Here is a 115,343-nt window from a genome sequence, read left to right on the forward strand (position 1 = left end):
TGGTGAACTCTCGATACTCACTGTGCTTATTAGATCAAAGGGCTAGATCTGTGTCTAGCCCTTTTTCAACAGTCTGAGGCCTCTCCAACTGGAGAGGCCTTTTTATTTATTGCGTGTTTAGAGATTGGCCGACTTTCAAGTAGGGAGACGAGGAACCGAAGCAGGGCTTCGCAGTCCGAGGAGCGCAAGCGTAGCGCAGCCGGACCATTACCAGGCACCTACAGCAGGCCATTCCTTGCCATCCTAGCACCACGGCATTCGTGCATCCTGCACATCAAACCCGCTCAATGTGCGGGTTTTTTGCTTTATGCATTTTCTATTTTTACTATAATAAAGATAGAAAAAAGCCCGCGTTAACGGGCTTTGAAGGGTACAAGTGTGAAAATAGGTTAGATTACACGGGAAAAGCGGGTTGTTTTGATTTGCTGTTGTAGGTAGGCATCAAAGCACATACAAATGATACGTATAAACAGGTTACCTTTGGCCGTAACTGTGATGCGATCAGCACTTAATTCTACTAATCCATCATTGGCCAAAGGCTGTAATGCCTCTAGCGCCTCAGCAAAGTAGCTGTCAAAAGTAATCGCAAACTCTTGCTCAATGGTTTTCTTATCAAGCTCAAAGTGACAGATCAACTGCTTTATTACCGCAGCACGAACAATGTCGTCGTCATTTAAGCTTATCCCTTTACTAATCGCGCAACCTTGTTCAGTAATTGCGCCATAGTAAGGCTTCAGATCTTTCTCATTTTGCAGGATCACACGACCGATTTGTGAAATGGCGGAAACCCCAAGACCCAGCAAATCACAGTTACCATGGGTGGTGTAGCCTTGGAAATTACGGTGTAGCTCTCCCTGGCGCTGTGCTTGTGCCAATTCATCATCGTATTTAGCAAAGTGATCCATGCCAATAAATTGATAACCCGCCGCTTGCATGCTTTCCAAGGTATTTTTAAAGATCTGCAATTTATCTTCAGGACTTGGCATATCCGCTTCTTTTAACTTGCGTTGTGCCGCGAATCTATCCGGCAAATGTGCGTAGTTAAACACCGATACTCTATCTGGTGCGAGCGCAATCAACTGCTCAATGGTGGTTTGATATGAATTCACCGTTTGCAGTGGCAAACCATAAATCATATCAGTATTAATGGATTTAAATCCCAGTGCTTTGGCCTCGGCTACAACTGCCAGCACACTTTCAATATCTTGCGGGCGGTTAACAGCAGCTTGTACGTCATCGTTAAAGTCTTGAATACCGAAGGAAACACGGTTAAACCCGAGTTCTCTTAAAGTTGCCAGCATATCTGGCGCCAGCGATCTTGGGTCTATTTCAATCCCTCTTTGTGCGTCATCACTGAAGCGAAAATGCTGGTTCACGAGCGTAACAAGACGAGTCATTTGACTAGCTGTGAGGAAGGTTGGCGTTCCGCCACCAAGGTGCAGTTGTTCTACTTGATACTCTTTGAACAAAGTTGCCTTAGCGGCAATTTCTCGTTCTAAATAATCTAAATATACATCCGCTTTAGATTGATGGCGGGTAATAATCTTATTACACCCACAGTAGTAACAAAGCTGATGACAAAATGGGATATGAATGTATAAAGACAATGCGCGACTGGCCGATTGTGCAATTGCCGATTTTAAGTCTTGTTCACTGTAGCCGGAACTTAACGACAACGCGGTTGGGTAAGAGGTGTATCTTGGCCCTGACACATTGTATTTTTTGATTAGGGAATCATCCCACTTGGGTAAATTAATCACACTACGCACTCATCAAGGTTAATTGAGGTAGCCTAGTATAAGAAGATTAGGAAATGAGCGTGTTGATCTGCCGCAATGATGGTCATGCTTAGTTGTATTGAACAGGGCCACCTTGATGGCCCTGACCGTTTTTAGAGCTTGAATTGATTCACGGTTGAGTTCAATGATCTTGCTAGATCATTGAGGTCTTTTGCTTCAACCGCTAACGTTTGTGCGTGATGCGCGGTGTTATTGACCAATTCATTAATAGCGTTAAGGCTATTGTTAATATCTTCAGCGACCACCGTTTGTTGCTCAGTTGCGGTGGCGATTTGATGGCTTTGGTCTTGTACTGTGGTTACTGACTGCATGATATTAGTCAGGGCATCAAGTACTTGCTGCGTTTGTGCCACAGAGCCTTCCGCTTGTGCTTGGCCTTGTTGCATCATGGTAGACGCTTGCTGGGCAATTTGTTGTAAGCGAGAGATCATATTACGGATGTCGTCGGTGGATTCTTGAGTGCGACTCGCTAATGAACGGACTTCATCCGCAACCACGGCAAAGCCTCGACCTTGTTCACCGGCACGAGCCGCTTCGATTGCCGCATTCAGTGCTAACAGGTTAGTTTGCTCGGCAATACTATTGATAACGTCAACCACTGCACCAATGCTACTGGTTTCTTGCTCAAGGCCTGCAACCACTTTGGCCGCTTCACCGATATGGCTAGAAAGCGAAGTCATCACGTCTTGTGCTTGACCTGAGCGGGTCATACCGTCTTTGGTCATACGTTGCACGGTTTCCGCGGCTTGATTGGTTTCTTGGGCATTACGTGAAATTTCAAGCACAGTGGCAGCCATTTCGGTTACTGCTGCGCTTACGCTATCAACTTGTTCTTTTTCCTGCTGAATCTCGCTATTTGTGGCATTCGATACTTCACGCAATTGCGCCGACGCATTACCCAATTGCGACGCTTGTGCTGCTGTATCTAGCATCATGGTACGCAGTTTATCAATAAAGGTGTTCATATGATGAGCGAGCTGGCCGACTTCGTCTTGGCTATTGATTTCGATACGGCGAGTTAAGTCACCTTCGCCAGTGGCGATATCGCGCATCGTAGTGGTGAGCGTTACGATAGGGCGGGTGATCATACGAGTCACTAAAATGATCATTAAAAGGATAATCGCAAGAATGATAACGACACCCGTCACCGTTGCCATCACGGCATTGTTAACTGGCTCTTCTATCATACTCATTGGGATCATCACACCCACGTGCCAGTCTAAGAGCGGCTTATCAAGCTTAATATTGTCGTAGACCACATAATACTCTTTGCCATTAAAGGTAACCTTTGCACTACCAGTTGGGTTATTGCGAATGGTTTGATTTAACGCACTAAACCCTTCAGTATTTGGGAATTGTTTTTCGAGTGCATCAAGGCCGTCTTTGCCATTTGGGCCTTCATCTGTTACGGAAAGCTTATGGCCAGTGCGTTTAGATAAATGCACAACTTTGTATTCATTATCTAATAAGAAGCCGTAACCTTCATTGTTAAAACGAATGTTCTCTGCCAACTCACTAATTTTATTGAGCTTGAGGTCAACACCACCAACCCCAATAAGCTGCTTTGCATCATTATATACAGGTTGCTGGACTACCGCATTTACCGCGCCAGTATTAATATCAACCGATACCGCACCAACATATAACCTGCCGCGCGCCATGGTATCTTGCCACCAAGGGCGTTTAAATGCGTAATAGGGTTCGCCTTCTTTATAGCGAGAGGTGCGCTCGTTTTCTTTGAAATATTCGCCAGTCTTGGCTGATGCAAAAAAAGCTGAATGAATATTGGCATCTTTACTGCGAATACGCAGAAAATCCTGATTCACTTCCTGATAGGCGTAGTCTTGCGAGAGATCTTTTTCGCGCTCAGAGTAATTGGCAAACCAGTTAACCAAATGCGGGTTGTTGACAAAAGTCTCAACAATGCGGCCATACTGAGCAAAATACGATTCCATTGATAAACGTTCAGCATAAATGTAGCTTTGCGCTTCGCGTTGGATCCCTTGACGTGAAATATCAGCGATATGCTTAATAAAATATGCAGAGGCAATGATAAGTAGCACACCGATAGTGCCACCAATCATAACCAGAATTTTTTGACGAAAGGAAAGGTTGTCAAGCATGGCTATCTCTTTCTCAGGTTATTATTATTGGAATGGGTATCCAAGTATAAAACCATATCTGGCGCTACTTTGCCACCGTTTGCGCTAAGACTTTAACGCAAATCTGTGTTTCAATATCACGGAATTAAGAATACTCAGTATAGTTGAGAATAGATAATGACGAAGCGATTAATAGTATTGGGAGCCGGATGGCTAGGAAAACCCTTGTGTGAGCATTTTTTAGCCGCAGGTTGGCAAGTGGAGGGAACCCAGCGTATCCCACAGCCGCTACCTTATTTGCGTCGCTGCGTGCTGGAACAAGGTGAGCTGAATCATAATCTTGACCTAAAACAGGCTTATTGGGTGTGTGCGGTGCCGCCGCGAGCGCGCACTGGTGGTGGTGATTATTTAGCGTTTTTACAGGCGTCACTTGAACTTGCGGCTGAGTATCAAGCACAGGGATTCGTATTATGTTCATCAACAGCGGTTTATGCCAACAACAGTGGTCGTTACGATGAACAGGCGGCGCTTGCAGAGCCCACTCCTCGTACCGAGACGCTACTTGCAGCAGAGCAGTTGGTATTACAAAGCGGTGGTAAAGTGCTGCGTTTAGCGGGGTTAATAGGTCCTGGGCGTGAGCCGGGACAATTTGTAGCAGGAAAAAACCTTAGTAGTGCAGCGGCTGATCCGGTGAACATGGTGCATCAAGGCGATGTGATCAAGGGAATTGCCACTTTGCTCGACAACTGGCCTGATGCCAATACCATTTACAACCTTTGTTATCCCGCTCACCCTGATAAAGAGAGCTATTATGCGCGCCACTGTGCTGCTGCAGCACAGCAACCGCCCGTGTTTACGGGGGAGCAGTCAGTAGTAAGGATCATTGATGGCTCAGCCATAACAGAATTGGGTATGGCGTATACGCATCCGATCTAAACTCCGATTTAAGCTGCTTTGGGGCTAAGTTCACTTATTTTGCTAGCACAGGAATTATTTCCTAAAGGTTAAGTGACCACCCAAACGATATTTGCTACCTGGCGAGATCAGACGCGCAAAGCTTACTATGCCCACCGCTGACCAAGTGCGGCGGATCACTTGCAAGCAAGGTTCTTCATTAAACAGGTTCAGCCACTCGCAAATGGTGCGATTGGGGGTTATGGCCTCGACCGTGTGGCGCGCTTCAGTTAACGGCGCGACTTGCGATAAATATTCATGAGGCGTGAGGACTGTGAAATCTTGTTGTAAATAATCGTTCGCTAAGTGAGGATTGACAAAGCGCTCTTCGACTTGAAGTGGTTGCTCATTTTCATGATGTACTAAGACACTGCGATAAACCTGACTATTAGCTTCGACGCCAAGAGCAATGGCGATAGGGGCTAATGCAATGATGCTCTCCAAAGTTAAAACAGTGCAGCTGTAGGCACCGCCTCGTTCTTTTACTTCATCCGCAATATTGCGAATTTCCAGCAGTGAAGACTGTGATTTTAAACTCGCGACGAAAGTTCCAAGGCCTTGGCTGCGAGTCAAAATACCCGCATCGGTCAATTCACTTAACGCCCGTCTTGCCGTCATACGACTGACTTGAAACTGTTCTGCGAGTTCATTTTCCGATGGTACGCGGTCATTTTCAAGCCACGTATAGGCGCGGATATGATCGATAATATGTTGTTTTATTTGCGCGAATTTAGGTTGTGTGGTCACAAAGCGAGCCTTTGCCAATGGGTTGATAGAAATAAAGATGGCACAGCGCTGTTGTATATACAAGAATGCTTGCTACACTCAGCTAAAATTTTCACGATCTTTGAGGATGGCTATGCTGACGCCAGATTTTGTCATTACCGATGTTCATCTTGCGACGATGGATGCAACCCTAGATGCCCCTTATGGTGCCATTACCGATGCGGCATTAATGGTACAAGATGGGCACATTGTATGGCTTGGAAAGCAAACTGACTTACCTGAATTTGACCATTTAGCTACGCCCATTCATAGCGCCAAAGGGGCGTGGTTGACGCCGGGGCTCATTGATTGCCACACCCATATTTTATTTGCCGGATCGCGTGCTACTGAGTTCGAGCAACGTTTACAAGGCGTGTCGTACCAAGAAATCGCCGCCCAAGGTGGCGGTATTGCTCGTACCGTGGGCGCTACCCGTGAGGCGGATCATGAAGCATTGTTTGTGCTTGGCAAGCAGCGCCTGAACAGCTTATTGCGCGAAGGTGTGACTACAGTTGAAAGCAAATCCGGTTACGGGCTAGACCTTGAAAACGAGTTAAAACTGCTTGAAGTGAATCGTTTGTTGGACGAGCATCACCCCATTTCTGTCAGCAGCACTTTTCTCGGTGCCCATGCAGTACCACCGGAATTTAAAGGTCGCGCCGATGAATACATCACTCAAGTGTGTGAAGTGATGTTACCGCTGGTAGCGGAGCGCAAGCTTGCTGATGCCGTCGATGCTTTTTGTGAAAATGTGGGTTTTAGCTATGCGCAAACTGAACAAGTGTTTGCCGCGGCAAAAGCACTAGGTTTGCCAGTTAAATGTCACGCAGAACAGCTTTCGAATCAGCATGGTAGTGAGTTGGTGGCGAAATACGCCGGTTTATCAGCGGATCATATTGAATATCTTGATGAAACTGGCGTTGCGGCGATGGCAAAAGCAGGCACAGTAGCGGTGCTATTGCCGAGTGCATTCTATTTCTTGCGTGAAACACAGCAACCACCGATTGCGTTATTGCGTCAATATCAAGTGCCCATAGCACTGGCCAGCGATTTTAATCCAGGCACCGCGCCACTGTGTTCATTGCGTCTAGTATTGAATATGGGCTGTACGCTTTTCCGTCTCACGCCTGAAGAAGCCTTGGCGGGTGTAACCCGTCACGCAGCTGCCGCGTTAGGTCTAACCGACCGTGGGGTGCTTAAAGTTGGGATGCGTGCTGATTTGGCTCTTTGGCAAATAACTCATCCGTCACAATTGAGTTACCAATTCGGCGTAAATGAGCTGTTAAATCTCTGGATATTGGGTAAACTTATTCAATATTGATTTTTATACAATGGTTTGCCGATGCTGTTAATGGCAGGGTTGACGCTGGTGCAAGGGAGTATGCCGTCGCAGTTTTCACAGTGGATGTCGCTTGGTTCGATTCAGGCTTGTCTGGCTGGTGCAGTATTGATGGGGCTTATTCATAGCCTGTGGTGGCAAGACTCAGGATTAATTAGAGTGCTGCATTGGTCGACTGCGATTGTTACTTTGGCGCTATTGAGCACAGGCATGCCATGGCTTGGTTTTGTGCTCGGTGCGTTACTGATAGCGCAATTGCTCTTCGCCAGCCAACAGCGGCTAACGCTGCCGTTAAAGCCACTTGGGGGGGTTGCGGTCAGCTATCTTGTCTTATTAAGCGGTTATTATTTTGCTGCGTTGCCATTACTTTTGCTAGCACTGCCGGGTATTGCCTTACAGCTGTTATGCTTACATCAGGTTTATTGCAAGGCGCGACAACAAGCCAAGCCTGCGGTGATGGCAAGACAAACCGATCCGCTCGGTGTTGCTGACAGGGAAAGTTTGCGACAAGCGTTTTTGACCTTTCAAGGGCTCTCACCTTGCCCTGCGATGTTAGTAATGATCAGGCTGCAGGGCTTTCAAGAGGTTAATCTACATTTAGGTCGAGATTTCGGCGACATTCTCTTAGTTCAATCGGCTAATCGTTTAAAGCAGCAGTTACGCCATACTGAGGTGTTGTCTATCCCTTGTATTAATAGTTTTGAAAAAGTAGCGCATTTAGGTGGGCTGCATTTTGTTTTTATCTGTAAGTTGCAAGAGCATAAACATTTACATGAGCAGTTGCTGGACGATATTTTCAAAAATACCTTGAAACCGTTCAATGTTGCTAATTGCACGCTGGAGATCACCGCTCGTGCCAGTTATGTGTCCTGTGATGAAGCGGATGGTCAATTTGAGCAGATCCTGAGCCTTGCTTATTTGGCACTCGACAGCAATCCCGAGCAGACCGTAGTGCCTTATCAATCGCAACTACAAGTGCGTAAACAAGAGCAACAATCGCGTCTGGCAGAGCTGGCTAAAGTTGATTTTCGCCAAGAATTTGAGCTTTATTTCCAACCTGTGGTCCGCCATCGTGATGGCGATATTGAATTTTTAGAACTGTTGTTACGTTGGCAGCACCCTAAGCAAGGCATTCTTGCCGCCAATGTGTTTATTGATGATATTCGCATTGCTGGGCTTTCGCTGCGCCTAGCGCAGTATGTGATTGAACGGGCTGCCGAACTTGCAATGGCACTGCAAATGGAGAAGCGCCCTATAGCACTCAGTTTTAACGTCTTTGGCCCCGAAATGCTGCATGAAGAATTTATTGAGTTTATTGATAAAGTGATGACTGAGCACAATCTGCCACAGGGTAAGTTGATCATTGAATGTCCGGCGGCGTTATTTTTATCTTTGAGCTCACAAGAAGTAGCCATGATCGCGCGACTGAAATCGTTGGGAGTACGTTTATGTGTGGATGGATTCGGTGAGGCACCGCTAGTTTTAGCTAAACTACCAAAGCTCGCGGTAGATTACGTCAAAATTGGGCAATCACTCACTCGCGAACATCAGCAACAAGGGCAATTTAAAGCCATGGTGCGCGGGATGGTAGAAATACAGCAGCAACTGAATAGTAAAGTGCTGTGTGAAGGGGTTGAAACACTGGAACAATTGCAGTTTGTGAAAAGCCTCAACACTTATGGCGCGCAAGGCTATTATTTTGCAAGGCCTTTATCCAGTGTTGGTATGTTGACTTGGTTAGAACGCTGGCAAGCCGAGCATCCGGTCTCAGGGGACCAGATGTCGGGCTTGTCGAGCTTGTAAATAACTACACACTAAGGCGCTAAGTACTTGGCCTGCTTCGTTCATCCCTTGGGCAAGGCCATTAGCATGATTGCCCGGCGCCGCTTCACATAAATGCAAATAGGCCGCTTGTTTTTGCGATGCGCCTAAATGGACAAAATGTTCTACATCACTGACGCTCATACCACAGTTAGTAAATGCGCTGACTGGCATACCACTAATACAGTCAACATCGACCTCTATACCCAAGGGTAATTTGCTGTTAAAGCGCTGCAAAGCGCGCTCACAGGCCTGAGTTAAGTTGGTGGTACGGCGCACATAGAGTTCTTGATAACTGTTAAACGTAGCGCCCGCATCACAAAGACCAGAAATGATGGCCTGATTGTTCTTTTGTTCATGCAAACCAATCACGTGGTACTGCGACAATATCCCTTCATGATAAGCATAACTAAAGCTATTGCCGCTATGGCGGCCTTCACGGCTGCGAAAATCCGCATGCGGGTCGCAGTTAATGGCATTTACTTGGGTTTGTTTCGCTCTATGTAAGCCTTTTAAAATACCGTAGGCGTTATTGTGTCCACCGCCTATGACGAGCGGCTCTAGACCGGCACTGAAAATCGCACTTAATACTTCGGCTACGCGTTGATCTACCAGTTCACACAGTTCACGCAGCTGCTGTAAATCTTTGCCTTGATTGGTGAGTTGGTCAGCAGCTTGTTGCAGATCACGGCAGTCCACTTCACCCAGCAATAAAATCTTACTGGCATCCAAAAACTGATTGCTGGCAATGTTTAAAAAGCGCTTTAGAAAGGCTTGCCAGCCCTGTGTTGCGCCACCTAAGCCGCAATTAGCTCTGGGCCCAATATCTTCTGGTATACCCACTAATACATAGCGGATACCAAATTGTGCAGCGTCTTTTAGAGCGTCACTAAAATGGCTTTGGCTGTCGAGATAGGCAAGGTGTTGCCAGACGCGTGGCTCATTGGCCCGCTCAACCGTGAGGTGTGCAACATCGGCCTCACGGTAACAAATAAGCGATGTAGCGCTAGACATTAATACTCGTCAACCTCGTCTTCGTCACTTTCAACCGCTAAGTCTTCAGGTGAAATGATAATGCCGGTGCTATCAGCATAAAGGAAATCTTCATCATAGAAAGAAACGCCAGCGAAGTTAACTGGAATACCGTGCTCACCAGCTCCTGTGCTGTCGGCAGCAACTGGAATGGAGGCGATTGCTTGAATACCTAAATCGATTTCCTCCAATTCATCCACATGGCGAACGGCACCATAAACCACAATGCCTTCCCAGTGGTTTTCCAACGCCAGTTCAGCCAATTCAATATCTATCAGGGCGCGACGAGTAGAACCACCGCCGTCAATAAGAAGTACCTGACCTGAGCCATCTTGCGATAACAGTTCTCGGATCAGTTCGTTATTTTCAAAACATTTCACCGTTTTTATGCGGCCACTGAAGCTACTGCGGCCCCCAAAATTCACGAACATAGGTTCTAGTACATCGACTAGGTCAACAAAATGATCGCACAGATCTGAAGTGCTGTAGTCCATCTCTCATTCCTCTGAAAATAAGCGTTCTGGCAATCAGTATACTCCCATCACGATGCATATCAATCCCAATAATTACGCGCAATATTAATGTCTTAAAAATGTCACTGAGTTGTTATTTTCAGCACCTATGCTGAAAATGTGTGCAATTTGTTAAGAGAGGCAGCGCATGAAAGCCAAATTAAGTGAATTTGATACTGCGCTCTATTTTGTCTTATTTAAACCCGAGCGGTGTGAAGTCGTTCGCCAGCTTGCATTATGGCTGTCGAAAAGTGGCAATGGCGGTATGTATGTGATTGTCAGCGGTTGTATGTGGTACTGGTTTCCTGAGCCGGGACGCTGGTTGTTTTTAACCGCGTTATTGGGCTTTGCCATTGAACGGCCGATTTATTTTGTATGTAAGCGTTATATTGGCCGCATTCGTCCTTGTGATTACTTACATCAGGTGGCGTTTTTGACTCCCAGCGACAAATTTAGTTTGCCATCAGGCCATAGTGCTGGGGCGTTTTTATTTGCCACTGTGTGGGCGACTACCTATCCGCAGTGGAGTTGGTGTTTTTATTTGTGGGCAACGGGTGTGGCGGTGTCACGTGTGGTTGTTGGGGTGCATTATCCACTCGATATCATAGCAGGCGCAGGGCTTGGCATCTTATGTGCGGAGTTGGCAGTAGTAGTACAGGACACTCTATGAAGATACTCTATGGCATCCAAGGAACGGGAAATGGTCATATTACGCGAGCGCGTATGATGGCAGCAAGTTTCAAAAAGCTAGGCGTTGAAGTGGATTATCTTTTCAGTGGTCGGGAGCAGAATGGCTATTTTGATATGGAATTATTTGATAACTACCGTACATTCGAGGGGTTATCGTTTATTACCGAGCAAGGCAGCGTTAAACTGTGGAAAACTGCAAAGCAGTTAAACTTCAGTCAGTTTTATCGTGATTTGCAAGCTTTGGATGTTTCTCGGTACGATTTGGTGTTTAACGATTTCGAACCGCTAAGCGCGTGGGCTGCCAAGCGCCAAGGCGTCCCTGTGGTAGCGATGAGTCATCAGGCTGCGTTTTTACATGCTGAAGTACCTGCGCCGGGCAGTCGATACTGGCATAAGGCACTCATTACGCGTTTTGCCCCCGCAGACGTCTATTTAGGGGTGCACTGGCAGCCCTATCATAAAGCGATTATTCCTCCTTTTATAGCTCATCCAGCGCACCTGAATTTCTGCCCTTCGATTGCTAATAAAGTGCTGGTGTATTTACCGTTTGAGCAACTAAGTAGTGTGATTGAGTTTTTGAACGATTTCCCGGACCGCGAGTTTTATTGTTATCACCCAGCGGCAACGAACACTTCGCTAAAGCATATTCACTTACGTGCGCCAAGTCGTGACGGCTTTTTGCGTGATCTAGCCAATTCCTGCGGCGTGGTTGCTAACGCAGGATTTGAGCTATCTAGTGAGGCACTTCAGCTTGGTAAAAAGCTGCTACTAAAGCCATTACATGGGCAATTTGAACAGCAAGCGAATGTGATGACATTAGAACAAATGGGAATGGCGCAGTCGATGAACTACTTAAACGCCAATGCCCTTGATGACTGGTTGGGCGCAAAGAGCAATGGACACTATACTTTTCCCAATGACCCCGCGCCGTTAGTTGAGTGGTTATTGGCCAAACAATGGACGAATTATGCGAGTTTACATCAGCAGTTATGGCGTCATGTTCAGTTCATTCGTGACCGAGCTGCTTAAATGTTGAACGCTTGGTGACGATTAATTACAGACCCCGTTAAGAATAAAAAATTTGTTTATATTTTAGCAACTTTAGATTACGCACATTCAGCCGATAACCACTATAATTGTGTGGTTCCCTTCAAAATTTAGGTGAGGTCTGATGGGCTTTTTAGAAAACTTGACCATTAAGCGCCGTTTGCAGCTCAACGCGTTATTTGTTGGAGTTGCCATGGTGGTCATGCTGGTGGTGATTATTTATGAAGCCAAAACCATGTTGCGGCTTAACGAAACCATTCAATACGCAGAGGAGCTCGACATTCACGAGTTAGCAATGCGCAAGTATGAAAAGAACTTCTTGTTTTATAAGGATGTTTCTGCGCTAGTTGAGTTTGATAATGAGTATCAGCAACTAAATGATAAAATAGCGAAATTGCAAGCAATTTTTGCGGATTTTGCTCTTGATAAGCAACAGTTGAGTCAGTTTAGTTCTCTCGCAAAAATCTATTATGATGAATTTCAACATGTTGTTAAGCTGCAAAAACGCATAGGTTTAGACCCAAAAGACGGGTTATATGGCGAATTGCGTGCTGCAGTGCACGAAGTTGAAACTTTGCTGAAGGAAAAACAAAGTAGCGAGCTATTGGTGATGATGTTGCAGCTCAGGCGTACAGAAAAAGACTTTATGTTGCGTCTAGATGCCAAGTATCAAAGCACGTTCAATGGGCTGATAGTAACTTTCAAAGACGAAATTCAACGTTCAGGGCTAGAAGCTGAATATGTGCAGCCGTTACTTAGCTTGGTTAATGTCTACCAAGATAAGTTCAATACATTAGTTGATGCTCAAGTTGAATTAGGGGTGTCGTTAGACACAGGCGCTTTGGGGCGGATGAAAAAGGCAGTTGAAGCCAGTGATCAAGTGGTCTCGCAAATTGTCGAGCAAACCAAGTTGCAAATTGTCACTAATGCTAGTCAAACACAAACTTTTGCAATCGGTATTTTTATTGTGTCAGCCATTGTGGTGATGATTTTGGTGTTGTCGACCAGTCGTTCTATTGTTGAACCTGTAGAGCGTGTGTACCAAACAATTGAACAGATCCGGCGTGAAAATGATTTAAGCTTATCTATTGAACAGTCTGGGAATGATGAAATTAGTCATATGACAGCCGACTTCAACAGTTTAATCGGAGATTTCCGTACGTTAATTGCGGAAGTTAACTCTGCGCTATCAACCGTGAACCATGCAACACAGAGTCTGACCGAAAGCTCGTCGCAAACCAGCGCAGGTATGCAAGAACAGTTGCATGAAGCCGATATGGTAGCCACCGCGGCAACTGAAATGCAGGCGACGATTCAGGACATTAGTCATAATACTGAAGCGGCGGCACATAAAGCGGAATCGACCAACGGCAATGCACAGCAGGGTCGTAAGGAAGTGGATGCAACCATCAAACTGATCATGCATTTGTCATCATCACTTGGTGGTGCTTCAAATGTGGTTTCGCAGCTGGAAAAAGACGCGGTGACAATCGGTTCAGTGCTTGACGTGATCCGCGGCATTGCCGAGCAGACTAATTTGCTGGCGCTTAATGCTGCCATTGAAGCGGCGCGTGCTGGCGAGCAAGGCCGAGGATTTGCGGTAGTGGCTGATGAAGTTCGTTCTTTAGCGCAGCGTACGCAAGACTCAACTAAAGAAATCGAAACGATTATTTCCAGCTTGCAACTGCGTACACGTGAAGTGGTGAGTATTATGGAGCAGTGTCGCGCACAAGGTAGCGATAGTGTGGCGCAGGCTGAAAAGGCCGGCAAGTTACTAGAAATGATCACCAATGATGTGCAAACCATCATGGATATGAGCACGCATATCGCGACGGCGATAGACGAGCAAAACCAAGTGGCATCTGAAGTGAATAAGAACGTGGTACGTATTCGTGATATTGCCCAAGTAGCAACCGATCATGCTTACGCTAATGCGCAAAGCACTGAAGAGGTGGCTGAGCAAGCCAAAGTATTACATCAGGCGGTGGCAAGATACCGAGTGTAAGTAGTAGACACTTTGTTTAGCCAGTTAATGGGCCGTCTTTATGACGGCCTGTTGTTTTTCTTGGCGAAAAACCTTGTTGCGGCTAGCGTATTGGCTTGAAAGGAGATCAGGCCTTTTTGACGAATTCAGATTTTAACATCATGTCGCCAGCGCCATCGACTTTACAATCTAAATCGTGATCGCCTGCCACTAAACGTTTAATTGTGGCTTTAGTACCAATTTTTAGCACCATAGACGAGCCTTTCACTTTCAAGTCTTTAATCAAAGTGACTTTGTCGCCGTCAGCCAATTGCGTGCCATTGGCATCTTTAATCAATAACGCATCTTCATCAACAACGACAGCATCTGGATTCCATTCGTGCGCACACTCAGGACAAATCAGCATTTGCTGATCTTGATACGCGTACTCAGACTGACATTTTGGACATGGTGGGATTGTGGCGCTCATAAAAATCTCTCTTTAATCAAGCCAGCATAGGTATGCTGACGATATGATAATGCTATTGCAATGGCATTATAATGTTTTGCAGTGCTTCTCTCAATCATTAAGCCGAATTGAGCCTGTTGGCCAAGATTGTCTATCGCAGGATCTGACTGTTATTACTCGCTTTTATCATCAGGCACTTGGGTAAAATCAACCTTATGTTGCTCCAAATAGCCACGGATCAACTGACGCACCACTTGCGACGGGGTGAGATCTTGCTCGGCACACAGTTGTTCAAACGCTTTTTTCTTACGTGGGTCGAGCAAGACAGTAAAACGAGCGGTTTTTGTTTCCATCAGAGTACCTAAAGTTACTTATTACCACTCAATTCTAATGCTTCAGTACAATTTTAGGAATCATAACATCGCTGTTTGTTCGGCTAGTCTATCGGCAAAGCCAGAGTCGGTTTTGGTAAACTTGAATAAATTTTAATTGGCTGTGTCAAAGGTGATTATTTACATTGTATAGGTGGAGTATATATTTAATGGATTTCAAAAGGCACGTAGGCGGCAAGTTAATGAGTAAGTGATTAGAGGGAATGTAGTGCGGTCAACTGCAGTGTATTTTGGAAGGTGACGGGTATATTCACAGCCGTATTCATTTTTATATCAAGGAGTCAGTGTTGTCATTATTTGATTTAACAGGGAAAACAATAGTTATTACTGGTGGGAACCGTGGGATAGGGTTGTCCTTAGCACATCACTTACATCAGTTCGGTGCCAATATCGTTATCCTCGCAAGGGATATCCAGCAGAATCAACTAGCACTAAAAACTTTATCGGAAAAAGGCGAGCGAGTCCTTAGTATTGAATGCGATGTAACTAACTCAGCTAGTGTTAATCAAGCGATGGCTGAGGCGGCGAATTGGCAAGGTGGCATATATGGATGTATTGCTAATGCAGGTGGACGTAGTGACGGTTATGAGTTTGCTGAAATGCCCGAATCGGTGTGGGAAAAAACTTTAAGTACTAATTTAACCGGTACATTCAATACTTTTCAAGCGGCGTTGAAATACATCAAAAACAATGAGAAAGGCCGTTTGTTAGCCATTTCGAGCCTTGCTGCTTGGCATGGTAATGCGAATTTTGCTGATTACGCGAGTTCGAAAGCGGCGCTTGAAGGACTATGCCGTGCATTGGCGATAGAGCTGGCACCTTTCAATATTACGGTGAATTGTTTAGTACCCGGCTGGATAGATACGGAAATGAATGCAGCAGTGAAGGCTGATAAACGTCAATTTGAAGCGATTAAAAGGCTTCGTATACCCCTAAGACGCTGGGCTGAGCCAGACGAATTAGCCGGTGCAGCAGTATACTTAATGTCAGATTCCAGTAGTTATCACACCGGAGACAGTTTAGTGGTAGATGGTGGTTACCACATTGCCTAAGTAGATTAGTTTTAATCTAAAATTTATTGTTCAAAATATCGTAAAAATAATTGATGTAGCTATTTTGGATGGCTGTTATGTCATTATTTTTATTTATATTTTATTCAATATGTTTATATTTCAATTTCGTTGTTTGCAATGGTTTTAGAGGTTGAGATAATTTTGATTGAGCGTCGATTTGCGGTTTAGTAATAATTTGGCTAAGTGCAATTGATGTGACTCTAAAATGGAAATTGAAAAGCTAGCCACGCTACTCATAAGTGTAAAAAGTAACCCTGATATCGCAGAGAAGTTGAACTATGAGAGTAATTTAATCGAAGATTTTGCAATAGATTCATTGGATATTGTAGACATATTGCTGGGTTTAGAGGCCACTTTTGATATCTCAGTAGATTTTGATAATTTCGATTTTGAAAATCTAACGAAAGTCTCGCGCTTGCTTGCATATATCCAAACTCGCAAAGAGCAAGTCGGGGACGTTGCATTTGGTTAAGGCCGTATACTGGGCTCATTTTGACCCAGAAGCCTATTGGCAACCGGCGTCGCATATTAAGTTGCCAACCATTGCAATGTCTCAGACGGCGATTGCAATTGCTTTGTTGGATGAACTGTATCTGCCAGAAGCTGATGGGGATTTAGCGCTTACCTTAGTACGCCCCGATCCGGCCTTAAGCAGCTACCATCAAGCTATTGGTTTAGTACCTACTCGACACTGGGTTTTTGCGAATGTCGGTCAATGGCAAAAGTTGGGCAAACCGAATTGGTTGGCGCTGTTTGCTCAAGCTGCAGCGTGGCAAGCGGAGCATAGCAATATTGCTGATGCGTTTGCCTTACTTGGTCAGTGGCCTCACAGACCTTATGCGTATATTGAAGCGATTCGAAATATTCCCGAATTTTGCGATGATCTGCCACAGCTTAACGCGGTCTTAAATGCCAACAGTAAAAGCTACGTGACTCAACTAAGTCAACATTTGGCTATTCGCTGTGATGGGGTGCTGGTTGAAACCCGAGAAGATATTGAAGCGGTATTTGAGCTGCCGCTGCCGTTTGTGATCAAAGAGGCGTTTGGTGTCTCTGGTCGTGGCAGCATAAAAATACAGCAACCTGAGATAGCTGAGCGCTGTAAAGCTTATTTATTGAAGCAATGCAGACAAGATACGGCTGGTTTAGTTGTCCAACAGTGGTTTGAGAAAGAACTCGATTTTTCTAGCCAGTGGTGGATAGACAAGGATGGTGAAGTCACCTTGTTGGGGGTATGCGAGATCGCAAATCAAGGGTTCAAATTTGTTGGTGTGAACCCATGTCGTGGTGCCCTTATGAAGCAGTTGGAACAAGGCGAATATTTTTCGCAACTTAAGCAGCTGCTGCAAAGTTTACATCAGCAAGGCTACTATGGCCCCGCGGGTGTTGATTCTATGCTATTGAAAGATGGTAGTATTTATCCCGTACTTGAAGTCAATGCGCGGCAAACCATGGGCAATATCGCATTGAGTTGGTTTGCTCGCTTCGCTCATTTGCCCCAGCTTAGTTTTCGTCAATATGATGTGCAGTATGTTCAACCGCTTGATTTTGAGCAATTACTACAGGATTTAGCGCAAGCTGGAGTATTGTACGAGCAAAATCACCCGCGCGGTATGATTCCGCTGTTATCGAGTAACTTACAACTTGAGCTTAATAAAGACAGTTTGCGTGGTCGTTGGGCGCATTTAGAAACCCCAGCAGTGGATGGCTGTGATTATGTTGCAGTGTTGAATCGCGCCTTGCTAAGACAAGGAGCGAAAATTATATGAATGAGAGTCAACATCCAGTACTTATTTTGACTGCGGCCAGTGGGCTTGGCACCTTTGCCCCAGCGTGGCGTTTAGCCCAGCATTTTCGACAGCGTGGTATTAGCGCAGCCCTTTATTGCTTAGAGCAATGTTATTCTGCCAACGCTATTGAGCAACTTAAAAAAACTCAACGCCGCTGCCAAGCTGATTTTCGGGCTGCCAAAATGATTCAGCAACTATTAGAAAAACAAAGCGTTGATATTGTTGACGCGATTGATAAAGACAAATTTGCCGATTTACAGACGCAGTGGCAACAGCAGCATTTTACGCGCTGTATTGTATTTAGTGGATTCTGGTTACGGGTATTAACTGAACTGGCACCTGAGCTGCTTACGCAGTTTCCAGTCGATGCTGTGCATCTAGACGCAGTAGATGCAACTTCATGGCTACACGCACAAACGTCGGTGCAGCCAGCTAATGTGGTTGTTTCACATCATTGGCTCTACCGTGACGAGAGTAAAGAAATTAACTTACTGTTTCCAACCGAGACAGCCCAGTCTTGGCCAGCAAGAGCAAATAAAGTGTTATGTCACGGCGGAGGTTGGCATATCAGTCAATTCGATGAAGTGATAAACGAACTGACGGCCCATCAAATTCACTGTGATTTTATTAGCTCGCAAGATTCCCTTTGCCATCCTTTGGTACGTGAAATTGTCAGTCACAATGATTGGCAACCATGGCTACAGCCAGAGCAACTACCTACTTTGACAGTCGCTGACGAAGTGATCTCAAAACCTAATGCGATTGATTATTTCTCTGCTTTGGTGAGGAACTCGCGGGCAATTATCAGTAAACCAGGCGGCGCAAGTTTGCTGGATAGTTTGGTGCATGCAACACCGCTTATCTTCTTACCTGCTTATGGTCAATATGAACAAAAAAATGCAGAGCACTGGATTGCCCAAGGATTTGCTATCGAGTTCAGCGATTGGTTAGCCCAAGGTATGCCTTGGTCAACTATCAATCAATTACATCTTAATCTGCTAGCACAGCATCCGCTTCCCGCCATTTATGGAGTTGATTCAAATGCGTCCAGCCACTGAGCAAAAAATTACTAAGCAAGAATTTGTGCGCTTGAGGCAACGCGCAGCAAACCAAGCGCGATTACGGCGCTTAAATGACAGCGCTGCTTCAGTGACTTTAGCTGTCCCTGAACAAATCGGTATTAAAATGAATAATACCTGCAACCTTAGGTGCCAGCATTGTTTTGAATGGAATGAGGAAGGCTACCACCACCATATGGAAAAACAGCAGGTACGTGATGAAGTTGAACTCGCGTTAATTGAAAAATTGCTGAAGCAGACAGAGTCAATGCAAAGTGCGTTTTATCTTTGGGGTGGTGAGCCGCTGATGTACACCCAGATGGCTGAGCTGGCTGACTTGTTCGAGCGTTATCCTCGCTGGGTGACTATTTGCACAAATGGCATGTTAATTAAAAAACATTTACCGCATTTGTTAAAAATGTCTGCCAACTTAGCCATGTTAGTGAGTCTTGATGGACTAGCGCCAGAAAATGATGCCATTCGTGGCGCAGGTGTTTTCGACAAAGTAGTAAGAGGCATTTCAACCTTACTGCGTTTGCGCCAGCAAGGTAAATACCAGGGTAAAGTGTCTATCTGCTTGACCCTGCATGATGGTGTTATTGGTAAGCTCACCGAGTTTTTGACATTTTTCGCACAACTGGGTATCGACAGTGTGTATATCGTTTTTCCTTGGTACATGCCTGAATCAGTTGCTGCAGATATGGATGAATGGGTGCAAACGAATTTACCTTATCGTGCCAAATATATTCCTGATTTTAGTAAAGCCAGCTGGCATGGCTATACACATCATATTAATGCAGAAAAAATTCCAGAATTGCTTGAAGAGCTACGCACCATTACGGCGCAAACTTGGCCCTGCCGCGTACGTTTCCACCCCGATTTATCGTTTGAAGAAGTTACGGGGTTTGTCAAAGGTGAAACGTTAGCTGCAGAGGGTAAAACGCGCTGTACCGCTATCAACCATCGCCTTGATGTGTTGCCGGGTGGTTCAGTATCTAGTTGTAAGTTTTTTCCAGAACTTGAGGTCGGTAATCTGCAAGCATTGCCGCTGAAAGATATTTGGCATGGCCAAGCTTTTAATGCCTTTAGAAGCAAAGTGCAATGTGGATTAATGCCGGTGTGTTCGAAATGCACCTTGTTATACAGTACAGGTTGAGCGCCATGACCAATATTTTGCAAAGCCAATTGCCTTTATGGGTAACTTTACAACTCACTGATGCGTGCAACTTACGTTGTAAAATGTGTTACGAATGGGGTGAAAACGGCGCTTATCACGGAAAAGTGTTGGAACGCTTAGACAAAGAAACCGTGTTTAAAGTCATCGATGAATGTTTGCCCGTGAAGCCTTATTTTGCGCTGTTTGGTGGCGAGCCTATGATGTACCCTTGGTTTGATGAGGTGGTACAACGTATTCGCGATGGCGGGGCGCGGGTCGATATTCCTACCAATGGCATGTTTCTGAGTCGAAAAGCAGAAAAGCTACTAGCATCACCGCCGAATCGGATCTGGGTGTCATTGGATGGGCCAAAACATATCAATGATGAACAGCGTGGTAATGGTGTGTTTGACGCGGTACAAGAGGGCGTGCGTACACTGTTTGAGTTGCGCACCAGTCGAGGGCTGAGTGAACCTAAGATAGGTTATACCTTTATCGTTACGCCTTTAACTCATCTATACGTCAAAGGCTTTGTGGAGCAGTGTCTAGATTTAGACATGGTTGATCACTTAAGCATTGAATTTCAAACTTTCGCCACTGAGGATGAGCATCAGCAGCATTTACAGTTGTTTAAGCGTCTCTTTGATGTACCAGAAACACCTTGTGCAGCGGGCATGGTTGCGCCTAAACATCGCTTTGAAATGATGGACTTTGAAGAGCTTGCTAAACAAATTAGTTGGGTAGAGCAACAATGCCGCCAACGAGGCATCTACTTTGTCAGTTACCCAAAAACCATTTCAGCCGAAAATTACCGTGCGTATTTTTATAAGGACTATAAAAATCTGCTAGATAGTCGGACACGATGTCATTTTCCTTGGATCTATATGGAAGTTGCCGCCAATGGCGATGTGACGCCATGCCACACTTTTTATGACTATGCGGTGGGGAATGTGAACCACCAGTCGGTGAGTGAAATTTGGCGTGGGCCAAAAATGGAGCGCTTGCGTGGCGGTCTAAGGCAGGCGGGGGGATTGTTCCCTATTTGTGGCTCTTGTGCTCGTTATTATGCCGATCCGAGTAAACGTTAGGATAATGCGATGAAGGTAATTGAAGTCGAAAACTTGCAAAAAACCTATCGCTACTACCGCAAGTCTTCCGGCTTAATGGCCTCAATCTGCAATCTTTGGCAGCGACAGTGGGAGTACAAAACGATTGTAAATGATATTTCATTTTCAGTGGCACGGGGTGAAGCAGTGGCATTTCTCGGCCCAAATGGTGCTGGAAAGACCACTACCATGAAAATGTTATCCGGAATATTGCACCCAAGCGCTGGTGAAGCCACAGTGCTAGGCCATACCCCATGGCTGCGCGAGAAAGCATTTAAACAACGATTCGCGATTTTGATGGGGCAAAAACAACAATTATGGCCAGACTTGCCGGCAGGTGATAGTTTTGAATTGTGCCGTCATATTTACGAAATCCCACAACAGATTTACCGCCAACGTGTCGCCGAATTATCAGAGTTGTTGGCAATCTCGCATCTGTTAGATATCCAAGTACGACGTTTGTCGCTGGGTGAGCGGATGAAGATGGAGCTTATTGCCGCTTTGCTACATGGGCCTGAGTTGCTTTTTTTAGATGAGCCGACAATTGGGCTCGATTTTGAGGCGCAGCGTGCAATTAATAGCTTCTTAAAAAAGCAAGTTGCAGAGCAACAGCTCACCGTTATTCTGACCAGCCATAATATGGCTGACATTACCTCCTTATGCGAACGGGTTATCGTGATCCAAAACGGAGGATTGATCTTTGATGATGCCATCTCAAACTTACAGCCGCAATTGGGTGCGTGCCGACGGATCCAGATCGAAAGTGAACAGCCGATGCAGCGTGATGTTCTTAGTCAGTTGGGTCAGGTACTGGCGTTTCAAACTTACTGTGCAGAAATCGAAGTAATGGAGTACGAGGTCAACTCAGTTTTGCAACGCTTGTTGCGGTATGTAGATGTAAAAGATATCAAAGTGATGGCTCAGCCATTGGAATTGAGCTTACAACAGCTGTATCTCAACGCTCGGAAGATAGCATGACAAAGTATGCCAAAGTATGTGCAATGGGCATGCAAAATTCGTTGGCATATCGCAGCAACTATGTCGTTGGCTTAGTGGCCGCTTGTTTCCCAATGTTACTACAGTGGATGTTGTGGCAAGCGATTTTTAACTATACCCAAGCAGCGACTTTGTATGGTTTAAGCTATCCGCAAATGATGAGTTATGTAGTGCTGGCGGCACTAATGACACAAGCGCTGCGCAGCGGTTTTGAATATGAGATTGCTGAGGACATTAAATCAGGCGGCTTGAACCGTTTTTTAGTGCAGCCAATATCCTATTTAGGCTACCGCTTTTGCGCATTTATAGGCACCCACAGTGGCTTTTTTGTGATAACTGTTGTTTTGATGTTTGTTGCATATGGTATCGCCACACATTATTGGCAATTAGACTCAGATTGGCGTAGTTCGATGCTTTTTATACCCGCTGTGCTCAATGCCTTCCTACTGCAATTTATGTTGTTTTATTTGCTTAGTTTAGTGGCTTTTTGGTTGCAGGAAGTATGGGGAATATTTGAAGCTGTTCGAGTGATAAGTTTAGTGTTATCCGGTGCCGTTGTACCGCTCACTGTATTTCCGCAGCCACTGCAATGGTGGTTATCGTTGTTGCCTTTTCAATATATCGTTTATTTCCCGCTACAAGTGCTCAATGGTTTGTTATCGGCACCAGAGATTTTATCTGGACTGGCGATGCAAAGTTTTTGGTTAGTGGTGTTTTATCTTATTAGCTGCAAAGTATGGCGCATGGGATGTCGTGATTATGTCGCGTTGGGGAGCTAAATAATGTGGCAGGAGCTGCGCAAACATCTCAAGCTTTACCTCTTTTTACTTAAACTGAATGCGGCACGGCAACTGGAATATCGTACCAATCTGCTGCTGGGTTTATTGGTAGAAAGTGGTTATCTAGTCGTTAAGTTGATTTACGCTTATGTAGTACATGACACGGGAGTCCATATTGCAGGCTTTGCACCGCAAACGCTGTATCTGTTCATCGGCACGTTTATTCTGATGACGGCATTTTTTGTCAGTATGCTGCAATTCAATATCATGGCTTTTGACCGTTTGATCACTGAGGGTGATTTCGACCTCATGTTGACTAAGCCGGTATCAACGCAGTTTCTGGCTACGCTGCGTTATGCTGAAACTTGGATGGTGTTGCCGAATGTGTTGGTGGGAGCAGGTCTTATTGCCTACGGCTGGTCAGCATCGGGTATCGCGCTATCGCTTGGCAATTTGGGGTTGTATCTGCTGTATATGGTGATGGGTGTCATCACTATGTATGGGATCTTTACCTTACCAATGTTATTGGCATTCAAATTCAAGCATATTTCCTCGTTTCATGCTTTGGTGTGGGGATTATGGGATTTCAATAATTTACCACATCGAATTTTTCCCTCTTCTTTGCAAATGTTGGGTACTTTTTTGCTGCCGATTTTTTTGATCACTAACTATTCGCCGTTGGCCATCTTGTCACAACTGACAACCACAGAAATGGTATGGGGAATAATCGCACCAATATTGATTTTTACTGCCAATCTATTTGGTTGGAAATTAGTCGCAAAGCACTATGAAAGTGCGGGTGGTTGAAATTATTTCATGTTTATGTGGTGATATTTTTTCAATAAAGGAATGGGGGTAAATGTGGTTGGTATAGATAATGTTCAGCATGAAAGTGATTTAGAATTTGGTGTTACCGTCATTATTCCAACTTATAACCGTAAGGTGCTGTTGGAAAAATCTTTAAACTCGCTATTAACTCAAGACCTATCCAAACAGCTTTATGAAGTGATAGTCGTTGATGATGGGTCGAGTGATGGTACTGAACATTTGGTTCGAGACTTTCAACATCAATTAAATGTGCGCTATTTCTATCAAGAGGATTTAGGTTTTCGTGTTGCGAAGGCGAGGAATATCGGTATCGCCAATGCGCATTTTGCGGTGGTGATGTTTTTGGACTGCGGTATGCTTGCTCATCCGAAATTACTGAGCCGTCATTTGCAGCGCCATCGTGCTAAGCAGCACTTAGTTTGTATCGGACTATCCTATGGGTTGGAGGCGGTTGAACTCAGTGATTGTGAGTTGATCCAACGTTTGCTGGAAACCCATACTTTACCTGATGCCATCACACAGTGTGCAAATATTCCCCACCTTCAAGATTGCCGCACTGCATTACTGCAAAAGTATCGCTATGACATAACCGCATTCAAAGCCCCTTGGGTGTTATTTTGGACCAGTTGCATTTCAGTACAATTGTTTGATTTAAAAAGGATAGGAGGCTTTGATGAATGGTTTAATCATTGGGGCGGTGAGGATGTGGATGTTGGATTTCGTTTATACCAATTAGGTTGCCAATTTGAAGTGATGCAAGCAAGTTTATCAATTCATTATCCCCATCCTAAAAATATTGCTGAACGAGAGCGTGACGCGAAGGCCAATGTTAATTACTTAATAAATAAGCATAACAATATTTGGATGGATAAATTAGATTCACTAAGTTGGTATGACTTGTGTGAAATGTCGAGTAATGAAAACTGATGTGGTTGTTGTAATAAATTCACTTTTAAATTTTAACGTCGTATTCTGGTCTTGAATTTTTTTGCATTGAAAATGAAGGTGTGAATATTTAAATTAAAATTGATGGGTCGACTTTTTTGTTAAGTGTGGTTTGATAAATAGTGTAACAGGAATGTTTTATGTCTCTAATTAAAAATATAAAGAAAGGGCGACTGCGCACTTTAGTGGTGCCAGTGTTATTTGTTTCGCAAACAACCTTAGCGATTGAGTCAAATCAGCAAAATATTCAGCAGCCTCAATTGAATCAGCTTGCCGATATATTAGATGTTAAGTATCGCTTATTGAGTAATTTACCAGCTGAATGCCCAGGCTCTGAAGCTGAGTTTTGTTATCATGCTCAACTTGAGTTAACCAGCCCGCTGGATATGAAAGTCAAAGGTTGGAAAATTCTCTATAGCCAAGTTTATCCTCCAACAGAAACCAAAAGTCAGCAACTTAAAATGACTCACCTAAATGGTGACTTGAATGTGATTGAGCCTAATCCGCAGTTTTCTGGATTTCTCGCTGGGCAAAGCAAAACCCTAGAAATGTGGGTGCCTAGCTCATTGCTCAATGAAGGTGAATTATTACCGAATTATATTTTAATGGCCGACGGTCTAGCGCCTAAAGTAATTAAGAGCACGCAAACTTTTATTGATCCAATCACCAAACTTGAGGTTAAACCTTACGCAGCTCTCTCTGCTGAGAGTAACGTAATGAACTCTCATCGTGACGATCATTACGCGCAACACACGCCAGAGGCTTTGTATGAACAATACCTTGTTGAGCAAGTGGCGCAAACTAAAATTGCAGCGGGCATCATCCCAACACCGCAGCAATTACAAACATTGCCAGGTCAGTCACCAATCAGCTTAGCTGCTGGGATTAAACTTGAGTTGCACGGGCTTGATTATGACCAAATATCCGCCTCACTTGCGCGTCTTGATACTTTAGGAGTATCGCAGCAAGCACAGGGTGTACCAGTAAAAGTTGAAGTTAAAAAGGCAGGCTCAGCTCAAGCGGGGCACTATCAACTGACAGCGAACAACGGCAAAGTGAATATTCTAGCCGATGATGCCAGTGGTGCTTTCTACGCGTTACAATCTTTAGCGGCGTTATTGTCTTTAGATACCATGAGCATTCCTGCCGTTAAGATAGACGACCAACCGAGATATGACTACCGTGGCTTGCATGTTGATGTTGCAAGAAATTTTCATTCTAAGGAGTTTATCCTGAGATTATTGCCGACCATGGCTGCGTACAAGCTAAACAAGCTCCATCTACATCTTGCCGACGATGAAGGTTGGCGGTTGGAGATCCCAGGGCTACCGGAGTTAACCGAGCTTGGGGCGAATCGTTGTTTAGATTTACAAGATGCGCGTTGCTTACAACCGCAGTTGGGTGCCGCGATTGATAATGCGCGCGATGGCTATTATAGCTTAGCGGATTACCACGAAATTTTATTGGCTGCGAAAGCCAATCATATTGATGTGATCCCTTCACTAGATATGCCAGGGCATTCTCGCGCTGCGGTTAAGGCCATGGAAAGTCGCTACAATAATTTTATGGCGCAAAATGACAGCGCTGCCGCCAAGCAATATTTGCTTAGCGACTTAGCTGACAAGACTCAATACAGCTCGATTCAGCACTATAAAGACAACACTTTGAATGTGTGTATGGAATCGACCTATGCTTTTGTGGATAAAGTCATTACCGAGATCGTTGCTATGCATAAAGCAGCTGGCACGCCATTAAATATTTACCACATAGGTGCAGATGAAACTGCGGGAGCTTGGGTTAATTCTCCGTTATGTCAGTCTTTCTTGGCGGACAAGCGCAATGATGTGCATGCAGTTTCTGAATTGACGGGTTATTTTATCGAGCGTGTTGCCAAAATTGTTGCTAGCAAGGGCGTAGAAGTTGCTGGTTGGAACGACGGTTTGTCTGAAACTCGCGTTGATAAAATGCCAAAGAAAGTTGCGTCGTATGTATGGGCGACTTTGCCACAAGGTGCACATAAGGTGGTCAGTGCGCATGCAAGAAGAGGTTGGGATGTTATTCTATCTACCCCAGATGTAACTTATCTTGATTTCCCTTATGAACTTGACCCTAAAGAAAGTGGTTACAAGTGGGGTTCACGTCGCACCAATAGCCAGACAATTTTCCAATTCATGCCTGACAACTTGCCTGCCAATGCGGAAATTCGCGGTGATGTGATAGGCCGTCCTTATAGCGCTGATGATACTCCGCAGTATGATGAAAGTGGTAAATTAGTGCATCAGCCGTTACCGCAAGGTTTTCGTGTTACTGGTATTCAAGGTCACCTTTGGTCTGAAGTGGTACGCCATGATCATCTTGCCGAATATATGTTGTTTCCACGTCTTTTAGCCTTAGCGGAAAAAGCATGGCATACCGCAAGTTGGGAAGTGCCATATAACTATGCAGGCCAAAAGTATGACCAAACTACGCAGTTTTTAACCGTGGCGAAGCGTACTGAGAGAGACAGTCAATGGCAGGAGTTTGTGCAAATCGTTGGCAATAAAGAGCTCGAAAAACTTGACCGTACAGGCGTGTTTTATCGTGTGCCTAATGTGGTCAGTAAACAGCAAAATGGCTACTTGCATGCCACAACAATAATCCCAGGATTAGCAATCCAATATCGTCAAGGTGATGAACCTTGGCAATACTATCAAGCCCCACTGAAGCTGAACGCAGACACCCAACTTGAATTGCGGGCTTTGTCAGCCGATGGTCGCCGTCCAGGCAGAAGTGTGCAAGTGGCAACAAGTACCGTGCTTGAAGCGACAAATACCGCCAATGGTGCAAAGCAACTCAGATAGTTAGCGCCAATAAACGAGGGCTTTGCCCTCGTATCATTATGGGGCAGATTCTGTCCCGAATAGCCAATTTGCAAGGAGCATTGCTGATGAATCACGGCCATCAGGAGCAGAATATTGCGTTAGCTGAACCCTATGCGCAGGTTCCTCAAGTTCCTTCTATTCTGCCCGATTGTCTGTTTATGGCGTTGGAATACGCCGCACAACGAGAGTTGGGTATTCCTGACTTTTCACGTTTGTATGGTGAACATTCGTTTCTTTTTGATGCCAAACAAGGGTTGGGTCTTGATATTGTGCTCGGACGCTATGAAGCGCAGCATTACTTTGCAATTGAAGATGGTCATATTCAAGGCTACATCGCGGATAAGTTATTCCGCTTATATGGGTTAGTCGTCAAAGTTAGGCGTTTTGAGCATGTTGCAGAGCTGAGTGCTTACCTCGATAGCGCTTTAGCAAACAACAACCCTGTTATTTGTGAGTTTAGCGTTAAACATGTGCCTTATCGCCTTAGCGATTATCATAAATATTATGGCTATCATATCGTCTCATTTAAACAACGACTTCCCGCGCAGCAGGGTTATGTTGTTGATGACGCGGCAAAGCAAAATATCGTGATAGCCCAACAGGATTATGTGGATTCTTTTGCGGATGTGCTTAAGCATGAGGGCGGAGTTCAAGTATTTACCTTAGAGCGTCAGCAGGTTACTCAACCTCGTTTGTCGGTTGCGATAGCGCGGGTGGAAGTCGAGCAAAACTTGTGTGGATTGTTTAGTGAAGATGACCGGATTGGCGTCAAGGGACTCACTAGTTTTTCTGATTACATCAGTGTCATTAATGAGTTAGATGGACCATTTGTTATTCCTGGAATTTGGGTATTCGCATTACAACGGGCGAGTACAAGGCTGTGGCTGAAATGGCTGCAGTTGGATTTACCTCAATTGCAACTGGCCGATATTTGTTTACCCATGCAGCTACAGCTACTTGCATTAGAAAAGCAGTGGAAGGAAATCGAGTATCTTAGCCAATTGTCGACTCGGATTTCACACCTTAAGGGAGCGACAATTTACCAACGTTTACAAGCCGTGATTGAGTTGGAAAAACAAAGTATATGGTTTTGGCCGCAGTTGCAGGAGCGACTGCGATGACAAGCAAAGCTGCTGAAACCACCTCTCCCCATGTGCTAGTAAGTTGTGTGATGCCGACTTGTAGACGAGCTCATTACCTTGAACAAAGTTTGCGGTATTTTTTAAGGCAAGATTACCCACATAAAGAGCTTATTCTTGTCTATGAATCTGAAAGTGATTTGCCAGCACACTTTCAACCTCCCGTTACTGTACGTCTATGCAAGGTGCCTCCACAAACCAGTATTGGCCTCAAACGAAGCATAGGTACGGCGATGGCAAACGGTCACATTATTGCACAGTGGGATGATGACGATTGGTACTCAAATCAGCGCCTAAGTATACAAGTTGAGCCTATCTTAAATGGCTTGGCTGACATTACCGGTTTAGCCAATCATGGTTTTTATGATGTGTGGCGCGATCAATTTTGGCGCGTCGAGCCAGAGTTATATGCCACCATGTTTCGCCGCAGTATGGCGGGTGGCACATTAGTTTTCACCAAGCGTTTTTGGCGGCAATTTAGTTTGGATTATTGTGATTCATCATTAAGGGAAGATGCAGATTTTATGGACGAAATGATAGGTGCGGGAGCACGGTTACAAGTACTCGATGGTGAACAGCATTTTGTTTATTTGCGACACTTACAAAATACTTGGAGTTTTATTAGTGGCAAACTTATTCGTGCCAGCGCTTGGCTTAAGGACACCAAGCCAACTTGGTTTGTTGCAGACAATGCGTTTTATCAGCAGCTAAGGAATGAGCATTTTGCCTCTTTTCTTGATAGTCAGTTACCCTGCCAAGTCGTTTCAGCTCAGGTTACTTGTATAGCGTTGGTTGAGCAGCAATCACATGTCCAGCATTTATTTCAGCAGCTGCAGAAGCAAACGCAACTGCCAAATCAACTCATTGTTGTACATTTGGCAGGGATAAATATCGCGCCATTATGCGCCTTGCCTTTTGAAGTGGTGAATTTGGAAGTGAACACTTTACCTGAAAGTATGTTCGCACCGAATTTACTAGAGCTTGTGGCCTGCCCCTACGTAATGTGTTGGCCAACCCGCCAAGCTTGGGTTTCTGAGCATTGGTTGCGATTGCAAATGGAATTTTTGTTTAGGCACAATTTAGATGCTACGGGTATCTCCCAACCCTTCTTGTTTTTCCCTAAAAAAAGAGAGTTTTGGCAGTATATTGCTTCAGATAGCCAGTTACATGCTTGGTTTCATCCTGAATCGGTCTGCTGCACAGTGCAATATTGGCGTGAGCGATGCATCCAGCAACCACAGCAAAGTCGTGCTGTACCGCATCATCATCTAGAGCACTTTCTGGCATTCGCGGCTGCTGATACCAATAGTCCAAGTACAGAACAAGACCCTAAGTGGTTCCCTTATCAACCTAATGCCGTGAAAGAAATGTATAAAACTTTAAACCTCTCAAGTATTTTGCAGCTGAGTGCATCGCTCAGTAGCGTATTGCTGTGTTTTGCGTTAATGCTAAATAGTCCGATGAGTTATGCGCAGGAGAAGGCTGCAGAGCTTGAAGAACAAGCGTATAGCCAAGCATTTTTTCAGCAGTTTAATCCTCAGCACGCGCTCGATATGATTTACCGCATTCCGGGTTTTAGTTTTGAGGATAGCGAATCGGCGCGTGGTTTTGGCGGCAATGTAGGGAATGTGTTGGTGAATTCAGCTCGCCCAGTGGCTAAGTCGGAAGATTTAAGCACGTTGTTGGCGCGGATCTCGGTGAGTCAAATCAAGGAGATTAAGATCTATCGCGGCAGTAAAATTCCGTTGGAGGCGGCGGGGAAAGAGGTTGTTGCCGATATCATTCTGCTGGCCGAGCAACAAGCTGGGACAATTTTAAGTGAACTAAAACGATTTCATGACGCAAGCGTACGGCCAAAACTTGAAGTTCAGTTCACCACGCAATTGGCAGAGTGGCAAACAAGTACCAATCTAGATGTAGGCGCAAGCCCAGGTTACCGTACGGCGCAGATCAGCCATTTTGATCAAGCGGCTGAATTGAGCTCGGAAGTGAATGAAGTCTTAGATGAAGACAATCGTTGGCTGTACTTTTCGGGGCAGTTTGAGAAAAAATCGTCCCACCAGAGTCTTGCACTGCGCGCTCGGGTTGGTGGTGAAAAATACTCAGGTGACACTAATCGTCATCTAGCAAGGCAAGTAAAATCTTCAGAAAGTGATTTTTTGGCTCGAAATTTAGAGGTGGTGAATCGTTCAAAAACAGCTGAACTGGGGGTTGATTGGTCGCAGCAATTTGATTCGTTTACTTGGCAAAATTTGGCTATTTTTGTGGTGACTGATAAAAGCTATCACAATGATGATAGCGAGCATCGAGTTACGGCTTCACAACCCTTAACCTCACTGTGGCAGCAAGACGAACTTAAAACGGAAAGTATCGTGCGCAGCACTTTAGAATTTCGGCATTCCCCAAAACTGACGCAAAAGGTTGGTATCGAGGTTGCGCAAAATCGCATGTTGTCGGATTTGAACCTAACGTATCAAGATATTACAGCGACTCCTGAGCATGTTGAGGTCAGTGAAATTAGAACTGAGCTATTCAGCAATTTTGCCTATCAATATAGCCAAGATGTCACATTTGAGGGGGGATTAACCGCTGAATATTCCACTTTGAGCGTAGCTGGCGAGCAAGATAATGAGGAAACGTTATTTTTCATCAAACCGCGGCTTGCGGGTAATTGGAGTTTAGCTGAGCACAAGAGCGTCAATTTGGCGCTGACACATCATGTTGGGCAGCTTGATTTTTCCGACTTTGCTCGCTCTGCTCGACCTGAAGATGGAAGCAGTAATGTTGGTAATTCTAAGCTTCAGCCTGAGCAAACTACAGAGCTAGTTGCAACCTATAACTGGCAATTTGCTGAGCGGAGTAATTTTAAGCTAAAACTGTTCCATGAATGGCGCCAAGATGTTTTAGAGCAAGTGGCTTTTTCTGCTCGTGAAAGTGGTTTAGCAAATGCGGGGGACGCGCGGTTTTTTGGTTTTAGCACGGAATTAAAAGTAGCGCTGGAGCCGTTGCTGGCGAATGCGGTGTTTGAGATCTCGTACGACTATAAAGACTCGCAATTTGACAACCCCAATCAACGTACTGAACACTTGAGTAGTTACATTCCTAATTGGGTATGGATGAATTTCCGTCATGATTTTCCACAGTACCGCTCTTCTTGGGGAGTGGAATATTGGGGGGATTACCGTGAACCTCAATATTTTGCGCATGAAACTTTAACGGTTGAAGCGAATAAACGACTCAAAGCATTTATTGAAACATCATTGTTTTGGGACGTTAAAATACAATTTGAAGTTACGCATTTAAACACGGCGCGATTTATTCGCAGCCGCGATTTTTATTACGATGAACAATTTCAAGGCTCTGAAATATCAAGGCAAATAAGTAAGCCTGAGTTTAAGTTAGCGCTTTGGAAGACGTTTTAATTCAGCATAAGGCCATACAAATGGCAAGCATTGGGAGTAAATGAGGAATGAGGAAGTTAGTGAGTTCAGGATCACCTTTGGAAGCACCAATCGGTTTTTCACGGGCGTGTCGAGTAGGCAACCATATTGCGATTGCGGGCACCGCGCCAATTAAAGATGGCCAAACTGCGTATCCTGGCGATGTGTATTTGCAAACTCGTCATTGTTTAGAGATCTCAATGAAAGCTTTGGCAGATGCAGGTGGCCAAGCCAAAGATGTAGTACGTACTCGCATTATGCTGACCGACATCAAACGCTGGGAAGAAGCTGCCAAAGCGCACGGAGAGTTTTTTGCTGATATTCGTCCTGTCTGTACTTTTGTTGAGGTTAGCGGTTTTATCAATCCCGAGTGGCTGGTTGAAACGGAAGTGGATGCCATTGCCACAGAATAGTTGGCTGCAAGATATATGTGCAGATCATTAAACTAAAACAGTGTAGTGACCAAAGCTGTCACTACACTTCACACTCTTTTACTCCTTTCGTATCTTCTTCTTCAACTTTTGCGCTTATTACTTAGAGCGTATGTGTAATGCAGTTCGCACTTAGCGTTTACATCCTAGGTTCAGCTCAATCGCGCTACAGTGCGGTGTTTGTCGTGGTTTTATAAGCCAATTTTTGGCATAGTGAGAAGATTGCCAGTAGCGTTTTATTTTGGAGTAATAAGCTGATGCATGTTCATATTCTCGGAATTTGTGGCACTTTTATGGGTGGCATTGCGGCTATTGCCAAAGCCTTGGGCCACAAAGTGACTGGCTCTGATCTTAATGTTTATCCGCCCATGAGCACCCAATTAGAAGCACTTGGGATTGAATTAATTGCGGGTTATGACCCAGCTCAGCTCACGCCTCGGCCAGACATTGTGGTGATAGGTAATGCTATGAGCCGTGGCAATCCCTGTGTGGAATATGTGCTAGAGCAACGCATTCCTTATACCTCAGGGCCGGAATGGTTGAAGCAACATGTGTTGCAAGATGCTTGGGTGCTGGCGGTCGCTGGCACGCATGGGAAAACCACCACCGCAAGTATGTTGGCATGGATTTTAGAATACGCAGGTTTAAAACCCGGGTTTTTAATTGGTGGTGTGGTACAAAACTTTGGTTTATCCGCACGCATTACCGACACGCCATTTTTTGTGATTGAGGCGGATGAGTACGACACTGCGTTTTTTGATAAACGCTCTAAGTTTGTGCACTATTTGCCACGTACTGTGATCCTCAATAATCTTGAATACGACCACGCTGATATTTTTCCTGATTTGGCTGCCATTGAAACCCAGTTCCATCATTTACTGCGCACTGTGCCGGGTCAAGGTAAAGTGCTTTACCCAATGCAAGATGAAGCGCTGCAACGGGTGATAAAACGCGGTTGTTGGAGTGAAACAGAAAGTTTAGGCACTGATTGGTCGTATCAATTACTCGCGGCTGATGGTTCAAGTTTTACTGTGTTATTGCAAGGTGAGCCGCAAGGTGTAGTCACATGGCAAGCCATCGGTGAGCATAACGTCAGCAATGCCATTATGGCGATTGCCGCAGCTAGGCATGTCGGCGTGCCGGTGGCTGCAAGTATTGCCGCGCTTGGCGAATTTGTTTCGCCCAAACGGCGTATGGAGTTAAAAGGCGAAGTCGCCGGAATTAAGGTCTATGACGATTTTGCTCACCATCCTACCGCCATTAAAACGACGCTAGCGGGCTTGCGCGCCAAAGTGGCAGATGAAGAAATTATTGCGATACTGGAGCCTCGTTCTAACACCATGAAATTAGGGGTACATCAACATACGCTGATGGCTTCTTTGGATGCCGCAGATGCGGCATTGGTTTATGAACCAGAAGGCTTGAAATGGTCGCTGGCCGAAGCGGCAACTCAAGCTGGGCAGCATTGTTTCAGCCAAGTCGATACCTTAATACAGCATGTAGTGCAACATGCCAAACCTCAGCAACATATATTGATCATGAGCAATGGTGGCTTTGATGGTATTCATGACAAGTTGCTGGCCGCACTACGCGCTAAATTTGGAGAGCAGTCATGAGTGAATTTAAAGCGCCTATTACCTTGGCGCTGAGCGGCGCATCAGGTGCGCCTTATGGTTTACGTTTACTGGAAGTATTGGTAGCGCTGAATTTTCAGGTCTATGTATTGATCTCAAGTGCTGCGCGGGTGGTATTAGATACCGAATCCAATGTGAAGTTGTCGGGTAATGAAGATAAAGCTACTGAGCAACTGAGTACCTTGGTCAATGCAAAACTAGGTCAAGTACAAGTATTTGGTAAGGATAATTGGTTTAGCCCAGTCGCTTCTGGTTCTGCGGCACCTAAACGTATGGTGGTTTGTCCATGCAGCGCGGGCACGGTTTCCGCGATTGCAGCGGGTGCCTCGGACAACTTGTTAGAGCGTGCGGCTGATGTGGTGATTAAAGAGCGTGGCCAGCTGATTTTAGTGCCGCGTGAAACGCCATTTAGTGCTATTCATCTTGAAAATATGCTTAAGTTGAGTCGTTTAGGTGTCACCATTATGCCAGCGGCGCCCGGCTTTTATCATGCCCCTAAATGTATTGAGGACTTGATAGATTTTATGGTCGCCCGCATCTTAGATCATCTGGGGATTGAACATCAATTAAGCAAGCGTTGGGGCTATGGGGACGCAGATTCATGACAGTAGCTTTAGAAATTAAAGGGTTAAAAAAAACCTATAAAAATGGCGTCGAAGCCGTTAAAGGTATAGATCTTGAGGTTAAGCAGGGGGATTTCTTTGCCTTGCTCGGTCCAAATGGTGCCGGTAAATCCACCACTATAGGTATTATTGCCTCACTGGTGAATAAAAGTTCTGGAGAGGTGCGGGTATTTGGCCACAGTATTGACACTGCCTTGGAAGATGCCAAAGCGCAGTTAGGCTTAGTGCCGCAAGAGTTTAACTTCAGCCAATTTGAAACGCTGGAGCAAATCTTAGTTACGCAAGCCGGTTACTATGGCGTGCCGCGCAGCGTGGCGCTGGAGCGAGCGGAAAAATACCTTAAACAGCTCGGTTTATTTGAGAAAAAGGACAAACAAGCACGTACTTTGTCTGGTGGTATGAAACGTCGCCTGATGATAGCCAGAGCGCTGATGCATGAGCCTAAATTGCTTATTTTGGACGAGCCTACCGCTGGCGTCGATATTGAACTGCGCCGCTCCATGTGGGATTTCCTGCGCGAGATTAATCAGCAAGGCGTCACTATCATCCTCACCACCCATTATCTTGAAGAAGCTGAATTACTGTGTCGCAATATCGCCATCATAGATAAGGGCGTGATAGTCGAGCACACCACCATCAAAGCGTTACTGGCAAAATTAGACAAGGAAACCTTTGTTCTGGATATCGCTGCGGATAAACCTCAGCTAGAGCTGGAGGGCTACCGTTATCAAATGCCAGACGACCATACTTTAGAAGTTGAAGTGGCGAAGCAGCAAGGTTTGAATGCGGTGTTTAACCAGCTTTCTGCGCAAGGTGTGCAGGTGCTTAGTATGCGTAACAAAGCCAATCGCTTGGAAGAGTTATTTGTTGGATTATTAGAGCAGGGGCGTGGGCAATGAGTGTAATTAAGTATCGCGTCGCGTTACAAAGTATCTGGATCAAAGAATGTGTGCGCTTTTTGCGAATTTGGGTGCAAACGTTAGTACCGCCAGCCATCACTATGACCTTATACTTTTTGATCTTCGGGAGTTTAATCGGTTCACGGATTGGCGAAATGGGTGGCTTTTCCTATATGGAATTTATCGTCCCCGGCCTCATTATGATGTCAGTGATCACCAACTCTTATGCTAACGTGGCATCGAGTTTTTATTCCACTAAATTCCAAAAAAGCATCGAAGAACTGCTTGTGGCGCCTGTGCCCAATTACATTATTGTGCTGGGTTATATGGGTGGTGGTATGGCGCGCGGCATTTTAGTGGGTTTAATCGTTACTTTGATCAGTCTTTTGTTTGTTGATATTCAAATTCACCATATTGGCATTATTGTCGCGACAGTAGTGATGACCTCAGCGGTGTTTTCGTTGGGGGGATTGATCAATGCAGTTTACGCTAACAGCTTCGATGATATCAGCATTATCCCAACCTTTGTACTCACACCCCTTACCTATTTAGGCGGGGTATTTTACTCCATTAGTTTGCTGCCAGGGGTTTGGCAGTATGTTTCGCAAGCAAATCCAATTGTATATATGGTTAATGCCTTCCGATATGGCTTTTTAGGGGTATCGGATGTCAACATTATGCTGTCATTTGCGGTATTATGCGCACTTATTGTTGGATTATTTGCTGTGGCGCTACAATTGATCAGCCGCGGCACGGGAATACGTCATTAATGGTAGATAAATCAGCAGCTAACTCGCGTAGTGTGACCAGTAACCAAGCTGGTCTGCACGAAAAACTTGATGAAATCGTGCGTACACATTTGCAGTCAGCATTTTTAAAACCGATAGCGCAGCACACTCAGGCTGCTTTTGATGAAGTGAATCAACGGGTGCAGGCGTTTGCTGGCCCAATTATTCTTGATTCTTGCTGTGGTGTAGGTGAGAGTACAGCGAATTTGGCCAAGTTGCATCCTGATGCGCTGGTGATTGGCATTGATAAATCGGCTCATCGCTTAGACAAACATGATGTCGAATATCAGCAGCAGGAGCATGGTCAATATCTGTTAGTGCGTGCCGACCTCAATGATTTTTGGCGTCTAGCGGTAGCGGCTGGCTGGCAGCCAACCCATCATTATTTGTTGTACCCTAATCCTTGGCCAAAGGCGAAGCATGTACGCCGTCGTTGGCATGGCGGAGCGGTCTTCCCCTATATCGTAAAACTTGGCGGACGTCTTGAAGTGCGTAGCAACTGGTCAACTTATGTTGAAGAGTTTGCCCACGCGCTGACCTTGGCGGGTCAACCGGCTCAGGCAGAGCCTTATCACAGTGATACCGCTATCACGCCTTTTGAACGTAAATATTGGGCGAGCGGACAATCCAGTACGCGCCTTGTGGTGACGCTGAGTTAGGTGGAGTGCAGTGAATAAACCAAGCATGGCGAGCCAATTGTTAGAGCCATGCTTGGTTGCATACAGAGCGCTATCAGGTTTTGTAAGCGCAAGTATTCGGTATGCGGACAATTATGCCCGCGCCTCGTAGTGCTGCTCAGCTAAATTAATGGGCAGATGTGGGCTGGTGGCGCCCACGTATGGTCCTTGTACCCATTTAACCCCAGCTTGAGTTAAAAGATTGAATTGAATGTCGTTACGGACATTGGTTGCAACTAATATGATCCCCGCTTTGTTGCATTGAATCGCCATATGTTGGACAAATTCGAGCACCGCAGAGTTATCTGCGATGTTGTCGGTGATCTGAGGGGCAAGGCTAATTGCATCAATCTTAAGACGACTGACGCGTGTCACAGCCATTAGACCACTGCTGACATTGCAGATCATGACTTTCACGCCTTTACTTTTGAGCTGGCTGATAAAGCTTGCTAGCGCACTAAAATGACTAAGTAAATCTTGTTCTTGCAACTCTATCTGAATGCGCTGTGGTACTGGGTAACGGCGTAGCTCAGCATGCATAAGTTCGATAAAATGCGGATCTAGCACGGCGTTCAGGCTAATCGCCATACTCCAATCAAGATTCAATTTGCGAAAGCGCTCCATACACAAACGCAACAACAATTGATCTAGCTGGCTAATGAGCCCAGAATTATTCAATATCGGATCTAGGTTTTTAGCGACTAATAACTGCCCAAACTCATTGAAAATACGTGCATTACAGGCAATTTGTTGAACTTGTTGCTTTTCGCTATCACAGCGAGGCTCGAAGAATGGTTGGACGTGTTGGCTTTCGATGGCGCGATGCAAGCTGTTGGTCAAAATCAAATGATTTTTATGGTCAAGTCGAGTTGCCATACTGTCTTCACAATAGACTCTTAAAAACTCCCCTTGTTGCTTGGCCTGACGGCAAGCAATGTAAGCATTTTCCAATACCATATTAGCATTGCCTGTAGCGACACCTATATGCAGCCGCACGCAAACATGTGGGTTGCTGATAATTGGACTGTAAGCCGGGAATTGGCGCAAGATTTCGAGCAAGTTTGCTTCATGCTGCTGCGCCACCAAAATGGCGCATTTACCAGTTGCAAGACGAAATACGCTATTTGGCTCAGCACGGGTGGCAAAATGATCCATCAATTTCAGCATGACCTGTTCAGCCACGGACAGGCCATAAAAACCAATAATATCTTCTAGGTCTTTAACCCACACCACCGCGACTGTGACATGTTGGAATTGCCGCTGCTGTAAAGCGCGCATTAACGCGGTGCGATTTGGGTAACCACTACTTGGGTCGTATTGTAGGGTGCGACGATAGGTCACAAAATATAAAAAACCGACTAAGGCGGCGATAAAAAAGAAAAAGCTTGCAGTAAAGCCAGCCTGACGAGCGCTCTGAGCGAGTTTTTGTTCAAGATCTGCAATCGTGATATCCGCACCAGTAATATAAATTTGCCCTTTAGGGGAAATATGCGGCACAAACACAGATTTAAATTTGCCCCATTGATCCTCTGATATTTCAAAAATAGGGGTGGTCGAGGAAAATGCTTTCACGTTAGCAGTGGTCGCTTCTTGGTAGATATCTTTAAAGCGGCTAATTCGACCAGTTTTGTGGTCATATTCAGTAAAGCTGGAGGCACTAAAGTGCACATTCGGCGCTTCGTAATACATTGCATACAAGTATTCGACTTCTAAAGTCTTAGCGAGCGTAGACAGCTTGTTGCTGGCTTGTTCGTAATCCGTGCTATCTAGTACCGCGAGTTGGTCGTGATAACCCTCGCCCAATAACAGTGTGACACTTTTTGCTGCATGGAGCAGGCGCGTGTCTATCTCGCGCATAATGTCTTGGCGAGTATGTTGATATGACCAGTAAACATAGCTGGCAAGGCTGGAGACAAACACCAGTGCGCCTATAAGTAACCAGAAACTGGGCATGTTTTTCAGTCGAAAGGGAGTCATTAGCAGCATCCTTTTGCTAGTGTGTTCCTGTTAATTATCCAAACTTTAGCGTGTCAAGCAAGCAAGCTGCGACAAGCATCAGTTATTTGCGTGCTGAAGGTTTGCAAACCTGTTAGGGTTGATTCAAAGAAGCACGCTGTTGGGGTTTAACTTTAGTTGGTATTTCTTTGTTTGTCTTGGGAAATTCACAGAAAAATCATCTCGTATAGAGTTTTCCACGCCAAGTAGAAGACTTTCTTTGTGGATTCCAGTAAAGTGAGCCATTTCTTTGTAACAATGAAGTAGGTCGTTAAACGCGTGAACGTGTCGCGATCTGCGGTTTATTGGGTTAGGTAACGGGTAGGTTATGGACCAAAAGCGTTGTGCTGTCGCTTCTGATGAAAGTCTTATGCGCATATTCACAGTGCCTGAAGCACCAGGTTCGACTCTCAGCAGAATTGAGCTGGAAATATCGAGCAATCTGGCAGGGTTTTTAAAAGAAAACATTGCAGCGATTGAAAAGCCTTTGCATGAAATTGAAAAAGACTTTCAATCCGCTTGTATTCCTGAAGAGCCAATGTTCGTTTCGGATTACGCTCAGGAAATCATGGAGCAACTGGTGGCGCATTCAGTGCACACGGCTGCGCCGAGTTTTATTGGTCACATGACTTCCGCTTTGCCACACTTTGTGCTGCCGTTGTCCAAGCTTATGGTTGGCCTTAATCAAAACTTGGTTAAGATTGAAACCTCTAAAGCGTTTACACCGCTTGAGCGTCAAGTGCTCGGTATGATGCACCATCTGGCGTTTGGTGAATCTAAAGCGTTTTATGACAAATGGATGCACAGCGCCAATACCGCATTAGGCGCTTTTTGCTCTGGCGGCACCATTGCCAACGTGTCGGCGCTGTGGATAGCGCGCAACCGTTTGCTGAAGGCGGATGGTGATTTTACCGGCATAGCTGCGCAAGGTATGGTGGCCGGTCTGCTGCATTACGGCTATCGCGGTTTGGCGGTGTTGGTATCAGAACGTGGTCACTATTCACTGGGTAAAGCCGCTGACGTGCTAGGGATTGGTCGCGATAACTTTGTCGCTATCCCGACTGATGCTAACAACCGAGTTAACGTGACTTTAATGCGTGAGAAAGCCAAAGAGCTGGAAAGTAAAGGTATTAAAGTAATGGCGCTGGTTGGCGTAGCGGGTACTACTGAGACTGGTAATATCGACCCGTTACATGCGATGGCTGATCTTGCTGCAGAATTGAAGTGTCATTTCCATGTAGATGCAGCTTGGGGTGGGGCGACTTTATTATCTGCTAACAATCGTCATTTATTAGCAGGTATTGAACGGGCGGATTCGATTACAATAGATGCCCATAAACAAATGTATGTGCCAATGGGGGCTGGATTGGTGTTGTTTAAAGACCCAACCGCAACCGATGCCATTGAACATCACGCTGAATATATTTTACGTAAAGGATCGAAGGATTTAGGCAGTCATACCCTTGAAGGTAGCCGCCCAGGTATGGCGATGTTAGTACATGCTTGCTTACGCGTTATCGGCCGTAAAGGCTATGAAATGCTAATTGATAAAAGTATCAGCAAAGCTAAATTCTTTGCGGAATTGATTAAAGCCGATGACGATTTTGAGCTTATTTCTGAGCCTGAGCTGTGCTTATTGACCTATCGATTAGTGCCTACAGCGATTAAAAAGGCTATTGCCAATGCCGATAGCGACGAAAAATTAGAGATTTATGCAGCGCTCAATCGTTTTACTGCGAGCATGCAAAAACGCCAACGTGAGTCTGGGCGTTCATTTGTCTCAAGAACGCGCTTAACGCCAGCGCAATATCAACATCAACCGACTGTGGTATTTCGTGTGGTGTTGGCGAACCCCTTAACGTCAGAAGCGATTTTGCGCGATATTTTGGCAGAGCAAAAGCAATTGTTACTTAGCGATCCGGTGTTTAAGAAATATTTGGCTAAATATTGCTAAACTCAACTCGGCGCCAGTGCTAAATAGGACATTTTAGTCTGGCGCTTGACGATTTGTCGTTTTCGTGGTTTGCTCTATGTATGTATTATGCAAACGACCCGTTTGCATTCCTGTCATGAACGCAAAAGCATGTATAATCACAGTCACCTTACTCAGCGTCTTCGCCGTATCAGCTCTGAAGAAGTGGATGTGTCTGGCCCCTATGCAAGTTTCCTTTCCGATATTATCCATGAAGGTTGTAGTACCCTAAAAGTCACCCGCGTATCGGTTTGGTTGTTTGATAACATAACCTCACCTACCCAATTGGTTAATGTTGCTAACACGGACTGGCCGCCTGGCAGCTGCCCTGGTTGTGCGCAATGTGATGATATTAAGCTTCGCGATTGCCTTCATTTAAGTCATTTTCCAAGCCTCAATTATTCAGACTTTCCAAAATATTTTCAGGCAATTAGTTCCGGTACTTCGATTGCTGCAGAGTGTGCGGCAAGCGATCCCCGGACATTTGAGTTTAATCACAGTTATTTACAACCTCATGGCATTACTACCATGTTGGATGCGGTAATTTTCAAAAATGGTATTCCACATGGGGTAGTGTGCTGTGAAGGAAAAACGGGAGTCAGGCAGTGGAGTGGGGCAGAAATCAGCTACGCAGAACTTATTGCCGATTGCTGTAGCCGCCGTTTACTGGTCAAAGAGCTATGGTTATTACAGCAGCAACTGCGCGAGCTGGCGTTTAAGGATGCATTAACTGGGCTTAGAAATCGTCGCTACTTAATGGATTTTGCCCGTCGTGAGATAAGCCGTCATTTGCGCGCGCAATTCCCTTTATGCGTGATGATGATAGACATAGATCATTTTAAGCAAGTCAACGACTTATACGGCCACGATGTCGGCGATGTGGTACTTAAAAACTTTGCCGAGCGCTGTGAAAAGGCACTGCGTTTAGAGGATTGTTTGTGCCGTCTTGGTGGAGAGGAATTTATTGCGCTGTTACCACAAACGCCCCTGCAGGATGCCTTACTTGTCGCGGAGCGCTTAAGAGCCAAGATTGCCGAAAGTGCGGTGTATCATGGGGCGTTGAAAATAACCTTAACCGCGAGTTTCGGTGTACATGAAGTGAATCTGCATGCGCCATTTAGTACCGCGTTAAAACTGGCCGATGATGCGGTTTATCAAGCCAAAGCGGATGGCCGTAATCGGGTGGTTGTAGGTTGAACATCACATTATGCTAAATCGTTTGCCACGCTGGATTGAAGCGGGTGCATTTGTGCTGGCGGCCATTGCTGGGCTTGTCAACGCAGTTGGCTTACTTGGTGTTGCTCATCAAGCAGTATCGCATCTTTCTGGTACGGCAACTTTATTTGCTATTGCTGCGACAGAATTGCAAAGCAAACCTCAGCTGGTGTTTCATTTACTTATTATCTTGCTCAGTTTTGTCCTTGGCGCAGCCATAAGTGGCGTGCTGCTGCACGGTCAAACCCTCAAATTAGGACGCCATTATGACACTTTGCTGTGGGTCGAAGCACTGCTGTTAGCTGCAGCGGCTTGGTTGCTCACAGCTGACTTACAAGCCGGCCTATATTGTGCATCCATGGCATGTGGAATGCAAAATGCGCTTGTCACCAATTACAGCGGCGCGATTATTCGCACCACGCATCTTACTGGTATTTTTACCGATTTGGGTTTGATGTTGGGCGCGTGGTGTCGCGGTGAGAGATTAGACAAGCGCAAAGTGGGGCTGTTTTTATTGATCATCTGTGGTTTTATTGGCGGAGGGAGTGTGGGCGCTTTGCTCTGGCCGCTATTGTCGTTCCAAGTTTTATATCTTGCGGCAATTGCTTGCGGTGTGTTGGCACTGATTTACTTGCGGCTACGGCACCAAAGTGCGTAACTCCAGTTGATTATCAATGGTAACCATGCGAGGCAATAAAAAGGGAAGTACGTCAGCAAGCTGAGTACTTCCCTTGCAGGCTTTGTCTATCTAGGGCCTGAATTCATAGCGGGTGTCTGCCAAGGGCTTTGCCACACATAATTACCATGCACATAATAAAGCATGGTGCTGTTTAATACTGCTCGGTCACGACTGGCATCAACAAAGTCAGGTGCGGGCAAGGGCGCATAATGCACCTCGCTACTGCCGTTATAAGTGAGCTGAGGTGAAGTGCCTTTACTGACATTGAAAGCCAGCATTTGATTTTGCCGTTGCCAAATCTCATTGCTATCGGTGAGCCAACGCTCTACGGGCAATGCGAGTCGATATTGATCTGGCATTGCCAGCCAAGATAGCGCGTGGTAATCAAACTCCACAGGGCTGTAAGCACCTGCAATGACCTCAGCGGCAATTAACTGCGGGTTGTTGAGATCCGCGACATTAAACAAACTGACTTTAGTACCTGTACTGACTATCCGCGGGTTACCTTGAGGGTCTTGCTGAATGTCGGTTTGCTGACCTATCCCAAGCAATAAATGGTTATCTAAAGGTTGTAAATACGCTGAATAACCTGACACCTCAAGGCTGCCAACTAAATTAGGCGCCGTACTTGAGCTTAAGTCTAGCACATAGAGCGGATCGACGCGCTCAAAGGTCACAATGTACGCGCGTTCATCAACATAGCGTACCGCGTAAATGTCTTCGCTGACTTGACCTGAATCATCGGTTTTGCCAATTGGGGTGTCTTGCGCTGTATTTGGATATTGCCCTATCACCGCCAAGTTATTACCTTGCTGCTCAGTAACATAGAGCGTGTGGCGGTAATGTCCAGCGCTGAGGTCTTCACTCATCACAATGCGTAGTTGGCCGCCTTTGGCACTAAAACGTAAGTTAGGATAATAGCTTTGCAAGCGGCCATTAAATACTCCTGTGGCAGCATAATTTATATCCTCATCGGTGAGCGCAAATTTATGTACCGCAGTTTTAACTTGGCTGTCATAACGAGTGCTAAAGGCGTAGAGGTGCGATTCATTAACGTATATGCCATCAAGTGCACTGTTAATACATAAGGTGGTACGATTATCGCTGTCGCTTAAGGCAATCCGAGTAATAGTGGTAATGCCATCATAGCCATCAAGCGTGGTGGCGTCTTTGGGGACTAAGCAACTATCACCTTGAATGAGCGGTTGTGAGGTGGCGTGCCGAGTGTCATTGATTTTGGGCAGCAACTCGGTCAATTTAGTGTTGACTATGGTGGTGTAGTTAGCGAGCCGAGCTGCGTCATCGTCGCCGTTGTTGAGATTTTGTACTTGGGGATAATAGTGGCTGACTAGATACAGTTGGTCGCCAATCACGCGACTGTCGATAAGGTTACCATCAATGTGCAACGTATTGATTTTGCTGGTTTGAGCCGGAACAGATACGTCTAGTAGATCCACCGTAAAATGGTCGCTGCCGGCAAAGCGTGCAAACGCAAAAGGCAAAATAGAAAACTGCTGACTTTGGCTAATCGCGACCAAGGTTTGTTGGTGGTGGTAAAGCGAAGTTAAAGGTTGTTCGGCGTCACCAAGCGGGAGTTGCTTTACTTCGGTGAGTAGGCCGTCCGCATCTGCAGTTAAGACCCTAAGGTAGTTGGTTTGCGTGCTGGATTGGTGTGCTTCGAGATCATGCCAAGGTGAAGCTGCAACGTAGAGATATTGGCCATCGTACTGCACGCGATTAGCCTCTGCCACCGTTTGCTCTTGGCTGGTGGTACGTGAATACTGCATATCAGGGCTGATGCCATTTAGCAGCGTTTGCATGGCGGCTTCATTCCAGCCACCCTGAGCGCGTTGATAAATGCCGTTTTTTAAATAGATTGAAAATTGCGTGGTATTGGCGGCGCTTAATGGGCTGAGCGCTGGCTGCATGGTATTAAGCGGTGGAACTTGCAAACTCTGTTCGCGGTCACTGTTACAAGCGGCCAGTAACGCTACACTCATTAATCCCAGTAAAAATCGGTAACTCATCGTGATCTCCTTGCTTGCCATAAAGGTTAAGGGCAAATTTACTTTGGCATGAGGATTGAAAAACGTCTGTTGTTGGTGTGCTATCGATTGTTATTAAATGTTGTTTAGGCTGGCGTGGTAGATCGCGAACGGATAGAGTGCGAGAAGTGGCAAAGTGGAGAAAAAATGTGAACCGTGTTGCAATGCTTATCGCCGCAGTGATGTTGCAAGCCCAAGTTATGGCTGCTGCCCCTCCAACTTGTGAGCAAAACTCGCCGAGTTGCCAAGCTGTTGGTAGCTGGCGATTTGCAGTGGCTGTTGGCGCTGGGGTGATAGATAACCCGCTTTATGGGGGAGATGACATTCCGCTGTTGGTTGTACCGAGCATCAGCTATTACGGTGAGCGCTTTTTTATCGAAAATCTCAGTGCTGGTTACACATTCGTTGATGACGCCGCGCTGGATATTAGCTTTGTGAGCGAATTTAACGATGAGGCGACGTATTTCTACCGCTATCACCCACGTAATATTTTCTTCAACGGTCAAGCGGAAGCGCTGAGCGCGGTTAAAGATGATGCCGTTAGGTTGTCGATAAATCAGATAGCAGACCGAGATTGGGCACTGGATGCAGGAGTGCGATTACATTGGTATTGGCGCGCCAATACTAAGCTCACTGCGCAGTGGTTGCATGATATTTCAGGAGTTTATCAAGGTTATCATGCGACATTAGCCTTGAATCAGCGGTTTGATGCACTGTTTAGTCATGATGACAGCCTAACAATTGGCGCTGGGCTGACATATAAAGACAGTGCTTTAACGGATTATTACTATGGTGTTGGTTACCGGGATAAAGTCGATCGCTGGTATCAGTACCAAGCTGGTAGTGGCGTTTCGCCGTTTATGAATCTCAGTTACAGTAAGCCCATTAATGCCAGTTGGCGTTTCTTGCTCAGAGCAAAATACAGCCGCTTAGGCTCACACATCAGCGCAAGTCCGCTGGTTGCCAAGGATGACAGCTATGCCGTATTTGTTGCGGGGAGTTATGCTTTCTAGGCGCTACTGGCTGCTGCTTAGCTTAATTTGTCACTTGCCGCTGAGCGCGCAACAGCTCGGCAAAGACACGCCAACACTAGGCATTAAACCTTCGGTGTGTATCAGTGCGGATGATAGTAGCGAGTGTACGCTGACAATTAAATTGCAAGGCAGCCAAGTGTTAACAGAAGCATTGTGTTTGTATCAAGATGAGCGGGCAGTTCAATGTTGGCAGGCAGGACAAACGATAAATCTTGAATTGGAATTACAAGTAGAACAGCAAACGCGGCTTAGTTTGCGCCGTACTGATCAAACTGAAGTTGCTGCGCAGCAACTCACTAGTATGCAAGCTCAAACTTCAAGGTTACGGCGGCGGTTAAAGAACGACTGGAGCTTTTTCTAATGGCTAAATTAATCTTAGTAGAAGATGACGAACGCTTGGCGGCTTTGACGGCGGCGTTTTTGCGGCAGAATGGCCATCAGGTTGATGTACTGCATGATGGTGAAAGTGCTATTCCGGCCATTATTCGCAAACAACCTAATTTGGTGATTTTAGATGTAATGCTACCCAATTGGGATGGCTATACCGTGTGTCGCCAAGTGCGCAACAGCTATGCCGGGCCTATTTTGTTTTTAACTGCCAAAGACAGCGATTTTGACCAAGTAAAAGGCTTTGAACTTGGTGGTGATGACTATGTTATCAAACCCGCAGAGCCTTATGTTCTGCTGGCACGCGTCAATGCGCTGCTGCGCCGCGCTAATAGCCGAATATTGCAACAGGAAACCGTTAAGATTGGTAGCCTTGCAATTGAACCTGCTGCGCGTCAGGTTTCTTTAATGGGAGAGCGGGTCGAGCTCACCACGCAGGAATATGACTTGTTGTGGTTTTTAGCCAGCCAAGCTGGGCAAATTCACAGCCGTGATGAGATATATCAGCAGGTGCTTGGGCGTCAATATGATGGTCTAGACCGTAGTGTGGATATTCGTATTTGTAAGCTGCGTAAAAAACTCGGCGACAATTTGGATAATCCTGAGCGCCTAGTGACGGTATGGGGTAAAGGTTATATGTGTGCTTTGCATGCTTGGTAAAGTTTACGCTGTATGTTGAGACTGGCCGTTAGTTTAATCTTGCTGGTACTTTGCAGTATTTTTGCCATTAATTTGCTGAGTGAATTGCTGTGGCAAAGCGTGCAAGGCGAGCAAGAAGAATTAGCGGTTGCACAGCAATTGGCTACCCAGCAGCAACAGTTTATCCTGCAACAACCTCAGCTGGCGGCGCAGCGCGACTCACTGACGTTAGCGCAATTTGCATGGTTGCCCGAGCAGTTAGCTAAGTTACAAGCTGGCGAGTTGGTGATGCTGTACCCAGATGACAGCTCAGTCAGTTTTTATTTCTTAATGCCAGATCAAGCGCATTTACAGCAATTGGGTCCTTATCGTTTACCGCCTTCTGAGCAGTATTTAAAGTGGGCTATTCGCCTTGCGTCTTATGCTTTGTTGGCTTTGCTATTGTGGCTATGGTTACGGCCATTGTGGCGAGATCTTAACCAGTTAAAGTTACTTACTGAGCAACTCGCGCGTGGTGAGCTTGAGCTACAACTCGCTCCTGTGCATTTCTCTGCTATTGCTAAACATACCGCACAAATTCAAGGTCTCACCAAGCGTATTGCGCGGCTGATGGATAATCAAAAACACTTAGTCAGTGCCGTGTCGCATGAGTTGCGTACGCCATTAGCACGGTTAAAATTTGCTTTGGCGATGTTGAGCTCGGTGGACCCAGAGCAGCGGCGTGGTATTCAGCAAGATATTCAAGACATGGAAAAGTTGATTGAAGAAATGTTGAGCTATGCACGCCTTGAATTCGCTAATCAAGCTTTAAGCAAAGCACCACTCGACTTTAGCAAGTTAGTGCATAGCAGTGTCAGCGCGCTTGGTGAGCACAAAGAGCGAAAGCTACAACTAGAGCTAATTGCAGAGTGTAAGGTGTTAGGTAACGCGCACTATCTTGAGCGTGCAGTGGTTAATCTAGTGGGGAATGCAGTTAAATACAGCCATTCCCAAGTACAAGTATCATTGGTTTTTCATGCTGGGCGCTATGCGCTTATCATTGAAGATGATGGCCCTGGGATAGCGGAAGCGGATCATGAGCGGATCTTTATGCCATTTCAACGATTGGCAGGTGAAGGTAAGCAGGCCAAAAGTGGCTTTGGCCTTGGTCTGGCGATAGTGAAACGGATCCTCGATTGGCATCAAATTGAGTGTCAAATTAGTCGCTCACCACTCGGTGGCGCGAAATTTACCTTGTTACTCCCTAGGTTTCGCTAGAATTTCAGCTGTTTATCGTACTTTTCAGTGCTGTCATAGAAAAATAATCTTGCATAAACTTTCATCCATTCCCGTAATAAGGGATAATACGCGACCTTTTATAACCGTATTGGGCATCTCGGCGCGCAATTTTGCGCGGATCGACTAGGATCAACGAGATTAAAACTTCTCTGAGTAAGAATATGAGCATCGAAAAGTTAAGAAATATCGCGATTATCGCACACGTTGACCACGGTAAAACAACGCTGGTTGATAAGCTTCTTGAGCAATCAGGCACGTTACAAAAACGTGGTGGAAACGACGAGCGTGTAATGGACTCTAACGATCTTGAAAGAGAGCGTGGTATCACCATTTTAGCTAAAAACACGGCGATCAAATGGAACGATTACCGCATCAACATCGTAGACACCCCTGGACACGCCGACTTCGGTGGTGAAGTAGAGCGCGTACTGTCGATGGCAGACTCTGTATTGCTACTCGTTGATGCTCAAGAAGGTCCAATGCCGCAAACGCGTTTCGTAACGCAAAAAGCATTCGCGCAAGGTCTTAAGCCAATCGTGGTAATCAACAAAGTTGATAAGCCAGGCGCACGTCCTGATTGGGTAATGGATCAAGTATTCGATCTATTCGACAACCTTGGCGCAACTGACGAACAGTTAGATTTCAAAGTGATCTACGCTTCAGCTATCAATGGCTGGGCAACGTTAGATTTAGACACGCCGTCTGACAACATGGAACCTATGTTCCAAACTATCGTTGACTGCGTTGCACCACCAGCAGCTGATCCTGATGGCGCATTCCAAATGCAGATCTCTCAGCTAGATTACAACTCATACGTAGGTGTTATCGGTGTTGGTCGTATCAAGCGTGGTTCAGTAAAAGTAAACCAACAAGTAACAGTAGTTGGCGCTGATGGTACTAAACGTAATGGCAAAGTAGGCCAAGTACTTGGTTACTTAGGTCTTGAGCGTCACGAAGTTGAAGTTGCGACTGCGGGTGATATCGTGGCCGTAACAGGCCTTGGTGAATTAAAAATCTCTGACACCATTTGTTGTCCAAACAACGTTGAAGCGTTACCTCCATTGTCTGTAGACGAGCCAACGGTAACTATGACGTTCTCTGTTAACACGTCTCCATTCTCTGGCCGCGAAGGTAAATTCGTAACGTCACGTAACATCCGTGAGCGTTTAACGGCTGAGCTAGTTCACAACGTAGCACTACGTGTTGAAGACACTGACAACCCAGATAGCTTCCGTGTATCAGGTCGTGGTGAGCTTCACTTAGGTATCCTTATCGAAAACATGCGTCGTGAAGGCTACGAGCTTGCAGTATCTCGTCCAGAAGTAATCTTACGTACTGTCGATGGCGTACTTGAAGAGCCGTACGAAACAGTAACAGTTGACCTTGAAGAAGAAAACCAAGGTTCTGTGATGGAGCAACTCGGTCTTCGTAAAGCAGAAATGACGGATATGTGTCCGGATGGTAAAGGTCGTGTACGTTTAGACTTCATCATGCCAAGCCGTGGTTTGATCGGTTTCCAAACTGAATTCATGACATTAACGTCTGGTTCTGGTTTGCTTTACCACACATTCTCACATTACGGCCCGCACAAAGGCGGTAACATCGGTCAACGTAAGAACGGTGTACTTATCGCAAACGCGGCTGGTAAAGCACTAACAAACGCGCTTTACAACCTACAAGATCGTGGTCGTCTATTTATCGGCCACGGTGTTGAAGTGTACGAAGGTATGGTTATCGGTATCCACAGCCGTGACAACGACCTAACCGTTAACGCGCTTAAAGCTAAGCAGTTAACTAACGTGCGTGCTGCAGGTACTGACGAAGCACAAAACTTAGTGCCACCAATTATCATGTCACTTGAGCAAGCGCTTGAGTTTATCGATGACGACGAGCTAGTAGAAGTCACGCCGAAGAGCATTCGTATTCGTAAGAAACTACTTACTGAAAACGAGCGTAAACGTGCGTCTCGTGGTCCGAAGGATTAATCCTTAGGGATTGAGTTCGATGCTCAGTAATTAAAAAACCGCCGAAAGGCGGTTTTTTGTTTTTAAGCGAGCCGCTATTCCTGATTCATTTGCGCAATAAAGCGGTTTGAATCGGCAATAGAGCGATCCATCTCGGTGATCAGCCGCTCAATATCACGTTTTAGGTTACTGAATTCACCACGAATGGCGGCAATTGCTTGGGCATTGAGGTTGTGTTTTAAGTACAGCACGTTATCTTTTAGTGCGGATAGCACAGGCGTCATTTTGGTTTCACTGGCGCGCATGGAGCGCAGCAGCTTATCAAACTGGCGTTTGGTTTGGTCGAGTTTTTTGGCGCTTTCTCTTTTCATACTGGCGTTGTTGTATTGCTCTAATTCATCTTGCCATTCATTAAATAAAGCTTCGGCAACATCTTCGACCTTATTAATATTATTACTTACGTCCTCTGCCGCTTTCTTGCTGGCTTCGTAATCACTGTTAAGCTGATCATAGGCAGCTTGCAGTTCTTTGCCATCAAAGTTGATAAGAGTGGTTAAGCGTTCTAACGCAGATTGAAATTCTTGTTGTGATTGCTGCTGGGCCTCTTTGGTGTCTTCAACGCGGTCAACAAGGATATCGCGCTTATGGATCCCGACTTTTTCCATGGCAGAATAGTAAGCGCTTTGACAGCCGCTTAAGGTTGTCATTAGGGCAAAGGTAAGCAGTAGTTTTTTCATCTTGATACTCATGATTCCGTTTGTTGCTGTTAATTATGTGATTGATTGTTATGATGTGCAAAAGCAATTTCCAATTTAGATGAGGAAAATACGGTGGATCTGGCAAATATGGGACGTGCGGCGCTGGCAACAGTGCAACAGTTTATTCGTCATCAGCCAAGTTGGTGGCAGCGTTATTTCAAGCGTTGTTTGGAAGATCAGATCACCGTCAATGCGGGTTACTTAGCTTATGTAACACTTCTTTCGTTAGTGCCGTTAATCGCGGTCGGGGTTGCGATATTTTCCGCGTTTCCAGGTTTTGAAACGACCCGCACTGCTATTGAAAGCTTTATTTTTAATAACTTTGTGCCTACGTCGTCGGATGTGATCCGCGAGCACATAACTGCTTTTACGGGTAATGCCAATCGTATGACCGCGGTGGGGATTGGCTTTTTGGCAGGGGTTGCATTGCTGCTTATTCGTAATGTGGATGTCACCCTCAACCGAATTTGGCGCGTACAAAACAAGCGGCCATTTATTATTTCTTTTGCAATCTATTGGATGGTGCTGACCTTAGGGCCGGTGTTTCTTGGCGCCAGTATCGGAGTGACTTCTTATATCGTGTCTTTGGTGACCTTTGCTGATCAAGGTATTCCGGGCTTTAGTGGTTTCTTATTGAAACTTTTACCCTACGGAATTTCCATGCTCGGCTTTATCATGCTCTATACTTTAGTACCGAACACCCGTGTTCCGCTGCGGGCTGCTATACCCGGAGCGTTATTTGCAGCTATGTTGTTCGAGCTGTGTAAAAAAGGTTTTGCGCTGTATATCAGTCACTTTCCGTCGTATGAAGTGATCTATGGGGCGCTTGCGACCATCCCGATTTTGTTCGTCTGGGTTTATGTTTCATGGATTGTGGTGTTGCTTGGCGCAGAAGTGACCGTATGTGTCCAAGGTAGCAGACGACCTACACCGTTAGTAGAAGAGTAGCCCTAGTGCGGCTACCTCAAGCTAGGAGCCGTATGATGACACAACTTTATCAGATCAGTGACGCGACTCGGCAGTTTCACTTGGCTGTCGGGGATGGCCACCAGCTTGAAGTTGAAGAGTACGGTTGCGCTGCGGGCGTGCCCGTCATTATTTGCCATGGCGGGCCGGGAACCGGAATCTGCCATTATCCGCTACATTATTTTAATCCAGAACGTTATCGCATTATTCTCTATAGCCAACGTGGCTGTGGCGGTTCTACTCCGCATAGCACAGCGCACAATACTACCGCGCATTTATTACAGGATTTAACCACTTTACTTGACCACCTCGATATCACTAAAACTGTGCTAGCAGGTGGGTCGTGGGGCGCCACCTTAGCGCTCTTATATGCCTTAGCTGAGCCAAAACGGGTGCGGGGGTTGGTATTATGGTCGAGTTTTTTAAGTAGTTCTGCTGACTTTGCTTGGATGTACTCTCCTGAAGGTGCGGGGGCGCAGTTTTACCCTGAGCAATACCAACAATTTAACTCGCAGAATTTGTCATGGCAGGCGCTATTAGCGCAATATCATCAGCGTCTCAATGGCAAGGATGAGTTGCTGGGCTTTCAAGCTGCGCAGCACTGGTGTCAGTGGGAGCGTTTGTTGATAGCGGGTGAGTCGAATCCAAGATACCTACTCGCCGAACGCCAACATCAGCTTTTGCAAGCTCGTTTAATGGTGCACTTTTTTACCGCTGGGGGCTTTGTCCCTGATGGCTTTATTTTGCAACATGCGACGCAATTACAAAGCATACCCAGTTGGTTTATTCATGGTCGCCATGATTTAATTTGCCGCTTTGCTGGGGTGCAAGCTTTAGCCACCACAATGCATGCTAAGCTTTTGATCTTAGATGGTATTGGGCATTGTGTGCGAAATAGCGTATATTCGGAGGCCATACGGCGGGCAGCAGATCTGTTGCTTATCAAGTTAGATCATTAAAGAGTGTGCATGTGATTGGATTAATTCAGCGGGTGAGCCATGCGCAAGTTGTAGTGGCAGGCGAAACTGTTGGTGCTATTAAGCAAGGCATCTTATTGTTGCTTGGCGTTGAGCAGCAAGATAACGAGCAAAGTGTTGAAAAATTACTACATAAAGTCAGCAACTACCGGATATTTACCGATGAAAACGGCAAGATGAATTTAAGTTTGCGTGATATCCAAGGTGAACTTTTGGTGGTGTCGCAGTTCACTTTAGCTGCTGACACTAAAAAGGGCATGCGACCGAGTTTTTCAAGTGCAGCAACACCAGCGCAGGCCGAAGCGCTCTATGAAGCGTTTGTGGCGCAAGCTAAAGCATCAGGGCTAAATGTGGCAACTGGGCGCTTTGGTGCGGATATGCAAGTGAGTTTATGTAACGATGGGCCGGTGACGTTTCAGCTGCAAGTTTAAGCTGGGTGTTATTTTGTTACAGAAATGATGTGATTGGCGTAGTTCGGTACTTCGGCAACAAAAGGCTTTTTGCCGAAATTAGCGATAAGCAAATGGGTTAATTGTTTGAGTTGCGAATCGTGTTCGGCTAGAAAGTTAATATACAACACGCCGCCTGAGTTCAATGCTGCACGTAGTAAATGATAAAATTTGTGCTGAAACAAAAACACTGGGGCATCCATATCGCTGAACAGATCTAAAATGATCCAATCATAGCTCTTGGGTTGCTCGAGCACTTGCATCACGTCACCACAAGTTAATGAGCAGAGCGGATCACCACCAAAATAGCGTTTATAGCAATGAATGATATCTGGGTTATTGTCTACTGAACTGACTTTGCAGTCGGGATAAATCGCTTTGAGATAGTCGCGGATAGCGCCAGCGCCCAAACCTAGCTCTAACACATCTTGCGGTGGCGGCTTGAGCTGCCAAAGCCGCGCCAATAGCTGTAAATGCGGAAATAACAGATGTTCAGGGTGGTTTAACTCGATAACCGATTGCAGCGTATCATTGATAAGTAACCAGCGTAAGGTCTTTTCTTGGCGTACTTGAACGCTAATTTTACCTTGTTTATGCCAATACAATAGGTGCCCGAGCTTGTGGCTTTGGCGAACGAATTCGTTGGCAATAATCCCCTCAGGGGTAAGAAACGCTTGCATAGTGTCATCAGCATAGCTAACAAATTGATTTTCGCCAAATCTTGCCAAACTGAATGAAAAATTTCCCCGCTCTTACGCCTTGGTATTATTTCTTCGTGGTAGAAATTCTAGTAAGGTGATTGCACAACAAGACGAATAGCCCCACAGCAAGATGGCGGGTAAAAATCAGCAACAGGAGTCGACATGTTTCAAGTGACTACCCCACAAAGTAGTGAAGATTGGCAAGCCTATTATCAATTACGTTGGCAGGTATTGCGCGCGCCTTGGGGTCAACCACGCGGCAGTGAGCAGGATGATTTAGAGCAAGACGCAGAGCACCGCTTTATTCGCAATAATAAGGGCGATGTATTAGGTGTTGCTCGCTTACATTTTAACAATCAAAAACAAGCCCAAGTGCGTTATATGGCGGTAGCCGAAGGCCACCGTGGTCAGCATTTAGGCAGTCGGTTATTGCATGAGCTAGAAGTCGTTGCTTGGACGCAAAATGCCGAAGAGTTGGTACTTGATGCGCGAGAGCGCGCGCTCAGCTTTTACGAGCGGCATGGCTATGAAGTGGTTGGCAAAGGGCATTTAGCGTTTGGTGAAGTGCAACATTGGAAAATGGTGAAGCGTAAGCCTTCTGAGCCGGGCTGGTTCCGTCGTCCTGATTGGACCAAAGTATTGCAAGATACTTGGCGCGAATCTATACCTATCAGCGATGCGATGGGTATAAAGGTAGAGAGCTATACCGATTGGCAATTTTCTACTCGAGCTGACCTCAAAGCTAACCTCAACTTACATAACTCGATGTTCGCAGGTTCTATTTATAGTATGGCGACGTTAACGGGATGGGGCGCTACTTATTTAGCGCTAAAAGAGCAGGAGTTGGATGGCAATATTGTGCTGGCGGACGCCAATATTAAATATTTAAAACCACTGACTACAGCACCAAGTGCAACCGTAACTTTGGCCGATTGTCAGGGTGAACTCAGCGCCTTGAATGAAGAGGGAAAAGCCAAATATCTAGTGCCAGTCAATGTCTATGATGGCGACGTGCTGGTGGCAAAGTTTGAAGGCACTTTTGTGGTGGTGCGATAAAAGTTTTGCGTGAGGCTAAGTGTTATTAAACAAGATAACACTTAGCCTGATAGGCTGTTTTGATCCAAATATGCTCGCCTACTCCGTGTTATATCCTTTCCTCTGCTGAGTGTCTTCACAAGCTAAACAAATTCATTGTATGTCCTTTTTTGTCGAAAAAATGCAGTAAATGACACGCGGCGGTTTGTTATAGTGATTTGGTGAGGGAGAGGAAGCTATGACAAAGAAACTACTATTTTTTATTGCGGATGGTTTTCAGGCGCTGGATCTGTTTGGGCCATTAGACGCATTTATGGAAACCAATGATATTGTCCCACAAGCGTATTACAGCCAACTCATGAGTCTATCTGCAGGTGCGGTAAAAACCGCCTATGGACAGAGTGTGAATGTTGAGCTGGGGCTAGCGGATGTTATCGAATTCGATGATTTGATTATTTGTGGTGGCACGGGAATGCGCCAGTTACGCTTATCTGCTCAGCAAGGTGCGCAGCTCAAACAGCTCGCTGACCGTGCCCAGCGGGTGATCAGTATTTGTACCGGCGCCTTTATTTTGCCGCAAATTTATCCACAGCAAGCACTTACGCTCACCACCCATTGGCGTCATTGTCAGCAACTGGCGCAGCAAGCTGGGCATTGTCAGGTTAAGCTCGATCCGCTTTTTATTAACGACGGTAAGGTATGGTCGTCGGCAGGCGTGCTATCCGGCGTTGATTTAGCGTTAGCGCTAATTGGCGCTGATTATGGCAACGCAATTGCGGCTAAGGTGGCCAAAGAGCTGGTGGTGTATCTCCAACGTGGTGGGCAACAAACCCAATATTCCGATTTGCTGGCGTTACAAAATGGCGAAAGTTTACGTTTGTCGGCGTTACTGGAATGGTTACCAAGCCAGTTACAACAAGCTATTACCGTCGAGCAGATGGCAGACAAAGCCTGTGTTAGTACGAGGCAATTAACGCGCTTGTTTAAATTACATCTAGGCAGTACACCCAGCCTTTATGTGCGCAAATTACGTTTAGAACGTGCTCGAGATCTGTTGTCACAAGCGCAAGCGGATTTAGCCAATGTCGCCAGTCAAGTGGGGTTTACTCATTACGACAGTTTTCGTCGTGCGTTTAACTCTTACTTTGGTGTTTCGCCCCTAATTTTTATGCAGCATCAAGCAAGGAGTTAACGAGATGAAAGGGTTAATCTGTGGTATTTTCCTCGCTATAACTTGCCAAGTTCAAGCGCTCACTGTGCAAGCGCAAGCAAAATGGCAGGAGGATATTCGCTATCTGCAGCAACAAGTCAAAGAAACGCATGTAAATCCATTTCATGCCACCAGTGAGCAGGAATTTGATGCAGCGATTGAACAGCTTTCAGCGCAATTGCCTGATTTAGATGAACCTCAAGTCGAAGTCGTCTTGATGAAAATAATGGCGAGTCTCAAAGATGGCCATAGTAATTACTATCCCATGTCAGGCCCACACCAACATTTTCCGTTTAAACTGATGTGGATAGATAATACCTTAAGGGTCGTCGGGACAACGGCGCAATATAGCGACCTTGTTGGTAGTGAACTAGTGGCGATTAACGGCGTACTACGCACGCAAATTGAGCAGCAACTCGCACCGTACTTATATGGTGTGGATAACACGTACAGTGCGCAAGTCCGCTTTGCCTTTCAAATCATACTCGCCAAATTGCTGTATGGTGTTGGAATTATTGATAATTTAAGCCAAGCAGAATTTACCTTTAGAACCAAACAAACATTGCAAACGCACACCATTGCGGCAGTGGACATGAGGAAGTTTGGTGCCATCAATGTCAGCAGTAACTTGCCTGAGGCAACTAAATTAAACGACATCGGCTTACCTGGCATCCGGCTCGGCTTTATTGCCGCGAGTAAAACAGCTTATTTTGATTTTGATAGTTATCCCAAATTTAATGAAGTAATGACACAGTGCAAGTTAGTGGTAAAGCAGCTGAATGCTCATGCCAGTCAACATGTGATTATTGATTTACGCGATAACGAAGGTGGGAGTTTTTATACGGGACTTGCATTTGCTGCTTGTTTGTCAGAGGTCGCAACATTGGATTGGCAACGTGGTGTTGTCACCTTAATCAATGCGGGGACATTTTCGGCGGCGATGAGTAATGCGGCCCAATATAAACAACTCTTGAATGCCAAGCTAATAGGCACGCCCACAGGAGGTGACCCTAATCAATATGGCGAATTGCACGTTTTTACTTTGCCGAACTCAAAAAGGCAGGTAAGCGTTTCTGAGCGTTATTACGCCTTTGTAGCAACACCAACAGATGCCCTCTATCCAGATATCGTCGTAACCCCAACCTGGCTTGATTATCTCGAACAACGTGATGTTGTATTTGATGCGGCACTGGCCTATTTTAGCCAAGCTTCAGCCCAATAAAACGACTGCCGACAAGGAAATGTCGGCAGGAATAAGCGCTGTTAAAGCAGATCCGTCAATAAGATCCCAACCCCAAAGCGTTCAATATCAGCGTTGTAGTCAATCATACTCTCACCGTAGCCATTGAAGTATTGCGCATAGCCACGTAATTTGCCCCAAATTGGGAAAGACCAATCCAGCTGAATGGCGCCGCGGTTATCGCTATTTAAATTGTTGCGCCACATAAAGCTAAATTCATGTTCCTCCACGCGGTAAGCACCTGAAAACTCAAAATAACCCATATACTTATGGATATCAGGGTTATCGTCGCCTTTGGCTTCGAGAGGGTCTAACTTGCGGTCTTCAGGGAGGCGATACCAAGGTTTAAAGCTAAACACAAAACCACGGTTTTCCCATAAGAAATTGGCGTAAATGCGGTTCCAAGAGCGGGAATTAGGTTGGCTGCGGCCATTGGATTGGTGGGAAATACCCAATACAAAAGCCATTTCATCACCCCATAAGACGTTTTCGTCATCGAGGAAGTTTATCCAAAACAGCTCAGGTTCGTAGTTGGTTTCACGGAACGGTGAGGAAATATCTTTATTATAAAACTGCCAGAATGATTGCAGTGTAAAGCCCATATAAACCGCTTGGTCTTTGTCTGAAAAACCAGTATAAAGCGGCACTTTCAACGACAATTGATATTTTACTTCGAAGTTATCTAGTGGCTCACCGGCATTAGCATCATTTTGTAGCCCGTCAAATGGCCGACTATTGGGATGAGATACATAAGATACAGGCAAAATATAATTGCGCTGATGTGGCGTCAGCACATTACGGTTGTGTTCACCAACCCGCTCACGTGCCATACGTTTGTCGAGTTGGCTGAGGTTTTTAGCCGCATCCATTTGTGCACAATAGGTTTTTAACTCCGCAATAGTACGGTTTTGGTCGCCGCCAATGACTTCATTTAAGATACATTGTTTGATGAGATCAATTTCATCGGGAGCGGCCGTTTCAGCGGCACTCAAGGTAGCCGTGAACGAACTTGTCAGTAGTGAAAGCCATGTCAGGGTGAAGCGAGAGCGCATAAGTTATCCGTAATTTGCGGCGATTATCGCTATTATACTTACATAAAGTGACATTTGCCTGAATTTGGCTGGAATTAAATTGACTTGTTTGGGTTTTGGTACATAGAAAAGGCTGGCGGCTTGCGCCGCCGACACCTTAGTAGGTCAGGTCAAGCCTACCTACTCTCACGCAATAAAACGGTTACAGCTCAAAATAGTGAGTAAAGAACTTATAAAGTTCTGTGCCTTGATTCACACTGGCGGAGGCAAAGTGCAAAATCGGGATGGCAGGCGTATCTATTTTGATGCTGTGTAAAGGTTGTTCACTTAAATACTGCTCCATACGCAAAATATGGGCGATGGTGGTTCCTGCCGGAATAGGTTCGCCAAGTGGCGCGGTGTATTCCACCATGCCGCCCATAGGCGAATAAAAGGCAAGGTAATCTTTGAGATAGCAGCCATAACGAGTCATTGTAGCGGGCTGATAATTGCCAGCGACAATGGCTTCTTTGTAATTTAGATAGCTGAGAATACTGGCTGCATCGCGTTTTGCTTCGGCTAAATCGATTTTCTCTTGTGAACCGAGTTCCACTGTAAAGGCTTCAACGGCAACTGGAAAAGTTCGGCCTTGTGCTGCTAGTGCAAGACTCAGTTGCCACCAAGGGCTAAAACAGGCTTCGTCCATCGCGCCACCAAACCCTTCTGGGATCAATAACACGTTTTGAATATCGAAGTAGCGCGCGCTGGCTTTGGCATAGAGTGGACAATACAGGTGCTTAGCAGAAATTGGTCCGGTGTGTAAATCCAGTACGATATCAGCCTGATGTGCTAACAGTTGCAAATTAAGCGCGATGCGTTTACCTGTGGTGAGGCTATACGCCGGACCATCAAGTAAATTTTGCGTTTGCTCGATAAGCAAAGCTTTAAACTGCGCTTTCAGCTCTTGCTCATCGGCGTTTTGCTGTGCCTGTAAAAAACACTCAATCAGACCGGTATGGTCGTGATACATCCGGTTCCAATTGGTGCCTGTGATTGGATCAAAACGGCCTAAAGTAAATTCGCCGGACTTTTGGTTGCAGCCAATGGGGTTAGCATAGGGGACTAACGTGATATCACCCAACAGCGGCAATTGCTTTAGTTGTTCAAGTAACTGATAAATAACCGCATTACCTTGAACTTCCGCACCGTGCATATTGGCTTGGATATACACAGACGGCCCATTGCCTTGACCTTTTAACCGGTAAACCGGAATGGTCAGCGGCAAACCATTGGCAATTTCGCCGACCACGATGTTTTCTTGAGTAATGGCATTAACGGCAGTCATCATTTACCTCAAGTAATACGCGGCACTTTGCGCGTCACGTAAGCAAATCACTTGGCCCTGTTGCAATACGTACTCTGCGGCCAGTTCATGGCACAGAAAATACGGCATACTTTCGGTAAAGCCATAAGCGCCACACTGACTGAACACTAACCAATCGTTTTCGTTTATATCGCTTGGCAGACTATGCTGACCTAGGCTATCGAGTGCGGTACACAGCGGGCCATGGAGCAAAAAGTCGCTGGGTGTCGCATTTGAGTCGCGTAGCAATTGACACGGAAAAGCCTGATTGGTGACTGCTGGGCGCAAAATATGATTGATCCCACCCGCTAAGATCAGCTGCTTGGCACCATAATTGGTCTTTTGCTCTACTACCGGATTGACATAGTAACCACATTCCCCCACCGCAAAACGACCTAACTCCATCCAGAGTTCGTCCACGCCAGAGGTCGCTTTAATGGTTGCGAGGGCATCGAGTAGTTTTGGCCATTCAAGGCCTGAAGTGGTAAAGGTATACGGAATACCAAGGCCGCCACCTAAATCTAAAATACGTAACTGCATACCCAGAGACTGCGCTAAGGCTTGCAGCGGTGGCACCATTTGCGACCATAAGGAGGCGAGCTTGTCACTTGACAGCATGTTGCCCCATTGGAAAATATGTAAGCCAGCAAAATCTAGGTTCGGATAGTCACTTAAAGTCAGCGCCTGCCATTCATTCACACCGAGTCCGAATGGCGTGAGGCTATCACCACCGAGCGGGTTTTTTTCACTATCGGGCCAGCGCAGTTGCACCCGTAGTAAAATACGTAAGGTCGTATGATATTCCGCCGCCGCAGCTTGCAGCCAGGCGACTTGATTTGTGCTTTCGGCTACAAATGTGCGTACACCTTGTGCCATAAAGTGGGCGATTTGGCGTTTTGATTTGGCCGGGCCAGTGTTGAGTACGCGCGTTGCAGCAATGCCTTGAGCTAATACTTGATTAAGCTCGCCAGAACTCGCCACATCAAAATCAAAACCAGCACGGTCAAGAGTTTGAATAATGGCAGAAAGCGGATTGGCTTTGACTGCATACCACAACTTGACTACGTCTTGCTGCGTCAGTGCATTAAGGTGTGCGCTGAGCTTGTCGAGGTCATAAACAAAAAATGCCGTGTCCTCGGATTGACTTAATTCAGTCAGCGCGGTGCGTAGCGGCGTACTCAAAAACGTCATTAACGTAATACCTCTTCAAGCAGCAAAGAAGCATTAGATTGCTCGTCACGATATTTAACGATTAAAGCGCACGACATGCTCAGACCTTGGGCCTTTGCCCATTCGCTTGAGGCTGGGCGTGAACCTGGGATCACAATGGCGTTTTCAGGAATAGCTTCGCCTTTGTCGAGCATGCGCTCATTGACACAATCATAGACAGGGATTGCAGCAGAAAGACGTACACCGGGTGCTAATACCGCGTTTTTCTTCACGACTACGCCTTCTACTAAGACGCAGCCGGCACCAATAAAGGCGCCATCTTCAACTACCACAGGGCTTGCGCCGACGGGTTCAAGTACCCCACCGACTTGTACTGCCGCGCTTAAATGCACGTTTTTACCAATTTGTGCACATGAACCAACTAACGCGTGACTATCAACCATAGTACCAGAGTCTACGTAGGCACCAATGTTGATATAGGCCGGTGGCATAATGATAGTGCCTGGTGCAACGTACGCACCACGACGCACACTACTACCACCTGGTACCATACGTACGCCATCTTCAGCGGCAAAGCCGCGCGGCGCTAAATTGTGTTTATCAACAAAGCCACCGGGAAATTCAGTATTGGTGCCGTTGCGAAACGCTTCTAAAATACCTTGTTTCACTGCAACATTGGCATGCCACTGACCGTGCTCATCCTGTGTTGCTGCGCGTACTTTACCTTGTTCTAAATCGTTTAATAAATCTAACCAGCTCATGCTACTACCTTAATTCCAAGCTAAAATGGTGTCGTTCGCAGCACTAAGCGCCGCGGTGTTATCGAGTTCTAAGTGAGTCAGTGGTGGGCGTAGGTGTGGCGTTGCCAGTTTGCCCTGTTGGTGCATCAACACTTTGACAGGAATAGGATTTGCTACAGTGAATAAGCTGTTGACGGCATCCGTCCAAGTGGTGAATAAATTCGGAAAAGTCCCCGCCAAAGAGCGGCGCACAAATTCAGCGGTTTGCTGCGGCCACGCATTGGCAGCCACGCTTACTAAGCCAGAAGCGCCAGCTTGCGCAAAATAAGGCATTAAGCCATCATCGCCGCTAAATACTTTTACCTGAGGCGCTGCTTTACGGAAGGCTTCAAACTTACTGATGTCGCCAGAGGCTTCTTTGAGCGCCCAGAGATTGTTGTGGTGGCTAAGGTTGGTTAATACTTCTGGCGCAATCGCCACCGCACTGCGGCCCGGCACATTGTAAATCATGCAAGGTAGTTCAGTGTGGCTCAGCAGGGCATCAAACCATTGGGTTTGGCCGACCACACCCGGTTTGGCATAGAGCGGTGAGCCAAGTAAATAAGCGTGGATTGGCAAAGTATTGCAAAATGCCAGCCATGCCAATTGAGCATGTAGATTGATACCACCGACAGCTACCATTAACGGCACTTGAGGGTTGAGGTCACACACAAATTGCACAATTTGCTGCTGCTCGGCAAGCGTCAGCGCTAAACCTTCGCCGGTTGAACCCAATAGCAAAATACCGTTGCCAGCCGCGGTTTGCTCAGCAACAAGACGTGTCAGTACGTCGTAATCTACTTGGTCATTGGCGTCAAAAGGCGTGACCAAAGCAGTCCATAACGGATAATCAGATAAGTCGAATGATGTTTTCATCTCTACCGAACTTAAAAGTGTTCGGAGCATGGAGGGATCCAAAGCTTCGAACAGATTAAAATTCGAAGAGCAATGGACTCAAAAAAATAGGCAGCACTGGCCTAATAATTTCAAGACCAGAAGCTCTCCACCAAAACCAGTTCTTGGTGACAGTCGCTGGGATTCAGCCCAGTCGTCCGAAATAAAACCATAGCAAAACAGTTTACTTCTCGGCGTTATCTCCCCTCATTGACCATCGTTGGGGTTTGCTCCCCTCCAGTCAACTACCTGAATAACGCTCCTCTTCCAGCCCAATACTAGGGTATGGAGCCATCCATACCACAGCATAAAAATCGGGTGAGGCGGCATTGAAACATTTTAGACGTCTGGGTGTCAAGCGTTGATTTTTAGTTCAAGTGTTAGCGCTCTGCGTCGGTTAAGGTTGTTTTGCTGGGTCAATTTGATGAAGTTGTAAGACAGCAAGGAAAACGGCTATTTTAGATAAATAGCCGTTAAATTCGTTGAATATGTCGCTAAAATTCCGCTTTTAAGATTTTGTGCGGGTGCGTAATTAATGGCTTAAACGAATATTGCCCACACCTAATTCAACCGCAATGCTATGCTCGCCTTTGCCGCGATATTTTACTTCTGAGCCGACCATGTTGCGCTCTTCATTCATTGCAACAGAAAAACCGTTGATGCTGGTATGGCCGACGCCTGAGTCCAGTTTGACACTTTTGAAGTCGTCTAGTGAGGTGTCGATACGTACTTTGCCCACACCCACTTCGATTGCTGCAGAGTTAGCAAGGTCAACCACTTTCACATTACCAACGCCAAGCTCAAGATCGAGTGCCATAGAGGCTGGCACTTTGACTTGCCATTCTTGCTCAATGTCATCGCTGTCGATAGTCAAAGCCAGTGCTTTACTGCTTTGCTTAGACTCAAGTTCAAATTCGTCGAGATTGATTTTTTTGGCAAACCAGCTGTCGTCGTTTTTATGGCTAAGCACGATAGTGACTTCAATGCTGTCACCGTCGTAAGTATCGATGTCGACACTACCAACAGGAACGTCGATGGCAAGCTCTGCGCTGTCTTTTTTGCTAAATGTTTTTGTGATGGTGCGAGTATCATCGGCGAATGCCACAGATGACAAACCAAGGGTAATAAGTAGGGCAAAGAGTTTAGTTTTCATGGTTAAAAATACCTGTTGCTGTGAATTATCTATTTAGACGACAGCTTCACAGCAAAAGGTTTAAACACATTTAAACTTTTTTAATCTTAAAGCCATTTATTTTTAAAAGTTCAAGCAAACCTTGCTGTTCGGTGAGGTGCAAAGCGCCAACCGCAATAAACAAAGAGTGCTGCTTGAGCTTGGGGACTAGCGTCGTTACCCAAGCGCGGTTGCGTTCAGTGAGCAAAATTTGCTCGCTACGCTTAGTGTATTCATCTTGACCGAAAATGCTGCGGTGGTAGCTGGCTAGTCCGTCATTATCGCCGCGCTGCCAAGCATAAATCAGCGGATGAATATATTTGTTTGCATCATTTAGCTGCGCTAAAGCGTCGTCTATCATCTGTCCTTCAAACTCACCGAGACGACTAAACAAGCCAAATTGCTGTTCAATAGTTTCAAGTTCTAACACGGGTTTTTGCAGCTGCTTTGCAAGTTTTAGTAGCTGCATATCGACCCCGTATTCGGGCATATAACCTGCGCGCATATAGGCCATACGAGCCAATTCAATCATCACCGCCCAAGGTTGTAATCTTTGTACTTGGGTGATATCCATCCCCTGACTTTGCAAATAGTTTGCGAGTTTTTCGTAGTGACTGGGGTCAAGTCTGGACGCTAAGGTTTGCCCTTCAGGTAGTAACATTAATGGGAAAGCTCTGGCTTGTAGCTGTGCTGCGGTGAGCTGGCTTAAATCCACTTCAACGACTAATTGGTCACTACTTTTCAGCGCCTGAGTGACTTTTTCTGGCAGCACTGCCATGCTCTGATCGCCCATGTGTACAGTACCAAACAAATAAGATTGCTGACCATTTTTTTCAATTAAATAGAGCGCTGGATTGAGGCCATTGGCGAGTGCTGTTTGGCAACATAGCAAGAAGTAAAATAGCGCACTGAAAAAGGTGGCGCGAGCTAGGGAAATACGCATGATCGGATCCTAATCTTTGATGTTGCCAAATCATATCCAAAGTTAAAGGTAAATCACAAAAATTTAATGCAACTTTTTAGCATTGCACGGATAGTGCAAGGTTGGTGTTGTGAGGAGGGGTAAAATTTGCTCAAACCTGTAAAGGTGTCAATTCAATTTGAAATCTTGCTTTATTTTGCATAATCAATGCTTTTAAATTGCTTTTGTAGTGAATGATCGCATTGTTTTTATGCTTGACGGCTACTGTTCCTTTATGTACTAATAGAAAAAGCAGAAACGCAGGGCACTTAGGCCTTGCTTACATATTCAATAGAATCGGTTTATACACATGCTTACAGCAACTCTAGTCCTAGTCGTGATTATCAACGTGGTGATTATTATTACCGCGGGGGCTGGCTAGTGCTGTAAGAAAAGTAGCAGCAGATTAGGAAGCCCCCCGCACTGAAAAGTCCGGGGGGCTTCGTCGTTTTAGGGTTAAATTTTTTATTACGTTACAACTGGGGATGAGGAATGACAGGGGCACAATTGGTAGTAGAGATACTTGCTAGGCAAGGCGTTACTGAGGTATTTGGTTACCCAGGCGGGGCCATTATGCCAATTTACGACGCGCTCTACGGTGCGCCCGTGAAGCATTATTTGACCCGCCACGAACAAGGCGCCGGTTTCGCTGCCGTAGGCTATGCACGCAGCACTGGGAAATTGGGTGTGTGTTTGGCAACCTCAGGCCCAGGTGCGACCAACCTTATCACCGCGCTTGCTGATGCAATGATGGACTCAGTGCCTTTACTTGCTATCACAGGCCAAGTGCCTACCGCAGCTATCGGCTCCGATGCTTTTCAAGAAATCGACGTATTAGGCATGTCACTGTCTTGTACTAAACACAGTTACATGGTGGAAAGTGCCGATGAATTGGCAGAAGTGTTACAAGAAGCCATGCATGTTGCTTTAAGCGGTCGTCCTGGTCCGGTATTAGTCGACATCCCCAAAGATATTCAACTAGCGGAAGTGCCATTTCATCCTTGGTTGGCCGAAGCATTTACTGAGCAACCTCAACTGTGTCTTCAGCAGTTAGCCAAAGCCAACGAGTTACTGGCCAATGCGAAACGTCCTGTGGCGTATATTGGTGGTGGGGTGCAAATGGCCGATGCACAAAGCGAGTTAATGCAGTTTTTGTATAAGACTCGTATGCCAGCGGTTTCAACTCTAAAAGCCCTTGGTAGCGTATTACCTGATTATGAATACGACTTAGGAATGCTTGGTATGCACGGTGGTCAAGCGGCCAACATAGCTGTACAACAATGTGATTTATTAGTGTGTATCGGCGCACGTTTTGACGACCGTGTAACGGGTAATTTAGCTAAGTTTGCTGCCAAAGCCAAAGTCATCCACTTAGATATCGACCGTGCTGAAATCGGTAAACGTAAACCTGTAGCGGCAATGCTACACGCTGATTTAAAACAGTCACTGCCGCAACTTGAGTGCGTTGTTACCGACAGTGCGTGGCTTGCTAACATCAGTGACTTACAAGCCACTCATGCTTGGCGCTATGACTTTCCGGGTGAGCAAGTTTTTGCTCCTGCATTGTTAAATCAGCTTAGCCAACAATTACCGCCAAATAGCGTGGTGTGCTGTGATGTGGGCCAACATCAAATGTGGGTGGCGCAGCATATGAAATTTACTCACCCAAGTAACCATTTAAGTAGCGGCGGTGCGGGCACTATGGGCTTTGGTTTACCTGCTGCTATCGGCGCGAAAATCGCAAGGCCACATGATACCGTACTGACGGTATCGGGCGATGGCTCAATCATGATGAATATTCAGGAGCTGGCGACCATTCGTCGTAATAATTTAGCGGTAAAAATACTGATCCTTGATAACCAACGCCTTGGCATGGTTAGGCAATGGCAGCAGCTATTTTTTGAAGGCCGTTATAGCGAAACTAATTTGTCGGACAATCCGGATTTTGTCCAGCTGGCGGCGGTTTTTGGTATTCCGGGACAAACAATCACCCGTCAAGATGAAGTGGCAAATGCTATCCATGCTTTCGTGACGGCTGAAGGACCTTATTTACTGCATGTTTGCATTGATGACAAAGCAAATGTGTGGCCGCTGGTACCTCCAGGTGCGGCGAATGATGAAATGATGACGGAGACAGCGCAATGAAACACCAATTGACCCTAGCAGTGAAAAAGCAGACTATCGCAATTGAGCGTTTTTTGCGTGTCGCCCGTCATCGCGGGTTTACTCTGACCAATTTAGAGTTGGCCGGACACGATGAGTTATTCCATATCACGATGACAGTAGATAGCGACAAGCCTATCTATTTATTGACAACACAACTAAGTAAGCTGATTGAAGTAAAGGATGTACAGTTACATACCTTGAAACAGCAAGCCGTATAACAGAGATTAAAACAAGGTATTAACGATGACGAAGACATCAGACTTTATTTGGCACAATGGCGAAATGATCCCTTATGAGCAGGCTACCACTCACGTGTTAAGCCACGCCTTGCATTATGGCAGCTCAGTATTTGAAGGGATCCGTGCATATGATACGCCTAAGGGGCCGGCAATTTTTCGTTTGACCGATCATATTCAGCGTTTATATGACTCAGCCAAAATCTACCGCATGGAACTACCTTTCAGCAAAGAAGAAATCATCCAAGCCTGTAAAGACGTAGTACGTGAAAATGGTTTTAAAAATGCCTACCTGCGTCCTTTTGCTTTCTTAGGTCACGTTGGCTTAGGTTTAAACCCAAAATCTCATCGTGCCGATATGACAGTGGCAGCAATGCAATGGGGTGCTTACTTAGGTGAAGATAGCCTAGCGCAAGGCGTGGATGTGTGTGTGTCATCTTGGAATCGTTTAGCACCTAATACTATGCCAACTGCGGCAAAAGCGGGTGGTAACTACTTGTCTTCACAATTAATCTCGGGTGAAGCAAAACGTAACGGCTATGTTGAAGGTATTGCGCTGGATGTCAGTGGTTGTTTAAGTGAAGGTGCGGGTGAAAACCTCTTTGTGATCAAAAAAGGCGTACTCTATACCCCACCATTTACGGCTTGTATTTTACCAGGCTTAACGCGCGACACCATTATTGAATTGGCCCGTGCGCGTGGCTATACCGTGCGCGAAGAATCAATCGCCCGTGAAGCTTTATATTTGGCGGACGAGTTCTTTATGACCGGCACCGCAGCGGAAATCGTACCTGTACGTAGTGTCGATGGTCTGCCGGTGGGCGAGGGCAAACGAGGCCCTATTACTGAAGAATTGCAGCAAGCCTACTTTGATTTGGTAAAAGGCCAGTCTGAAGATCCACACGGCTGGTTAGAATACGTTAACGAGTAATAAATGCGGCAGGGATTTCCTGCCAAACTAATTTTGGGAATGAGGAAAGCCGCTGTGCATAGCTTGTACAGCGCAATTTAAAGGGGCGAACATGGCTAAATTACGTAGTAAAACCACCACAGAAGGCAGGCAACGCGCGGGCGCACGCGCACTTTGGCGCGCAACCGGAATGAGCGAAAGCGATTTTCAAAAACCTATTATTGCGGTGGTGAACTCTTACACACAATTTGTACCGGGCCATGTTCACCTAAATCAATTGAGTGAGATGATGGCGCAAACCATCCGTGATGCGGGTGGTGTGCCAAGAGAATTTAACACCATAGCGATTGATGATGGTATCGCTATGGGTCACGGTGGGATGCTGTATTCGTTACCTTCGCGCGATTTAATTGCCGATTCAGTCGAATATATGGTCAACGCCCACTGTGCCGATGCCATGGTGTGTATTTCTAACTGTGACAAAATCACCCCTGGGATGTTGCTAGCGGCACTGCGCTTAAATATTCCGGTGATCTTCGTTTCCGGCGGGCCAATGGAAGCGGGCAAAACCCGCTTAGCTGACATCGACATCAAATTAGATTTAGTTGATGCCATGGTGAAAGGCGCTGATCCAACGGTGAGTGATGCGGACTCTGAGCAAATTGAGCGCTCAGCTTGCCCAACTTGCGGCTCTTGTTCTGGTATGTTTACTGCTAACTCCATGAACTGTTTGTTAGAAGCTTTAGGTTTAGCCTTACCCGGCAATGGCACCACGCTTGCAACACATGCTGACCGTAAACAGCTCTATGTCGCTGCTGGACAACGTATTATGGCACTGTGTGATGAATATTACGGTAAGGACAATCATGCCGTATTACCACGTAATATTGCCAATCAAGCGGCCTTTATGAATGCTATGACGCTAGATATCGCCATGGGTGGTTCATCGAATACCGTGCTGCACTTATTGGCAGCGGCGCAAGAAGGTGAAGTGGCCTTTGATATGAGCGATATTGACCGCTTATCACGTTCAACACCTTTTCTCTGTAAAGTGGCACCCGCCACTCAGCAGTATCATATTGAAGATGTGCATCGTGCCGGTGGCATCATGGCTATCCTCAAAGAATTAGCGCATGGCGGCAAGCTTGATTTGTCAGTCGGACATGTTGCGGGTGGTAACTTAGGTGAGGTGATCACCCGTTGGGATGCCAGCGATGCACAAAATCAAAAAGCACAGACTTTCTATCGTGCTGGACCTGCGGGGATCCGCACCACAGTGGCAATGAGCCAAGCGTATCGTTGGGATAGTCTAGATTTAGATAGGCAGCATGGCTGTATTCGCAGTATTGAACATGCGTTTCGTCAGGATGGCGGCTTAGCGGTATTGTCGGGCAATCTTGCGGTAGATGGCTGTATCGTGAAAAGCGCTGGGGTGGTCGATGAAATGCTGAATTTCAGCGGCCCTGCCGTTGTCTATGAATCACAAGATGACGCGGTTGCTGGCATTTTGGGCGGTGAAGTGAAAAAAGGTGATGTAGTAGTGATCCGCTACGAAGGGCCAAAAGGTGGTCCAGGTATGCAAGAAATGCTTTACCCAACCAGTTACCTGAAATCTATGGGCCTAGATAAATACTGTGCGCTCTTAACCGATGGTCGCTTCTCGGGCGGTACGTCGGGCTTGTCGGTAGGTCACGTATCACCAGAAGCTGCCAGCGGTGGCGTACTAGCATTAGTGCAAAATGGTGACCTAATCCACTTCGATATTCCTAACCGTGGCATTCACTTGTTAGTGGATGAAACAGAACTTACTAAGCGACGTGAACTACAACAAGCGCGTGGTAAGCAAGCGTACAAGCCACTTGACCGCCAACGTGTAGTGAGCCCAGCGCTTAAAGCCTATGCGCTGTTAGCCACTAGTGCTGACAAAGGAGCGGTGCGCGATTTAGCTAAACTTGAGGAACTCAGTTGATGGTGGCACAAGAACTGGATTACTTCCGGGCCATCATCCAGGCCAATATGGAGCCGCTCGCCCGAGTGACGGAAGTGAGCGAAATGGCGGCGTTATCTGAACAGTTGGGCAATCAGGTGTGGCTCAAGCGTGAAGATCAGCAACCTGTCTATTCGTTCAAATTGCGCGGTGCCTATAACAAGTTGCGACAATTACCAGCAGGAAGTCATGTAGTGACGGCCTCTGCGGGCAATCATGCGCAAGGGGTCGCTTTGTCTGCTGCTCATTTAGGTCATCAAGCAACCATAGTAATGCCAGTGACGACGCCTGAGATCAAAGTCAATGCGGTAAGAAAACTCGGTGGACAAGTGGTATTGCATGGTCACCATTTCGATGCTGCGAATGCGTATGCGCAAACTTTAACTGAGCAGCAAGGCGCAGTGTTTGTGCCGCCATTTGATGATAAAGATGTGATCATCGGGCAAGGCACCATAGCGCGCGAATTAATGCAGCAGCTCGATACCTTAGATGTGGTGTTTATTCCTGTTGGTGGTGGTGGTTTGCTCGCTGGCATGGCGGTGTATATTAAGTCGCTGCGTCCAGATATCCGCATTGTTGGTGTGGAAGCTGAAGACAGCGCCTGTTTAAAAGCGGCCCTAGCAGCAGGTCATCCGGTAGAATTAGAACGGGTCGGGAGTTTTGCCGATGGTGTGGCGGTAAAACTAATTGGTAAAGAAACTTTTCGCTTAGCGCAAAAATATTGTGATGAAGTTGTCACTGTAACGGCGGATGAAATTTGTGCGGCGGTGCAGGATATTTTTGTTGCCACTCGAGCTATTGCGGAGCCATCTGGGGCGCTTGCCACTGCTGGACTTAAAAAATGGTGTCGCACCACTGGCGAGCGCGGTTTGCAATTGGCGGCCGTGTTGTCCGGCGCTAACCTCAATTTTGATAGGCTACGTTATATTGCTGAACGCACGGCTTTGGGTGCCAAGAACGAGGCTTTGTTTGGTGTGACCATAGCCGAGGAAAAGGGCAGCTTTAAAAGGTTTTGCCAATCACTGGGCGGACGTGCCATTACAGAGTTTAATTATCGCTATGCTGGTGGTGACGATGCACAGATTTTTGTTGGTGTGGCACTGCGCAATGGGCAACAAGAATTAGACGAAGTCAAGCAAGGCTTAAGTAAAGACGGCTATCAGTTTGTTGATTTGTCGGATAACGAATTGGCTAAATTGCACATTCGTTATATGGTGGGCGGTAAACCAGCGGTGGCGTTACAAGAGCGTTTATTGCGCTTTGAGTTTCCTGAATACCCCGGAGCGCTCGCACGCTTTTTGGAAATGCTGGGTAATAATTGGAACATTACACTCTTCCATTATCGCAATCATGGTGCTGCACAAGGTAACGTGCTGGCGGCATTTGAGATTGCGGCAAAAGACCAAGATCAGTTTGCTGCACATTTGGAAAAATTGGGTTATCAGTATCAGGACGAAACGGATAATGCGTGTTTTAAACAGTATCTGCAGTTACCTGCAAGTTTGCCAAGAATGGTTGGCTAACTTGCAAAATTGCCTTGTTTCTCTATAGTTATAGCCAAACGACTTGATGTTTCGGGTCGTTTGCGCGCCGGTTTGATTGTTTAGACTCGTTAGGCGATAAATCAGCGGCGTAGATCTTTTACCCAGTTCAATATGATGGGAAAGTCACTATTTGCAAACAAGGAGAGCGGCGCAGGTGAATGCGTTTCGGTGGCAGTATTGGTACAACAGTTTATTGCTCAGTGTGATGTGTTTCCCGTTGCTCGCACACTCCAAAGTATTAGACTCGGTATCGCTACAGTTAAAATGGACTCATCAGTTCCAGTTTGCTGGGTACTATGTTGCCAAGCAAAAAGGCTTTTACGAACAAGCTGGGCTGAACGTTAACATCATTCCTGCTGACCCAAATAATCCAGACACTTTCTTTAATGTCCTCTCTGGTCGTGCCCACTTCGGGATCACTCATTCGGGTGTGCTACAACAACGATTAGCCGGAAAACCTGTGGTGGCAATGGCTGCTATTTTGCAATCATCCCCGTACTGTTGGATGGTTAATGCAGGCAGTGATATTAAAGCGCCAAAAGATTTTGCTGGTAAACGTATTCCACATATCAGCCGCAGCGAAAATGCTGAACTGGTGGCTATGCTCGAACGTTCAGGTGTTAGTATTGATGAAATGAGACTCTATGCTGGGCTACATCCTATGGAGGATTTTCAGCGCGGCCTATTTGATGCACTACAGGTATATATCACCAATGAGCCTTTTGTGATGAAACAGCTGGGTGTTGAGGTACGGTTAATTTGCCCAAAGCGCTATGGTCTCAACGTCTACAGCGATATTTTATATACCAGCGAGCAAATGGTGCGCTATCGACCTGATGTGGTACAGCGCTTTAAAGAGGCCAGTTTACGTGGTTGGCGTTATGCGTTGTTAAATATGGAAGAAGCAATTGCGATTACTCACGAGCACTATGCAACGGCAAAATCAGTTGAACAGTTGGCTTACGAGGCGGAAAAGCTCAAGAGCTATATTTCGGTGCCTGGCGTTTCCTTGGGTAATATGACGCTCAGTAAGTGGGAGTGGATTGCTGACCTATATCAGCTCGACAAGCAGCAGTTTCGAGAGCATAGCAGAGGCTTTTTGTTTTCTGATAGCCAAGCGCAATTACCCAGCTGGTCATGGATGTTGGTCGCGGCATGTATACTGACGTTGCTAGCCATTCCGATGTATTTACACTTAATGTTTTCTAAACGGCGCAAGTTGCAGCTGCAGCGGCGAAATGAGGAGCCGTGATGAGCGTGCGTATACTTTGGAGCACGTTATTATCGCTAAGCTTCGCTTGTATGGCAGCTACAGAGCAAGCTGCACCTTATATTATTAATGTTTCGGAAAGTATCGCCAATCCGGGCAACCAAGCTGCTTTAGAGCGGCTTTATCAGCGTTTATATCAGCCGCTGGGAATTGTTCCGCTGTTAACTTTTCATCCCTCAAAACGAGGGCTTGCATTGCTCGCTGATGGTCAATTGGATGCAGATGCTGCTCGGGTGGCGGAAATAATCGAACGTTACCCTGAGCTGGTTAAAATCGAACCGCCACTGTTTACCTTAGATAATGGTTACTACTGTGCTGAAGCTAAGTATTGTGAACGCATTACTCAAGACACAGTGCTGATAGTACCTAAAGGCACCCCCGCTATTCAGCATTTTTGTGAAGAGCAAAGGTTAAGCTGCCTTTATGTTAACAATGACCAATCGGCGTTTAAGGCGCTTGAATCCGGTGTGGGCGAAGCGCTGCTGTCATTTGATTGGGGGGCGCGCACGGTTATTTGTAGTTCGCGGTTTCGACGCTTATTTTATCGTCCAGAGCCGCGCTTGCGACAAAATGTATACCATTTTGTTAGTAGCAAACATGCCGGATTAGCTGACAAGCTCAGCCAAGTGATCCAGACGATGGCACAAAACGGTGATTTTAATGACTTCTATCAGTTTGGTATGGAGCGTCACCTAAAGTGTGGCGCTCAGCTGTTGCCAGTCACCATCGACGAGGTACATGTTCCAACCCAAATGCAGTAAAATGAGTTTTTTCCTCTAGGAATGGTGTGATGTCCTATCTGCAGCAGTTTCTCATGCTTGATGAGTTGTTACATGCGACGAAACCTTACTGGCATCGTGTGGCATTTAATGAGCCAGATATTCCTTGGGCAGTTTTGCGTGCACCACTGTTGGCGTTAAGTGATGAACAACTCGCAGCGCTGGAGGCTTCACCCTGTGCATTACTGGAGTGGCTAAAACCGCATATTACCGAACTTAACACTTTGTCTCGTTTAACTATTTTACCTCAGCGTCAGCCAAGTGCCGCTGCTTTACCATTTTGGCTTGAAAACGGTATTAAAGGCCGTAAGCTTGCGCAGCTTAAAGCGTTTAGCAGTGCTTTGGGCAAAGTGTCAGGACGTTATTTGGAATGGTGTGCGGGTAAAGGTCATTTAGGGCGAATTTTAGCGTTTCAGGGCGCACAGCAAGTTACCGCCCTAGAGCTACAGCAAAGTTTATGTGACGAGGGAGCCACTGTGGCAACGCGTCAGCAGTTGGCAATGCAATTCCATCGTTGTGATGTGTTACAAGACAATGTCAGTGAGTATTTTCAGGCAACTGATCATGCGGTGGCATTACATGCCTGTGGCCGTTTACACCAAGTATTCTTGCGTGAAGGCGTTGCCGCAGGTTGCCAAAAGCTCAGCCTCTCCCCCTGTTGCTATCATCTTTATACGACAGAGCCGTATGAGGCGCTGAGCGAGCCTGCACAAAGTAGCAAGTTGCGCTTAACCCACCATGATATCAAGTTAGCGTTGCAAGAAACTGTTACAGCGCCCGGACGTTTGGCTGCCGTGCGTTATAAAGAGATCAGTTGGCGGTTGGGATTTGATCAATTGCGCGCTGAACTCAGCGGTGAGCCGCACTACGTCAGTGTACCTTCGGTGGGCAAACAAATTTTCTCAGGCACGTTTAGTGCTTTTTGTCAGTGGGCTGCGGCGCAAAAAGGCCTCAGCTTACCCGCAACACTGGATTACGCTCACTATCAACAGCAAGGCGAGCGCAGGATGAAAATTACCGAACGGATCGAACTGGTGCGTCATGCGTTTCGTCGCGCGCTGGAGATCTGGTTGGTCCTCGATAGGGTTTTATATTTGCAAGCAGCTGGGTATGATGTCGCGATGTTTGAATTTTGTGATAAAGCGCTCACACCGAGAAATATTCTCATTGAAGGGGTGCTAACTAAGAGGTAGAGCGCATGTGTGAATTAGATCATTTGTTGAGTAAGAATAGAGAGTGGGCAGAACGCACCCAAAAGCGCGATCCGCTATTTTTCGATAAGCTGGCAAAACAACAAAAACCAGAATACTTGTGGATTGGCTGTTCGGACTCTCGAGTGCCTGCAAATGAAATTGTTGACCTCATGCCCGGTGAGATGTTTGTGCACCGCAATGTCGCCAACGTGGTGGTACATACCGATCACAATTGCCTGTCAGTAATGCAGTTCGCTATCGAAGTGTTGAAGGTTAAACACATTTTGGTGGTTGGGCATTATGGTTGTGGTGGTGTGCAGGCGGTGCTAGATGACGTGCGCTTTGGTTTAATTGATAACTGGCTGCGCCATGTCGCTGATGTTAAAGAGAAACATCAGCATGTCTTGAATGAACTAGAAACTCAACGGCATATTGATGCGTTATGTGAGCTGAACGTGATTGAGCAAGTGCGCAATGTCTGTTTGACCAATGTGGTGCAGGATGCGTGGCAGCGAGGGCAAAAGCTCAGTGTTCGTGGTTGGGTATATGGCTTAAAAGATGGCTTGTTGCAAGAGATCCATCCTGCAGTAACGGGCAGTGATAATTTGTCGTCAGGTCACCAGCAAGCAGTGCGCAATGTGATAGTGCGGAATCGTTAAAAAAATAATCGGGTTGCAATGGCAACCCGATTTTTTAGTTGATAGTCACGTTCAAGGTAACACTCTGTCCATCGTAACTAAATTGACCTTGGGTTGTGCCTGAGCTACCAGTCTTGGCTTTAATTTCAATGGTGGCTTCATCACTGCCGATATTTTTGCGTGTGAGTTCCAGTTTGCTACTGTCCCAGCTCCAATTTGCCAGTTCACTGACGTTCAATAACGCCGTCAAACCGCTCACTGTGGCATAGACTTTTAAACTAGTACTTTCACCGGCTTTCAGGGTGAGGGTTTGCAGATTATCAGTCAGAGACAGTTTACTGGCATTGCCGCTTCCAGCACCTAATTGATCAACGGTGACACTTGCCTGTAATACGTCACATTGGGTCGTCACTTTGCCGTCGCCAGTTTTAACCGCCCACACCACTTTGCCGGTATTGGTGTCGGTGAGGTGAGTGCGAGTTTGGTCGTCAACACTCCACGGTAAATAATCAGTCAGAGGAAGTTTATCGCCGTTCGCGGCTACTCCATAGGCAACCAAAGTACTGCGCTTACCCAATTGTAGATCTAACTCGCTCAGTTCTTCACCTCGACTATTGGCGATGGCAAGGCGACTTAAAGTGGTATTACTGATAGCGACATTGAGCTGCGCCGCGACTGCGCCATAAGTGGCTTTAATGGTGCCTTGTGTTTGCGATTGCAAACCTGTGATTTTACCAGTGGACGAAGTGGTTAAAATTTCTGGGGTTAAACTTTGCCAGCTAAGCGATGATGTGGTCAATGCACTGACATAGCCGTCGGCATAATGGGCAGTAGCGCTAACTTGGCTTGGAACGCATGCTGCAATATCTGCGTTGGTGGTAGCCAAACTCAATGTTTGTGGGGCAAGATCGCTCACCGACAATTGCACGGTACGCTTGAGGCCAGTCAAAGTGGTGGCTTCAAAGGTGATAAGGCTTTGTACTGCATCACTATTTTTAAGCGCTGTGACTTTTCCTTCGGCATTAATTGACGCGACTTCTGGTGATAACGACAGCCATTTTAACTCTTTGGTAATGTCACGTTGGTTGCCATTTTTATCAACGCCAGTAGCGGTTAATTGCGCTGTTTGACCAGGCTTGATACGAATATCGCCACCAGCGATATTGAACTCAACGACCACCGTACCTTTGTCAATTTGCGATTGTAAATCAAAGGCATCGATGATTTTTTCGGCATTGTCATTACCACCACAACCAGCAACGAGTAAGGCTGAGGTGAATATGGATACACTAAGTAGTGGGCGGAAAATTGTCATGGTTAATCCTTTATGCCGTGGCTTTAGAATTGCACGATAAACCCGGCACTTAAACCGGCAAGTTTAATATCATCCTTACTGTAACGACTTTGGTAGCCGCCAGTAAGTAGGATATAGTCACTTAAGTGATAGTTAAGATTAAGACCCCACGCGAAGCCATTAAATTCTTCTTTACTCTCATAGACTTCAGGGCGGCCTGAAAAAGTCACCGTATTGCGTGCGTAACCCAATAAAATATCTAACGACACACCATCGTACTGCTCGGATGCAAAGCGAAAATAGGCCGCATTGCTATCTCTTACCTCGGTATCCACGCCAAACAGTTGATCTGATTTATCATTGACTGTGGTATGTAGTTCGAAATACAGACGCTCAATGGTTTCTATGCCGAGGCTCACGCCGTAGAGTTTCGGGCTCGCATCATGGCCATCAAAGTCCAGCTTGGGAGCAAAGTATTGGGCGCCAACCGTGATGGTTTGGGCATGTAAAGGGAGCGCAATACAGCTTGCAATTAAGCTTGCTGACGCCAAGATAAATCGCTTCATAAATGTCCATTTTTAGAAATCTGCAGTTCCTAATAATGTAACATTTTGATGCGGGGCAAGGAATCATAAAACGGTTGTTTTTTGTTACCGAAATCAACCTCAGTTCCTAGCTATCTTTATGATTTATCTACTGTTGTATTTTTATCAACACCATTGGAGTGTGTACCCAACAGTGTTGATAGGGGGGTTACTGCTGTGGCGTTTGTAACTTAGCTTCTAGCTCAGCTACCTTGGCTTCTAACTCAAGTAATTTTTCGCGCGTGCGGATTAATACTTTGCTTTGAATATCAAATTCCTCACGGCTGACAAAGTCCATTTCGCTGAGTTTATTTTGCAGCACTTGTTTGGTTTTGGTTTCAAACGATTCAGCGATGTTTTTCAGACCTTGAGGCATGTTGCCAGAAATTTGTTTGGCGATTTCTTCAAGTTTAGCTGGGTTGATCATAGCAGATCCTTGTTTGCAGGTTATTCGCGATGTAACTGAGTTTAACGCATTGCGCCCTGAGCACAAAGAGATGTTGAACAATTCGGCACTCTGGCTAGGCTTAGCGTGATGCTTGGTTTAAAATGTCGAGTCCAACTCAGTAAGGTTTAGTCGCTCATGAAACTCAATCCCCGCCAAGATGAAGCAGTTAAATATATCAGTGGCCCTTGTTTAGTATTAGCGGGTGCAGGCTCAGGTAAAACGCGGGTGATCACCAATAAAATTGCTTATTTAGTGCAGCAGTGTGAGTACCAAGCAAGAAACATTGCGGCGGTGACGTTTACCAATAAAGCCGCACGGGAAATGCGTGAGCGGGTGGCGCAAACTTTAGGTAAGCAAGATGCCAAAGGCTTATGGGTATCCACCTTTCATACTTTGGGCCTGGAGATCATTAAAAAAGAACTCAAAACTTTAGGTTTTAAGCCGGGTTTTTCGTTGTTTGATGACCAAGATACGCAGCAGCTATTAGGGGACTTGACGGAAAAGGAGCTAGATCGGGATAAAGATTTGCTCAATCTGCTTAAAAGCCAAATCGGCAGTTGGAAAAATGAATTGATCTTACCAGAGCGTGCAGTTAGGGAAGCGCGTGAGCCACAAAAAGCACTTTTTGCCCAGCTATACGCACGTTATCAAATCCAACTGCGCGCTTATAATGCGTTGGATTTTGACGACTTGATCATGATCCCAACGCTATTACTCAATCAATCTGTTGAGGTACGCGAGCGCTGGCAACAACGTTTTCGTTATTTGTTGGTCGATGAGTATCAAGATACCAATACCAGCCAATATCAATTGGTAAAGTTGTTAGTAGGCGAGCGCGCCCGTTTTACGGTAGTAGGGGACGACGACCAATCTATTTATTCGTGGCGCGGTGCAAAACCACAAAACTTAGTGCTACTTAAGAAAGACTTTCCAGGTTTACGTTTGATTAAGCTGGAGCAAAATTACCGCAGTAGCGGGCGTATTCTTAAAGCTGCCAATATTCTGATTGCTAATAATCCGCATGAATTTGAAAAACAGCTCTTCAGTGAACTCGGTTATGGTGAACCGCTGCGCGTTATTGCCACTCGTGATGAAGAGCATGAGGCAGAGCGGGTGGTGGCAGAGATCATTTCGCATAAGTTTATGCAGCGCACTAGTTTTCGGGATTACGCTATTTTGTACCGAGGTAATCACCAAGCGCGGGTGTTTGAAAAGGCACTGATGACTAACCGCATTCCATACAAACTCAGTGGTGGTACGTCGTTTTTTGGTCGCAGTGAAATTAAAGACATCATGGCTTATTTACGCTTATTGGTGAATCAAGATGATGATAATGCGTTTATCCGCATCGTGAATACGCCTAAACGCGATATTGGCCCTGTCACCTTAGAAAAGCTTGGCACGTTGGCCAATGAAAAACATATGAGTTTATTTGCCGCGTGTTTTGATCCTGAATTAGTCAACCGTTTAGCGGGACGTGGCTTAAATGCCTTAATGGGTTTTGCCCGCTGGATTGTAGAACTGTCAGATCGCGCAGTACGTGGCGATACTTTAGAAGCGGTAAGGGATATGGTGCGCGAAAGCCATTACGAAGCCTATCTTTACGAATCTTCGCCGTCAGCCAAAGCGGCGGAAATGCGGATGAAAAACGTCTCTGAGCTGTATCGCTGGATAAGCGATATGTTAAGCGGTGATGAAGACAATCCTGCCCTGACCTTACCTGAGGTGGTGAGTAAACTGACCTTACGTGACATGCTAGAGCGCAATGAAGAAGAAGATGACAGCGACGCCGTGCAGCTGTTAACCCTCCATGCCTCAAAAGGCTTAGAGTACCCGCATGTGTTTATGGTGGGGATGGAAGAGGGGTTGTTACCGCATCAAGTCAGTATTGATGAAGAGAACGTTGAGGAAGAACGGCGGTTAGCCTATGTTGGCATCACGCGTGCGCAGCAAACTTTAACTATGACGTACGCTAAAAGCCGGCGTCAATTTGGTGAGACGATCACCCCAGAACTGAGTCGCTTTGTTGAAGAATTACCGCAGGACGACTTGTTGATTGAAGGCCGTCAGCCAGTGAAAACTCAACAAGAAAGGATGCAGTCGGGGCAAGCGCGGGTAGCTGGTTTACGGGCGATGTTAAAACGCGATTAGCGAGTTACTCAGCGAGTAACTCGCTGCTGGCCTGAGTTTCGGCCAAAGTAGCCAAATTGAGCTGTTTACCAAAAAAGCGCTTCAAGCCGTGTTTTTCTAACAAGGTTTGGAAATTCAATATGGCGGGCCCTTTAGCGATGACTTGAATGTTTTTACATTCTGTCACGGCTAAGATCCCTTTCAATTGCACTTCAAAACTAGACTGTTGCAACACTCGCTTACTGAATGTCGAGCTTAATAACACATAAGTGAAGTCGATTTGGCTAAGTAGGGTGAGATCGCAGCGATCTTTAGCAAAATCATTTAGGCCAATAGGAATACCAGTTAACGCCAATTGCTTTAGATTATCCAATTGGCGACTAGAGGCAAACCGGATGTCGTGTTCATTGAACAGTAAACAAAGCCCTTTGCTTTGATTTTGCAGTTGTTTTTGCAATAGTCCAAATGCCTGCTCTTCAAGCAGTAAAGTCGAACAGGCCAGTAGCGTATGGCCAGCAAATTGTGGTGTGGCAACTTGTGCTTCACGTAGTAATTTGAGTTCAAGTTCAAGTTGTTCATCACGTTCAGCGGCGAACTTTTTCAGAATATCGAAGCTAGTGCTACCTAATACAGGATGCTCGCCAAAAGCTTCTAACATGCGTACCGCAGGTACGGTTTGGATAAGTTTTGTAGCTGATGCAGAGTAATCAACCACTTCGGTACTGCGGAAATGGCTTGGTAAATCACACAAATGATGGCATTCCACGGCTTTTGGTAGATGCTTTCCAGCGGTGAGCAAGGGATGATAAAACTCAAACCGACCACGCCCTGCATTTTTCGCGTAATACATTGCCGCATCTGCGTCGCGAATGATCTCATCAATATCGCCATAACGCTTATTGCTATAGGTAATACCAATACTGGCACCACTTTGTACACAAATACCTTTCATACAAAACGGCTTTTGCATCACTCGAATGATCCGCTTGGCGACATCTTCGGCTTGGTTTTTATCGCTAAGGTGATTCAGTAAGATGACAAACTCGTCGCCAGCTAGTCGCGCCAGTAAGTCATGTTCGCGAATGCATTCAGAAAACGCCTCGCTGACATTAATCAGGAATTGATCACCAGCTTGGTGGCCCAATTGATCGTTAATGTCTTTAAATTTATCCAAATCAATAAAGAGCACGGCAAAATGGTGCTCTGGGTGACGTTGATAAATCTGCAGCGTTTTTTCGAGCTGAGTCAGGAATAAACTGCGATTTGGTAATCCGGTTAGCGGGTCGTGATGAGCGTCATGATAGAGCTGTTGCTCAATTTTTTTGCGCTCTTCAATTTGCATTTGTAAATGCAGATTGGTTTGGCGTAATTCTTTGGTTTTTTCTAAAACGCGAATTTCCAGCTCTTGATAACTGGCTTTCAGCGCCTGATTCGCTAAATGGGTTTGTAACACAGTCGCAATCTGATTGGAGACGAAGGAGATCAGCTCCATGTCGTCATGATCAAACTCATAACTGTGATTATAAGCCTGACAGGCTATCAGTCCGATGACACCTTGAGCGGTTTTCAAAGGTGCGCCAAGCCAGCTGGTGGCTGCCCATTTGGGGTCAAAATTAGCGGGGCGCTCAACAATGCCATTTTCAATTAGCAGATTTGCTCTGTGGCCATCAATTAACTGACTGCGTTCGGTGCTTATCACCAACTCACTATAGCCTTTGGCAAACTTTCGCGGCTGCGAACTCGGCGAGACGCTATCAACGCAATAAGGGAAATTTAACCAGCCTGATTCTTTGTCGTACAACGCGATATAGAGATTGTCAGCGAAGGTGATCGAACGAATGATCTGATGAACTTGTTGATAAATTTCATCTATTTGTGAGTTGCAGGTGGCTAATTCGGAGATCTTAAACAGGATCTGCTGACGTTCGAGCGCTTTTTTTCGTTGTTCAATTTCTTTGTTGAGCGCTTCATTGCTTTGCATCAGCGCACGGGTGCGAATCTTAACTTCAGACTCTAGCAGCTCGCGCTTTTTCACTCTTTCTATTGCGGTAGCCAAATACAAAGACATGACTTCAAGCAGCTCGATTTGCTGTTCAGAGTAGCTTTGCTCCGCGTTATAACTTTGCGATACCATCACCCCGATAATGGTTTTATCGCGGTAAACTGGCACGCCCACCCAATATTCGGCGGGACTACCTAAGGCGCGAAAACGCCCTTCAGTAATGGCGGCCTGCATGGTGTCGCGGGTGAAATAAACGGTTTTGCCAAGGCGGAATACGTAACCTGTTACACCTTCTGAAAAATGGTGTGATTCATTGAGCGGAACTGAAATGCCATCACGTTCATCAACAAAATAGGAAAGTTCCAATTGTTGCGAAAATTGGTTTTGCAGTACCACATAAAAACTGCGACTTGGCAGGTATTGTTCAAGAATATGGTGAATGGCAGGATACAACAGCGTTAATTCAGGCACAGTACTAGCCTGCTCTGATAATTGGATCAAAGCATATTGCAAATGATGTGTCTGTTTGTATTTCTTTAGTAAGCTTTCTAAGCGTTTGTTTCGCCTTGATAATTTACTAAGCGCTGAGGCGGTATCTTCCAATGATTGAACCGATTATTATTGTTTATTTATTGGCCACTATACTTCCACTTTTTTAGGTGAAAAGTCAAGTTGAATAGGCCTAAGTTGCTATAATGTGGACATGAGGTTTGTTAGACTAACAAACCTCAATATTGCGAAATAGCTGATTACTTGGCAGCCATAAAATCAATTGCTGCAGCGATTTCTTCGTCGCTACAGTTCATACATGTACCACGTGGTGGCATTGAGTTAAAACCTTCAATCGCATGCTTAAGTAACACGTCTTTGCCTTTGGCCAAGCGCGGTACCCAATCTTCATGTGATTTAGGTGCACCTAAAGCGCCCGTGCCATGACAAGCAAAACAAGATGCTTGATAAACTTGCTCACCTGAACGAGGGCCAGTTGATTCAGCGGCTGCAGTATCAGCAGCACCTGCTAGGTAAACAGAACCAATTGGCGCCAAACGTTGTTTGATGGCTTCTTCTGTTAGCGAATTATCATAAGGCTGTGCAAACACAGCGGTGGATAGCAATAGTAATGCTGCTGAGAGTTTTTTCATTTGCCTTGCTCACTTCGATTTGCACGTGTGTATCACGAGCTGACCCAAATGCGGGTGATTATAACGTCACCAGTCGATTTATAAAACGTAAACTTAGGTAATCTTGGCAAAATTGCACAATTATTTGTGCTAACGCATGATTTATCGAGTAAATCAGTGATTTCGGGTTGCAATAATGGGCTTAAACACGTGTTTAAAACCCATTATTTTTACGCAAATTTTATTTGCAAAGTGTCAGCACTGCGTCAACCAGTTTGGCAATCCCGGTGTCCGCTTCGACTATCGATTGTGCCAACATATAGGCGGGGGTGCTGACCACTTTATGGCGCTTATCGATCACAATGTCATCCACTTTACAGTTAACATGCTCCCCTCCTAGCGCACCGATAGCAGCTGCAGTATCTGCGTCGTTACCTATGGTTAATTGTGGTTGCTGTGCGTAAATCAACGGGATCATAGCGGGTGCAATACAAATATAACCTGCGGGTTTACCCTCGGCCGCGAACGCCTGACAGGCGCGCAGTAGATCTTGCTGTAGGGTCGCAGCTGCGCCTTTAACAGCAAAATCTGAGAGGTTTTTTGCTGCTCCAAATCCACCAGGAAGGATCACCGCATCAAAGTCCGCCGCGTTTAATTCTGACAAGGCTTTAATATCACCGCGTGCAATGCGCGCTGCTTCAACTAAAACATTGCGATTGGGTTGCATTTCTTCACCAGTAATGTGGTTAAGCGTGTGCATTTGCATAATGTCTGGTGCAAAGCACTGATATGTCGCGCCTGAACGGGCAATATGTAGCAGCGTTAACACCGCTTCTTGAATTTCTGCACCATCGAATACACCGCAGCCTGATAAGATCACCGCAACTTTACGCATAGTTTTGCTCCTTTAAAAATGAATCAGCAGTGCGCAGAGTGTAGCACGATAGCAAATGAAGAGCAGGGTGCTGATGGCATTTGTACCGAATGAACTTATACCCTTGCTATTTGGTGTTGCAGCGGTGTTGGTCAGGTTTTACCCCAATCCCATCGGAGATCTATGCCCATGGGAGCTGTTTATTTGCCGCCAACCTGAAACGCTGAGCGATGTGGGTATAGTCATCATTTCAAGGCCAATTTTTCCCGTTAATTTGCGCAAAATGCCTGTCGTGACTGCTTTATGCCGATTGCAAATAAAGCAATGAACAAAAAATTATAAAGGATCTGCTTTGATCTTTGATCCAATGTGTTAGTATACCTGTCCGCTTTTAGAAAAGCAGTTTCAAGACAATGTGAAAACACTCTCGTTAAAATACGTTTTCCACATTCAGCGGAATAATAATAACAATATCAGCCGTAAATTATTCCCTTAATAATCATGTAGTAACAAATATATTAGGAAGCGTTTTAAGCCCATTTCCTTGGTCTTGCTGTGCTTATCTACAAAGTTATCCACAATATATCCAATATGCAACTCTGAGTTGCGGTGGGAGATTTCTCGTTTTCTTCGCTATGCTATGGCATGCTATAGCAAAGAATTTAAACACGCCTTTTAGGATCCTCTTTTTATGTCACAGATCCCAACAAATCCCTTAATTCTAGTAGATGGTTCATCTTATCTATTCCGTGCTTATCATTCGCCTCCGCACTTGACCAATTCTAAAGGCGAAGCCACCGGTGCCATTTACGGGGTCGTCAACATGTTAAAGAGCTTGGTTAAGCAATATCAGCCAAGCCATATGGCGGTGATTTTCGACGCTAAAGGTAAAACTTTCCGTAATGATCTTTATCCCGAATATAAAGCACATCGACCACCGATGCCGGATGATCTGCGCTCACAAATTGCGCCTTTGCACGAGATCATTAAAGCGATGGGGTTTCCGCTGATTAGTATTGAAGGCGTTGAGGCGGATGACGTGATAGGGACTTACGCCCGTATTGCGTCAGAGCAGCAGCGCCATGTGCTGATCTCGACCGGTGACAAAGATATGGCTCAGCTAGTGAATGAGCATGTCACGCTAATCAATACCATGACAGATACGGTGTCAGATCCAGCCATGGTGGTCGAAAAGTTTGGTGTTGCGCCAAATCAAATCATTGATTATCTCGCCTTGATGGGCGACAAAGTCGACAATATTCCAGGTGTTGAGGGCTGTGGCCCCAAAACAGCCGTTAAGTGGCTGGAGCAATATCAGACTTTACAAGGTGTTATCGACAATGCCGATGCGATTAAGGGCAAAATAGGCGATAAACTGCGCGCCGCTATCCCGCAATTACCACTGAGCTATGAATTGGCGACTATCAAACTAGATGTTGCAGTTGATGCCGATTTGGAATCACTCACTATTCATCCTGCTGATCATGACAAATTAATCGCTCTTTATGGTGAATGTGAGTTCAAACGGTGGCTGGCTGAATTACTGAGTAAAGGTGCGACTACCGATATAGTGACAAAAGCGGCGCCAGCCCAAGAGCTTCCAGCCGCTGATAGCCCAATAGACGCGCAGTACGAAACCATTTTGACTGTGGAACAATTACAGCGCTGGGCAGACAAGCTCAAAGCGGCGGAGCTATTTGCTTTTGATACCGAAACTACCAGCCTTGATTATATGCAGGCGAAATTGGTAGGCATGAGTTTCGCTGTGGCACCGGGCGACGCTGCTTACTTGCCGCTGGCCCATGACTACGTCGGTGCACCAGAACAATTGAGCTTGGCTGAAGTATTGGCGGTGCTTGGTGATATTCTCGCGGATGAAAACAAGCCAAAAGTGGGGCAAAACCTCAAATACGACAAGAGTATTTTGGCACAAGCGGGGATCCCCTTTGCCGGCATTAAGTACGACACTATGCTTGAATCTTATGTACTCAATAGTGTCGGTACACGTCACGATATGGACTCTTTGGCGCTCAAATATTTGGGCTATAAAACCGTGAGTTTTGAGGATATTGCGGGTAAGGGCAAAGGCCAGCTGACTTTTAACCAGATTGAACTGGAAAAAGCGGCGCACTACGCTGCTGAAGACGCAGATATCACCTTCCGCTTACACCAAACCTTATGGCCTAAGCTTCAAGCCGAGCCGAGCTTACAAAGAGTGTTTTCGGATATTGAGCTGCCTTTAGTTACGGTACTTTCTGATGTTGAACGTACCGGTGTTAGCATTGATAGCGCGATGCTCGGCAAGCAGAGCCAACATTTGGGAGAGCGTTTGCTAGAGCTCGAACAAGCGGCTTATAGCATTGCTGAAGAAACCTTCAACCTAAGTTCAACGAAGCAATTACAAACGATTTTGTTCGATAAGCTAGGCTTACCTGTTATCAAGAAAACTCCTAAAGGTGCGCCATCTACCGCTGAAGAAGTGTTACAAGAGTTGGCTCATGATTATGAGCTTCCAAAAATCATTATGGAACATCGTGGTTTGTCGAAACTAAAATCGACCTACACGGACAAGTTACCTTTAATGGTGAATAAAGACACCGGCCGTGTTCACACTTCGTATCACCAAGCGGTAACGGCAACGGGACGTCTAAGCTCAACCGATCCAAATTTACAGAATATTCCTATTCGTTCTGAAGAAGGTCGTCATATTCGTGAGGCTTTTGTGGCGGCGCCGGGCTATCAAATTGTGGCCGCAGACTATAGCCAGATTGAACTGCGCATTATGGCACATTTATCTCAAGACAAAGGTTTGTTGAGTGCATTTGCTGCGGGACAAGATGTACACAGTGCCACCGCAGCAGAAGTGTTTGCTGTGGACGTTGCTGACGTCACCAGCGATATGCGACGTAAAGCGAAGGCGGTTAACTTTGGCCTTATCTATGGCATGTCGGCCTTTGGCCTCGCGCGTCAGCTGGATGTGCCACGTGGTGAAGCTCAGCATTATATTGACCGTTACTTTGAGCGTTTTCCAGGCGTATTAACTTACATGGAAAATACCCGTCAGCATGCCTCAGAACAAGGTTTTGTTGAGACGTTATTCGGCCGTCGTCTGTATTTACCAGATATCAATGCCCGCAATGGTGCGGCGAGAAAAGCAGCTGAGCGTGCTGCGATTAACGCGCCAATGCAAGGAACTGCTGCGGATATCATCAAACGTGCGATGATAGCGGTGCATGCTTGGTTGCAAACTTTGCCGGCAGGCGAAGCAAAATTACTGATGCAAGTGCACGACGAATTGGTGTTTGAAATTAAGACCGAATTGGTTGAGGACTACAAAGTTAAGATCTGTGAGTTAATGTCTGCGGCTGCGAAATTGGACGTGCCGCTATTAGTTGAAGCAGATTCAGGTGACAACTGGCAACAGGCACACTAGTAGGATCACGCGCTAATAAATAACGTTACAGATTTTACCAGCCTGTGAAGCTTTCTAACTAGCTGTTGAGAAAACATCAAATCGGGCGGAAATGTGACTGGAATGGTTTATTTCCAGACGGCTATTTGTTAGAGTGCGCGCCGTCCTTATCCTGTAGGACATCCTGTTGATGATGTATCTCTCTTTGGAGGATACAGCGTATTGATAGCTTCTCCCCAGATTGCTATACCGGCTCGCTAATTTAGCGGGCCGTTTTTTTATCCTCTCTTTACTTTGATCTTACTTGAATACCTCGTAAACTGATTGCTCGTTAATGAGGGCGGGATTTGTCATTATGTTGCGTAGTGAGTGAAGCGCACAGTCCCTCAGTTGTTTTTTCAAATTCAAGGAATGCGTCATGCTAAAATCACTATTTCTTGCCAGCAGCTTGGCTGTAACGGCATTTACGCCAGCGGCGTTGGCAAATTGGCAACTGGACAACAGTACCAGTGAGCTGAATTTTATTTCGATAAAAAACAATCAAGTCGCAGAAACACATCATTTTAAGCAGCTTGCCGCAAGATTAAGCGAGCAAGGAACGCTGAGCTTGGAAATTGATCTCAGCTCAATTGAAAGTCTGATCCCTATTCGCAATGAGCGCATGCAAAAAATGCTATTTGACATAGCTGCGTTTCCGAAAGCTGAAGTGAGCGCTTCTTTAGCGCCGCAACTAAAAACCTTACAAGAGGGTGTCAACATTCTAAGTCAGGTGCCTGCAACTTTATCACTGCATGGTAAAACTCAGCCTTTATCACTTGAGCTAACCGTGGTTAAACAGGGTAAAAACTTGCTAGTGAGCAGCCGCAAACCTGTGTTAGTACAAGCCGCTAGTTTTGATTTAGTTGAGGGTATTGATGCGTTACGTGTAATTGCTGGACTTGATACTATTGCGACTGCTGTCCCAGTTAACTTTACTTTGCAGTTTTACCCCGAGTAATTATGCAATCGCTTGCTGATGTGATGTTGGCCTGCGCACCGCCACTTGGGCCAAAAGCTCAGTGGCAGCCTGCCAGTTGTGCTAACTTAACTTTAAGCATCGACAACGAAGGGCAATGGTGGCACGAGGGGCAGCCTGTTGTGCGTACCGAATTGGCCCGTTTATGGGCGAGTGTGCTGCAAGTGAGTTATCGACAGCCTGAGCGCTTAGTTATGTCGCCTGATGCGTCAAACCCTGAGTCGTATCAGGAAGCCCACTACGAGCTAGTGACACCTGTTGAGCGTGTTGCTGTTGCGGTCGCTGACGTGCCGTTTGTGATAGTCAGTTGGCGCTCGTTAACTGTGGTTGAAGGGGAAGTGTTGATAGCATGCGATAATTTAGGTCGAGAATGGCCGTTATGTGCCGAGTATCCCTTATTGCTGCTACCTTACCAGCGTCAGTTATTGCCTTATTTACAGCTAAATCAGGGTTTATTAGCGCGGGTGCAGCGGAATGTGTTTTATCAATGGGCACAGTTAGCGGAATATGAAGCACAGCAATGGTGGATCCGTTCTGCTGGACAGCGCTTTGTCCTCGCTTATGACGAGGACGGTGGGGCGCAATAGTATAAGTTATTCACACTGAGCGTCAGGCGCTTCACTTATGACTGGTTTATACGGTCCTAAAAACCACTCATCTAAAGCCCAAGCTAAATCAGTCAGGCCGATGCCTTTGAGTGATGAAAAAGCGTAAACACGAATGTCGCCGTTGAGTTCAGCCAAAGCTTTTTTCACTTGAAGCACTTCACTTTTGCGTTTGCCTTGTGCATATTTATCGGCTTTGGTCAGCAATGCAACTACTGGTAGCTCACAGCCAACGGCCCATTCAATGAGATCCAAATCAAGATCTTTAAGTGGGTGACGGATGTCCATCAAAATGACCAAGCCTTTTAGACTATCGCGCTTTTGTAAATATTCGCCGAGAGACTTTTGCCATTTGATTTTCATTTCCAACGGAACTTTAGCAAAACCATAGCCCGGTAAGTCAATCAAACGTTGCCCTTCGCTTAATTCAAAGGTGTTGATCAGCTGCGTGCGGCCTGGGGTTTTACTGGTGCGAGCTAACTTTTGCTCAGTCAGCGCATTCAGTGCACTGGATTTACCTGCATTGGAGCGGCCAGCAAAAGCAATTTCAATCCCTGTATCGGCGGGAAGGCGGCTGATATCTGGGGCACTGGTAATAAACTTGGCGGTATTGTATTTAATACGAGACTTAAGCACGCATACTCCTCAGCAGCAGAAAATTGAAATAATCACGATAAAAAGATGTCCAAGAGAGGCATTTTAGCCTAAATTGCCATGTTACAAAAGCGCCATGCAACTAAGTCTACACTACAAGTTTTAATCTAGGTCAAAACCCTATAATTTATAAGACTAATGTGGGCAGAAAACGTGCCACATAAAATATTATCGTGTAGAATGTAGCAATTACAGCTTTTAGATTGTAACCGTATACGTAAAGGGTCGGAAACAGAGAACTCACCATGAAAAAATTAGCACTCACTTTAACCATGTTACTTGGTGCCCTATCAGCCAGTAACGCAGTAGCATTCGACGGAAATGCAGAAGCAGGTAAGGCCAAGTCTGCAACGTGTGCAGCGTGTCATGGCCCTGACGGTAATGCACCAGTTGCCATCTATCCTAAATTGGCAGGTCAGCATGCTGATTACATTTATAAGCAACTACAAGAATTAAAGCTAGGTATGACGTCTGGCGGTAAGCAAGGTCGTATGGACCCAGTTATGAGTGGTATGGCAATGGCGTTGTCAGAGCAAGATATGAAAGATTTAGCTGCTTTCTATGCTACACAAAACATGTCTGCTGGTACTACACCGGAAGAAGTGGTTGCAGCGGGTTCAAAACTATATAAAGCGGGTGATGCAGAGCGCGGTATTCCAGCTTGTGCAGCGTGTCACGGTCCTCGTGGTAACGGTACTTCGTTATCAAAATTCCCGAAAATTTCATTCCAACACCCAGATTATATCAAATCACAACTATTGAAGTTCCGTGATGGCAGTCGCGCGAATGATATGAATGGTATGATGCGAGATATCGCGAAAAAATTAACCGATCAAGACATTGAAGTGTTATCTAAATACTTAGGTGGTTTGCATTAAGATTGATGCGCGGGGTGCATTTTACATCTCAACTGTAGAGTGACTCCACCAAAGTCTAATTGGCGGATGTAAAGATTTTATTTACATTTAGCTTGGGAAAAAGCGGCTAAGCCGCTTTTTTTGTATCTTATTGTGAGATATATCTCACTTTTTGTGTGAGATAAATGCCATGCTAGGTTGTAAGTCATTACTCAAATTTAAGCTTGCGTTCATTTTAGACTATTGTTATTAAACATTTTTTGTAATTGTTAATGAGTTTTTTGAAAGAAATTTATCATTAACCTGTTGTAACAAATCGGTGAGAGAGTAAATTATTCCCTGTCGCAAACAAACAATAATAACACGGAGTAACTCGTAGGAAGCGGGGCGGCAACGACTAGTGTCATGAAGACACACCCAATGGAATCGCTAATAAAGCGTTAGGAAGACCGATAAGAAGAAATAGCACGGAAGTCTCATAATAAAAACAAAATGGAATATCACGGAAGTCTAAAACAAAAACAATACGGATAGACAACAAACAATAAGAACAATAAAAAAGACTTAAAAGTCGAAGGGAGAAGTGTCCGATTCGGAGACGCTCAGATCTACGGGCGATAGAGTTTACTCTATCGCCTTTTTATTTTTCTGCTTTACTGATTTCATCATTTCTTCCTTGCGCTTCTTAAGCATGCGCTGCAACTTCAAGTAAGAAGGCTATAACTACGTCTAGAAGTGGAAATTTCTTGCCACCTTATTGCTCAGCAATGGTACAATACACGGCTAAGATGGTAATTGAATCGCGCGTCTGTGTTTGTACAACCCTGTGGCCTGTGTGGGCATTCTCAACCGCTACTGTTTAGTCAGGATAAAAGGCGTCAGTTTTGGCAGTGTCAGCACTGTCACTTAGTTTATGTGGCACAAGTCCACTATCTCAGTGCGGCGGACGAAAAAGCAATCTATGACCAGCATGAAAACTGCCTTGAAGACGAGGGATATCGCCGCTTCCTAAGCAGAGCTGCGGTACCTGTGCAGGAAAAAGTGAAGCTGCCTGCGACTGGATTGGATTTTGGTTGTGGTCCCGGTCCTTTGCTGGCACGCATGTTGACCGAGTATGGCTATAGTATGCAGTGTTATGATCTATACTATGCCAATAACGTAAGTGTGCTGGATAAGTACTACGATTTTATTACTTGCACTGAAGTGATAGAGCATATTGCAACACCAAACCAGACTTTGGCTCGGTTACTAAGCATGCTAAAACCCGGTGCGCCGCTAGTGTTGATGACCAAACTGGTGCTGGATGCCGAAAGGTTTGCCAATTGGCACTATAAAAACGATTTAACCCATATTTCATTTTTTAGTCGCGCGACATTTGACTATATTGCGCGCCACTATGATGTCGGACTCGAGTTTATCGGGAATGATGTCATTGTCCTAACAAAGTATGCTACGTCGACAGACGTAAGGTGATATACGAAATGACCAGAAAGAAAAAATCGCGCAAAGTCGGTGGTACAGGTGTTCCAAGACTAAGCAAAGAGAAATTGCAGGCGCTACGTGCAGAACGTGAGCAGCGGGTGAAAAAGTCTAAAGGCTTGAAAGCAGGTTCACGTAATAGCCAAGAAGCGAAAAAGCCGCTAGAAAAAGCTAATGGCGGCAAAAATCAAGACGCACGTGTGGGTAGTAAAAAGCCGGTGGCTTTAGTGCCGCAACAAGTTGCGCAAGTAGACGGCCAAGAGGTGCAGTTTAATCGCTCAGCTATGCCACAGGTAACACTACGCAAAGTAGCGCCACCAAGCTTAACGCCTGAGCAAGAATTGGCGCAGTTGGAAAACGATGAGCGTTTAATGGCGCTAATTGATAAGCATGAACGCGGTGAATTATTAACTGGCAAAGATGCTAAGTACTTTAATAAGTCTATTGCACGTCATCAGGAGCTGTGCGAAATCTTAGGCATAGATGACGAAATGGAAGAAGATGAGTTGCTTGAAGACGATCCGCTGGCGCAGTTTATGAGTGATGATTTGGCCCGCGAATGGCTAGATGACGAGGATGACTAATGGCTATTGAGTGGGTAATTGCGCTACTGGTTGGCGCGGTCGTGATTGCAGGACTGGCTTTTTACGCGGGTAGATTACTTTGGCAAGTTAAAGCGCAGCGACTCAGTATTGCTAAGCAACAAGCTGAAGCACAAGCGCGTCTTGAGGAGTCAAAACGGCAGCGTAATAGCAAACTTGCAGACAGTATTCATCTTATCGCACGCGCGATGAAAGAAAAGCAATGCGAGTATTCTGAGGGCTGTTTAAGGGTTTGGGTGTTGATGTCGCAGTATAGTTTTAGCCAACAACGGCAGCTTTCTGATGACTTCGCTGGGATCTTTAAAATGTACGATGCAGTCAAAGAAATGCCCACTCATGACGCTCGCAAGAAATACAGCAAGAAGGAGATCTTTAAGTTAGATTCAGCGCGCTGGCGTGCCGAAGAGCAACTTGAAGCCGAGATCCTCGCTGATTGCGAAAAGCTGCTGGTAGAATTTGCCCCTTTGCCTGGCAGCGAAAATGTCGTGTTCAATTAAACGACATGACTGATAACAACTTAGGTTGATAAAAAAGGGTGACGTAAGTCACCCTTTTTTATAGGCTAAAAGTGATGTAGGACAATCTGCTTGAGCAGTTACAGTGTGTAGGTTGGTATATTTGATGCCGTACTTGGCTAGCTTTGCTTCCTGCAACAGAGCGACTCGATTAAGCAGAGCGGTGTTATAAACTATTTCATAAGCCTCTTTTTAGAGTGATGGAAAAGATGAGTGAATTTTTACATTGGTTTGATTTACTTGGTGTTGCCGTATTTGCCATTTCGGGCACTTTGATAGCGCATAGCAAACATATGGATGGTTTTGGCGTGGTGGTGCTTGCCACTGTCACAGGTATTGGTGGTGGCACGTTAAGGGATGTGATCTTAGATGCGCCGGTGTTTTGGTTGCATGATCCGAGCTATTTTGTCGCCATATTTACCGCCGTAGCTATTGCGATTGTGGTGCTAAACCATAGGCGCAATATCCCCACACAGTGGTTGCAAGTTGCAGATGCCATTGGACTGGCATTCTTCGCGGTAATGGGAGTACAAAAGGCGCTAGGTTTGGGCATGCCAGCCACGACCGCAGTGATCATGGGGGTATTAACGGGGTGTTTTGGTGGTGTGATCCGCGATGTGTTAGCTCGCGAGATCCCATTATTGTTAAAAGGTGAGTTATATGCCATCACCTGTATTGCTGGGGGAGTGGTCTACACCCAAGCGCTTACTTGGCAAATCAGTCCTAATATTGCAGCAGTGGCTGCCATGACGACCACTTTATTGTTGCGCTTAGCGGCTATGCGTTGGCATTGGGTTATTCATGTGTTTGATTATCATGAAGATAACTCATTAGCAAAACCAACAAATAAAGCTAAGCTGTAATTATCTTGGGGCGATTTTACGCCCTTTTTCCGCATTAAATTAAGGACAAGGATATGTCTTTAGCAACTGTGTTAACCCGAGCTCAAGTCGGCGTGCAGGCACCACTGGTGCAAGTGGAAGTGCATCTCAGCAATGGTTTACCGGCATTTCACATTGTTGGGTTACCAGAAACATCGGTAAAAGAAGCCAAAGAGCGGGTGCGCAGCGCCTTGCTCAATTCCTGTTTTCAGTTTCCTGATCAGCGTATCACAGTGAATCTTGCCCCTGCTGATTTACCCAAAGAGGGTGGGCGTTATGACCTCGCTATTGCGATAGGTATTTTGGTGGCGTCAGGGCAATTACCAGCAGCCGCGATTGCCGATAGCGAGTTTTTTGGCGAGCTGGCGCTACGTGGTGAACTTCGAGCTGTCCATGGTATCTTACCGGCTGTGATGGCCGCAGCACAGGCGCAGCGTTGTTGTTATTTACCTTTAGACAATGATGCCATGGCGAGTTTAGTGAAATCGGCGCAGCGATTTGCCGTAAGCTCTTTGCAACAGCTGTGGGCAGCACTGAATCAGCAACTGCAACTACCGTTTAATCAAGATTATGACACCTTACCTGCTCAGCCAATCGATGAAATTGATTTTGCTGAGGTGAAAGGTCAAGCTGGCGCTAAGCGGGTGCTGGAGATTGCCGCGGCGGGGGGTCACAATGTGCTGTTTTTAGGCCCACCAGGTACGGGTAAGTCGATGTTAGCTCAACGTTTTGCGACCATCTTACCACCTTTGACTGATGAAGAGGCGCTGCAAAGTGCAGCACTCTATTCCTTGATTGGCCAACCTATTCACTTAAACAACTGGCGGCGCAGGCCGTTTCGTAGCCCGCACCATACCTGTTCTGCGGTTGCTTTAGTTGGGGGCTCATCTAATCCCAAGCCTGGTGAGATTTCGTTAGCGCACAATGGTGTGTTGTTCCTTGATGAATTGCCAGAATATGAGCGCAAAGTGCTGGATTCGCTCCGTGAACCAATGGAAACTGGGATTGTAACCATTTCACGTGCTGCTCGACAAGTAGATTTCCCCGCGCGCTTTCAGCTGATTGCTGCACTCAACCCAAGCCCTACCGGACATTACAGCGACCGCCGAGCAACCCCGGAACAAGTATTGCGTTATCTTGGAAAAATTTCTGGGCCATTTTTAGACCGTATCGACCTACAAATTGAATTGCCGCGTTTATCCAGAGCGGAATTGCAAAGCGAGCAGCAAGCAGAAAACAGCGCAGCCATTCGCGCTCGAGTACAGCAAGCGGTTGATTTTGCAAGGCAGCGGCAAGGCAAACTCAATGCGATGCTCGGCAATCAAGAGTTAACTCAAGTGTGTGCCTTAGCTCCTACAGACCGAGCTTTTCTTGCGGCGGCGAGTGAGAAACTGGCACTTTCGCCACGTTCTTATCATCGTATATTAAAAGTCGCTCGAACTATTGCTGATCTTAAGCTGCAGCCGACAATTGGTTTGGCAGAGTTGAAAGAGGCACTTAGCTATCGCGCATTTGAGCGCTTATTGACGCAGTTGACGCAATAAACAGATAACCTGAGCTTCGGATAATTAATATCTCTCTAGCAGCCAATTTTAACGCTAACTGCGTTGAATTCACTGTCAATAGCTCTCTATTGGTGCGTAAATTCGCCTTGTTATCCTTAAAATTAGCTGGCTAGATGAGGGTAAAGTTAATGCTTCCCTTAAAAACAATGAGTTAATCTATTTCTTATCCAAACCTCAGGTTAGATAGACAGCATGTAACCTTTACCGCGCACGGTAACGATACGTTTCTGATCTTTTTCATCATTGAGTTTTTTGCGTAGGCGGCCGATGAGTACGTCTACAGTACGGTCGTTGGGGCTCCAATCAACTTGACCAATTTCTTCAGAGATTTTTTCCCGTGAGGTGGCCTTTCCGGCGTTGGCAATTAAGCAGATCAATACTTTGTGTTCAGCTTCGGTGAGGCGCGACTCAATCCCTTGTGGGTTAATCAGGGTGCGGTTATCTGGATGCAGTTTAAAGTCGCTGTACTCGATGTACTCTTCTTCTTGCTCGTCATCGACAAAGGTGTGAGCCAAACGTTTATAGAGCGCCCGCATGCGCAGCTCTAGTTCGAGTAAATCTACAGGTTTACAAATATAGTCGTCGGCACCTTGCGCCAAACCTGCAATCCGGTCTGCTTGAGAATCACGGCTAGACAACACAATTACGCCGATATTGGTGAGGGTGTTTAACTCTTTGGCGAGCTGTAAGCCATCACGCACAGGTAAGACGACATCAACAATGGCAAGTCGGACAGGATGATCGCTCTGGGCGCTGTCGTGAACTTGTTGCAATGCTCGCGCGCCTGTATCGTCTACTGAGAAGGTAAACTCAGTATCTTGAAAGTGACTTTGAATGCGTTTAACTAAAATTTCGTCATCTTCGACTAACAGGACGTGAATTGTCATACTCTGCCTATACTTGTAACAATATTCCTATATTAGCATCGTAAAAACGCCAGTGAGAAGGTTTGCTTTATTAAATCTTTGTAAACAATGAGCTTGAATTGCAACGACTTGTTTCTAAAATATGGGCGTAGGGTGAAAAGGGCCAATTAGGCCCTTTTCAATTTACTGTTGTGAATAAATATATTGCCACCATTGCGGCTCATCTTTTAGGTGCATATCGAAATAGGCCAGCATAGTATTCCACCACTTAAAACGACGGTCGCGTGCAAAGATCTGGTGGTCTGCGCCTTTAAACTCCACCAATTCAACGTCTTTACCGAGCACTTTCAACGCTGTATACATAGTTTGGCTTTCACCTGGCGGAACGTTAGTATCAGCGTCGCCATGGATAAGCAGCAAAGGCGAGTTTACTTTGTCAGCATGGAAAACTGGGCTGTGTTGGCTATAAAGCGTTGGGTTATTCCAAGGGAAGCTATTTTTTGAGGCTTCACCTGAATACAAATAACCCCACCAACCTTGACCCCAGTATGACGTAATGTTGGAGATCCCCGCATGAGCAATAGAGGCGCTAAATAAGTCGGTTTTGGTCGCCAGCAACATAGTCATAAAGCCACCATAAGAAGCACCTAAATTACCGACTTTGCGCTTATTAACGAAGCTGTAATGGTTTAAAAACGCTTGAGTACCTTGAATAATATCTTCTGCGGTATGTTCGCCCCATGCGTTGACATGTTGAGCTGAGAATTGTTGACCAAAACCAGTTGCGCCTGTGGGTTGTAGGACGTAAACCACATAACCCTGAGCAGCCCAGTGATTAAACGGATAACGACCACTAAAGCCACGATTAACTGGTGAAGTTCCGCCATAATAGTAGACTAAAGCGGGATACTGTTTGGTGGTGTCTAAATCGGCGGGCAAATAAACGCGGCCTTTAATTTCAACGCCCGCTTTGTTGGTGAAGTTAAATTCTTCCAGTTTGGCTATTTCAGCATCTTGATAAGCAAGTGGCGCAGAATCCCACAAGATGCTGGCTTTATTTTTGCCTACTTCAAGCGATTTTAATTGCTGGGGAGTAGAGGCTGTGCTGCCGCTAACCAACACTTGCGACTTTTTACCTTGGCTGATTGCAAAGCCATCAACGACATCAAAGCCTGTATTAAGCTTTTGGAAGCTCGCTTTGCTGCTGTCGTAGAAGTACAGTGGCTGAGTATCTCGCTCTGTGACTTTGAGGACTAAATCGTCATCCCCACTCAGGGCGATATCTCCGATGGCTGGATCAAAAGTTTTACTTAAGGCTTTGGCTTGTTTGCCATCACGACTAAGCCAATACAACTGGCCGTCATAATTATTGGCAAGCATGTCGTTTGGTAAGTCGCGACCTAAGCCGTTCATAAAATCTGGACCTGCGACAACATAAAATCCATCTTTAGTGTAGAGAGCTTGGTTAAAAGTACGGTATTGGCCTAATAAGGTTTCTTGCTTAGTGCTAAGGTCAATTTCTACTAATTCCGTGAGCATGTGCGGCGGCGCTTGATAATCCGCAGGGGAACGAGTCACTAGGATTTTACCCCGAGCAGTGTCGATATCGGCCAAACTATAGCTCAACTTATTGCTGCTGACGGCTTCAATAAGACCGGAGCGAAGATCTAAAGTATAGAGCTGGCTGTTATTGCGAAAATACGACCAACGGTCTTCTAGGCCGCGGTAGTGTTTAGTAAGCTTGTCTTTGTCATCGGTATTTTTTGACCAACTAAATAACAGTGTATTATCGTCTAAATAACGCCAGTCACTGGCGCCCTCAATACTTGGCGCAATAACACTCAGTTGTTTGCTGGCAAGGTCGAGCTGTTTTAATTGACCTGCTTCATCGAGCAAGACTTTTTTACTATCGGCACGCCATACCAGTTGATTGGCTTTGCTGTGTTCAAAGCGGTAGTGAATATTGCCTTTGCTATCGAGCAGCAAGGTTTCGAATAGCGGCGTGTTACCTTGGCTATCTTGATAATGACGTTGAGTATAAGCGTGCAATTGGCCATTGGGGGCAATGCTCAATGCGCTAATGGTTGGTGCGTCAAACAGCTGTTTGGCACTCAGTGCTTGCTGTGTATCGCCGCTTCTAGTGATTAGCACGTCGTGTTGATTTTTGCCGGTAAAGTCTAAGTCGACTTTCTGCCAATCATCTACTTGCTCAGCAATGATAAGTAACTGATGGTCGCCACGTACCAATGCTAATGACAACTCGTTGGTATCCCCCACGCGTTCGCCATTTAAATACACAGTCGCTTTTTGTAAACCTTGTAGCTTGAGCGTACCTTGGGTAAAGCGTTCGGTACTAAATTCATAGCGCAGTGCCTGCATGCCCGCTAAAGTTAAGCCGGAGACTTTATCAAGGCGCTGCCAGTTGAGGGTTTGTGTACCAAGTTGCAGTGATTGTTTTGATTTGACCAACTGTGGCGCTAAGGTATCAATAATAGTGTTACGAAATGGGGTTTCATGGGCTTTGAGTTTCGCGCCCTCAGCAAAAGGACCTATAAATTCAATAGCTTGTTTTTCTATGCTGGCAGCTTGTAGCGGACTTGCAAGCGCGCAAAGCAACAGCGATAAAGTGGTACGTAGCGTCATTGTTGAGCCTGATGTAGGTAAAATTTACCTGACTATAACATGATTTTTGCCCATGGCACTGGGCATGCGACTAGTGGAGGAGGAACACGTTTAACCAGTAGTGGCAGCTTGTTAAGGTTTGTGGCCCACAAAATTACCATCGGTTGCTAGCGTTTCATTCCTAAGGCAACCGCTACGAACCTTAATTATTAGAATTGATCATCCGCAGCCAAGACAGCGCCCAACGAATAAATTCGCGCTTAGGTTTTGGTCTAGCGATTAAATAGCCTTGCATCATCACGGTGTGCTTGTAGCGCTCAAGATAATTTAGCTCTTCCACTCGTTCTATACCTTCGGCCACCAAGGCAATGCGTTCGTTTTGCGCAATATCGACCAGACCATCAATGATCACTTGAGAGAATCTATCGGTATCAATTTGGCTTATCAAAGAACGGTCGATTTTTATCTCATTGAGCGGTAACGTTTTCAGTTGCTGAACATTGGTAAAGCCAGTGCCGTAGTCATCTAATGAGATATCAAAACCGCGCATCCGCAAACGGTTGAGCGTCTCAAGCTGTAATGGGCGGTTAAGTGGTTGATGCTCGGTAATTTCAAGAATAATGTTCTCAGGTTTTAAGCGATTCAACTCGAGAATTAATGCCAGCTTATCAGGGCAACTGAAATCATCGAGTTGCAGCGGTGAGAGGTTAAACGCCAGTTTGACTTCTCCATTTAAAGCTTGACGGATCTCTTGGAAATCTTCGGTAGCTTTTTCAAATAGCTGAAAAGTAACTAGATTGATCAGATCTAAATCTTCAGCCACACCGATAAAGCGATCTGGCAGTATGGTCTCGGCATTTTCTTTGGTGACAATACGAGCCAGTACTTCAATACTGGTAATGCGTTTGCTACCACGATTAATTTTGGGTTGGTAAAAGGGCGTGATCTCATTGTGGCTGATAGCGTGCAGTAGCATATCTTCGGTGATCGGTGGGTGTACTTGAACATCAGGCTGAATAAAAAAGTTCAGCTTTTTCAATACTCGATCGACTTCTGAGAGCTGCACCGGCTTTGAGATATTACCAAGCAAATGAGCATTACTCATACGCGCTAAGTTCGAGGCGAGCTCCATGATTTTATTGTCCATTTCAGAAATAATCACTATTCCGCCTGGGTATTTCAGCTCGCCTAATTGGCGAATGAATTCCATGCCGTCCATTTCGGGCATATTGAGATCAGTAAAAATCGCATCAAAGTATCGTGGCGATTGTTTGACCTTCATTAGAGCATCTGCGGCACTCAGTTGATAGCTGACTTCTTTTATGCCTAACTCGGCCAATATAGCCTGCATCACCATTAAAATGGCTTGTGAATCGTCTACCACCAAAATTCTTTTTGCTGCGATCTGCATGTTCGCTCCTTCGCTTGATCGAATTAAGCCTTAATAAAAGTGTAGTGCACTTTTGCGCTAAGTCACGCCAGTCAAAGCGATGTCTGTTTTTCAGAAACGCCGCTCCTAGGATTGAGCAAAAATAGCTTAGTTGCGATAATGCACGTTATGTTCAGAAATAAGTAAGCCTTATGAATCGTATTGAATTACAAGTTGGCGATGAGTATTGCCACCTGTTGTATAACCAAACCGAACTGCTGCAGGTATTTTACCAGCAACAAGCCATTGCGCTTGAGTTAGTGTCAGCACATTGTTACCAATGCCAATTAGGCACTCAGTCCGTACAAATCGATACCACAGATTTGGCTGCCGGCAGTATGCAAATCGCAGTTAATGGACAGCCTGCGGTTGCAGTGTCTGTGCCGCATTTTGAGGTGGAAACACGGCAATCAAAATGGGGCTTGCTGGCACTGGGTTTTAAGCTGTTTAAAAGTACCAAAGTGATTAAAGCCGCTTTGGCTGGCGCCTCAGTGGCAGGCTATGCGTGGTTGTTTAGTTGGGAGTTTGCCTTGATGTTGATAGCTTGCTTAGTGGTCCATGAATACGGCCATGTGCGGGCGATGCAATATTTTGGCATCAAGACCAAAGGCATTTACCTCATTCCCTTTGTTGGTGGTTTGGCGGTGTCAGATGACAAGATCATCACCCGTTGGCAAGACGTGGTGATCTCTTTAATGGGGCCCGCATTTGGTTTGATCACATCCGTGGCTGGAGTGCTGCTTTACTACGCCACTGAGCTGGAGATCTTCGCGGGTGTTGCGGTATTAAGCGCCTTGCTCAACTTGTTCAACCTACTACCTATGCTGCCATTAGACGGTGGTCATGTGCTGAAAAGCATCAGCTTTTCGAATCGCTCATGGCTGGGCTTGGCGCTGTGTATGGCGGGGATAGGGCTTGGGCTCTGGATCAGCTATACATTCGGTTTGATGTTATTGGTGTTCTTCTTATTTTTTGGTGCCTTGGAAGTGGTGTTTGAGTGGCGCATGCGCCATGCTTCACATTTAATTCCGCTAGACCGCTATGGACAAATTGTCTCCGCGATAATGTATGTGCTGGTGGTCGCAGGCCATATCGCGGTGATCATGCATTTTGCGGATTCAGAGCATCCTATCCTGAGTTTGCCGATGAAAATACTCGGCAGCTAATGCCAGCGTTAACTTGGGTGGCAGCTATGCAACCCAAGTTAAACAGGCTGCAATCACAATGCCACTGACGCACAGTTGTAAGACACAAAATCCCATAATATCTTTGGCGCGTAGCCCCGCGATTGCCAGCACTGGCAAAGCCCAGAAAGGTTGAATCAGATTGGTCCACGCATCGCCCCACGCAACGGCCATGGCCACACGCGGGAGATCCGCGCCCAATGCTTCTGCGGCGGGTAACACGATAGGGGCTTGCACCGCCCATTGGCCACCGCCAGAGGGCACCATAATATTGATAAGCCCAGCACTGATAAAACTCCAAAACGGTAAACTTTCTGCACTGCTGATAGCGATAAATGCGTTGGCAATATCCGCGGCAAGCCCAGATTTGACCATTACAGCCATGATCCCTGCATAAAATGGGAACTGGATCACAATACCTGAAGCTCCTTGAATCGCAGTTTGTAAACTCGCCAAGAGCCGCGCGGGTGTTTGGTGTAGTGTGATAGCCAAAAATAAAAATAGTGCGATGACAATATTGAGGTTTAAGGCACCTGCAAGGAAGATAAAGTAATAGCCAAGATAGCTAAGCCCCACTAAGCCAATAAGAGTGCCAAGCATGCGGCTATGCTCAAGTTGTTCGGCGGGTGTTGTTGGGGTAGCAGTTGCTAGAGGGGGAGCAGTTAGCTGGCGAGGATCGACGATAACTCGCTGTTGTGGTTTCGGCAGTAGTGCGAGGTTTAAGATGGGCATCACGATGAATAGCGTGACGATAATCGCTAAGTTAAACGGTGCAAATAGGGTGCTACTGGCTTCAATCACCCCCGTCCATTGCTCAGCGAAATGTCCTAGTGTGGCAATCGTTAAAGGCACAGAGCCAGAAAGCCCGCCATGCCAAACGATAAATCCAGAATAACTGCTGGCAACTAGCAAGCGGTAGTCCACAGCAACACGTCGAGCCAGTGCTTTGGCAAACAATACCCCGACCACCAGACCGAATCCCCAATTAATCCAGCTTGCTAACATTGCAACTAGCGTAACCATGACAATGGCAGCCGCTGCGCTCGTGGCTTTACTCGCTAGTTTGTCTAGCAGTTTGCTGCAAAATGGCGTGTTGGCGAGCATGTGGCCGCTAATTAATATCAGTACCATTTGCATCGCAAAGGCCAGTAAGTTCCAAAAACCATCGCCCCAAGCCTGCAAGGCGCTAATTGGGGTCATAGGCGTCCAAAGCACGGCACAGCCTAATACTATTAGGGTGAGTAGTATCACAAACACGAAGGGATCGGGCAGATAGCGCTCAACAACTTTGCTTAGCGGTTGGGCGATTCGATTCAACATAATAAGTAAATCCTGTTTTTTTTGACCAAAAGTTAGCAAAATACACCATATAAAAACGTGTGCTAATTTCAGTTTTTTATAATGTTATTGATTTTAAAAGACTTTACGAATTGGCATAAAACCTGTTAATGATCCAATATAATTGACAGATTTCAATAATAAAGTGAAAAGTGAGGTTTCTATGGCTGGACAAGGTTCTGGTGGTAACGTTATCGCTGCTATTTGTAATGTATTCTTCCCAGGTTTGGGTCAATTAGTGCAAGGTCGGATCTTAGCGGCTTTGATTTTTGCCATCGCGTTTTTTGGTGGTGCTGCACTGTGGTTTTTGGTGCTACCTGGCATCGTTGCGGCGATTGCGTACGTATGGGCTATTATTGATGCGGCCAAATTTAATCCATCAAATTAACCCTTGGCCTAAAGAAAAAACAGCAACAGCCGAACAAGTTGTCGCTGTTTTTTCACGTCTTGATTTATCCTACTTGGGTAAAAAACACCAGCCAAGCTGATAGCGTTAGGCCGCTTAATAAAGTCGACAGCACCACAGTACTGGCAATCGTCGCTTGTTCGCTGTTGAGTTGTCGTGCGACTAAATAAGCGTTAACGCCAAGTGGCGCTGCACTCATTAACGTAACCACAGTAAGTTGCAGCTGCGTGAGGTTAAAAACCCAATGACCTAAGCTGTACACCGAGAAAGGCAAAATGACTAATTTCACAGCGCTGAGCATTAATGCCATGCGCCAAGTGCTGCCTACTTTGTACTGATTTAAACTCGCCCCCAACACAAATAACGCGCCCGGTAAGGCAGGTTGACCAAACAATTGCAAAGTTTTCCCCACTAATTCAGGCAGTGGTGGTAGCAAGACATTGGCCAAAATACCTAAGCTAATGCTTGCAACAATTGGGTTATAGAGCAAATTGTTGACTAACATGCGACGGCTTTGTTGTTGACTTTGGGCAAGAAAAAAGGTCAGTGCAAATAATAGCGCACTATGAAATGTAATGATCATAAACACCATCGCACCGGCATCAGTACCAAAGGCAAATAAAATCACAGGTAGCGCAACGAGCACGGTATTGGAGTATGTGGTGCCAAGGGCAATACTCGCGGCTTGATTGGTGGCACGACCTCGGCGTCGCATATTCAAGTAGCTGAGTAAAAACCAGCCTAACACTGGAAGATAAAACGCTAACATGCTGGGTAAATTAAATTGCGTTGCGAGATCGGCATTTAGCATATTGGCAAACAAGAATACTGGCATTACCAAATTGAAGATAAAGTGTCGCACTCCGTCTAGTTGGGGCTGCGAGATCCAGCTGTAGCGAGCGGCAATATAACCAACCAACACAAGGGCAGCCAAAGGAAATAAGGTAGTGAGAGCTATCATGGCTAGACTAGAAGTGATCTTGAAGTAGTAACGCCAGCAAATTATCGCAACCGTCTTAGCACAAAGCAATGACCACGCTGAAATATACCGCTTGCAAGACATTCGCTACGCTACACTATTTCAGTGTACGACCCAGTAAATAGCGCTTAATTCTCCTGTACTGACAAGCAACTTTCAGTACAATGGCGCGCTGCTAGTCGGAGGTTGTTGTGGAATATCAATTTATAAAAGATCCTTTATTTGGGATCCGGGTCAGAATGAGCGATGAACATAGTTTGATTGGCCGCTGGTTAAGCGACGAGATAGGCAACGCGCGCTTGGCAGAAGTCTTTGCTTGGATTGCCAAAATCAAGCAAGGTCAAGATACTGTGGTGGACGCAGGGCGTGAAGTGCGTTTGACGCTCAATCGCGACGAAGCGTTGTTTGAAGCCCATGCGCTGTTTTTTAATGATGACAGCCAACTTGATGAATATCGCGATGATGCGCTCAACTTTGCTGATGAAGGCCTTCACGCCGCCTGTGGTTTTGAGGACTTTTGTGCCTTACTTGAGGATTTCCAACAGTTTTGCCAAGGCCGCTAACCTAAGCGCTGGCTATTAAAGTTAGGGCGTCGATTTGCGCCCAAGCCCAAGTTGTTATGTGCATGTGGCCTTCTCCTACGGTTGATTGCTGGCAATTCAATCATGGCACATTGATGCCGAGCTGGAAGGAGGCCATCACCTCAGGTTATTTATGCTGACCGTAAATTTGTTCGGCACGATTAAACAACACCCAAGAAGTCAGAATATATTTGTCATTAGACTTGGGAATATTACCACGGTGAGTGTGGGTAAAATACCCCGGAGCAATCACCATAGAGCCTTGTTTTGGCGTAAGCTTACGTTGCTGGTAATAGAATTCAGTCTCGCCACCTTGCGCTACATCATTTAAATAAAACATAAATAATAGCACGCGATGTAAGGCTTCGTTGTGTCCTGCTTGCGGATAAACTTCGCTATGCCAGTATGGGTAGCCGCCTTGATTTACCGTGTATTTTTGCGCTTGAATAGCCCCTAAACGAAACAGTTGTTGCACCAGTACTGGTAACTGTGGTTTGGCGACTTCGGCAAAATTATCAACCGTGACATCCACTGGCTCACCGGTTTTTGGGTGGTAAACTTTTAAGCCAAAAGCACCTATCATCATAAAAAAGTGTTCTTCAATATAATCAAACACATGTTTTGCGGTGACCTGTTGAATATGCTGTAGTTCATTGGCATAGTCGGCATGGTTATTGAGATACAAGTCTTGACTGATTTTTTTGCTGAGATCAACACCGCCTGATGTACGCCCAACATTGACGTGAGGAGATTGTTCAAAGGTAGCGATAAAACGTTGGCAGAATTCAGGTGTAAGCGCGTTTTCATAAACGCGGATAAAATCAGTCATAGCTAAACCTAATTTTTATTGGAATTGTTATGTTTAAATTAGTAGAAACCGTGCAACCACGTTTTAGTGAAACGGATGCACTTGGACATATCAACAATACCGTAGTACCGGTATGGTTTGAAGCCGCACGTACCCCAATCTTTAAAATATTTACCCCAGATCTTGATCCAAAGCAGTGGAAATTGATCATCGCTAAGATTGAAGTGGAGTTTAAAGGCGAGTTGTTTTACGGCGAAAACGTTGAGTTACGTACCGCGATAGAGCGGATCGGCACGAGTTCTTACGTGATTGTGCAACAAGCTTGGCAACATGGCGAATGTTGCGCAGAGGGCAGAACTGTGATGGTACGTTATGATTTTGCAGCCAAATCCTCCGTAGCCCTAAGTGCAGAGGAGCGCGCAGGGCTCGGTGCATATTTGCTGCTAGATTAGCAGTTAATCGAGTTCAGCCTAAGGCTGAACTCGAAATTGATGGCCAAGCGCAGCTGAGATACAAGGTTTTACTTCAAACCTATACCTTGCAGGTTGAGCTGGGTCTTTGCTTATCTCAACGATTTCAAAGTCATTTAGTTCAACGATACGGCTGTCTGGACTATGTTCACAGCGTGAGCGTTCATCTGCTTCTTGGAAGAAAATGAAATTGGCTAGAAACTGTTTTAGGCGAGTGTCGTAAGCCTGCTGATTAAGCTCTTCCTGTTCCCGCGACATTTGTTGTTGTAATTCTAGTAGCTTCACTTCGGATTCTTGTTTGACCGCAGAAAGTGCCGGCTGCGCAGTTAAATCGACATTAGGTGGCGTTTGTTGATCGGCGGAATTGCCTAGCTCTGTATCGCTAGTTGGCGATAGCTCAGTGCTATTTTTATTTCGGTAGGTGAGCTCGAGAGAATTCCTTTGTTCCGCTTTACTCACCCCTTTGTAACTGATCTCAAGACCGTTATCAAAAGAGTTTTGTACGTCTTCTGGTATTAGGCCATTAAAGCCACTGGCGATACCATTTAAAGTCTCATTTACGCCCTTAGACATGCCACTGGATTGCAGAAACATGGTCAATTGCAGTAATAATGCAAGACAAAAACCAAACCGCAAAATAGCCGTTGTAGCAGGAAAACGATAGTGCGGTGGATGCCACAGCGCGTGACTGCCAAAAGGGCGTAATAGTAGCAGTGCCAAAATGTAAAACGGCATGGCTATTTGCGCTAATAACAGCACAATAATCGTGGTCAGGAAGAACCACGAGGGAATAGACAATAACACTGCAATATTGTGGGTATAAGGGAAATGCTCTGCAGCAACGCCGGTAATATCATTTACGAGTCCTGCCGCTTGCACTAGCGCATAATTAGCGACAAAAGCGTAGAAAAACAAAATTATCGCTTTGCCGGGCAAGCTTTCCCAAAAGCGATGGAATTTAGGCCAAAACTCCTGCGCTAAAGCGATTAACGCGATGAACAATCCGAGGTGATAGAACCCTTCGTCATGTTGCTGCATGGCACCGACAATACAGATAAGCGTTGCTGAAACATAGCACCGCTGAGCGAAATTGAGCGACAGCCAAAATGCTCTGATAAAAGCAATTGGCCGCCAACGTGATAATGGGGCGAGTAGGCGCATCACAGTCCCTGTTTATTATTGTTTTAATGCGCCTATCTTAGGGGCTTATAACAATGGCTGCAAGTAGCGTCCAGTATGAGAGCCAGAAAACGCCGCCACTGCTTCTGGGGTGCCTGCGGTTAAGATCTGACCACCACCTGAGCCACCTTCTGGGCCTAAATCCACAATCCAGTCTGCGGTTTTGATCACATCGAGATTATGCTCAATCACCACAACGGTATTGCCATGGTCGCGTAAGCGATGCAGTACCACTAAGAGTTGCGCAATATCGTGGAAATGTAACCCAGTGGTCGGTTCATCTAATATGTACAAGGTTTTACCTGTATCGCGCTTAGATAACTCTCTTGCTAACTTAACCCGCTGTGCTTCACCCCCAGAGAGCGTGGTTGCTGCTTGACCAAGACGAATATACGATAAGCCAACATCCATCAAAGTTTGTAGTTTGCGGTTAATCGCAGGGATTTTATCAAAGTATTGGCAGGCGTCTTCAACCGTCATTTCCAGCACTTCATGGATGTTTTTGCCTTTGTATAATACTTCCAACGTTTCACGATTATAACGTTTGCCGTGACACACATCACAAGGCACATAAACGTCTGGCAGAAAGTGCATTTCTACCTTAAGTACACCGTCACCTTGGCAAGCCTCACAGCGGCCGCCTTTGACGTTAAAGCTGAAACGCCCAACCTTATAACCACGCGAACGGGCTTCTTGAGTACCTGCAAACAGCTCACGAATGGCGGTGAAAATACCGGTATAGGTTGCGGGGTTAGAGCGTGGAGTGCGGCCAATCGGACTTTGATCTATGTCGATAACTTTATCGAAATGCTCTAGACCTCTAATTTCTTTGTACGGCGCTGGCTCTGCGGTGGTGGCGCCGTTTAATGCTGTGTGCGCTAACTGAAACAAGGTATCGTTGATCAAGGTAGATTTCCCTGAGCCTGAGACACCAGTGACACATGTCATTAACCCTACAGGGAGGCGTAAATCAACATTTTTCAGGTTGTTACCACTGGCACCAAACAACTCCAACCATTGCTCACCTGGTTGATGGCGCTCGGCTGGCACTGCGATACGCTTAGTGCCGCACAGATACTGTCCTGTCAGTGAGTTGGGGTTGGCCATAATCGCATCGCGATTACCTTGCGCCACGACATAACCGCCATGGACACCGGCGCCTGGGCCAATATCGATAATGTGATCTGCTGCGCGAATCGCATCTTCATCATGCTCAACCACAATCACTGTGTTACCTAAATCTCGCAGATGGGTAAGGGTGCTCAGTAAACGGTCATTATCACGTTGATGTAGGCCGATAGAGGGTTCGTCGAGCACATACATGACGCCCACTAGGCCAGCCCCAATTTGGCTGGCTAAACGAATACGCTGCGCTTCACCACCAGAGAGTGTTTCTGCACTGCGCTCCAGTGAGAGGTAATTCAGTCCGACGTTGACTAAGAAGGATAAACGGTCGCGAATTTCTTTGAGGATCTTTTCCGCAATTTGCGCTTTTTGCCCGGTCAGGCTTAATTCACCAAAAAACGCCAGCGCATCACCGATACTCATTAGTGTCACTGTGGGTAAATTGGTTTGGCCGATAAACACATGGCGTGCTTCTTCACGTAGTCTTGAGCCATGACAGCTTGGACACGCTTGCGAAGTCTGATATTTAGCAAGATCTTCGCGCACTGAGTTAGATTCGGTTTCATGATAGCGGCGTTGCATGTTGTTGAGGATCCCCTCAAATTCATGTTGCCGAGTTATCACATCACCTCGGTCGTTACGATAATGAAAGGCGATTTTTGTCCGGCCGCTACCTTCTAAAACCACTTTTTGCACGTTCGCGGGCAATGATTGGAACGGCACGTCCAGATCAAAATGATAGTGTTCAGCAACCGATTGCAGCATTTGAAAATAATAAAAACTGCGCTTGTCCCAGCCTTTGATCGCGCCACCAGCAAGGCTTAGCTCAGGGTTTTGCACCACACGCTTCGGATCAAAATACTGCCTCACACCAAGACCATCACAGCTTTGACAAGCACCCGCGGGATTGTTAAAGGAAAACAGCCGAGGTTCCAATTCGGTCATGGCATAGCCACATGTCGGACAGGCAAAATTGGCTGAGAAGATCAACTCTTCACTCAAGCTTTCGTCCATGGCGGCAATTTGTGCAATACCACCTGATAACTCAAGTGCGGTTTCAAATGATTCGGCAAGACGTTGCTGGAGATCCGCTTTAACTTTGAAGCGATCAACCACCACTTCAATCGTATGCTTTTTGTGTAGCTCTAAGGTGGGTGGATCAGAGAGGTCGCAGACCTCACCGTCAATCCGAGCACGAATGTAGCCTTGTGCCGCGAGTTGCTCGAGCAGTTTAACATGCTCCCCTTTACGCTCTTTTACTACTGGTGCGAGCAGCATTAGTTTACTGCCTTCAGGCAAGGCTAAGACGTTGTCGACCATTTGCGAAATGGTCTGGGCAGTTAAAGGTAAATTGTGGGTTGGGCAACGTGGCTCGCCAACGCGGGCAAACAATAATCTTAGATAATCGTAAATTTCAGTGATGGTGCCAACAGTGGAACGCGGGTTATGTGACGTCGATTTTTGCTCGATAGAAATAGCTGGTGAGAGCCCTTCAATGTGGTCGACATCTGGCTTTTCCATCAGTGACAAAAATTGCCGAGCATAGGCAGAGAGTGATTCAACGTAACGGCGTTGGCCTTCTGCGTAAAGTGTATCAAACGCCAGAGACGACTTTCCTGAACCAGATAACCCTGTGATAACAATCAATTTATCGCGAGGAATGGTCAATGAGATGTCTTTCAGATTGTGGGTCCGAGCACCGCGTACTTCAATGTTATCCATACTGATCCTGTGTGATGATATAACTGTGATTTTGTACAGTATCGCATACTTTTTTAATTTAGGGAGACCCTAGTTTAAAAAAAGCGACTAAGCTTTGTTTGTTAGGATTATTTGGGGCAAGTATGACGCGGGGTTGGTTTTTCCTGTGGGTGTTCTTAAGCGGTGCTTGGTCTGCTGCGGTACACGCCGATGCACAATGTGAATTAAAAGTTCGGTTTGAGAATTATGCCGAGTTGGCTCGTCAAGATGAAGAACTGCGCTGGCATGGGTTAGACGTTGATTTTGCTAAAGCGCTGTTAGATAAAGCGGGGTGTCGTTATCGCTTTATTGGTGCGCCGTGGGGGCGCGGCATGAAAATGCTGGAGCTGGGCGAGATTGATTTGGTTTTGAGCGTAAGTAAAAACCCTGAGCGGGAAAAGTTTGCATATTTTATCGGTCCACAACGTCAAGAAACCATAGTATTTGCCATGAATCGGCATAAACCCTATGAGCTTAACTCACTACCAGAACTATTTGCATTAGCGAAGCCAGTGGCGATTGCCCGCGGGGCTTTTTACGGGCGGGAATTTGCTACACGTCTTAACGAAATGGCTGACGCGGAACAACAATTTGTATTTGTACCGGATAACAAGTTGAAAATCGGCATGTTACAAAAGCAGCGTATCGCTGGCTTTTTGGAAGAAAAATACAATCTCATTTACCAACAGCAAAACAACCCTGATTACGCAGATGTGGTGATCAGCGACTTTATTGTCAATCAAGAACCCGTCTATTACGCCTTTAGCAAAGTGTCGGTTGACGAACATTTGTATCGACGCCTGTTAAAAGCGTATCACTCACTGCAAAATAGCGGTGAACTACAAACTATTTTGCACAAGTACAAGCTCAATTAATTGTGATAGACTGAGCGCCGTTTTTTTGATCCAGTTTAAAAGACGGGAATTATGTCTACTGCCGCATTGAATCAATTAGAAAAACGCGCTGCGGTCTCGCTGGCTAGCGTGTTTGCGTTTCGTATGTTGGGCTTATTTATGCTCATGCCGGTGTTGGCGGTTTATGGTCAGCACTATCAGGATGTTTCACCCCTTTGGATCGGTCTTGCGATTGGCGCTTATGGCCTGACGCAGGCATTATTGCAAATCCCGATGGGATGGTTATCAGACAAATTTGGTCGTAAGCCGATTATTATTACTGGTTTACTCATCTTTGCGCTTGGTTCAGTGATTGCTGCGCTGGCAGAGTCTATTTATTGGGTTACGTTTGGCCGTGCATTACAGGGAATGGGGGCGATAGCGAGTGCTTTATTGGCGCTTGCCGCAGATCTCAGTCGTGATGAGCAAAGACCAAAAGTGATGGCCGTGATAGGCATGTGTATTGGGTTGAGTTTCGCCGTGGCGATGCTATTAGGCCCGATGGTGGCAGCTTCGTTTGGCGTTGCGGGCGTGTTTTGGCTTACGGCTGCACTAGCCATTGTGGGTATTGCGGTAATTTTATTGGTGGTGCCAAATGCAGTTAATCGCGCGCCAAAAGGTGACACCTTAGCGACCATACCAGCCATTAAAGCGCTCATCAAAGATAGACAATTGCTGCGTTTAGATTTAGGTGTATTACTGCTACATTTAACCATGACCACCTTGTTTGTCGCTTTACCCGGTCAATTGATCACACAAGGATTGGCGGCAGAAAAACACTGGCAACTGTACATTCCAGTGTTTTTACTGGCTTTTGTGCTAATGGCACCGATGATGATCATCGCCATTCGTAAGCAACAAGAACGTGCGGTATTTTTGAGCTGTATAGGCCTGCTGATTGTCAGTACGGCATTGCTGAGTATGATGGCAACCAATCTTTGGGTGATTGCGACATGTATGTTAGTTTATTTCGTCGCTTTTAATTTCCTTGAAGCCACTATGCCAGCTTTGGTATCTCGTCTTGCGCCAGTGTCGCAAAAGGGGGCTGCCATGGGCGTGTTCTCATCAGGGCAATTTTTTGGTGCTTTTTTAGGTGGCATGTTAGGGGGGGTTATTGCACAATACCTGAGCGCCCCTTTCGTATTTGCCGCAGCAGCATTGGTTGGGGTATTATGGTTGGTTATCGCATGGCAGATGCAAATACCGCCGCGAAGTAAAATGATCAGTTTGGTTGCTAACTTAACTGAGCAGTCCAGCCCAGAGCAAGTGGCGGCGCAGTTGGCAGCCAAATTAGTCGCTTTGCCAGGTGTGTTGGAAGCAACTGTAGTCAGTGAAGAAAATCGCTGCTATTTGAAAATAGATGAAAAACAGTTTGATATTAACGCGGCAAAGCAAGTTGTCGGGTTAGGCGAGTAAGTTGAGGAGACGGTGCCATGGCACGTGGTGTAAATAAAGTTATTTTGGTGGGTAATTTAGGCCAGGATCCAGAAGTGCGTTATATGCCTAATGGCAATGGTGTTGCGACAATTAGCATCGCGACCACAGATAGCTGGAAAGACAAAAATACTGGCCAGCTACAAGAGCGCACAGAATGGCACCGTGTGGTGTTATTCGGTAAATTAGCTGAAGTGGCAGGCGAGTATCTACGTAAAGGCTCACAAGTATATATCGAAGGCCGTTTACAAACCCGTAAATGGACAGATCAAGGTGGTCAAGAACGCTACACTACTGAGATTGTGGTCGATATGGGCGGTCAAATGCAGATGCTTGGTGGCCGTGGAGAAGGTCAAGGTGGTGGCAATTACCAATCAGCGCCTGCACAACACAGCGCGCCACAGCAAGGTGGTTATGCACCACAACAGCCAACGATGCAACAATCTGCACCACAAAGCAACCAATATAATCAAGGCGGTTTCTCACAGCAGCAAAGTGGTGGTTACGGCCAACAGCAGCCACAGCAACAACACCAGCCTTATGGTGGAGGTTTTGCGCCCAAGCCACAACACTCTGGCCCGCAAGGTGGTGCAAGTAATCCAATGGAACCGCCAATTGATTTTGACGACGATATTCCGTTCTAAATTGGTGTAAAAAATTTCTGCTGTCATTGAAAATCTCGGCAGCAGAATAGTCGGCATTAGCGTCGGCTGAGAAAACCCAGCAACTCAACGCTGGGTTTTTTATTGCTATTTATCTGAGACCTAGGTGCCTCAATAGCCTAATCGAGTGACATTCCAACCCCCATCCTTGCAGATTGTGCGCTTTTGAACAACACTTGAAGAAGTCCTTGGTTGTGTTGCCGTCTTATGAATTGGTTTTTGGAAATATCACGCAAATATGGAGTGCTACTGTTAGTTATGGCAGCGCTGACATGTGGCTGGTATTTCGTTAATGTCACGCTTTATCAAGTGGCGCATGAGGCATTACATCAACGTGGTGTGAGTTTGGTGCAACAAATTGCGCAACGCGGGCTGCGTGCCGAGCGCGATGAAGACCAAATTAAAATCAATGTTTTACTAAAAGAGCAAGGATTTAGCCTAGCTTCTCAGGCAAATGAACGTAATCAATGGTTTTTTAGTGAGTTAGAAAGTGAGGTTTTCCAAGCGAAAGAGCTCACACTCAGGCTCGCTCACCCTAGCGTCGGACTATATTATGGGCATTGGTTTGTGGTGTTAAATGGCAGTTTGCTCGTACTGTTGATGCTTGTTGCCACACGTTTACGTCCTCGCGTTACCACGCCACCTTCAGTGAAGGCTCCTGAGTTAAATAACCTTGAAGCGAAGTCGCAAAGTACTCCCCTTGTAACTTTTAAGCCCACCTCATATCCATTGCCAAACTCCACACCACATCATTTTGCGGCTTTTGCCTTAGTGCGCTGGCAATGCGCTTTACCAGCTCAACTTGATACTGCCATGCATTTTAATGTGGTACTTAAGAAACGCTTTGTTAAAAATTTACGCTGCTCGATTAAATATTTACGTTCAGGAGTGTTAGCTGTCACTATTACTGAGCCATCGCAAGCGGAGGTGCAACATGCCGCTTCACATCTTCATGAGTTTATCTATCAGGCGCTACTGGCGTTTCGTGGCGATTTATCACGTAGTGCGGTAAAAGTCGGAGTTTGTATTCACCCGTTATCTGCAGAGTCGGCCAAAGTATGTCAATGTGCGCGCTCGGCACTAGCGATGGCGTCAGACAATCCTTGGCAGCACCAGCATGAAATGGTGTTCAGCCATACCCATAAAGCTTTGCAGGAAAGCGCTAAACAGGTCTTTAACTATATAAAAGAAGGACGTTATGTGCTGTTTTTTCAGCCGTTATTTGGCTTTGAGCAACAAGATATTATTGCCAGTGAGGTGTTGCTGCGGGTACGTCACGCTGAACTAGGGATGCTGGTGGCAAGGCAGTTTATGCCGTATCTGAAAGAGCCTGAGCAATTTATGGAGCTAGATAAACATGTTATTAAACAAACACTCAAGTTATTGGCCAATGAGCGACAACCACAAAAGGTCAGCGTGAATGTACATTGTATAAACTGGTGCAATCGAGGTTTTCGTCGTTGGCTGGTAGAAACGTTGGGGCAAAGTACTCTGGCTGAGCACCTGACTTTTGAAATATCGGCGGCAGATTTTTATCAGTATAACGTGCAGCTCCATAGCTTCTTTTGTATTTTAGCAGATCTCGGCTGTGGTGTGGTGGTTGACCATATTGAACGCGCACTGCAACTTGCTAAGTTCCGTGGTAAAGTCGGTTTACGGGCGTTGAAGCTTGGTGTCAACCTAGTCCAAGAGATTGAGCATGATCAGCACAAACAACGGGTGATCCGCGATATTTTGGCACAAGCGAAAGCGCTTGAACTACCGCTATATGCCGTGGGGGTTGAAACACCAAGTGCACTGCGGTGTTTACAAAAATTAGGACTTAAAGGTGCGCAGGGGCATTACTTCAGTGAAGCGATGCTGCAA

At 45.9% G+C, this 115,343-nt stretch carries 99 protein-coding genes and 1 riboswitch (1 of these 100 running past the window's edge); of the genes, 66 read left to right on the forward strand and 33 right to left on the reverse strand.

Annotated elements, in window-relative coordinates:
• Positions 1 to 389 precede the first annotated feature (389 nt).
• Complete coding sequence (gene hemN / locus ACFOEE_RS10195; RefSeq protein ID WP_377123833.1) at positions 390 to 1,760, reverse strand: oxygen-independent coproporphyrinogen III oxidase; 1,371 nt, start codon at positions 1,758 to 1,760, stop codon at positions 390 to 392.
• Between the two features lie 131 nt (positions 1,761 to 1,891).
• Positions 1,892 to 3,922: a methyl-accepting chemotaxis protein gene (locus tag ACFOEE_RS10200; protein ID WP_377123835.1), complete on the reverse strand. Its 2,031-nt coding sequence runs from the start codon at positions 3,920 to 3,922 to the stop codon at positions 1,892 to 1,894.
• 156 nt (positions 3,923 to 4,078) lie between these two features.
• On the opposite strand from ACFOEE_RS10200, the gene ACFOEE_RS10205 reads away from it, so the two are divergent.
• Entirely contained in the window at positions 4,079 to 4,837 is a 759-nt protein-coding gene (locus ACFOEE_RS10205) for an NADP-binding protein (protein ID WP_377123837.1), read from the forward strand.
• 54 nt (positions 4,838 to 4,891) lie between these two features.
• On the opposite strand, the gene hutC is transcribed toward ACFOEE_RS10205, so the two are convergent.
• Positions 4,892 to 5,602, reverse strand: a complete 711-nt coding sequence (hutC, locus tag ACFOEE_RS10210; RefSeq protein WP_377123839.1) for a histidine utilization repressor — start codon at positions 5,600 to 5,602, stop codon at positions 4,892 to 4,894.
• 112 nt (positions 5,603 to 5,714) lie between these two features.
• Between hutC and hutI the strand changes: the two genes are divergently transcribed.
• Together hutI and ACFOEE_RS10220 are read left to right on the forward strand one after the other, a co-directional pair.
• Positions 5,715 to 6,941 carry an imidazolonepropionase gene (hutI, locus tag ACFOEE_RS10215; RefSeq protein ID WP_377123841.1) on the forward strand — a complete coding sequence of 409 codons (1,227 nt, stop codon included), beginning with the start codon at positions 5,715 to 5,717 and terminating at the stop codon, positions 6,939 to 6,941.
• A 21-nt stretch (positions 6,942 to 6,962) separates the two neighbouring features.
• Positions 6,963 to 8,762: an EAL domain-containing protein gene (locus ACFOEE_RS10220; protein ID WP_377123843.1), complete on the forward strand. Its 1,800-nt coding sequence runs from the start codon at positions 6,963 to 6,965 to the stop codon at positions 8,760 to 8,762.
• Here the strand turns inward: ACFOEE_RS10220 and ACFOEE_RS10225 are convergent.
• Positions 8,727 to 9,794: a formimidoylglutamase gene (locus ACFOEE_RS10225; protein WP_377123845.1), complete on the reverse strand. Its 1,068-nt coding sequence runs from the start codon at positions 9,792 to 9,794 to the stop codon at positions 8,727 to 8,729. The two genes, ACFOEE_RS10220 and ACFOEE_RS10225, sit on opposite strands and share 36 nt — an antisense overlap.
• Positions 9,794 to 10,306 (reverse strand): ribonuclease E activity regulator RraA, encoded by a 513-nt coding sequence (gene rraA, locus ACFOEE_RS10230; RefSeq protein WP_377123846.1) that lies wholly within the window; start codon positions 10,304 to 10,306, stop codon positions 9,794 to 9,796. Before rraA ends, ACFOEE_RS10225 begins: the two co-directional genes overlap by 1 nt.
• Positions 10,307 to 10,472: 166 nt before the next feature.
• Between rraA and ACFOEE_RS10235 the strand changes: the two genes are divergently transcribed.
• From ACFOEE_RS10235 to ACFOEE_RS10245, 3 genes are all read left to right on the forward strand, one after another.
• Positions 10,473 to 10,994, forward strand: coding sequence for a phosphatase PAP2 family protein (locus ACFOEE_RS10235; protein ID WP_377123847.1), 522 nt, complete (start codon positions 10,473 to 10,475; stop codon positions 10,992 to 10,994).
• Entirely contained in the window at positions 10,991 to 12,043 is a 1,053-nt protein-coding gene (locus tag ACFOEE_RS10240) for an MJ1255/VC2487 family glycosyltransferase (RefSeq protein ID WP_377123848.1), read from the forward strand. Before ACFOEE_RS10235 ends, ACFOEE_RS10240 begins: the two co-directional genes overlap by 4 nt.
• Before the next feature lie 142 nt (positions 12,044 to 12,185).
• Positions 12,186 to 14,066 carry a methyl-accepting chemotaxis protein gene (locus ACFOEE_RS10245; protein WP_377123850.1) on the forward strand — a complete coding sequence of 627 codons (1,881 nt, stop codon included), beginning with the start codon at positions 12,186 to 12,188 and terminating at the stop codon, positions 14,064 to 14,066.
• Positions 14,067 to 14,172: 106 nt separating this feature from the next.
• On the opposite strand, the gene ACFOEE_RS10250 is transcribed toward ACFOEE_RS10245, so the two are convergent.
• Together ACFOEE_RS10250 and ACFOEE_RS10255 are read right to left on the reverse strand one after the other, a co-directional pair.
• A complete protein-coding gene (locus ACFOEE_RS10250; protein ID WP_377123852.1) occupies positions 14,173 to 14,514 on the reverse strand; it encodes a zinc ribbon domain-containing protein YjdM in 342 nt (113 codons plus the stop codon).
• 152 nt (positions 14,515 to 14,666) lie between these two features.
• Positions 14,667 to 14,846: a CopG family transcriptional regulator gene (locus ACFOEE_RS10255; protein ID WP_377123854.1), complete on the reverse strand. Its 180-nt coding sequence runs from the start codon at positions 14,844 to 14,846 to the stop codon at positions 14,667 to 14,669.
• Positions 14,847 to 15,172: 326 nt separating this feature from the next.
• On the opposite strand from ACFOEE_RS10255, the gene ACFOEE_RS10260 reads away from it, so the two are divergent.
• The 19 genes from ACFOEE_RS10260 to trmB all read left to right on the forward strand — a co-directional run bounded on the left by ACFOEE_RS10260 (position 15,173) and on the right by trmB (position 37,090).
• Complete coding sequence (locus ACFOEE_RS10260) at positions 15,173 to 15,937, forward strand: SDR family NAD(P)-dependent oxidoreductase (RefSeq protein WP_377123856.1); 765 nt, start codon at positions 15,173 to 15,175, stop codon at positions 15,935 to 15,937.
• Positions 15,938 to 16,163: 226 nt separating this feature from the next.
• Positions 16,164 to 16,430, forward strand: coding sequence for an acyl carrier protein (locus ACFOEE_RS10265; protein ID WP_377123858.1), 267 nt, complete (start codon positions 16,164 to 16,166; stop codon positions 16,428 to 16,430).
• Positions 16,423 to 17,727: a hypothetical protein gene (locus tag ACFOEE_RS10270; RefSeq protein WP_377123860.1), complete on the forward strand. Its 1,305-nt coding sequence runs from the start codon at positions 16,423 to 16,425 to the stop codon at positions 17,725 to 17,727. The genes ACFOEE_RS10265 and ACFOEE_RS10270 overlap by 8 nt, the downstream gene beginning before the upstream one ends.
• Positions 17,724 to 18,806: a hypothetical protein gene (locus tag ACFOEE_RS10275; protein WP_377123862.1), complete on the forward strand. Its 1,083-nt coding sequence runs from the start codon at positions 17,724 to 17,726 to the stop codon at positions 18,804 to 18,806. Before ACFOEE_RS10270 ends, ACFOEE_RS10275 begins: the two co-directional genes overlap by 4 nt.
• Entirely contained in the window at positions 18,790 to 19,962 is a 1,173-nt protein-coding gene (locus ACFOEE_RS10280) for a radical SAM protein (protein ID WP_377123864.1), read from the forward strand. Before ACFOEE_RS10275 ends, ACFOEE_RS10280 begins: the two co-directional genes overlap by 17 nt.
• Positions 19,963 to 19,967: 5 nt before the next feature.
• On the forward strand, positions 19,968 to 21,050 hold the full coding sequence (locus ACFOEE_RS10285) for a radical SAM/SPASM domain-containing protein (protein WP_377123866.1): 1,083 nt from the start codon (positions 19,968 to 19,970) through the stop codon (positions 21,048 to 21,050).
• 9 nt (positions 21,051 to 21,059) lie between these two features.
• On the forward strand, positions 21,060 to 22,046 hold the full coding sequence (locus ACFOEE_RS10290; RefSeq protein WP_377123868.1) for an ABC transporter ATP-binding protein: 987 nt from the start codon (positions 21,060 to 21,062) through the stop codon (positions 22,044 to 22,046).
• Complete coding sequence (locus ACFOEE_RS10295; RefSeq protein WP_377123870.1) at positions 22,043 to 22,843, forward strand: ABC transporter permease; 801 nt, start codon at positions 22,043 to 22,045, stop codon at positions 22,841 to 22,843. Before ACFOEE_RS10290 ends, ACFOEE_RS10295 begins: the two co-directional genes overlap by 4 nt.
• A gap of 3 nt (positions 22,844 to 22,846) precedes the next feature.
• On the forward strand, positions 22,847 to 23,650 hold the full coding sequence (locus ACFOEE_RS10300) for an ABC-2 family transporter protein (protein WP_377123872.1): 804 nt from the start codon (positions 22,847 to 22,849) through the stop codon (positions 23,648 to 23,650).
• A gap of 54 nt (positions 23,651 to 23,704) precedes the next feature.
• Positions 23,705 to 24,598, forward strand: a complete 894-nt coding sequence (locus ACFOEE_RS10305) for a glycosyltransferase (RefSeq protein WP_377123874.1) — start codon at positions 23,705 to 23,707, stop codon at positions 24,596 to 24,598.
• 158 nt (positions 24,599 to 24,756) lie between these two features.
• Positions 24,757 to 27,456, forward strand: coding sequence for a family 20 glycosylhydrolase (locus ACFOEE_RS10310; RefSeq protein ID WP_377123876.1), 2,700 nt, complete (start codon positions 24,757 to 24,759; stop codon positions 27,454 to 27,456).
• A gap of 86 nt (positions 27,457 to 27,542) precedes the next feature.
• Positions 27,543 to 28,598 (forward strand): BtrH N-terminal domain-containing protein, encoded by a 1,056-nt coding sequence (locus ACFOEE_RS10315; protein WP_377123878.1) that lies wholly within the window; start codon positions 27,543 to 27,545, stop codon positions 28,596 to 28,598.
• Positions 28,595 to 32,038: a glycosyltransferase gene (locus tag ACFOEE_RS10320; protein ID WP_377123880.1), complete on the forward strand. Its 3,444-nt coding sequence runs from the start codon at positions 28,595 to 28,597 to the stop codon at positions 32,036 to 32,038. Before ACFOEE_RS10315 ends, ACFOEE_RS10320 begins: the two co-directional genes overlap by 4 nt.
• 59 nt (positions 32,039 to 32,097) lie before the next feature.
• A complete protein-coding gene (locus ACFOEE_RS10325) occupies positions 32,098 to 32,469 on the forward strand; it encodes a RidA family protein (RefSeq protein WP_377123882.1) in 372 nt (123 codons plus the stop codon).
• Positions 32,470 to 32,744: 275 nt separating this feature from the next.
• A complete protein-coding gene (mpl, locus tag ACFOEE_RS10330; RefSeq protein ID WP_377123884.1) occupies positions 32,745 to 34,103 on the forward strand; it encodes a UDP-N-acetylmuramate:L-alanyl-gamma-D-glutamyl-meso-diaminopimelate ligase in 1,359 nt (452 codons plus the stop codon).
• On the forward strand, positions 34,100 to 34,726 hold the full coding sequence (locus ACFOEE_RS10335; protein WP_377123886.1) for a flavin prenyltransferase UbiX: 627 nt from the start codon (positions 34,100 to 34,102) through the stop codon (positions 34,724 to 34,726). The genes mpl and ACFOEE_RS10335 overlap by 4 nt, the downstream gene beginning before the upstream one ends.
• On the forward strand, positions 34,723 to 35,643 hold the full coding sequence (locus ACFOEE_RS10340; RefSeq protein WP_377123888.1) for an ABC transporter ATP-binding protein: 921 nt from the start codon (positions 34,723 to 34,725) through the stop codon (positions 35,641 to 35,643). The genes ACFOEE_RS10335 and ACFOEE_RS10340 overlap by 4 nt, the downstream gene beginning before the upstream one ends.
• The gene (locus tag ACFOEE_RS10345) at positions 35,640 to 36,413 is read left to right on the forward strand and encodes an ABC transporter permease (protein WP_377123890.1); all 774 of its coding nucleotides are present in this window, start codon (positions 35,640 to 35,642) and stop codon (positions 36,411 to 36,413) included. Before ACFOEE_RS10340 ends, ACFOEE_RS10345 begins: the two co-directional genes overlap by 4 nt.
• Positions 36,413 to 37,090: a tRNA (guanine(46)-N(7))-methyltransferase TrmB gene (gene trmB, locus ACFOEE_RS10350; RefSeq protein WP_377123892.1), complete on the forward strand. Its 678-nt coding sequence runs from the start codon at positions 36,413 to 36,415 to the stop codon at positions 37,088 to 37,090. The genes ACFOEE_RS10345 and trmB overlap by 1 nt, the downstream gene beginning before the upstream one ends.
• A gap of 111 nt (positions 37,091 to 37,201) precedes the next feature.
• Here the strand turns inward: trmB and ACFOEE_RS10355 are convergent, their stop codons facing one another.
• The gene (locus tag ACFOEE_RS10355; RefSeq protein WP_377123894.1) at positions 37,202 to 39,085 is read right to left on the reverse strand and encodes an EAL domain-containing protein; all 1,884 of its coding nucleotides are present in this window, start codon (positions 39,083 to 39,085) and stop codon (positions 37,202 to 37,204) included.
• Between the two features lie 346 nt (positions 39,086 to 39,431).
• Here ACFOEE_RS10355 and panP point away from each other — a divergent pair, with 346 nt between their 5' ends.
• From panP to ACFOEE_RS10370, 3 genes are all read left to right on the forward strand, one after another.
• Entirely contained in the window at positions 39,432 to 41,057 is a 1,626-nt protein-coding gene (gene panP, locus ACFOEE_RS10360) for a pyridoxal-dependent aspartate 1-decarboxylase PanP (protein ID WP_377123896.1), read from the forward strand.
• 87 nt (positions 41,058 to 41,144) lie between these two features.
• Entirely contained in the window at positions 41,145 to 42,272 is a 1,128-nt protein-coding gene (locus ACFOEE_RS10365) for a sensor domain-containing diguanylate cyclase (protein WP_377123898.1), read from the forward strand.
• Between the two features lie 10 nt (positions 42,273 to 42,282).
• The gene (locus ACFOEE_RS10370) at positions 42,283 to 42,948 is read left to right on the forward strand and encodes a YoaK family protein (RefSeq protein ID WP_377123900.1); all 666 of its coding nucleotides are present in this window, start codon (positions 42,283 to 42,285) and stop codon (positions 42,946 to 42,948) included.
• An 86-nt stretch (positions 42,949 to 43,034) separates the two neighbouring features.
• Here the strand turns inward: ACFOEE_RS10370 and ACFOEE_RS10375 are convergent, their stop codons facing one another.
• Complete coding sequence (locus tag ACFOEE_RS10375; protein WP_377123902.1) at positions 43,035 to 44,996, reverse strand: beta-propeller domain-containing protein; 1,962 nt, start codon at positions 44,994 to 44,996, stop codon at positions 43,035 to 43,037.
• Positions 44,997 to 45,163: 167 nt separating this feature from the next.
• Between ACFOEE_RS10375 and ACFOEE_RS10380 the strand changes: the two genes are divergently transcribed.
• From ACFOEE_RS10380 to typA, 5 genes are all read left to right on the forward strand, one after another.
• Positions 45,164 to 46,027, forward strand: coding sequence for a MipA/OmpV family protein (locus ACFOEE_RS10380; RefSeq protein WP_377123904.1), 864 nt, complete (start codon positions 45,164 to 45,166; stop codon positions 46,025 to 46,027).
• Positions 45,993 to 46,409 (forward strand): DUF3019 domain-containing protein, encoded by a 417-nt coding sequence (locus tag ACFOEE_RS10385; RefSeq protein WP_377123906.1) that lies wholly within the window; start codon positions 45,993 to 45,995, stop codon positions 46,407 to 46,409. Before ACFOEE_RS10380 ends, ACFOEE_RS10385 begins: the two co-directional genes overlap by 35 nt.
• Positions 46,409 to 47,095 carry a winged helix-turn-helix domain-containing protein gene (locus ACFOEE_RS10390; protein ID WP_377123908.1) on the forward strand — a complete coding sequence of 229 codons (687 nt, stop codon included), beginning with the start codon at positions 46,409 to 46,411 and terminating at the stop codon, positions 47,093 to 47,095. Before ACFOEE_RS10385 ends, ACFOEE_RS10390 begins: the two co-directional genes overlap by 1 nt.
• A 12-nt stretch (positions 47,096 to 47,107) precedes the next feature.
• Positions 47,108 to 48,331, forward strand: coding sequence for an ATP-binding protein (locus ACFOEE_RS10395; RefSeq protein WP_377123910.1), 1,224 nt, complete (start codon positions 47,108 to 47,110; stop codon positions 48,329 to 48,331).
• A gap of 182 nt (positions 48,332 to 48,513) precedes the next feature.
• The gene (gene typA, locus ACFOEE_RS10400; RefSeq protein ID WP_377123912.1) at positions 48,514 to 50,337 is read left to right on the forward strand and encodes a translational GTPase TypA; all 1,824 of its coding nucleotides are present in this window, start codon (positions 48,514 to 48,516) and stop codon (positions 50,335 to 50,337) included.
• Between the two features lie 74 nt (positions 50,338 to 50,411).
• On the opposite strand, the gene ACFOEE_RS10405 is transcribed toward typA, so the two are convergent.
• On the reverse strand, positions 50,412 to 51,053 hold the full coding sequence (locus ACFOEE_RS10405) for a DUF2959 domain-containing protein (RefSeq protein ID WP_377123914.1): 642 nt from the start codon (positions 51,051 to 51,053) through the stop codon (positions 50,412 to 50,414).
• Positions 51,054 to 51,161: 108 nt separating this feature from the next.
• Here ACFOEE_RS10405 and ACFOEE_RS10410 point away from each other — a divergent pair, with 108 nt between their 5' ends.
• Genes ACFOEE_RS10410 through dtd form a run of 3 tightly spaced genes read left to right on the forward strand, consistent with a single transcriptional unit; the run spans position 51,162 to position 53,448 of the window.
• The gene (locus ACFOEE_RS10410) at positions 51,162 to 52,022 is read left to right on the forward strand and encodes a virulence factor BrkB family protein (protein ID WP_377124415.1); all 861 of its coding nucleotides are present in this window, start codon (positions 51,162 to 51,164) and stop codon (positions 52,020 to 52,022) included.
• A gap of 32 nt (positions 52,023 to 52,054) precedes the next feature.
• Positions 52,055 to 52,999 carry an alpha/beta fold hydrolase gene (locus ACFOEE_RS10415; RefSeq protein ID WP_377123916.1) on the forward strand — a complete coding sequence of 315 codons (945 nt, stop codon included), beginning with the start codon at positions 52,055 to 52,057 and terminating at the stop codon, positions 52,997 to 52,999.
• 11 nt (positions 53,000 to 53,010) lie between these two features.
• Entirely contained in the window at positions 53,011 to 53,448 is a 438-nt protein-coding gene (gene dtd, locus ACFOEE_RS10420; protein WP_377123918.1) for a D-aminoacyl-tRNA deacylase, read from the forward strand.
• Positions 53,449 to 53,456: 8 nt separating this feature from the next.
• Here dtd and ACFOEE_RS10425 read toward each other — a convergent pair whose 3' ends face one another.
• On the reverse strand, positions 53,457 to 54,146 hold the full coding sequence (locus ACFOEE_RS10425) for a spermidine synthase (RefSeq protein WP_377123920.1): 690 nt from the start codon (positions 54,144 to 54,146) through the stop codon (positions 53,457 to 53,459).
• Between the two features lie 183 nt (positions 54,147 to 54,329).
• On the opposite strand from ACFOEE_RS10425, the gene ACFOEE_RS10430 reads away from it, so the two are divergent.
• The 3 genes from ACFOEE_RS10430 to ACFOEE_RS10440 all read left to right on the forward strand — a co-directional run bounded on the left by ACFOEE_RS10430 (position 54,330) and on the right by ACFOEE_RS10440 (position 57,634).
• Positions 54,330 to 55,223: a bifunctional GNAT family N-acetyltransferase/hotdog fold thioesterase gene (locus tag ACFOEE_RS10430; protein ID WP_377123922.1), complete on the forward strand. Its 894-nt coding sequence runs from the start codon at positions 54,330 to 54,332 to the stop codon at positions 55,221 to 55,223.
• Positions 55,224 to 55,440: 217 nt separating this feature from the next.
• Complete coding sequence (locus tag ACFOEE_RS10435) at positions 55,441 to 56,394, forward strand: GlxA family transcriptional regulator (protein ID WP_377123924.1); 954 nt, start codon at positions 55,441 to 55,443, stop codon at positions 56,392 to 56,394.
• 4 nt (positions 56,395 to 56,398) lie between these two features.
• Positions 56,399 to 57,634, forward strand: coding sequence for a S41 family peptidase (locus ACFOEE_RS10440; RefSeq protein ID WP_377123926.1), 1,236 nt, complete (start codon positions 56,399 to 56,401; stop codon positions 57,632 to 57,634).
• 41 nt (positions 57,635 to 57,675) lie between these two features.
• On the opposite strand, the gene ACFOEE_RS10445 is transcribed toward ACFOEE_RS10440, so the two are convergent.
• The 7 genes from ACFOEE_RS10445 to ACFOEE_RS10475 form a co-directional block, all read right to left on the reverse strand.
• Positions 57,676 to 58,704: a phospholipase A gene (locus tag ACFOEE_RS10445; protein ID WP_377123928.1), complete on the reverse strand. Its 1,029-nt coding sequence runs from the start codon at positions 58,702 to 58,704 to the stop codon at positions 57,676 to 57,678.
• A gap of 181 nt (positions 58,705 to 58,885) precedes the next feature.
• Positions 58,886 to 60,007 (reverse strand): succinylglutamate desuccinylase/aspartoacylase family protein, encoded by a 1,122-nt coding sequence (locus tag ACFOEE_RS10450; RefSeq protein WP_377124417.1) that lies wholly within the window; start codon positions 60,005 to 60,007, stop codon positions 58,886 to 58,888.
• Between the two features lie 3 nt (positions 60,008 to 60,010).
• On the reverse strand, positions 60,011 to 61,216 hold the full coding sequence (locus tag ACFOEE_RS10455) for a PLP-dependent decarboxylase (RefSeq protein ID WP_377123930.1): 1,206 nt from the start codon (positions 61,214 to 61,216) through the stop codon (positions 60,011 to 60,013).
• Positions 61,216 to 61,956 carry a 2,3,4,5-tetrahydropyridine-2,6-dicarboxylate N-succinyltransferase gene (locus tag ACFOEE_RS10460; protein ID WP_377123932.1) on the reverse strand — a complete coding sequence of 247 codons (741 nt, stop codon included), beginning with the start codon at positions 61,954 to 61,956 and terminating at the stop codon, positions 61,216 to 61,218. The genes ACFOEE_RS10455 and ACFOEE_RS10460 overlap by 1 nt, the downstream gene beginning before the upstream one ends.
• A gap of 9 nt (positions 61,957 to 61,965) precedes the next feature.
• On the reverse strand, positions 61,966 to 62,850 hold the full coding sequence (dapA, locus tag ACFOEE_RS10465; protein ID WP_377124419.1) for a 4-hydroxy-tetrahydrodipicolinate synthase: 885 nt from the start codon (positions 62,848 to 62,850) through the stop codon (positions 61,966 to 61,968).
• 112 nt (positions 62,851 to 62,962) lie between these two features.
• Positions 62,963 to 63,143, reverse strand: a riboswitch (Lysine riboswitch).
• 257 nt (positions 63,144 to 63,400) lie between these two features.
• Positions 63,401 to 64,021, reverse strand: coding sequence for a hypothetical protein (locus ACFOEE_RS10470; RefSeq protein ID WP_377123934.1), 621 nt, complete (start codon positions 64,019 to 64,021; stop codon positions 63,401 to 63,403).
• A gap of 70 nt (positions 64,022 to 64,091) precedes the next feature.
• Positions 64,092 to 64,982, reverse strand: a complete 891-nt coding sequence (locus ACFOEE_RS10475) for a TraB/GumN family protein (protein WP_377123936.1) — start codon at positions 64,980 to 64,982, stop codon at positions 64,092 to 64,094.
• A 510-nt stretch (positions 64,983 to 65,492) separates the two neighbouring features.
• Here ACFOEE_RS10475 and ilvG point away from each other — a divergent pair.
• From ilvG to can, 9 genes are all read left to right on the forward strand, one after another.
• Positions 65,493 to 67,145, forward strand: coding sequence for an acetolactate synthase 2 catalytic subunit (gene ilvG / locus ACFOEE_RS10480; protein WP_377123938.1), 1,653 nt, complete (start codon positions 65,493 to 65,495; stop codon positions 67,143 to 67,145).
• Positions 67,142 to 67,384: an acetolactate synthase 2 small subunit gene (gene ilvM / locus ACFOEE_RS10485; protein WP_377123940.1), complete on the forward strand. Its 243-nt coding sequence runs from the start codon at positions 67,142 to 67,144 to the stop codon at positions 67,382 to 67,384. The genes ilvG and ilvM overlap by 4 nt, the downstream gene beginning before the upstream one ends.
• A 25-nt stretch (positions 67,385 to 67,409) precedes the next feature.
• A complete protein-coding gene (locus tag ACFOEE_RS10490; RefSeq protein WP_377123942.1) occupies positions 67,410 to 68,333 on the forward strand; it encodes a branched-chain amino acid transaminase in 924 nt (307 codons plus the stop codon).
• Between the two features lie 91 nt (positions 68,334 to 68,424).
• The gene (gene ilvD / locus ACFOEE_RS10495; protein WP_377123944.1) at positions 68,425 to 70,281 is read left to right on the forward strand and encodes a dihydroxy-acid dehydratase; all 1,857 of its coding nucleotides are present in this window, start codon (positions 68,425 to 68,427) and stop codon (positions 70,279 to 70,281) included.
• Positions 70,281 to 71,822 (forward strand): threonine ammonia-lyase, biosynthetic, encoded by a 1,542-nt coding sequence (gene ilvA, locus ACFOEE_RS10500; protein ID WP_377123946.1) that lies wholly within the window; start codon positions 70,281 to 70,283, stop codon positions 71,820 to 71,822. Before ilvD ends, ilvA begins: the two co-directional genes overlap by 1 nt.
• Before the next feature lie 226 nt (positions 71,823 to 72,048).
• The gene (locus ACFOEE_RS10505; protein WP_377124421.1) at positions 72,049 to 73,095 is read left to right on the forward strand and encodes an ABC transporter substrate-binding protein; all 1,047 of its coding nucleotides are present in this window, start codon (positions 72,049 to 72,051) and stop codon (positions 73,093 to 73,095) included.
• A complete protein-coding gene (locus ACFOEE_RS10510) occupies positions 73,095 to 73,874 on the forward strand; it encodes a hypothetical protein (protein WP_377123948.1) in 780 nt (259 codons plus the stop codon). Before ACFOEE_RS10505 ends, ACFOEE_RS10510 begins: the two co-directional genes overlap by 1 nt.
• A gap of 29 nt (positions 73,875 to 73,903) precedes the next feature.
• Positions 73,904 to 75,085 carry a methyltransferase gene (locus ACFOEE_RS10515; RefSeq protein WP_377123950.1) on the forward strand — a complete coding sequence of 394 codons (1,182 nt, stop codon included), beginning with the start codon at positions 73,904 to 73,906 and terminating at the stop codon, positions 75,083 to 75,085.
• Positions 75,086 to 75,090: 5 nt separating this feature from the next.
• Positions 75,091 to 75,744, forward strand: coding sequence for a carbonate dehydratase (gene can, locus ACFOEE_RS10520; RefSeq protein WP_377123952.1), 654 nt, complete (start codon positions 75,091 to 75,093; stop codon positions 75,742 to 75,744).
• A 34-nt stretch (positions 75,745 to 75,778) separates the two neighbouring features.
• Here the strand turns inward: can and ACFOEE_RS10525 are convergent, their stop codons facing one another.
• From ACFOEE_RS10525 to ubiK, 3 genes are all read right to left on the reverse strand, one after another.
• Positions 75,779 to 77,038 (reverse strand): hypothetical protein, encoded by a 1,260-nt coding sequence (locus tag ACFOEE_RS10525; RefSeq protein ID WP_377123954.1) that lies wholly within the window; start codon positions 77,036 to 77,038, stop codon positions 75,779 to 75,781.
• Positions 77,039 to 77,061: 23 nt separating this feature from the next.
• Positions 77,062 to 77,583 (reverse strand): outer membrane beta-barrel protein, encoded by a 522-nt coding sequence (locus tag ACFOEE_RS10530; RefSeq protein ID WP_377123956.1) that lies wholly within the window; start codon positions 77,581 to 77,583, stop codon positions 77,062 to 77,064.
• A gap of 187 nt (positions 77,584 to 77,770) precedes the next feature.
• Positions 77,771 to 78,028: a ubiquinone biosynthesis accessory factor UbiK gene (ubiK, locus tag ACFOEE_RS10535; RefSeq protein ID WP_377123958.1), complete on the reverse strand. Its 258-nt coding sequence runs from the start codon at positions 78,026 to 78,028 to the stop codon at positions 77,771 to 77,773.
• Between the two features lie 156 nt (positions 78,029 to 78,184).
• Here ubiK and rep point away from each other — a divergent pair, with 156 nt between their 5' ends.
• Positions 78,185 to 80,200 carry a DNA helicase Rep gene (gene rep, locus ACFOEE_RS10540; protein ID WP_377123960.1) on the forward strand — a complete coding sequence of 672 codons (2,016 nt, stop codon included), beginning with the start codon at positions 78,185 to 78,187 and terminating at the stop codon, positions 80,198 to 80,200.
• A 4-nt stretch (positions 80,201 to 80,204) separates the two neighbouring features.
• On the opposite strand, the gene ACFOEE_RS10545 is transcribed toward rep, so the two are convergent.
• From ACFOEE_RS10545 to elbB, 3 genes are all read right to left on the reverse strand, one after another.
• Entirely contained in the window at positions 80,205 to 82,784 is a 2,580-nt protein-coding gene (locus ACFOEE_RS10545) for a bifunctional diguanylate cyclase/phosphodiesterase (RefSeq protein ID WP_377123962.1), read from the reverse strand.
• A 146-nt stretch (positions 82,785 to 82,930) separates the two neighbouring features.
• Positions 82,931 to 83,323 (reverse strand): c-type cytochrome, encoded by a 393-nt coding sequence (locus ACFOEE_RS10550; protein ID WP_377123964.1) that lies wholly within the window; start codon positions 83,321 to 83,323, stop codon positions 82,931 to 82,933.
• Positions 83,324 to 83,543: 220 nt separating this feature from the next.
• The gene (elbB, locus tag ACFOEE_RS10555; RefSeq protein WP_377123966.1) at positions 83,544 to 84,197 is read right to left on the reverse strand and encodes an isoprenoid biosynthesis glyoxalase ElbB; all 654 of its coding nucleotides are present in this window, start codon (positions 84,195 to 84,197) and stop codon (positions 83,544 to 83,546) included.
• Between the two features lie 670 nt (positions 84,198 to 84,867).
• Here elbB and polA point away from each other — a divergent pair.
• From polA to ACFOEE_RS10570, 3 genes are all read left to right on the forward strand, one after another.
• Entirely contained in the window at positions 84,868 to 87,609 is a 2,742-nt protein-coding gene (polA, locus tag ACFOEE_RS10560) for a DNA polymerase I (protein WP_377123968.1), read from the forward strand.
• 397 nt (positions 87,610 to 88,006) lie between these two features.
• Positions 88,007 to 88,585: a YceI family protein gene (locus ACFOEE_RS10565; RefSeq protein ID WP_377123970.1), complete on the forward strand. Its 579-nt coding sequence runs from the start codon at positions 88,007 to 88,009 to the stop codon at positions 88,583 to 88,585.
• A 2-nt stretch (positions 88,586 to 88,587) separates the two neighbouring features.
• Positions 88,588 to 89,190, forward strand: a complete 603-nt coding sequence (locus ACFOEE_RS10570; RefSeq protein ID WP_377123972.1) for a DUF1285 domain-containing protein — start codon at positions 88,588 to 88,590, stop codon at positions 89,188 to 89,190.
• A gap of 6 nt (positions 89,191 to 89,196) precedes the next feature.
• On the opposite strand, the gene yihA is transcribed toward ACFOEE_RS10570, so the two are convergent.
• Entirely contained in the window at positions 89,197 to 89,844 is a 648-nt protein-coding gene (gene yihA, locus ACFOEE_RS10575; RefSeq protein WP_377123974.1) for a ribosome biogenesis GTP-binding protein YihA/YsxC, read from the reverse strand.
• Positions 89,845 to 90,107: 263 nt separating this feature from the next.
• On the opposite strand from yihA, the gene ACFOEE_RS10580 reads away from it, so the two are divergent.
• From ACFOEE_RS10580 to ACFOEE_RS10605, 6 genes are all read left to right on the forward strand, one after another.
• On the forward strand, positions 90,108 to 90,740 hold the full coding sequence (locus tag ACFOEE_RS10580; RefSeq protein WP_377123976.1) for a c-type cytochrome: 633 nt from the start codon (positions 90,108 to 90,110) through the stop codon (positions 90,738 to 90,740).
• A 774-nt stretch (positions 90,741 to 91,514) separates the two neighbouring features.
• Positions 91,515 to 92,192 carry a class I SAM-dependent methyltransferase gene (locus ACFOEE_RS10585; RefSeq protein ID WP_377123978.1) on the forward strand — a complete coding sequence of 226 codons (678 nt, stop codon included), beginning with the start codon at positions 91,515 to 91,517 and terminating at the stop codon, positions 92,190 to 92,192.
• An 8-nt stretch (positions 92,193 to 92,200) separates the two neighbouring features.
• Entirely contained in the window at positions 92,201 to 92,782 is a 582-nt protein-coding gene (gene yihI, locus ACFOEE_RS10590; protein WP_377123980.1) for a Der GTPase-activating protein YihI, read from the forward strand.
• Positions 92,782 to 93,297 carry a DUF2489 domain-containing protein gene (locus ACFOEE_RS10595; protein ID WP_377123982.1) on the forward strand — a complete coding sequence of 172 codons (516 nt, stop codon included), beginning with the start codon at positions 92,782 to 92,784 and terminating at the stop codon, positions 93,295 to 93,297. Before yihI ends, ACFOEE_RS10595 begins: the two co-directional genes overlap by 1 nt.
• Positions 93,298 to 93,524: 227 nt before the next feature.
• Positions 93,525 to 94,178, forward strand: a complete 654-nt coding sequence (locus ACFOEE_RS10600) for a trimeric intracellular cation channel family protein (protein WP_377123984.1) — start codon at positions 93,525 to 93,527, stop codon at positions 94,176 to 94,178.
• Between the two features lie 53 nt (positions 94,179 to 94,231).
• Positions 94,232 to 95,740 (forward strand): YifB family Mg chelatase-like AAA ATPase, encoded by a 1,509-nt coding sequence (locus tag ACFOEE_RS10605; protein ID WP_377123986.1) that lies wholly within the window; start codon positions 94,232 to 94,234, stop codon positions 95,738 to 95,740.
• A 200-nt stretch (positions 95,741 to 95,940) separates the two neighbouring features.
• On the opposite strand, the gene ACFOEE_RS10610 is transcribed toward ACFOEE_RS10605, so the two are convergent.
• From ACFOEE_RS10610 to ACFOEE_RS10620, 3 genes are all read right to left on the reverse strand, one after another.
• On the reverse strand, positions 95,941 to 96,648 hold the full coding sequence (locus ACFOEE_RS10610) for a winged helix-turn-helix domain-containing protein (RefSeq protein WP_377123988.1): 708 nt from the start codon (positions 96,646 to 96,648) through the stop codon (positions 95,941 to 95,943).
• 162 nt (positions 96,649 to 96,810) lie between these two features.
• On the reverse strand, positions 96,811 to 99,270 hold the full coding sequence (locus ACFOEE_RS10615; RefSeq protein ID WP_377123990.1) for an alpha/beta hydrolase family protein: 2,460 nt from the start codon (positions 99,268 to 99,270) through the stop codon (positions 96,811 to 96,813).
• A gap of 181 nt (positions 99,271 to 99,451) precedes the next feature.
• Positions 99,452 to 100,660, reverse strand: a complete 1,209-nt coding sequence (locus ACFOEE_RS10620) for an EAL domain-containing response regulator (protein ID WP_377123992.1) — start codon at positions 100,658 to 100,660, stop codon at positions 99,452 to 99,454.
• 170 nt (positions 100,661 to 100,830) lie between these two features.
• On the opposite strand from ACFOEE_RS10620, the gene ACFOEE_RS10625 reads away from it, so the two are divergent.
• Positions 100,831 to 101,844 carry a metalloprotease gene (locus ACFOEE_RS10625; RefSeq protein WP_377123994.1) on the forward strand — a complete coding sequence of 338 codons (1,014 nt, stop codon included), beginning with the start codon at positions 100,831 to 100,833 and terminating at the stop codon, positions 101,842 to 101,844.
• 24 nt (positions 101,845 to 101,868) lie between these two features.
• On the opposite strand, the gene ACFOEE_RS10630 is transcribed toward ACFOEE_RS10625, so the two are convergent.
• On the reverse strand, positions 101,869 to 103,182 hold the full coding sequence (locus tag ACFOEE_RS10630; protein WP_377123996.1) for a short-chain fatty acid transporter: 1,314 nt from the start codon (positions 103,180 to 103,182) through the stop codon (positions 101,869 to 101,871).
• 181 nt (positions 103,183 to 103,363) lie between these two features.
• Between ACFOEE_RS10630 and ACFOEE_RS10635 the strand changes: the two genes are divergently transcribed.
• Positions 103,364 to 103,588 (forward strand): hypothetical protein, encoded by a 225-nt coding sequence (locus ACFOEE_RS10635; protein WP_377123998.1) that lies wholly within the window; start codon positions 103,364 to 103,366, stop codon positions 103,586 to 103,588.
• 64 nt (positions 103,589 to 103,652) lie between these two features.
• Here the strand turns inward: ACFOEE_RS10635 and ACFOEE_RS10640 are convergent, their stop codons facing one another.
• Positions 103,653 to 104,567 (reverse strand): AEC family transporter, encoded by a 915-nt coding sequence (locus ACFOEE_RS10640; protein WP_377124000.1) that lies wholly within the window; start codon positions 104,565 to 104,567, stop codon positions 103,653 to 103,655.
• 209 nt (positions 104,568 to 104,776) lie between these two features.
• Here ACFOEE_RS10640 and ACFOEE_RS10645 point away from each other — a divergent pair, with 209 nt between their 5' ends.
• Positions 104,777 to 105,148, forward strand: coding sequence for a YacL family protein (locus ACFOEE_RS10645; RefSeq protein WP_377124002.1), 372 nt, complete (start codon positions 104,777 to 104,779; stop codon positions 105,146 to 105,148).
• A 145-nt stretch (positions 105,149 to 105,293) separates the two neighbouring features.
• Here ACFOEE_RS10645 and ACFOEE_RS10650 read toward each other — a convergent pair whose 3' ends face one another.
• On the reverse strand, positions 105,294 to 105,995 hold the full coding sequence (locus ACFOEE_RS10650) for a 2OG-Fe(II) oxygenase (protein ID WP_377124004.1): 702 nt from the start codon (positions 105,993 to 105,995) through the stop codon (positions 105,294 to 105,296).
• Between the two features lie 29 nt (positions 105,996 to 106,024).
• On the opposite strand from ACFOEE_RS10650, the gene ACFOEE_RS10655 reads away from it, so the two are divergent.
• The gene (locus tag ACFOEE_RS10655; protein ID WP_377124006.1) at positions 106,025 to 106,426 is read left to right on the forward strand and encodes an acyl-CoA thioesterase; all 402 of its coding nucleotides are present in this window, start codon (positions 106,025 to 106,027) and stop codon (positions 106,424 to 106,426) included.
• A gap of 18 nt (positions 106,427 to 106,444) precedes the next feature.
• Here the strand turns inward: ACFOEE_RS10655 and ACFOEE_RS10660 are convergent, their stop codons facing one another.
• Positions 106,445 to 107,605, reverse strand: coding sequence for a hypothetical protein (locus ACFOEE_RS10660; RefSeq protein WP_377124009.1), 1,161 nt, complete (start codon positions 107,603 to 107,605; stop codon positions 106,445 to 106,447).
• 45 nt (positions 107,606 to 107,650) lie between these two features.
• Positions 107,651 to 110,470, reverse strand: a complete 2,820-nt coding sequence (gene uvrA, locus ACFOEE_RS10665) for an excinuclease ABC subunit UvrA (protein WP_377124011.1) — start codon at positions 110,468 to 110,470, stop codon at positions 107,651 to 107,653.
• 122 nt (positions 110,471 to 110,592) lie between these two features.
• On the opposite strand from uvrA, the gene ACFOEE_RS10670 reads away from it, so the two are divergent.
• The 4 genes from ACFOEE_RS10670 to ACFOEE_RS10685 form a co-directional block, all read left to right on the forward strand.
• Positions 110,593 to 111,363 (forward strand): substrate-binding periplasmic protein, encoded by a 771-nt coding sequence (locus tag ACFOEE_RS10670; protein ID WP_377124013.1) that lies wholly within the window; start codon positions 110,593 to 110,595, stop codon positions 111,361 to 111,363.
• A 51-nt stretch (positions 111,364 to 111,414) separates the two neighbouring features.
• Positions 111,415 to 112,797, forward strand: coding sequence for an MFS transporter (locus tag ACFOEE_RS10675; protein ID WP_377124015.1), 1,383 nt, complete (start codon positions 111,415 to 111,417; stop codon positions 112,795 to 112,797).
• Between the two features lie 17 nt (positions 112,798 to 112,814).
• Positions 112,815 to 113,459, forward strand: a complete 645-nt coding sequence (ssb, locus tag ACFOEE_RS10680) for a single-stranded DNA-binding protein (protein WP_377124017.1) — start codon at positions 112,815 to 112,817, stop codon at positions 113,457 to 113,459.
• Between the two features lie 276 nt (positions 113,460 to 113,735).
• Positions 113,736 to 115,343, forward strand: the 5' portion of a protein-coding gene (locus ACFOEE_RS10685; RefSeq protein WP_377124019.1) for an EAL domain-containing protein. Its footprint extends 39 nt past the window's final position; the window shows 1,608 of its 1,647 coding nt (coding positions 1–1,608); its start codon is at positions 113,736 to 113,738; the stop codon falls past the right edge of the window.

Origin of the sequence: Pseudoalteromonas fenneropenaei (assembly GCF_042643375.1) — a bacterium.
Taxonomy (GTDB): Bacteria; Pseudomonadota; Gammaproteobacteria; order Enterobacterales; family Alteromonadaceae; genus Pseudoalteromonas; species Pseudoalteromonas fenneropenaei.

Coding starts and splice junctions, on each gene's coding strand:
- polA (WP_377123968.1), top strand. CDS start 84,868: ATGTCACAGATCCCAACAAATCCCTTAATTCTAGTAGATGGTTCATCT.
- ACFOEE_RS10455 (WP_377123930.1), bottom strand. CDS start 61,216: ATGACGTTTTTGAGTACGCCGCTACGCACCGCGCTGACTGAATTAAGT.
- ACFOEE_RS10460 (WP_377123932.1), bottom strand. CDS start 61,956: ATGAGCTGGTTAGATTTATTAAACGATTTAGAACAAGGTAAAGTACGC.
- ACFOEE_RS10445 (WP_377123928.1), bottom strand. CDS start 58,704: ATGCGCTCTCGCTTCACCCTGACATGGCTTTCACTACTGACAAGTTCG.
- ACFOEE_RS10410 (WP_377124415.1), top strand. CDS start 51,162: ATGGGACGTGCGGCGCTGGCAACAGTGCAACAGTTTATTCGTCATCAG.
- ACFOEE_RS10595 (WP_377123982.1), top strand. CDS start 92,782: ATGGCTATTGAGTGGGTAATTGCGCTACTGGTTGGCGCGGTCGTGATT.
- ilvD (WP_377123944.1), top strand. CDS start 68,425: ATGGCTAAATTACGTAGTAAAACCACCACAGAAGGCAGGCAACGCGCG.
- rraA (WP_377123846.1), bottom strand. CDS start 10,306: ATGGACTACAGCACTTCAGATCTGTGCGATCATTTTGTTGACCTAGTC.
- ubiK (WP_377123958.1), bottom strand. CDS start 78,028: ATGATCAACCCAGCTAAACTTGAAGAAATCGCCAAACAAATTTCTGGC.
- ACFOEE_RS10620 (WP_377123992.1), bottom strand. CDS start 100,660: ATGCAGATCGCAGCAAAAAGAATTTTGGTGGTAGACGATTCACAAGCC.
- ACFOEE_RS10550 (WP_377123964.1), bottom strand. CDS start 83,323: ATGAAAAAACTCTCAGCAGCATTACTATTGCTATCCACCGCTGTGTTT.
- can (WP_377123952.1), top strand. CDS start 75,091: ATGTGTGAATTAGATCATTTGTTGAGTAAGAATAGAGAGTGGGCAGAA.
- ACFOEE_RS10655 (WP_377124006.1), top strand. CDS start 106,025: ATGTTTAAATTAGTAGAAACCGTGCAACCACGTTTTAGTGAAACGGAT.
- ACFOEE_RS10490 (WP_377123942.1), top strand. CDS start 67,410: ATGACGAAGACATCAGACTTTATTTGGCACAATGGCGAAATGATCCCT.
- ACFOEE_RS10515 (WP_377123950.1), top strand. CDS start 73,904: ATGTCCTATCTGCAGCAGTTTCTCATGCTTGATGAGTTGTTACATGCG.
- ACFOEE_RS10280 (WP_377123864.1), top strand. CDS start 18,790: ATGCGTCCAGCCACTGAGCAAAAAATTACTAAGCAAGAATTTGTGCGC.
- hutI (WP_377123841.1), top strand. CDS start 5,715: ATGCTGACGCCAGATTTTGTCATTACCGATGTTCATCTTGCGACGATG.
- ilvM (WP_377123940.1), top strand. CDS start 67,142: ATGAAACACCAATTGACCCTAGCAGTGAAAAAGCAGACTATCGCAATT.
- ACFOEE_RS10660 (WP_377124009.1), bottom strand. CDS start 107,605: ATGCGCCTACTCGCCCCATTATCACGTTGGCGGCCAATTGCTTTTATC.
- dapA (WP_377124419.1), bottom strand. CDS start 62,850: ATGAAAACATCATTCGACTTATCTGATTATCCGTTATGGACTGCTTTG.
- ACFOEE_RS10390 (WP_377123908.1), top strand. CDS start 46,409: ATGGCTAAATTAATCTTAGTAGAAGATGACGAACGCTTGGCGGCTTTG.
- ACFOEE_RS10265 (WP_377123858.1), top strand. CDS start 16,164: ATGGAAATTGAAAAGCTAGCCACGCTACTCATAAGTGTAAAAAGTAAC.
- ACFOEE_RS10625 (WP_377123994.1), top strand. CDS start 100,831: ATGAATCGTATTGAATTACAAGTTGGCGATGAGTATTGCCACCTGTTG.
- ACFOEE_RS10290 (WP_377123868.1), top strand. CDS start 21,060: ATGAAGGTAATTGAAGTCGAAAACTTGCAAAAAACCTATCGCTACTAC.
- ACFOEE_RS10255 (WP_377123854.1), bottom strand. CDS start 14,846: ATGGAAACAAAAACCGCTCGTTTTACTGTCTTGCTCGACCCACGTAAG.
- ssb (WP_377124017.1), top strand. CDS start 112,815: ATGGCACGTGGTGTAAATAAAGTTATTTTGGTGGGTAATTTAGGCCAG.
- ACFOEE_RS10235 (WP_377123847.1), top strand. CDS start 10,473: ATGAAAGCCAAATTAAGTGAATTTGATACTGCGCTCTATTTTGTCTTA.
- ACFOEE_RS10430 (WP_377123922.1), top strand. CDS start 54,330: ATGTTTCAAGTGACTACCCCACAAAGTAGTGAAGATTGGCAAGCCTAT.
- ACFOEE_RS10450 (WP_377124417.1), bottom strand. CDS start 60,007: ATGACTGCCGTTAATGCCATTACTCAAGAAAACATCGTGGTCGGCGAA.
- ACFOEE_RS10285 (WP_377123866.1), top strand. CDS start 19,968: ATGACCAATATTTTGCAAAGCCAATTGCCTTTATGGGTAACTTTACAA.
- ACFOEE_RS10405 (WP_377123914.1), bottom strand. CDS start 51,053: ATGAAAAAACTACTGCTTACCTTTGCCCTAATGACAACCTTAAGCGGC.
- elbB (WP_377123966.1), bottom strand. CDS start 84,197: ATGCGTAAAGTTGCGGTGATCTTATCAGGCTGCGGTGTATTCGATGGT.
- ACFOEE_RS10475 (WP_377123936.1), bottom strand. CDS start 64,982: ATGCGTATTTCCCTAGCTCGCGCCACCTTTTTCAGTGCGCTATTTTAC.
- ACFOEE_RS10335 (WP_377123886.1), top strand. CDS start 34,100: ATGAGTGAATTTAAAGCGCCTATTACCTTGGCGCTGAGCGGCGCATCA.
- ACFOEE_RS10435 (WP_377123924.1), top strand. CDS start 55,441: ATGACAAAGAAACTACTATTTTTTATTGCGGATGGTTTTCAGGCGCTG.
- ACFOEE_RS10605 (WP_377123986.1), top strand. CDS start 94,232: ATGTCTTTAGCAACTGTGTTAACCCGAGCTCAAGTCGGCGTGCAGGCA.
- ACFOEE_RS10320 (WP_377123880.1), top strand. CDS start 28,595: ATGACAAGCAAAGCTGCTGAAACCACCTCTCCCCATGTGCTAGTAAGT.
- trmB (WP_377123892.1), top strand. CDS start 36,413: ATGGTAGATAAATCAGCAGCTAACTCGCGTAGTGTGACCAGTAACCAA.
- ACFOEE_RS10505 (WP_377124421.1), top strand. CDS start 72,049: ATGTGTTTCCCGTTGCTCGCACACTCCAAAGTATTAGACTCGGTATCG.
- ACFOEE_RS10370 (WP_377123900.1), top strand. CDS start 42,283: ATGCTAAATCGTTTGCCACGCTGGATTGAAGCGGGTGCATTTGTGCTG.
- ACFOEE_RS10425 (WP_377123920.1), bottom strand. CDS start 54,146: ATGCAAGCGTTTCTTACCCCTGAGGGGATTATTGCCAACGAATTCGTT.
- typA (WP_377123912.1), top strand. CDS start 48,514: ATGAGCATCGAAAAGTTAAGAAATATCGCGATTATCGCACACGTTGAC.
- ilvA (WP_377123946.1), top strand. CDS start 70,281: ATGGTGGCACAAGAACTGGATTACTTCCGGGCCATCATCCAGGCCAAT.
- ACFOEE_RS10295 (WP_377123870.1), top strand. CDS start 22,043: ATGACAAAGTATGCCAAAGTATGTGCAATGGGCATGCAAAATTCGTTG.
- ilvG (WP_377123938.1), top strand. CDS start 65,493: ATGACAGGGGCACAATTGGTAGTAGAGATACTTGCTAGGCAAGGCGTT.
- ACFOEE_RS10275 (WP_377123862.1), top strand. CDS start 17,724: ATGAATGAGAGTCAACATCCAGTACTTATTTTGACTGCGGCCAGTGGG.
- ACFOEE_RS10395 (WP_377123910.1), top strand. CDS start 47,108: ATGTTGAGACTGGCCGTTAGTTTAATCTTGCTGGTACTTTGCAGTATT.
- ACFOEE_RS10610 (WP_377123988.1), bottom strand. CDS start 96,648: ATGACAATTCACGTCCTGTTAGTCGAAGATGACGAAATTTTAGTTAAA.
- ACFOEE_RS10615 (WP_377123990.1), bottom strand. CDS start 99,270: ATGACGCTACGTACCACTTTATCGCTGTTGCTTTGCGCGCTTGCAAGT.
- ACFOEE_RS10200 (WP_377123835.1), bottom strand. CDS start 3,922: ATGCTTGACAACCTTTCCTTTCGTCAAAAAATTCTGGTTATGATTGGT.
- ACFOEE_RS10640 (WP_377124000.1), bottom strand. CDS start 104,567: ATGATAGCTCTCACTACCTTATTTCCTTTGGCTGCCCTTGTGTTGGTT.
- ACFOEE_RS10440 (WP_377123926.1), top strand. CDS start 56,399: ATGAAAGGGTTAATCTGTGGTATTTTCCTCGCTATAACTTGCCAAGTT.
- ACFOEE_RS10340 (WP_377123888.1), top strand. CDS start 34,723: ATGACAGTAGCTTTAGAAATTAAAGGGTTAAAAAAAACCTATAAAAAT.
- uvrA (WP_377124011.1), bottom strand. CDS start 110,470: ATGGATAACATTGAAGTACGCGGTGCTCGGACCCACAATCTGAAAGAC.
- ACFOEE_RS10365 (WP_377123898.1), top strand. CDS start 41,145: ATGCAAACGACCCGTTTGCATTCCTGTCATGAACGCAAAAGCATGTAT.
- ACFOEE_RS10525 (WP_377123954.1), bottom strand. CDS start 77,038: ATGACAATTTTCCGCCCACTACTTAGTGTATCCATATTCACCTCAGCC.
- ACFOEE_RS10415 (WP_377123916.1), top strand. CDS start 52,055: ATGATGACACAACTTTATCAGATCAGTGACGCGACTCGGCAGTTTCAC.
- ACFOEE_RS10385 (WP_377123906.1), top strand. CDS start 45,993: ATGCCGTATTTGTTGCGGGGAGTTATGCTTTCTAGGCGCTACTGGCTG.
- ACFOEE_RS10300 (WP_377123872.1), top strand. CDS start 22,847: ATGTGGCAGGAGCTGCGCAAACATCTCAAGCTTTACCTCTTTTTACTT.
- ACFOEE_RS10240 (WP_377123848.1), top strand. CDS start 10,991: ATGAAGATACTCTATGGCATCCAAGGAACGGGAAATGGTCATATTACG.
- ACFOEE_RS10510 (WP_377123948.1), top strand. CDS start 73,095: ATGAGCGTGCGTATACTTTGGAGCACGTTATTATCGCTAAGCTTCGCT.
- yihI (WP_377123980.1), top strand. CDS start 92,201: ATGACCAGAAAGAAAAAATCGCGCAAAGTCGGTGGTACAGGTGTTCCA.
- ACFOEE_RS10205 (WP_377123837.1), top strand. CDS start 4,079: ATGACGAAGCGATTAATAGTATTGGGAGCCGGATGGCTAGGAAAACCC.
- ACFOEE_RS10315 (WP_377123878.1), top strand. CDS start 27,543: ATGAATCACGGCCATCAGGAGCAGAATATTGCGTTAGCTGAACCCTAT.
- ACFOEE_RS10675 (WP_377124015.1), top strand. CDS start 111,415: ATGTCTACTGCCGCATTGAATCAATTAGAAAAACGCGCTGCGGTCTCG.
- ACFOEE_RS10250 (WP_377123852.1), bottom strand. CDS start 14,514: ATGAGCGCCACAATCCCACCATGTCCAAAATGTCAGTCTGAGTACGCG.
- ACFOEE_RS10570 (WP_377123972.1), top strand. CDS start 88,588: ATGCAATCGCTTGCTGATGTGATGTTGGCCTGCGCACCGCCACTTGGG.
- ACFOEE_RS10580 (WP_377123976.1), top strand. CDS start 90,108: ATGAAAAAATTAGCACTCACTTTAACCATGTTACTTGGTGCCCTATCA.
- ACFOEE_RS10670 (WP_377124013.1), top strand. CDS start 110,593: ATGACGCGGGGTTGGTTTTTCCTGTGGGTGTTCTTAAGCGGTGCTTGG.
- ACFOEE_RS10635 (WP_377123998.1), top strand. CDS start 103,364: ATGGCTGGACAAGGTTCTGGTGGTAACGTTATCGCTGCTATTTGTAAT.
- mpl (WP_377123884.1), top strand. CDS start 32,745: ATGCATGTTCATATTCTCGGAATTTGTGGCACTTTTATGGGTGGCATT.
- ACFOEE_RS10245 (WP_377123850.1), top strand. CDS start 12,186: ATGGGCTTTTTAGAAAACTTGACCATTAAGCGCCGTTTGCAGCTCAAC.
- ACFOEE_RS10220 (WP_377123843.1), top strand. CDS start 6,963: ATGCTGTTAATGGCAGGGTTGACGCTGGTGCAAGGGAGTATGCCGTCG.
- ACFOEE_RS10530 (WP_377123956.1), bottom strand. CDS start 77,583: ATGAAGCGATTTATCTTGGCGTCAGCAAGCTTAATTGCAAGCTGTATT.
- panP (WP_377123896.1), top strand. CDS start 39,432: ATGGACCAAAAGCGTTGTGCTGTCGCTTCTGATGAAAGTCTTATGCGC.
- ACFOEE_RS10355 (WP_377123894.1), bottom strand. CDS start 39,085: ATGACTCCCTTTCGACTGAAAAACATGCCCAGTTTCTGGTTACTTATA.
- ACFOEE_RS10600 (WP_377123984.1), top strand. CDS start 93,525: ATGAGTGAATTTTTACATTGGTTTGATTTACTTGGTGTTGCCGTATTT.
- ACFOEE_RS10345 (WP_377123890.1), top strand. CDS start 35,640: ATGAGTGTAATTAAGTATCGCGTCGCGTTACAAAGTATCTGGATCAAA.
- ACFOEE_RS10375 (WP_377123902.1), bottom strand. CDS start 44,996: ATGAGTTACCGATTTTTACTGGGATTAATGAGTGTAGCGTTACTGGCC.
- ACFOEE_RS10470 (WP_377123934.1), bottom strand. CDS start 64,021: ATGAAAACTAAACTCTTTGCCCTACTTATTACCCTTGGTTTGTCATCT.
- ACFOEE_RS10310 (WP_377123876.1), top strand. CDS start 24,757: ATGTCTCTAATTAAAAATATAAAGAAAGGGCGACTGCGCACTTTAGTG.
- ACFOEE_RS10630 (WP_377123996.1), bottom strand. CDS start 103,182: ATGTTGAATCGAATCGCCCAACCGCTAAGCAAAGTTGTTGAGCGCTAT.
- rep (WP_377123960.1), top strand. CDS start 78,185: ATGAAACTCAATCCCCGCCAAGATGAAGCAGTTAAATATATCAGTGGC.
- ACFOEE_RS10225 (WP_377123845.1), bottom strand. CDS start 9,794: ATGTCTAGCGCTACATCGCTTATTTGTTACCGTGAGGCCGATGTTGCA.
- ACFOEE_RS10565 (WP_377123970.1), top strand. CDS start 88,007: ATGCTAAAATCACTATTTCTTGCCAGCAGCTTGGCTGTAACGGCATTT.
- ACFOEE_RS10650 (WP_377124004.1), bottom strand. CDS start 105,995: ATGACTGATTTTATCCGCGTTTATGAAAACGCGCTTACACCTGAATTC.